We start from the raw sequence: 110,676 nt of genomic DNA, 5'->3' as shown, positions 1-110,676 counted from the left end.
GCCGCGGACCTTCCGCATCGCTTCCTCGGGGGCGTCGGTCAGGTCGATGACACCGTCCTCGACCGAAATCGCGTTGGCGTTCGCGCCGCTTTCGAATCGCTCGCGTGCCGCCTCGTCCAGATAGACGAACCCGTCGTCGGCGTCGTCGAGGGCAGCCTCGAGTGTGTCCGCGACCGAGTCGGTGGTCGCGCCGTCATCGAGTCGGTCGGCGGCCTCTCTCAGAGTCGGTGCGAGCCCCGCGGGATCGTCGTGACCGGCGAGGTCGGCGGCCATGCCACGCAGTTCCGTGCCGGCCGAATCGACCCCGTCGCCGACGCGGAGGTCCGCAACGAGTTCCCGGATCGCGTCCACGAGTTCGAAGGGGTACGGGACGACGGCACCGTCGAACTCGTCCGCGAGGTCCGCGGCGAGCGCCGCGCGCCGTAGCGTCACGCGGCCGCCGACGACGTCGCCGGGGTCGTCGACGAGATCCATTGCTGAGAGGGCGGTCACGCTCTTACCGGACCCGGACTCGCCGACGAGGCCGACGGTCTCACCCTCCTCGATGGTGAGGTCGATCCCGTCGACGGCTTTCACCGCACCGCGTTTGGTGTCGAACTGCGTGCGAAGTCCGGAAAGGGATAGAAGATCGGTCACTGGCAGCAGTTCTCGAGGGAGCGAAGAAATACCTTGTGGGATTTGGACAACATTTATCCCCGGCGGTGCACGCGGTGGGGGCATGAGCGAGAATCCAGCGGGCACTTCCCCGAGAAACGCACAGGACCAGTCCGGCTGGCAGGCGGTTCTCGAGGACATGACGGCGATCGCCGACGACTACCGCGACCGCGGCTGGACGGCCCTCGAACTCCACCCCGGGGACTCCGTGCTCGTGGACTCCGAGCGACGCACAGGCCTCGACGTGGTCCTGCCGGGGCCCGAGTACGAGGATCTTAAGTCGCTAACCGAGGACGCTACGTTCGCGGACGTAGACGTGTTCCGCGCGGAAGAGGGCGGCATGATCTACCTGCTTATCGTCGAACAGGACCCGACCGCCGAAACGGCCGTCCTCGTTCCCGCCTACTACGATACCGGGTCCGGGCAGGCGGCGCTCGAGGCCGTCCGATCGGCCGGCGAGCTGCGGTTGTTCTGTCGGCGGCTGAACGACGACTACGTCGAATTCGTCCACGACGATGTCGCACCGTTTCTCCCCGAAGCGCTCCCGGACGCCGACTAAGGGCTGGTGCGGCCCGATGCCGTGGCTGGTCGCATCTTTTCAGAGACGTTCCGCGCTCGCGTTCCGACTGAGGACTCGAGGCCGTTACTCCGCGGCGAGCCGGAGCTCTTCGGCGCGGTCGTCGACCCCGTCTGGATCGACCTGCACCGTCAACACCGGGACCGAAGCGCGTCGGACGACCCGCTCCGTGACACTGCCGAGCAGCAGCCGGTCGATCCCGCCGCGGCCGTGGGTCCCCATCACGACTAGATCGCACTCGAGCGGATCGGCCTCGTTGACGATGACCTGACTCGGCGCGCCCTCGCGGACCGCCGTCTCGACCGTGACGTCCGCGGGCGCGAGGTCCTCGACGCGGCTGACCGCCGCTCGCCCCTCCTCGCGGAGCGCGTCGCTGACACCCTCGAGGGCGGTTTCCATGGGGAGCCCGCCGTAGCCGGCCGCGTTGACGACGTAGAGCGCGCGGATCGTCGCGTCGTGTTCGTGCGCGAGGTCGAAGGCGTACTCGAGTGCGCGCTCGACTTCGCGCGAGCCGTCGGTCGGAACGAGGATGCGGTCGTACATCGTGTGTCACGATATCATACAGCAAGCATACCTATTAACGTTTTCCTGACACGAGAGACGGTCAGTCCGGGTGACGATTCCGGTCCGCCGCGGGCGATTCCGACGGCGAGCGCGAATCGGCGGTGAACACCGGTTGCGGGGCCGAGAGGGGAAACGCTGATACAGCCACCGGCCCAACCGGGGGCCATGAGCGACACGTCGTGGACCGACCGGATCGTCGGCGAGCGGATGACCGTCGATCAGGAGTTCGCTTCGCAGATCGAGGCGTCGCAGTTCTCCAACCAGCAGTGGAGCCTGATCATGACGGCCACGGAGTTCGAGATCGAACACGCCGACGATCCCGAGCGGGCCCAGATCGTCGCCAACACGGACAATCTCGACGGGATCATCCCCGAACTCGAGAACGTCCAGACCGGCATGGGCGCGATGGCTGGCGGGGGCGCGGGCGGCGGCTCGAGTTCCTCGAGCGGCGGCGGCATCTTCGACTCGATCATGGGCGCGCTCGGCATGGGCGGGAGCGGCGGCTCCTCCGAGAAAGAACAGCGCGAGGCGGCCGAACGGCTCACGCAGGAGTACGCGACTGAACTGCAGTCCCACCTCGAGTCCAGGGGGAAGTGGGAGTCGGTTCGGCGAACGGCCGCCGACGGCTGAGGTCGGGACGACCGTCGCCGGCGGGCTCGTCGGACAGTGCCGAACTCAACTCCTCGCCGGCCGGTCAGTCGCCGGCGTGAAAGAGCGTGTACTCGCTGGTTTCGTAGATGTTGATGAGTTCGTTGACGAGTTCGTCGTAGGACTCGTCGTCGACGCGCAGTGCATCCAGCCGCTCGATCGTCGCTTCGTCGAGTTCGACGGATGGCATACGAGAGCGTTCGTCGTCGCGGGGCAAAAACACCACGGGGGTCGCGTCCGCACCACGTCTTGCCCGGGCGCGCGGTCCGGGGCAAGCCACAGCACCTTTAGGCACGGTTCCCGACCGTAGGAGTATGACCGACGAAGTCCAGACGACGACCTTCTCGATCAGTTCCGACGACGGCGCGACCGACGAAATCACGATCCCCTCGGGGCTCGTCGACCTCGTCGCCGAGGGCGACCAGACCGACGCCGAGACGGTCGGCGATGTCATGCTGCTCTCCTTCGCCAGCCGCGCCCACCACATCGTCCACCACGGCGAGGACGCGGACGCCGAACTCGAGGCCCAAGAAGAGCGCGTGATGGACCTCTTCGAGGAGCGCTTCGGCGTCACGTTCGGCGAAGCGACCGGCCACCAGCACTGAGCCGCGACGCGCGACTCGAAGTACCGACTTCTTCACGCCTCATTTCCGCCGAGCGGGAGCGCCGTCCGTGAGCGGCGCACTGGAACCGAGATCCGATGCTATCCCGCACCGGCGGTCTCGTTTCCGGTATCCGCAGCGCCCACCGCGGCTCCGGCGGACTCACTATCGGCTCCCGCAGCCGCGCCGTCCGCCTCGGGAGTGTCCGTCGTTTCTGCCGGTTGATCGGCCGGCGCGTCTTCTGCAGGCGTTTCCGTCGGCCCGCCGTCGGGCGTCTCGGTCGGCTGGGACTCCGTGGGTGACGTGTCGGCTTCGTTGTCCGCGCCGGGGTCGTCCGGCTGCGCCGACTCCGCCGGCGGCTCGTCGGGCGGTGCCGGTTCGTCGGGCTGCTCCGGTGGCGTCGGCTCGGTCGGCTCGTCCGCCTCACCCGTCTCCGTTCCGTCGATCGGTTCCGCGTCGCCGTCCGACTCCGCGGTCGCCGCTGCGGTCGCTTCGATCGTCACCGACGCCTGCTCGTCGTCGGTCGCGATCGCGTGCGTCGAGGTGCCCTCGGGCAGCGGCGACGAGAACTGGATCTCGGCCGATTGTCCGCCCGCGAGCGTCACGCTCTCCTCGGAAACCGGCTGGCCGTCGACGCTGTAGGTCACCGTCTGGGTCCCCTCGAGATCGCCCTGATTCTCGACCGTCGCCGTCACCGCTACTTCCTCGCCGGGGTCGCCGGTCTCGGGTGCGGCGATATCGGTCACGGCGAACGTCGCCGGCTCGCCGCTCGCCTCGACGGTCACCGTCGTCTCGGCCGTCTCGTTCTCGCTCGAGACCGCGAGCGGATACTCGCCGGGCTCGAGGTCGTCCGTCGGAGCCGTAAACGAGACGGTCTGGGTCTCGCCGGCCTCGAGCGAGACCGACTCCGAGTCGACCGCGGTGTCGCCGACCGCGAGCGAGACGGTTTGCGCGCCCGCGTCGCCGCCGGTGTTCTGCACGTCGGCTTCGACCGCGAGTTGCTCACCCTGTTCGACCGGACCGTTGGTCCCGGCGATCGAGACGTTGAACGCCGCAGGGTCGGCCGGTTCGATCTCGCCGGCGGTCGGCGTTTCGGCGGTCACGGGCTCGTCGTAGCCGTAGTTCGCGAAGTCGGTCTGCCAGACGAGCTGTTCATCGTCGCTCTCGGGCATCCACTCGACGGTGAACGCGTTTTCGCCGGGTTCCAACTCGGTCGGCGGTTCGTCGGTCGCGGTCCCCTCGACGAACTCGCTGTTTCCGCTCATCGTCGCGTTGTTCGGGTTCTCGTAGCCGAACGTCACGTCGATGGCCTCGCCGTCGTCGGTCGGCGTCGTCTCCTCGACCGACAGCGACGGTAGGTCCGGCCGGGCCTCCTCGGCGCACGTCTGCGCGTCGGGGTTCGCGTAGTCGATCGACGCGAAGGGCACCGCTTCCGGCGAACTGATCCCGGAGATGTACGTCCCGAAGATGCCGTAGTCGGGCACCTCGACGGTCACCTCGTCGCCGTCGGTCGTCACGCTGCGCTCGTCGCCGATCTCGAAGACGATCGTCCCGTTAAACGGTGCCTCGACGTCCTCGCCGACGGCGACGTAGTCTTCGATGATCGTGTTGCCGAAGCCGGCCTGATCGTAGAAGCCCGTGCTCGCGGCGACCTGATCGCCGTCCTCGAGCGAGGCGTCGACGACCGCGCGCGAACAGCTCGCGAACTCGACGTCGAAGTCCGCGAGGTCGCCGTCGACCGCGTACTCGACCGACTCGGTCGCCAGCGCCGCGTCGTCCGCCGCGGCGCGAACGGAGACGTTGACCGTCGCGTTCCCCTCGAGTGGCGGTTCGAGATCGAGGCGCTCCTCCGCGACCGTCTCGTTCGCCTCGAACTGCTCGCTGTCGACGCGTTCGCCGTCGTATTCGGCCGTCACGACGTACGGGACGGTGGCGCTCGCCGCGTCGATCTCGAGGGTCTCGCCGTTCCCTTCCTGATCGTCGACCGAGAGCGTCGCTTCGGGCTCGTCGGTCTCGTTCGCGACCGTGTACTCGATCGTCTCGTTCTCGAGGACCGTTCCGTCCTCGCCGACGACCGAGACGTCGACCGACGCGTTCGTCTCGAGCGGCGGCTCGAAGTCGAGCGCGAGGTCCGTCACCGCCTCGCCGGCCGCGAACCCGTCGCTCTCGACCGTCTCCCCGTCGTACGTCGCGGTCACGGTGTAGGGAACCGACGCGTTCGCCTCGTCGACGGTCAGCGTCTCGCCGTCGCCTTCCTGATCGGCCACCGACAGCGTCGCGTTGGGTTCCGCGTCGGGTTCGTCCGACTCGTCGGTCACCGTCACGAACGCGGCGTCGAGCATCGGTGCCCCATTCCCGGTAACGTACGGCACGTCGTCTTCACCGTCGGACTCGACGTAGTCGAACGCCTCGTCGTCGTTCGTGTCGTGGTGGGCGACCGCCACTAGCGGTCCGCTCTCCGACAGCGGCTCGTCGAGGTCGACCGTGACGTTCTCGTGGTCGCCGGCCTCGAGATAGCTCGAGACGCCGACGATGTCGTCGGGATCGGCGTCGACGGCGACGCCCTCGTAGACGGCGACGAAGCCGCCCTCCGAAAGCGACGTGTTCCCGACGGTGACGCTCTCACCGTCGCTCTCTTGGTCCGAGACATCGAGCGACGCAGTGCCCTCGATCCGGTCGATCGTCTCGATGCGCTGTTCGACCTCGATCTCGACGTGCTGGCTGATGACGGTGATGTCGTCGGTGTCTTCCTGAATCGCGTAGGCCGTCGCGTCGGCCGCGGTCTCCGCCGTCACGGACTGGAGCTGTGTGATGCTGATCCGCTGGGACTGGACCGCTCGAGCCGTCTCCTCGCAGGCGCTTCGGGCGGCCGTCTGGATCTGGGTGACCGACGCGTCCTGCGATTGGACGAGCGCACCGCTCGCACCGCCGCGCGCGAGGCGCTGGACCTGCGTCACGTCGACGACCTGCGTCTGGGTCACCGCCCCCTCACTGGCACCGAACGCGGCGGCCTGGACCTGTTCGACGGTGACTTCCTGTCGCTGGATCGCGCTGGTAACCGCACCCTCCGCGGCGCCGGTCGCGGCGGACTGGACCTGCGTGACCGACACCGTCTGTCGCTGGACGAGCGCACCGCTCGCCCCGCCGTCAGCCGCGGCCTGAATCTGTTCGACGGTCGCCTCCTGACTCTGGGCGATCGCACCCTTCGCCGCGCCGAAGGAAGCTTCCTGTACCTGCGTGATCGAAATCCGCTGGCGCTGCTCGATGCTGACGGACTGGATCTGCTTCAGCGACCCCCGGCTCGCGCCGCGGGCCGTCGCTTGGGTCTGTTCGACCGAGACCGCTTGCTCCTGGACGAGCGCGCCCTTCGCCGCCCCGGCCGCGGACTTCTGAATCTGCTTGATCGTCACGCGCTGGCGTTGCTCGGCCTCGACGCGCTGTTCCTGCTCGAGCGCCGCGTCCGCACTCCCCTCGAGCGAGCCGGCGGCGGCTCCGGCCGCCGCGTGCTGGACGTGCTCGAGGGTCACCCGCTGGCGCTGCTCGACCGATATCGACTGGTACTGCGTCAGGACGCCGTAGGCCGACCCCTGTGCGGCTTCCTGAATCTTCGCTACCGATCCGACGTCTTTCGCACCGGCCTCCCTCGCTGCACCGGCGGCTGCGCCGTTGGTCGCAACCTGAATCTGCTCGACACTCACGCGCTGACTCTGGGCGACCGCACCGTGTGCCGCGCCCCAGGTCGCGCTCTGTAGCTGGGTCGCGTTCACCGATTGCGACTGGGAGAGTCCGCCACCGGTCGCGCCGCCGACCGCGTACTGGATCTGGGTGGCGTTGACCGACTGCTCCTGAATCAGCGCGCCGTGGACGGCACCCTTCGTCGCCGCCTGAACCTGCTCGGCTTCGACGGATTGGTACTGGGACGCCGATTCTCGCGCGCCCTCGAGCGCTGCCGCCCGCTGCTCTTGGGTCACCTCGACGCCTTGGGACTGCACGAGCGCGATCCCCTCGTCGACGCCGGTTTCGACGGCGTCCTCGCGGTCCCCTTGGGTCGCGACCTGCTCGTTCGTTCCGCCCGCGTCAGTCGACTCGTCGTCCGTCGCGGGCGACTCCAGTGTCACCAGTTCGAAGTTCGAGTCCGCCGATTGGACTCCCTCCTGACTTCCGTTTTCCTGCAGTGCGGCCTGCGATTCGTCCTCGAGCGGCGACGCGGCGGCCGCGTCGGTGTCCCCGTCGTCTGAACCGAACGGGCCGAGGCCGCCACCGAGTAGCGGCAACGCGACGACGCTTCCCACCATCGCGGCCGCGACTAGAACGACGGCGACCGTCGTTCGGCGTCGATTCATCGGTCGCCCCCGCCGCCGCGAAGCCCTCCGTCGCGGATCACACGCCCGTCAGGACCCCACCGTTCGACTGCAGCTCCGGCTCCATCGGCACTGCGTTGGCACGCCGGACGTACTGTCTGATACCCCGAATTGCCGGACTTCGTACTACCGGATCGCATTTTCCCACCACGGGGTGGAATTCGTGCATAAGGACGCCGGTCGTTTCGGTTAGCGAGCCGAGACAATCGACTATTACTCGGCGTTTCGTTGCGAACGACGAGCGTAAACAGCGGACAGCGGCGCGAAAGAAGGTGTTTACCGCGCGACCGACGATGGCCGCAACGCTCCGTACAACTGGGAGGAAGCGCATTGTTTCGACCGGCCTCGTCGCCCGACTCGAGGGGCGACTCGAGCGGACGTGTCAACGTCCGTTCCGATAATCTCGGAAACCGAAGTATTGATCCCGGTTTACGAGAGAGCGAGGGTATGGCAACGGAACGGAACTCGGTCGATCCAGTCGATGATGCCGTCGTCCGACAATTCGCTCGGGCGGCGATGCTCGCGGCGCTGATGGGGGCGTCGGTACTGGTATCGATCCCGATCCCCTTCTCGCCGGTTCCGATCACGCTGCAGGTGCTGTTCGTCTTCCTCGCCGGGCTCGTTCTGGGTCCGGTCTGGGGGCCGATTTCGCTCCTGTTGTACCTCACAGCGGGTGCCGCCGGCGCACCGGTCTTCGCCGGCATGAACAGCGGGCTCGGCATCCTAATCGGGCAGACGGCCGGCTACCTGTGGTCGTACCCGATCGCCGCGGCGCTGATCGGCCTCATCGTTCACCGCGGGCGGGCATTGCGCGATCTGCGGACCGTTCGACTCCCGATTCTCGTCGGCGCGCTCCTCGCGGGGACCATCGTCATCTACGGGATGGGGACTGCCTACATGGCGTGGCTCCTCGAGATGGAGGCGTGGGAGGCTATTGCGGCCGGCGCGCTCCACTTTATCCCCGGCGAACTCCTCAAGATCGCCGCGGCGGTCGCCATCGTCCGGTCCGGCCGAATCACACCGGTTCGATCGTAACGACCCGATGATCGAGTTCCAGTCGGTCTCCCACGCGTTCGAGGATGTCCCCGTCCTCGAGGACGTATCGCTGACGATCGACGACGGCGAGTTCGTCCTGCTTGCGGGGGCAAACGGCAGCGGGAAGACGACGCTGCTGCGCCATTGCAACGGCCTGTTGACGCCCGACTCCGGCGCGGTCCTCGTCGACGGGACGCCCGTCTCGGATGACCTGATCGCCGCCCGCTCGAACGTCGGGATGGTCTTCCAACACCCCCGCGATCAGTTCGTCTCGGCGACCGTGGGGGCAGACGTCGCCTTCGGCCCCGAAAACCTCGGGCTAGAACGCGAGGCGATCGATCGCCGCGTCGCGGCCGCGCTCGAGGCAGTCAACATGGCCGGTCGGGAGGACGACCGGATCGAGACGCTCTCCGGCGGCGAGCAGTCCCGCGTCGCGATCGCGGGCGCGCTCGCGATGGACCCCACTCACCTCGTCCTCGACGAACCCTTCACCGGGCTCGACGAACCCGCCCGCCGATCGGTGCTCGAGCGACTCGAGTCGCTGTCGGCCGACGGCACCGGAATCCTGCTCACGACGCACGACCTCCGTGACGTCTCCGCGCTCGCGGACCGCGTCATCGCCATGCGAGACGGGCGCGTCGCCGTTGACGGACCGCTCGAGGACGCGCTGGAGGACCTCGAAGACCTCGCGGTTCGCGTTCCGAACCGATGACCGAACGGGACGAATCGCCGCGACCTCCGCGATCGACGCAGCCCACGGGAGGGAAGCGATGCTGACGTTCGAACCCGACGAGACGTTCGCCCACCGCCTCGATCCCCGGACCAAACTGGCGGTCCAGATCGGGTTCGCCGCCACCGCGCTGGCACACACGACGCCGCGGGCGCTGCTCGTCCTCTCCGCGCTGACCGCAATCGCGTTGGTCGCGGCGAACGTCTCGCTTCGCCGCACCCTCGTCGCCTACCGCTTCGCCCTGGTCATCCTCGCGCTCGCACCCCTGATCGCGGGGGCCACGCTCGGCCCGCCCTGGATCGATCGATCGGACGCCCTCGCGTCGGGGCTGGCGAGCTACCGGGTCCTGCTCATCCTGCTCGTCAGCGCGGCCTACGTGCGTTCGACGCCGGTTCGGGACTCTCGAGCGGCGATCCAGCGGACGGTTCCCGGAAAGCCGGGCCAGATACTCGGTATCGGTGTCGCGCTCGTCTTTCGGTTCCTCCCGGTGCTTCGGGGCGACCTCCGGACGATCCGCGAGGCGATGGCCGCTCGGCTGGGAACCGAACGCGGCGCGGTCGACCGCGCCGGGACGACCGCTATCCTCGGGCTGACGCGGGCGTTCGACCGAGCCGACCGCCTCTCGCTCGCGCTGCAAGCGCGGTGTTTCGCGTGGAACCCCACGCTCCCGCCGCTTTCCTTCTCGCGGGCCGACTACCCCGTCCTCGTTCTCGCCGTCGTCCTCGCACTGTCGGCGTTCTACTGACTGCGGGCAGTGGATTCATCTGTCCGTACTGGCACCCGCGAATCACTCGGGGCGGATCTCCCTGTGGCTCGAGCGGGTCCTCCGTTTTCCGCCGGATTCGTGGCGCTGCCGTTCCCGAATCGTCCGCTCGAACTCGCAACTCGTCGTCTCTACAGCCGGGAGACCTCTGCAGAATTCCTGCCCGGCACTATTTGATATCGCTATATTTGGTTTATCGGCGGTGCCGGTAGCTCTCTCGCACTCGTATGCAAGACGGGAAAACCGGGCTGCACTCCTTGAATAGCTCTACAGACTTGCAGTTGGGATCGCAAACGGCTGTTTGGTCGGTGTCTCACGCTATTTGCTGAGCGGAAGCTCGAGCTGCGATTCTCGTAGCGATCACGACAGACCATCGCCATCGCGGCGGATTGCGATGAAAGCAGACTGTCCGACCAACTCACAGCGTGGACTACTGAGAAGGATCTCGAAAGTAGCGGCGGCCGGTGGAGAGTATGAACCGCGGTCGCAGGAAGCAACTCCTCGATTCACATCCGCCCACGGCTCGCGTCGCTTCTCGTGTAACGTTCGTCGCAGAAAGAGCCGGTGGAGGGATTTGAACCCTCGACCTAATCCTTACGAAGGATTCGCTCTGCCAGTCTGAGCTACACCGGCACGCATTCATTCGTAGGGCCGATATCGGCCATAAGGGTTGCGAATCGATCCGGTCGTGTGAGGCTGTTCCGCGCCTCGAGAACCAAGCCCGGAGACCCGGTTATCGCTCGAGTCGCACGTCCAGACAGACGTTCAGTTCGTGCGGGGCGTACGACCGGACCGTGTGGCGGGTTTCGACGGTGACCTCGTACTCGGGGTCGGCCGCCGCGCGGATCGCGCGTTCGCCCGGTCCGAAGGGGTCGTCCTCGTGTTGGATATCGTAATAGTGGATCGTACAGTCGTCGCCGGCGAGGGTAACGGCCGACTCGAGGAAGTCGTCGGCGCTGTGCGGGAGGTTCATCACGATCCGATCGGCCCAGTTCTCGTACTCGGTGGCGACTGTCCGAACGTCGTCGTTGATCGCGGTCACGCGGTCCTCGACCCCGTTTCGGCGCGCGTTCTCGCGGAGGTAGTCGATGGCCTTGGGGTTGATATCGACGCCGACGCACTCCGCGCCGCGTTTGGCGAAGGGGACGACGAACGGGCCGACGCCCGCGAACATGTCGAAGGCGTGCTCGTCCGCCGTCACCTGTTCTGCCACGCGGTGGCGCTCAGTCGCGAGCCGCGGCGAGAAGTACACGTCGGAGAGGTCCAACAGGAACTCACACCCGTACTCGCGGTGGACGACTTCGGTGTTCTCGCCCGCGAGCAGCTCCCAGTCCCGGACCCGCGTCTCGCCTTTGACCTTCGAGGCCTTGTTCAACACCGTTTCGACGGGGAGATCGGACTCGAGGATGGCGTCCGCGATCGCCTGCGCGCGCTCGGGATCGTCTTCGTCGATGAGCGCGGCTCGCCCGAGTCGCTCGTAGGTGGGCTCGAACGCGAGGAGGTCCGCGGGCGTGGTTTGGCTCTCGCGCTCGGCAACCGTCCGCGGGACGATTTCGGGAGCCTCGAGGACATCACTGACACCGTCGGGATCGGCGATCGGAATGTAGATCCGGCCGTCCTCGACAGCGATTTCGTACCCGTCGTCGATCAGGTCCGCGTCGGCCAGCGCCGCACGCGTCGCTTCGCCGTGTTCGAGCGCGACGCGGACACACGGGACTTCCATATCCGAACTGGCCGGCGGGCCGCCGTAACGCTGACGTTTTCGCGGGCGACGCTCGAGGCTACTCACTTCAAATAAATCGATAGTCGCTATATCGAATGTGGATACTCAGTGAACTCGCCGACCCGGATGCTCGTGTCGTATCGAGACGGTCGTTCAGCCGCTCGCCGATGAGTCAACCGAAATCGCGGCCATTAGCCGCGACTCCGAGATTGAGACGCGATCTGAATCGGTGCTAGTCTTCCGTACCGTTTAGTACAGAAAGTATCAGTAATTCATCAATTTATGTTCCATCGGCGCGTTGCCCGGATGCAGAATGAACGAATACACGCTCGAGGTTCCCGCAATGACGTGTGAAGGCTGTGAGATAGTGATCACCGGCGCGGTGACGGCGGTGCCCGGAGTAGGCCGGGTCGAGGCCGACGCCGAGGCCGGTCGGGTAACGATCAACGGGGATCCGTCGGCGGAACCCCGTGTCCGTAACGCGATCGAGGAAGCCGGCTACGACGTTCCCGAATAATGCCGTCGCGACTCGTCTGTCGGTCGAGACGGCTGCTTCGTCGTTCCCGCGACGAACTACGGTCGGTGACCCGTTCCGCCCTCGGGCAGGTGATCACCGGATGAGTGCGTCGCTCCGGTCCGCGATCGAACGGGCGACCGGTCTCGTCTCCGTCGATCTCGATCGAACGACCGCCGTCGTTGCGGCCATGTTCGCTCTCGATGCGCTCTGGTGGCTGCTGCTGTACGGCGGCCACGTCCCGATGCCGGGAATGGACTGGCTGATGACGGACGGCGGAATCCCGATGGCCGCGCCCGGGGCAATGGAGCGCGCCGCCTTCCACGTCGGGACGCTCAAGGCGGTACTCGGGTACGCCGTCGTGTGGGGCGTGATGATGTGGGCCATGATGCAGCCGGCGATGACGCGGTTCACCCGATCGTACGCCGCCGCGTATCAGGGGTCGGCTATCGGCGCGGCGCGGGCGCTCGTCGCGTTTCTCGGCGGGTACTACGCCGTCTGGATGGCGTCCGCCGTCGTGCCGCTCCTGTACGACGGGATCCTTCCGGGCGGGATTTACGGGTTCACCCGTGCGCACACCCACGCCGTCATCGGCGGCGTCCTCATCCTCACCGGGCTCTACCAGTGCTCGAGGTTCAAACGGTCGTACCTGCGGACGTGCTGTGCGAACGTCCCGGCCCATCTCGACGGCGTACTGCGAGCGGTCCGGGAGGGCCTGTATCACGGCGTTCGCTGCGTCTGCACCTGCTTCGGCCTCTTCTTCCTGGTGATGATCGTCGTCGGCGAGATGAACCTCGTCTGGATGGTCGCGCTGACCGGCGTCGTCACGATCGAGCGTCTCCCGTCGTGGGGCGAGGAGATCGCCGTCGGGACCGGCCTCGTCTCCCTCGTCGCGGGCGTGATCGTGCTGATAATCCGACCGGCACTCCCGCTCGCTTTCACCCTCTGATGGGCCGTCCGCGGTGCCGTCTCGAGTCGCGGCCCGCTGCCGTGACTCGGCGAGAACAGTGTCGATCGGAACGCGGCCGTCGAGAGCATTTTCCGTTCGGCATGCGTACTCGCTCGCGATGAGCGTGCGAACGCGGCTCACGACCGTCGAGACGGTCCGCGAGAACCGGTCGTGGCTGTTCACGATTCGAGATCAGTACGGCGAACCGGACGAGGTAATCCTCGTTCCCTGCGAGGACGACAGTGTCGAGGACGGTTCGACGAGCAGTCGGCCTGCGGCCGACGGCACCGGAAGGCGCTCCGCGCCTTCCGAGCCCTCGATCGCTGACGCTCCCGACGGCGGCGTCGAGGCCTGGATCAACCGCTGCACCCACGAATCCCAGCGTCTCGATACGGGCCGGGGCGCGGCGATGCGGGACGGGCAGGTCATCTGTCCGAAACACGGCTCGATGTTCGACTCCTGTTCGGGCTACTGCGATAACGGCGAGGCGGCCGACACGACGCTACCGTCGATCGAGGTCGCTGTCGACGACGGCGTCGTCTACCTGACCGACGACGACGTCACCTTCGCCCACGAGGGCGGGATCGACGAGGGGGACGACGAGGGCGGCCCGTCATCGACCTCGCACATCGGGTTCTGACCGGGGCGCGAGCCCGGCGAAGAGCGCCGTCTCGAAAACGTATTCCGAGCGCTACGACTACGGGCGGCTATGCTCACCTTCATCGGCCTCGGTCTCTACGACGAGCGCTCGATTACCGTCGAGGGGCGGGACGCCCTGCAGGCGGCCGACCGCGTTTACGCCGAGTTCTACACCAGCAAACTGATCGGCACGACGGTCGACGACCTCGAGGCCGCCCACGACATCGAGATCGAGGTCCGGGACCGCGCGGGCGTCGAACAGGAACCGGACGACATGCTCGCGGCGGCCGAAACCGAGGACGTCGCCTTCCTGACGGCCGGAGATACGATGATTTCGACGACCCACGTCGACCTGCGGCTGCGGGCTCACGACCGCGGGATCGAGACGCGCGTGATCCACGGCGTCACCGCCCAGACCGCCACCAGCTCGCTGACGGGCCTACAGAACTACCGGTTCGGCAAAGCGACGACGCTGCCGTTTCCCTACGCCCACGGCGCGGACGGGCTCCCCGCGAGCGTGACCGAAACGATCGACGACAATCAGGACGACGGACTACACACCGTCGTCTACCTCGACATTAAGGCCGAGCGCGAGGAGTACATGACCGCCGACGTCGGTGCGGAACTGATCGCCGAGGAGTACCCCGACCTCGCGGGCGTCGTCGTCGCCCGCGCGGGCAGTCCCGACCCGCTCGTCGAGGCCGGAACCATGTCCGAACTCGCGGACCGGGAGTTCGGGGATCCGCTGCACCTGCTCGTCGTTCCGGGGGAGTGTCACCTGCTCGAGGCCGACGCGCTGGTCGAACTGGCCGGTGCGGACCGAGAGAGCCTCCGAATCGCCTGAGGCCGTCGAGCCGACGGTCGCCCCTCTCCGCCTCGAGACGGTATTCCGTTCGAAAACGAACGCCGGCAGATTTACGGCCGGGGCGGGAAAGGGTGGCCCATGAGCGGTCCGGAGGTCACGGACGACGCGGCTCGCCTCGACGGGGCAGACAGAGCCGACGAGCGGGGCGACTTCGATCGGGAGACGTTCGAGTTGGCCCGCGAGGAGCTTCGGACGACGTTCGACTATCAGGTCGAGCGCGTACGGGAGATCGACGAGAAGGCCATCGAGATCCTGAAAGCGAACCTCCTGTTGATCGGGCTTGTCGTTACGGGCGGTTCGATCGTCGTCCAGACCGAGCTTGATGTCGCACCCTTCATCAACTCCTTTACGATCGCCAGCGCGCTCCTCCTGTTGGTCTCGACAGGGCTCGCCGGCGTGACGTACACGGCCTCGAACCTCCGGGGCGGCATCGACGGCGATGCGGTCGACGCCGCGCTCGCGACGGCTCGAACCGATCCCGCGGCCGACGCGGACCGGTTCGAGGTGCGACTGCTCCGGAGCTACGGGCGGTGGATCGAGTACAACGCCCGGGTGACGGCGGTCAACGACATGTTCGCGACGATCACGGTCCTCATGGTGATCGCCGCGTTCGTCTACGTCGTCGCCGGTATCGCAGTCGGTGCGCTCGGTCCGTCGCCCGTCGTCTCGGCGGTCGCCTTCCTCGCGCTCACGGCCGCACTCCTGTGGCTCGGCGCCTTCGCGTACTACATGGATCACCTCGGCGCGAGCGACGACCGATGGGAGGGCACGTTCGACGGCGTCAGAATCTCGAAGGGCGTGACCCGGAAGCGCGGACTATCGACGCTGCGATCGATGCGGAGCGAGGGTGCGACCGACGAAGCAGAGGAAGAGCGAGCAGCGGACGCGACCCCGGCGCAAAACGCGAGGTCGTAGGCGAAACGAGCCTGCGAATCGCGGCGGTCATGCCCGGTCCGGCCTCAGCCGTCCACGACTGACTCGAGGCGATCCAGAAAGTCCCCGGGGACTTCGACGTGGGGCGTGTGGCCCGTGTTCCCGAAGACGACCTCTTCGAACTCGCCGCCGCGGTCGGCGTAGGTCTCGAGGACCGCGCGGGTCTGGTCGACCATCGGCTGGGGCGGGAAGACGTCCTCGCCGGGCCAGTCGGGCAGTTCGCCCATCCGTCCGAGCGTGCCGAGATCGAACAGCGAGGCGTTCGAGACGATCTGGTCGTCCTCGCCGCGGATCCACGTGATCGGCGGTTTCTCGTCGGGGTCGATCTCGGTGATCGCCTCGAGCTCGCAGTACTTCGGTGAGATGGCGTTGTTGACACCTGTTTCGCCCGGGGCGATACCCGGCCAGTTATCGCTCGGGTTCGAGGAGCCCGGATAGTTCTCGTCGCCGGTCGCCGTATCGAGCATCCCGGTCAGGTACGATTCCTCGCGGTCGTCGTCGAACGTGTGGGTCGGGTCGACGTAGTAGGTTCGGAGGACCTTTCGCGGGGACGTCTGGCCCTCCACACTCCGGTCGCGGTCGGCGAGTCCCGCGACGAAGTCGTCGTTGCCGATTCCGCCGCCCGAACCCGCGTAGTCGTCGAAACAGGGCGTTCCGTCGACATCTTTCGTGCCGCCGAATCCGTACGGCGAGAGGGGGTTGACGAGGACGAGGTCGGAGACGGCCTCGGGGTGATCGATCGTGTACCGCATCGCGACCCCACCGCCGTTCGACCAGCCGACGAGAACGAACGGGCGCGCGAGGTCGAGTTCGGTCACTAGCGCGTGCAGGTCGGCCTCGAAATCGCCGAGCCCGTTCGTCGCGTCGACCGGTTTCGTCTCCGAATCGCCGTACCCCCGCAGATCGGGCGCGATCGCTCGGTGACGACTCGAGAGGTCCGCCATCACGTCCTCGAAAAACCGCGAGGAAGAGACGTTGCCGTGGAGGAAGACGACGGTTTCGCCCTCGTCGGCTCGACCGGAGCCGCCGGACTCGAGGTAGTGCGTCTCGAGGCGGTCGGTTTCGACGGTTCGCGAGTCGACGCCAGCGAGGGTGTCGTCCCGAGGCATACCAGCCCCAATCACGGCGAGTGTGATAGGTGTCGGGATTGCTTTCACAACCGGCGTCGGTTCGAACGCGATGGCTACTCCCGTCTCCCGGATTCGGGATCGGTCACGGCCGATGTCACTCAGTGAACACTGTCGACCTTAATTCGATAGTATCGATCGGAAACAATCATATTCGAAAACAATTCATCACTGGGTTCGAATGGGACGAGACATGAAAGCGTTCGACGAGACACCGATCAGTCGAAACGGGAAATCGCTCATCCTTGCCCACGACCACGGCCTCGAGCACGGGCCGACGGCGTTCGAGGGCGTCGAGGATCGGCTCGATCCGGAGACGGTCTTCGAGATGGCGACCCACGACGCGGTCACCGCGCTGGCCGTCCAGAAGGGACTCGCCGAGACGTACTACCCCTCCTACGAGGACGACGTAGCCCTGCTCGCGAAGTGTAACGGGACCTCGAGCCTCTGGGAGGGAGAACCGTACTCGCCGCGGACGTGGTCGGTCGAAAGCGCCGTCGAGACCGGCGCCGACGCGATCGGCTACACCGTCTACCCGGGCACGAACCGCGAGCCGGAGATGTTCGAGGAGTTCCGCGCGGTCCAAGAACGAGCGCGCGAGCACGACCTCCCCGTCGCCATGTGGTCGTATCCGCGCGGCCAGGCGATCAAGGAACACCGCAGTCCCGAGGTCATCGCCTACGCGGCCCGGATCGGACTCGAGTTGGGCGCCGACATCGCGAAGGTGAAGTACCCGCGCAGTCCGGAGGCGCTCGCACACGCGGTCGACGCGGCCGGCGACGTCCGGGTCGTCCTGAGCGGCGGGTCGAAGACGAGCGATTACGAGTTCCTCTCGACGGTCGAAGCTGCCATGGACGCCGGTGCGGGCGGGCTCGCCGTCGGTCGAAACGTCTGGCAGCGAGAGAACCCCGAACGGATCCTCGACGCCCTCGAGCAAGTGATATTCGAGGGCGCGTCGGCTGACGGCGCGCTATGACCGTGGTCGATTCGGACGCCGACCACGAACCGATCCTGGACGCGGTCGCGGCGGTCGCTGCCGACGTGCCCGCCGAACTGCCGCGTCTGCGCGGTCACCGCGACGCCGCTACGGCTCCCGCCGCCACTGGCGGTGACGACGACCGGGCGACCGACGAACGCAACCCGACCGGCGACGATCAGTCGGCGGCCGATCGATGGCTCGACGACCGCTTTCGCGAGGCGATCGCGTCGCTCGAGGCGGTCGGCGCCTACGCGAGCGAGGAACGCACCGACGCGCTCGACTGCGGCGACGGGTACGGCGTCGCCATCGACCCGCTCGACGGCTCGGACAACCTCGCCGCGAACGCCCCGATCGGGACGGTCCTGGGGATCTACGACGCGCCGCTGCCGGCCCGCGGCACCGACCTCGTCGCGAGCGCAATCGTGATCTTCGGGCCGACTGTCACGATGACCGTCGCGGCCGACGGCGACGTGGTTCGGTATCGGGTCGACGAGGACGGTGAGCGAACCGATCCACACCGGGTCTCTCTCGCGAGCGAGCGTGTCGCGGACGGTGCCGGCGACGAGATCGACGGCGTCTGTGGCTACTCCGGCCGCCGCGACGACCTGTCGCCGACCCTGCTGGATCTCTTCGATTCGTTCCGCGCCGAGCGACGGTTGCGGTACTGCGGCGCGGCAGTCGCCGACGTGGTGACGCTCCTCGAACACGGCGGGGTGCTCTGCTATCCGGGCACGGATCGCCGACCGGACGGTGTCTTGCGCCTGCAGTACGAGGCGAATCCGATCGCACACGTCGTCGAGACTGCCGGCGGCCGAGCGATCGACGGTCCCACGGCCGGGGGTGAGGCCGATACAGACACGGCACCGAACCGGCTCCGACAGCGGGACCCGAACGGTCTGCACGAACGCGTGCCGGTCTTCGTCGGCTCACCGGAGCCGATCGGCCAGATAGAATCCGTCCTCGGGACCGAGTAACGAGTGCGACTTCGATTACTGCACCGAGTTTCGATACCAAGTCGACGCGCTCGCACCCGGAGCGATCGAGCGGACTGTGCGGGCGGAGAACAGAGCAAACGCACCGAAACGATCGTCGTTAGGAAAGAAGCCGCTTGAGCCGGGCGAACAGCCCTTTCGAGGGGTCGCCGCCGCGTTTCACGGAGTCGCTCGAGCCCTCGATGTCGCCGTCGGTGCCGGCGGCGACGTCGGTCTCCACTCCCGGCTCGCTCGGGGTTGTCGCCGTCGCGGTCGCACCGTCGGCCTCCTCGATCGCGCGTTCGAGGAGCCCGTCGGCGTCGTTGACGGCCTCTTTTACCGGCGCATTGACGACCGGCATGTCCGCGAAGCGGTCCTGGTTCACGGCGGTGTCCGCGGCGATGATGACTGCCTCGGCCGCCTCGATGGCCTCGCTCGAGAGTTCGTTCTCCTGGCCCATGGCACCCTGGACCTCGACGTCGATCTCGTGGCCGTTCGCTTGGGCCGTCTGCTCTAAGTTCTCTGCTGCCATCTGGCTGTGTGCGATACCGGTCGGACAGGACGTGACTGCGACGAATTTCATGGTGTTTCGGAATCTGGGTCTGGATCTGAATCTGAATCGCGGTTCGCTACGCGCTCGCGGACGGCGGCGCTCGCGGCCGCGTCCGTCGCGCTATCGGCGAGCGTCTCGGCGTCCGCGGTATCGACCGCCGCGATATTTGCCTTTACGTCGGGGATCGTTACGGCACTCATACTGAGCTCGTCGAGCCCGAGTCCCACGAGCAGTTCGGTCAGGTCGGGATCGCCGGCCATCTCGCCGCACATGCCGACCCACGCGTCGCCCGCGTGGCCGGCCGCGACGGTGCGCTCGATCGCCCGGAGCACGGCCGGCTCGCAGGGATCGTGCAACTCGGCGACGCGGTCGTTCTCCCGGGCCGCGGCCATCACGTACTGCGTAAGGTCGTTCGTCCCGATACTCAGGAAGTCGACGCGTTCGGCGAGCGCCTCGGCCGTCAGCGCCGCGCTCGGCGTTTCGATCATCACGCCCAGCTCCGGCACCTCGCGGTCGAGTCCCTCGGACGCGAGGTCGTCGGCGACCGACGCCACGGTCTCCAGGGCGGCCTCGAGCTCCGACACAGTCGCGACCATCGGGAACATCACCGAGAGCGTTCCCGGTTCGGCCGCGTTCGCCCGGAGCAGCGCGCGCAACTGCGTCTCGAAGAGGTCGGCGTCGGGCCCGAGCGATCGCCGGATCCCACGTTCGCCGAGGAACGGGTTCTCCGGGTCCGGCATGTCGAGATACGGGATCGGCTTGTCGCCGCCGATGTCGAGCGTCCGCACGACGACCCGCCCCTCGGGAAACGCCGCGAGCGCCTCGCGGTAGACCTCGAACTGCTCGTCCTCGTCGGGCGGTGCCTCGCGGTCGAGAAAGAGGAACTCGGTCCGGAAGAGGCCGATCCCGTCCGCGCCCTGCGCGACGGCGCCCTCGAGTTCCGCGGGGGTACCGACGTTGGCCGCGACCTCGACGGAGCGCCCGTCGGCCGTCGCGACCGGCTCTGAGCGAACCTCGACGTCGCGACCTGCGGCCGCGCGCTCGCGCTGGTCGGGCGTCGGGTCGGCGATCACCGCGCCGTCCTCCCCGTCGACCAGCACGTCGGCCCCGTCGTCGATCGACTCGAGGTCGTCGCCGACGCCGACGACGGCGGGGATTCCCAGCGAGCGGGCAAAGATCGCGGCGTGGGAGGTCCGCCCGCCCTCGATCGTCGCGAAGCCGGCGACGCGCTCGGAGTCGAGCTGTGCGGTGTCGCTCGGCGTCAAGCGTTCGGCGAGGAGAACCGAACCCGTCGACAGCGAGGCGAGGTCGACGCGATCCGCGTCGGTGAGCAGCCGCAGCAGTCGGTCCCGCACGTCGCGGAGGTCGTCGGCGCGCTCGGCCATCCGACCGTCCATCCCCTCGAACTGCGCGATGGGGTCCTCGAAGGCGGCGTCGACCGCGTGTTCGGCGGGCAGGCCGTCGTCGACGGCCGCTTCCACGCCGTCTACGATCTGTGGATCGTCGACGAACTGCTTGTGGGCGTCGAACACCGCCGCCTCGTCCTCGCCGACGCGCTCGGCGGTCCGCTCGCGTTCGCGCTCGAGTTCCGTTCGGGCGCGGTCGCGGGCGTCTTCGAACCGCGCGCGTTCGGCGTCCGGATCGACCGTCTCGGCCGCCGGCGGCTCGCCGAGCTCGAGGTCGGCGTTCGGATCGTACCAGACGGCGCTGCCGACGCCGGACAGCGGCGTGACGCCGGTTCCATCGTGCGATCGCGGTGCGGTCTCGTTGGCAGCCATCGGTTCAGGTCCCCGAGCTCGATTCGGCCGCGGACTCGGTCTCGGGCGTCGAGAGCAGTTCCTCGAGGTCGTCGAGCGCCGCCTCGGCGTCGTCGCCCTCCGCGATCAGCCGGACGTCCTCGCCGCTGGCGACGCCGAGGCTGGTCACGGCGAGCATGCTCGCGGCGTCGACCGGATCGTCCCCGTCGGCCGGGGCGACCCGCACGTCGGCGTCGAACTCGGTCGCCGTCTCGACGAACGTCGCAGCCGGCCGCGCGTGGAGCCCGTCCTCGGGGACCACGGTGACGGTGCGCTCCATCACGCGACCGCCTCCGTGATCGTCTCCTCGATCGCCGCCTTCGAGTCGGCCTCGTGGAGGCGCTCGCGGACGTCGTCGTGCATCAGGGCCCGCGAGAGCGAACTCAGGAGCTCGAGGTGGTCCTCGCCGCCCTCGGCGGGGACGAGCAGCATGAACAGCAGCGTCGCCGGCTCGCCGTCCATCGCGTCGAAGTCGATGCCGGCCGAGGAGCGCGCGAAGACGATGGTCGGCTCGGCGACCGCGTCGGTCTTCGCGTGCGGGATGCCGATTCCCATGCCGACGCCGGTCGTCGTCTCTTCCTCGCGGGCCAGCAGCGCCTCGAGGGCCGCCTCGCGGTCGGTGACGCGGCCGGCGTCGACCGCGCGATCGAGCAGGAACTCGATCGCGGCCGCCTTCTCCGCGGGCGGTTCCTCGAGCGTGATCAGTTCGGGAGTCAGTACGGTGTCGATTTCGGGTTCGGTTTGAGTCATCGTCTGGTCGCTGTGGTGGTATCGGCCATCGTGGCGTTAGTCGTTTATCTGTCCTGCGTTCGTCTGTCCGGTGTCCGTCACGGACTTTGCGGGTTTGGCGCCGGCGACTCGCTCGTGGTAGTCCGGCTTGATCAACGTGGCGACCGTGGCCGTGATCGCCGTCCCGAGCGCGATGCAGCCGAGGAACAGCCAGAGGCTGTTCGAGAGGAACATGACGAAGATGCCGCCGTGGGGCGCCGGCATCGTCACCCCGAGCCAGAGCGCGGCCGCGCCGGCCGTCGCGCTGCCGACGGCCGCCGACGGGATGACCCGGAGCGGATCGGCGGCGGCGTAGGGAATCGCCCCCTCCGTAATGAACGCGAGGCCGAGCGGCACGGCCGCCTTCGCGTTCTCGTACATCTCCGCGGCGTACTTCTGGGGTGCGATGAAGTTCGAGAGCGCGAGGCCGAGCGGCGGGACCATCCCGCCGATCATCACGGCGGCCATCGGCGCGAAGATCTGCTCGCCGACGAGAACGGTCCCGAACACGTACGCGACCTTGTTGACCGGGCCGCCCATGTCGACTGCCATCATCCCGCCGAGGATCGCCCCGAGCAGGATGGCGTTCGACCCCTGCATCCCCTCGAGGGCGGACGTCAGCGCGTCGTCGAGGATGGCGATCGGGACGCCGAGTCCGAGGATGACGATCGGCGCGAGCAACAGCGTTGTGAAGACGGGAATCACGAGGATCGGCATCATCTGCGAGACGACCGACGGCACCGACCAACCCTTCATCCAGCGGGCGACGTAGCCCGCGAGCAGGCCGGCGACGATCGCGCCGAGGAAGCCGGCGGTCGCCCCCTCGGCTTCGAACCCGATGACCAGACCGGCGGCCTCGATGATCGCCTCCTGTTGGATCGCCCACGAGAGGATGAATCCGGGTGCGAGTCCGGGTTTGTCCGCGATCGCGTACGCGATGTATCCGCCCAGTACGGGGATCATCATCGTTAGTCCGAGGTCGCCGATCTGAGCCAGGTACCACGGAAGGGTCCCCGTGTCCTCGAAGACGGTCTCGGTGGTCGCTCCGGCGCCGGGCACCGTGATTCCAAGAACCGTCTCTGGCAGCTCGGCGACCATGAACGCGAGCGCGAGGCAGATCCCGCCGATCGTCACGAACGGGATCATAAACGATACGCCCGTCATCAGGTCCTCTTTCACAGACGTGAGGTGCGTGCGAAGTCCGTTTGCTACCCTATCGTTCATTATTATCTAACACGCTATAGCGAAACATTCGCATCTCTGTGGCAAAATAGTTTCGAGTATGTTTGTTTCTTACCGAAACTTATCTTATTAAGTCGCGGGCGGAGACGGACGGGACGCGTCGAGGCGGTCAGTACGGGAGGAGTACAATTGGTTGCGTCACCGTCGGTCACACCGATCGGTTCGATCGGATGCAATCGCGCTCGATCAGTACGTCGACACCGCGATCGCGTCCCGCTCAGTGCTGACGTCGGTCAGCGACGGGACCTGCGTCCCCGAGACGGAGACGACGCGCGACGAGACCGCGACGCCGGATCGGAGCGCCTGAGCGGCCGACTCGCCGCGCGTGTACGCGGCGAGGACGCCGGCCAACAGGGAGTCGCCGGCGCCGACGGTATCGACCACGTCGACGTTCCTCGCGGGCGCGTGGAGGTGCCGCTCCGGGGTCGCCATCACGGCGCCCTCGTCACCGAGGGAGGCGACGACGCGCTCGAAGCCGTCCGCCCGAAGGGCCTCGGCGGCCGCGAGCGCGTCCCGAACGCCGTCGATCCGGGTTCCCGTCGCCGCCGCGAGTTCCTCGAGGTTCGGTTTGCAGAGCGCATACTCCCCGTCAAGTTCCGAGAGCGTCGCGCCGTCGACGTCCACGACCGTCTCCCAGGGTCCGGCGTCGGCGAGCCGATCGATGGCATCGGGGCCGACGCCCTTCGGGCGACTGCCGGCGATGACCACCGTCTCGGGGTCGTACTCGCGCAGTCGGTCACCGATCGTCTCGATCGCGACCCCCGAGACCCGCGGGCCGTTCTGGTTGATCTTGTACTCGCCGTCGGCCGTGAGGACGGTCGTGTTCAGCCGGGTCTCGCCCTCGATCTCGACGAAATCGGTCGCGATCCCGCCCGTCGACAGCTCGTCCCGGAGGAACCGCCCGAGCCGGCCGCCGGCCAGGCCGGTCGCGACGGTGTCGACGCCGAGCGCCGTCAGGTACTTCGAGACGTTGATCCCCTTGCCGCCCGCGTCGTAGCGGTACTCGTCGGCGCGCGCGATCGCGCCGTCGGCGAGCGCGTCCGGCAACTCGACCGTGTAGTCGACTGCCGGGTTGAGTGTGACGCTCGCGATCATCCGGCCTCCACCCCGACAGTCACGTCGGCCGCCGAACACGTCTCGGCGAGTTCACCGGTTGGTTCGGCGTCGGTCACCAGCACGTCGACGGCCTCGAGGGTGGCGAACTGGGCGAAGCTCCGCTCTCCGAACTTGGTCTCGTCGGCGACGAGCACGACGCGCTCGGCGCTCTCGACCATGAGCTGTTTCATACGGGCTTCGTCCTCGTTGGGGGTCGTCAGGCTCCCGTCGTCGGAGAGGGCGTTCGTTCCGAGAAAGAGGAGGTCGAAGTTCGTTCGCTCCATGAACGCCTCCGCGCTCGGGCCGACGAGCGCCCGCGTCCGGTGGCGGAGCGTCCCGCCAGTGAGCTTCACGTCGGTCGCCTCCTTCCCGAGTTCGAGCGCGAGCAGCGGGGAGTTGGTCACCGGAATGAAGGAGATGTCCGTCGGCACCTGCATCGCGACCTGCATCGTGGTCGTCCCCGAGTCGAAGAAGACGACCTGACCGTCGTGAATCTCCGTCACCGCCCGCGAACCGATCGCGGCTTTCGCCTCGAGGTTCTGGACCTCCTTCTGTCCGTAGGTCTGCTCGCGGCCGACCGCCGTCACCGGTACGGCCCCGCCGTGGGACCGCTCGATCAGTCGCTCGTCCTCTAGCTCGTCGAGGTCACGCCGAATCGTCGCCTTCGACACGCCGAGCTCGTCGGCGAGCGCGTCGACCGAGCAGCCGTCCCGATCCGAGACGAGTTCGACGATCTTCCGCTTCCGCTGTTCGGGTAACATGGGGATCGTCTTCGATACCGTCTCGGGTCTGCACGGTTTTATTTGTTTATGCCGATCTATGCGATCGTTTCTGTTTGCATAGAACGATCGCGGGACGGATCGCGTTCGCTCGTCGGCAACAGGCAGCGCGAAACGACGGCGGGCGAAAACGAAACGCGAACCTGGGCCGGTGCCGGACTCGAAAACAGACCTCGGAACCGGACCGAAAGCCGGCACCGAAACTGAGCGGAACTCGCGCCGGGCGGTTACAGTCGGTCGATGATCGCTTCCGTCACGTCCTCGGTCGAGGCGTCGCCGCCCAGATCCGGCGTTCGCGGCCCGTCCTCGAGCGTCGCCTCGACGGCCTCGTGGACGCGGTCGCTCTCCGCGTCGTAGCCGAGGTACTCGAGGAGCATGGCGGCGGAGATGATCGTCGCGGCGGGATTCGCGATCCCCTCGCCGGCGATGTCGGGCGCGGTGCCGTGGACGGGTTCGAACAGCGCGCGGTCGGGGCCGATGTTGGCCGAGGGCAGGAGACCGAGGCCGCCCACGAGCCCGGCCGCCAGATCCGAGAGCACGTCGCCCGCGAGGTTCGGACAGACGACCACGTCGAACTGCTCGGGGTCGAGACAGACCCGCGTCGCGAAGGCGTCCATCAGCACCTCGTCGGTTTCGACGCCGTTCGCCTCGGCCACGTCCCGGACCGTATCGCGGAAGAGTCCGTCCGTCTCGCGCATGACGTTCGCCTTGTGGGCGATGGTGAAGCCGTCGTGGTCGTCGCCCGAGACGTACTCGCAGGCGAAGTCGGCGAGCCGTTCGGAGGCCGACTCCGTGACGACGCGGGTGAGCGTCGAAACGTCCTGGGTCAGTCGATCCTCGTGGCCCGCGTAGACGCCCTCGGTGTTCTCCCGCAGGAAGACCAGATCGGTCTCGGGACGCACGGCGTCGATCCCCGGATACGCCTTCGCGGGGCGGACGTTGACGAACGAATCGACGGCCGTCCGGAGCGGCAGGATGACGTCCGCCGCCGTATCGCCGGCCGCACCGAACAGCGTCGCGTCGGCCGACGCAGCGAGGTCGTAGGTCTCCTGGGGCAGCGCTTCGCCGGTCGCTTCTTTCACCGCGTCGCCCGCGTCGGCTTCGACGAACTCGAAGTCGATCTCGAGGGCCTCGAGGACCGCGACCGCGGCGGGTGTCACTTCCTGTCCGATCCCGTCGCCCGGAATGACGGCGATTTCGTGAGTCATACACACCCATCGACGTGGGCCCGAAAAGAGGGTATCGATACCGTCATCGCTCGCGCCCGATTCAGGGGCTTCCGACGCCCGTCGAGAACCCTACCGCGTCGGCGATCGCACGGCGTTTGAGCAGCCCGAAGCCCGCGGCGACCAGCACGAAGCCGGCAACCGTCAGCGCGCCGATCGACTCGTCGAGTAAGACGACGCCGGCGATCGTCGCGACGATCGGTACCAAATAGCCGATCAGCGCCGCCTCGAACGCGCCGTGTTCCTCGAGGATCGCGAAGTAGATCATGAACGCGATCGCGGTCGCGAAGACACCGAGGTAGAGCAGCGCCCCGACCGAGACGGGACCGACGAGATCGGCGCTGGGAACCTCGCCCGCGCCGAAGCTGACGGCGTGCAAGACGAGGCCGCCGACGAGCATCGACCAGCCGACCAGCGGCAACTGCTCCAGGGTCGGGCCGGCTCGCTGGATCAGGACGCCGCCGAGCGCGACGCTACAGGCCTGTCCGACGATGAGCAGTCTCGGGGCGGTGTCACCCGCGAGCAGGTTCCCCGGATCGGGCTGGACGATCAGGCCGACGCCGAGGAAGCCGATCGCGGCACCGGCGGTGCCGAGCCCCGAGAGGCGCTCGCCCAGCAGGGGGATCGCCCACAGCGCGGTGATGACCGGCACCAGCCCCTGGAGGATCGCGGCGACACCGCTGGGGACCGTCTGCTGGCCGAGGAAGAGCAGGCCGTTGCCGGCGATGAGGAAGACGCCCCCGCCCGCGACTGCCGCGAGGTCGTTCCGCGCGGTCGGCCGCCAGTTGTCGACCCGGACGACCGCGGCGGCGAGCAACAGCAACGCCGCGATATCGTACCGAGCGGCGGCGAAGAGCAACGGCGGGAGCGACTCGAGACCGATAGAGATCGCCGGAAAGGAAAAGCCCCACAGCACGGCCAGTAACAGAAACATCGCCACGTCGCGGTTCCGAGACATACCTGACGTTGCGGACTGGTGCCGAAAGCGGTAGCGGTGTCGGCACGGATCTGCCGCTTCCGGTGTGATAGCGGGGCGCTCGAATCCGACCGCTCGAGCGAGGACTGCGAGACGAACGGCCGACTGCGATGTCTCTGGCGATAGGTCCAGTACAAGGGGAAAACGGCAATCTCGAAGGGGTCGAGCGAGTTATTCGGCTTCGGGAATCGCCGCGTCGTCGACGTACGGCAGCTCTCGAGCCTTCTCGCGGACTGCGCCGGCGTTGGACTTCATCAGCGCCGTCGTGTCCCAGACGCCGTCGACGAGCGCCTTGCGCTGGGCGTCGTCGACGGTGACGTCGATCGTCTGTCCAGCATCAGAACTCTCCGAGTTCTGATTGGCTCCCGAATCGTCTGATTCGGGAACGCCGTAGGTGACCGTCTCCGCCTCGACATCGATGTCGATCTCGCCGTCGGGGTTTGCGTCGACCCAGTCCTGCAATTCCTCGATCGTCTCGCTGTCGGCGGTCACGGTCGGAATACCGAGCGCCAGACAGTTGCCCGCGAAAATCTCGGCGAAGCTCTCGCCGATGATCGCGTCGATCCCCCAGCGCATCAGTGCCTGGGGGGCGTGCTCGCGGGAGGAGCCACAGCCGAAGTTGCTGTTGACGACCATCACCGAGGAGTCCTGGAAGCGGTCCTCGTTGAACGGGTGCTCTTTCTGGTTGTCGTCGTCGTCGAACCGCAGATCGAAGAACGCGAACTCGCCCAGTCCGTCGAAGGTGACGACCTTCATGAACCGCGCGGGGATGATCTGGTCGGTGTCGATGTCGTTGCCCCGGATCGGAACGCCCGAGCCGGACACGTAGTTAACTTCGGGAATTTCGACTTCGTCTCCGCCGTCGGTTCGGACCTCCCGAACCTCGGCGTCGCTCGCGGGCATCCGCCCGCTCGCTCGTTCCGAGGACTCGCTTCGCTCGTCCTCGCGGGTCACGCCAGATTCACCTCCTTCAGATCGCGCACGTCAGAGACTTCCCCGGTGATCGCCGCGGCGGCGACCATCCGCGGGTTCATCAGCACCGTGCGGCCGTCCTTCGATCCCTGGCGGCCGACGAAGTTCCGGTTCGAGGAGGAGGCACAGGCCTCGTCGCCCTCGAGTTGGTCCTCGTTCATGCCCAGACACATCGAACAGCCGGCGTTGCGCCACTCGAAGCCGGCTTCCTCGAAGGTGTCTTTGAGTCCTTCCTCCTCGGCCGCTTTCTGGACGCGCTGACTGCCGGGGACGACCATCGCGCGGACGTCGTCGGCGACCTCGCGGCCCTCGACGATCCGGGCGGCGCGTCGCAGGTCCGGCAGGCGGGCGTTCGTACAGGACCCGAGGAAGGCCACGTCGATGTTGTAGCCCTCCATCGTGTCACCGGGCTCGACGCGCATGTGTTCCTGTGCGCGGCGGGCCGTGTCCTGTTTCTCGTCGGCGAGTGACTCCGGCTCCGGAATCGGGTCGGAGATGCCGATCCCCTGTCCCGGCGTGGTCCCCCACGTGACGACCGGCTCGAGTTCGTTCGCGTCGATGTGGACGACATCGTCGTACTCGGCGTCCTCGTCGCTCCGGATGGATTCCCAGTACGGCTTGAGTTTCTCGAACGTCTCCGGGTTCTCCTGGAAGTAGTCGGTCTCCTCGAGCCACTCGTAGGTGGTCTCGTCGGGGTTGACGTAGCCCGCGCGAGCGCCGCCCTCGATGGACATGTTACAGATCGACATCCGACCCTCCATCCCCAGCGACTCGATAGCCTCGCCGGCGTACTCGTAGACGTAGCCGACGCCGCCCTCGGTGCCGAGTCGGCGGATGATCTCGAGGATGATGTCTTTCGCTTCGACGCCGTCGCCGAGTTCGCCGTCGACCTGGATCTTGCGGACCTTCTGTTTCTCCATGGCGATGGTGCCCGTCGCGAGCACGTCGCGGATCTGGGAGGTTCCGATCCCGAACGCGAGCGCGCCGAAGGCGCCGTGAGTCGAGGTGTGGGAGTCGCCACAGACGATCGTCTTGCCGGGCTGGGTGATGCCCTGCTCCGGACCGATGACGTGGACGATCCCCTGATCGCCCGTCGTCGGGTCCGAGAACTCGATGCCCGCCTCGCGGACGTTCGCCTCGAGTTCGGCCATCATTTCCTCGGCCGCGTCCTCCTTGTAGGGGCGGGACTGGTCGGCCGTCGGCACGATGTGGTCGACCGTCGCGTGGGTCAGCTCGGGGTAGGCGACCTCGAGGTCGCGCTCGCGGAGCATCCCAAACGCCTGCGGGCTGGTCACCTCGTGGATGAGGTGGAGCCCGACGAACAGCTGATCCTGTCCGGTCGGCAGTTGGGTTACTTTGTGTCGATCCCAGACCTTGTCGTATAGCGTGCCCTGACTCATTTCTCGTCTCCTACGGTGTCGCGCTCGGCGCGGCGACCGTGTTCGGTGCCGCGCTCGAAGACGCGGTTGGCGTCGTCGGCCTGTTTCGGCGGCGTGTGGTCGACGCTACGCATCGTTTCGTCCGTCTCTGTGCGCCCGTTTGCGCTGGCTTCGGTCGCAGCCGACTCCCCGCCGTCGGCGACGACGGTCGGCCCGCGGCTGAACAGCCGACCGGCCGTCTCTCCCGTGTAGGGGTTGGTGTGGCTGACGTCGGCCATCGTCTCCGTTGTGTCGTCGGTCTCGCTCATGTGCTTTCGTTAGTCGTCCGCCTGCACCTGGACGGACTCGTCTTCGTCTTCACTCTCTGTGTCTTCGTCGGCCCACGCGAAGAGGTCGCGCAGTCGGCTGCCGACCTCCTCGATGTCGTGGTTCTGCTCGGCGTTCCGAAGCTGACTGTAGCTCGGCCGGCCGGCCTGGTTCTCGACGATCCACTCGCGCGTGAACTCGCCGTTCTGGACCTCCTCGAGGACCTCTTCCATGTTCTCCCGAACCGACTCGTCGACGATCCGGTCGCCGCGGGTGAGACCGCCGTACTCGGCGGTGTCGGAGACGGAGTTCCACATCTCCATGTTCCCGCCTTCGTACATCAGGTCGACGATCAGTTTGAGCTCGTTGAGACACTCGAAGTAGGCGATTTCCGGCGAGTAGCCCGCGTCGACCAGCGTCTCGTAGCCGTGCTTGACCAGCGAGGTGACACCGCCACAGAGGACGGCCTGCTCGCCGAAGAGGTCGGACTCGACCTCTTCCTGGAACGTCGTCTCGATGACGCCGGCGCGGGTACAGCCGATCCCCTTCGCGTACGCGAGGGCGCGCTCTTCGGCGTCGCCGGTCGTGTCCTGATAGACCGCCAGCAGGCCGGGGGTCCCCTCGTCGTTCTCGTAGTTGCGGCGGACGAGGTGGCCCGGGCTCTTCGGCGCGACCATCGTCACGTCGACGCCCTCGGGGGGCTGAATCTGGTTGTAGTGGATGTTCAGGCCGTGGGCGAACTGCAGTGTGTCACCCTCCTCGAGGTTCGGCTCGATGGCGTTCTCGTAGACGTCCGCCTGGACGGTGTCGGGGACCAGCACGGAGACGTAGGAGGCCTGTGCGACCGCGTCGGCGGGGTTCTCGACGGTCAGCCCGTCGGCCTCGGCGGCCGATCGCGAGGACGAACTCTCGCGCAGGCCGACGACCACGTCGACCCCGCTGTCGTGGAGGTTCAGCGCGTGGGCGTGGCCCTGGCTCCCGTAGCCCAGCACGGCCACGGTCTCGTCGTCGAGCGTCGATACGTCTGCGTCGTCGTCGTAGTAGATGTCGGTGGTGAAGTCGTCAGTCATCGTCTGCTGGTGTGTATTGGTCGTCGTGGTTCGCCTCGTCGGCGGGCTGTGCTGTCGAACTGGGCGCGGCCGTTCGGTCCGTGCCGCGGGCCAGCGCCGTCGTCCCCGTCCGGGAGATCTCCCGAATACCGAACTGGCTGAAGGTGTCGATCGCGGCCTCGATCTTCTGACGCGCACCGGTCACTTCGATCGTCGCCGTCTCCGGACTCGAGTCGACGGTCTTCCCGTCGTACATGTCCGCGACGGCGGCGACCTGATCGGGGCGCTCGGCGTCGACCTTGATCAGCGCCAGCTCCCGGCGCATCGCGTCGGGCTCGAGTTCCCGGACCGAGATGACCGGCACGAGCTTGCGCAGCTGTTTCTCGATCTGGTCGATCCCCGGGTCGGGCTCCTCGACGACGATCGTGATCCGCGCGCGATCCTCGTCTTCGGTCGGGCCGACGGTCAGGCTCTCGATGTTGAACTGCCGCCTCGAGAACAGTCCCGAGACGTCCGAGAGTACGCCGGGTTCGTGTGTGACCAGCGCCGAGATGACGGTCCGGCGGGGCTCGTGGGTCGCTTCGACCTCGGGGTCGATGCGAATGCCCTGCTTGTTGCGCCGTCCCGCGGGGGACGGTCGCTCGTCGGGTTCAGGTCCCTCGAGTCCGCGTTTCATAGCTGGTCCTCCGTGAGTGCGAACTGGCCGTTGTCGCCGCCACTGGGCACCATCGGGTAGACGTTGGCGTCGGGGTCGATGTGAACGTCGATCACCGACGGGCCGTCGTAGGCGATCGCGGCGTCGATCGTCTCGGCGACGTCGTCGTAGTCGTCGATCCGGAAGCCGCTCGCGCCGAAGGCTTCGGCGAGCTTGTCGAACTCGGGCATCCAGCCGTAGTCCGACGCGGAGTGACGGCCGTCGAAGAAGGCGTCCTGCCACTGTCGGACCATGCCGATGTACTCGTTGTTGAGCACGGCGACGGTGATGTCGAGGTCCTCGCGGACGGCGACCGACAGCCCCTGCAGCGTCATCAGGAACGAGCCGTCGCCGTCGATACAGACGACCTCCTGATCGTCGTCGGCCGCGATCCGCGCGCCGATGGCCGATGGCAGTCCGTAGCCCATCGTGCCGAGGCCGTGACTCGAGACCCACGTGCGGGGCTCGGTGTAGGTCCAGTACTGGCAGGCCCACATCTGGTGTTGGCCGACGCCGGTGGTGACGATCGCGCGGTCGCTCGTGGCCTCGTCCAAGGCCTCGATGACGAACTCCGGCTGGACCGGTTCGTCTTCCGGCGCGTCGTAGGCCATCGAGTAGTCGGACTTCCACTGCTGGCACTGCGCGCGCCACTTCTTGGCTTCCGGCGACTCGTCGACGGCGTCGGACAGCTGCTCGACGACCGTTTCGGCGTCGCCGACCAGCGGGTAGTCCGCGTAGATGTTCTTCGAGATCTCCGCGGGGTCGATATCGACGTGGATGACCTCCGCCTCAGGCGCGAAGGTCTCGATGCCGCCGGTCAGCCGGTCGTCGAACCGGGTACCGATGCCGATCAGCGTGTCGCAGTGGGTGATCGCCATGTTGGCGTAGCCGGTGCCGTGCATCCCCGCCATCTCGAGGGATAGCTCGTGATCCTCGGGGAACGAGCCGATGCCGGGCATCGTGGTGATGACCGGGATCTCGTGTTCGATGGCGAACTCCCGGCAGGCCTCGCTGGCCTCGCCCTTGATGACGCCGCCGCCGAGCAGCAAGACGGGTCGGTCGGCGTTCTCGATCCGCTCGGCCGCGGCCGCGACGATCTCCTCGTCGGCCCGCTCTTGGACCTCGTAGGTGTCGGGCACGTCCGGAGCGTCCGGCTCGCGGTCGGTCTCGCCGTTCGTGATGTCTTTCGGCAGGTCGACCAGCGTCGGCCCCGGTCGACCCTCGCGGGCGAGTGCGAACGCCTCGCTGACGTCGCTCCCGACGCGATCCGAGTCGCTCGAGAAGGTGTTTTCCTTCGTGATCGGGGTCGTGACGCCGGTAGTATCGGTCTCCTGGAACGCGTCGTTGCCGACGAACTCCGTCGGAACCTGCCCGGTTAGCGCGAGCAGCGGGTCCGAGTCCATGTCGGCGTCGGCGATGCCGGTGACCAGATTGGTCGCGCCCGGCCCCGACGTTGCCAGACAGACGCCCGGCTCGCCCGAGACGATGCCGTAGGCGTCGGCCGCGTGGGCCGCGCCCTGCTCGTGGGCCATCGTCACGTGGTAGATGTCCGAGTCGTAGAGCGCGTCGTAGACGGGCATGATCGCCCCGCCTTGCACGCCGAAGGCGTACTCGACGCCCGCGTTCTCGAGTGCGCGCACGACGGATTCGGCACCCGTCGTGACGGGATCGGTCGTGGTCTCGGACTCGGTCGCCGCGTCGGTGGCCGCATCGGGCGCGGCGCTGTCGGTGATTTGGTCGTCGTCCTGTTCGTCGTCCGCTGGCGTGACCTTTGCTGCGCGTTCGCTCATCGGTTGTCTCCCGCCGTTTGCAGGCGATCGGGTGGTGTACGGTAGTGTGTCATCTGCTGGATTGGTGATCGCTCGGAGAACGATACCGCGAATTCGGGTCCGGGGCTACGAAGTGCTGAAAATGGGGCTAGAACGCCCCTACAATACGAATCGGAGCGAGCGCGCTGTTGCCGACCGTGCGAACGCGAGCCGACAGTGGAGCGCGGACCGTCATTACTGTCTACGTAGCTCTCTCGAGGGACATAATCCTTACGAGTCACTCGAGTCCGACCGCTCGAACGCGATACCCGGTGCTCGCGGACGGTGGCAAACGGGGAGGACATCCCTCAGGCGCGCACCTCCTCCTCCTCGTGCTGACGCTCGATATCGGCCTCTTCGGCGAAGCGCTCGAGGTCGTCGACCGTGACACGGCGCTTCTCGGCCCCGTAGTCTTTGACCCGGCGGGTGACCGCACGGACCTGCTCGTCGGTGGGGTCGAACCCGGATTCGACGAGCCGTTCGCGGACCGAGTGGGTCCCGGTGTGTTTCCCCATGACCAGTCGGCGTTCGGCACCGACCATCTCGGGGGTCATGACGCCGGGCTCGAAGGTATCGGAGTTCTCGATGACGCCGGCGGCGTGGATGCCGCTCTCGTGGGAGAAGGCGTTCGAGCCCACGACGGGCTTGTTGCCCGGCGTGTCCATCCCGCTCTTCTCCTCGACGACGCTCGAGAGTTCGGTGATGCGCGTCGTGTCGATCCCGGTGTCGCACTGGTAGAGCGACTCGACGGCCATCACGTACTCCTCGAAGGCGGCGTTGCCGGCCCGCTCGCCGATCGAGTTGACCGACACCTGCGCCTGTGCCGCACCGGCTTCGATGCCGGCCAGCGCGTTGGCGGTGGCCAGTCCGAAGTCGTCGTGGGTGTGGACATCGATCTGCGCGTCCGTGTGGGCACAGACCTTCTCGATCATGGCCCGGAACCGGGTCGGCGTGGCGACGCCGCAGGTGTCGGGAATGTTGATCCAGTCGGTACCCGCATCCGAGACCGCTTCGATGACCTCGATCAGGTACTCCTCGTCGGTTCGGGTCGCATCCATCGGCGAGAACATGCAGGTCGCGCCCGCCGCTTTGATGCGTTCGACCGACTCGACTGCGCGCTGTACGACTTCCTCCCGGGTGGCGTGCATCGAATCCTCGATCTGAACGTCGCTGGTGCTGACGAACGTGTGCACCATCTCGACGCCGGAATCGAGGGCCGCTTCGATGTCCTTGTCGACGACGCGGGCTAACCCGCAGGTCGTCGAACTGGTCGCCGAAGCGATATCACGAACGGCCTCGAACTCCGCGTCGGAGTTGACGGGGAACCCGGCCTCGATGACGTGGGTTCCCATGTCGTCCAGAATGGACGCGATCTGCCGTTTGTCGTCGTAGGAAAACGATGTGCCGGGCGACTGCTCGCCGTCCCGGAGGGTCGTATCGAAGACACGTGCTGACTCTATTTCGTCAGTGGAATCTAACGTGCCCTGGAAGAACTCGACCCCCCTGATTGGTATCAGAGGATGGGCTGTCTTGTGAAGACATTGTATCTGAATCCGAGGTGCGACGATATATATAAAGCTACCGCTGTCGACGACGATTCATGGTATCTAATAACACTCACTATCAATAATCAAGGTTCGAAAACCGAAGGACGGCGTCGGCCTATTATTGACTCGTACATCCTAGTATTGTTTAGTCCGATTCGGCCGAGCGGCGCGAATTCCGCGTCTCGAGCGCGAATGATCGCCCACTCACGGCCAATCGGCTCGCTCGAGCGCTGGCGCGCGCTCTGCTGTGGACGTTCGGTCGGTACCGCTTCCCGAATCCCGCCCCGAAATAAAAATCGTCCAATTTCGATGTGATTCGAAGACGGACAGCCAGTTATCGTCGCCGAGACTCGATGGTCGCGCTCGAGGCTGCGGTATCGACACGTCGACTGAGCCCCGGATCTGCGACATGAACGACGACGCAAGCGCGCGTATCAGGACTTTATGCCCGGTCGTGGTAGGGGAGCGCGCATGACGACCGACGAGATCACCGATCTGCTGACGGAGGCGTACAACGACGAACTCGAGACCGTGATGAACTACCTCTCGAACGCGATCGTGCTGGACGGCATTCACGCCGAGGAAGTGAAGACGAGCCTCGAGGAGGACATACAGGAGGAACTCGACCACGCCCAGATGATCGGCGAGCGATTGAAACAGCTCGACGAGTCCCCGCCCGGCTCGGAGTCGTTCGAGGCCAACCAGCACAGCCTCCAGCCGCCCGAGGACACGACCGACGTCCAGTCGGTCATCGAGGGGGTCCTCGAGGCCGAGGAGGACGCCATCGAGACCTACCGGTCCCTGATCGAGGCCGCGACCGAGGCGAACGATCCCGTCACGGAGGATGTTGCGGTGACGATCCTCACCGACGAGGAGGCCCACCGGACGGAGTTCCGCGGGTTCCAGAAGGAGTTCCCGATGGATTGAGTAGTCCGCATTCGATAGCCACCGCGAGCGAACGGGTGCGCGGCGCTTCGCGCCGCGGGAAGGCGAACGGTCGAAGACCGTGAGCCAGTGAGCGAGCGGGCCGACGACTGATGTGGAGTCGCGCTTTGCGCGACGGAACGGAGGGAGGAGGCTTTTGATCAACCTTTTGCCGAGGGACATCGCGAGCGAGGCGAGCCCGCCTCGCTCGCGATAGACCGCAGTGCAAAAGGTTGGAGGCGAACGTTTTTCTCGTACCGCTTCCACCCAGCCCGTATGAGCGATTTCGACCTCGACCTTCGGACCGTCGAGGAGCACATCGACGACGAACTCGAGATCGAGGGCAGCATCGTCCTCGGCGTTCTCGACGGGGAGACGCCGGCCGACGAGTGGCTCGAGGCGATCTCGAAGGGGAACGTGCTGGTACTGAACGTCGACGGCGACGTCAACGATCTGGCCGCCGGATTCGCGCGGGACGTCAAGGAAGCGGGCGGGAACCTCGTCCACTTCCGGGGCTTTCTGCTCGTCGCGCCGCCGGGTGTCGACGTGAGTACCGAACGGCTCTGAGCGGACTCGAAATCGGCGACGAACGGGAGTGAGTCAGTGCTGCCGGCGTCGGAGAACGGCACTCACGGCGCGGTAAACGTCAGGAAGTGGCCGTCCGGATCGCGGACGACGATTTCCGCCTCGGTCTCCCGCTCGAGCGAGTCGATCCGGTCCCGGACCGCCGCGAGCGCCGCGCTCGGATCGTCGGTCTCGAACCCGAGGTCGACGTGGACGCCGCCGCGGGCGTCGGCGATGCCGAGATGGGGTTCCCAGAGCTCGAGGGCCATCGGCCCCTGTAGTCGCACGCGCTTGCGGTCGTCGCCCGTATCGACGGTCTCGAAGCCCAGATCCTCGTAGAACTCCCGTGCGCGCTCGAGGTTCTCGACCTCGAGAACGACCTCGAAGATCCCGTCGATTCCGGGACCGGCCACGTCCTGTTGGCCGAGTTCGACGCAGTTGCCGTCGGGATCGTACAGGTACAGCGATCGGGCGGGGCCGAACTGGGCTTCCTCGAGGTCGTACTCGTCGTCCAGTCGGTCCCACCAGTCGTCGTACTCGTCCTCGGGAATCGAGAACGCGAAGTGCGTGTGCAGACCACCCCGCGGGAGGTCGTCGGGGCGGCGGCAGACGAGATCGGTCTCGCCGGCCGCGAAGACGAGTTCGTCCGCCCCGCGTTCGCTGACGGTCAGCCCCAGTCGCTCCTCGTAGAACTCCCTCGCCGACTCGAGGGACTTCGCCTCGAGGGCGAGCCAAGCCAGCCCGGAGAGCATGCCCTACTGTACGCGAAGCGGGTGCATAGAAGCGTCGCCGGCAGGTTCGCCGCACGGCCCGTGAGCGAGCGCTCGCGGTCGATATCCGAGCCGCCAACGGGAACCGCGTCCGAACCCGTTTGCCCACGTTTATGAGCTGTGAGGGCGTATCACACTCGTATGAGCTATCGCGTCGACGAGCGCGCGACCGACTTCCGCGAGATCGACCGCTTCGACGGCGGCGTCGGCTGGATCGCCCACCCCGACGAACAGATGCAACGCGCCAGTCACGCCCTCGCGGTAGACGGCGAGGTCTGGGTCGTCGACCCCGTCGACGCCGAGGGGATCGACGACCTGTTCGCCGAGTTCGGCGACGTGGCCGGCGTCGTCGTCGGCCTCGATCGGCACAAACGCGACGCCGCCGCCGTCGCGGACCGACACGACGTCCCCGTCTACCTCCCCGAATTCTTCGAGGGCGTCACCGGCGATATCGACGCCGCGGTCGCCCGCTTCGACGACGAACTCTCTGATACCGGGATCCGGGCCATCACGGTCCTCGACAACCGCTTCTGGCAGGAAGTCGCCCTCTACAACCCGGCCGACGGGACGCTCGTCGTCCCCGAAACGGTCGGGACGGCCGGGTTCTTCCTCGCCGGCGACGAGGACCTCGGGGTCCATCCCATGTTGCGACTGACACCGCCGCGGACGCCACTCCGCGGCGTCGCGCCCGAACGCGTCCTCGTCGGCCACGGATCCGGCGTGATGGACGGTGGCGCGCGCGTCCTCGAGGCGGCGCTCGCCGGGTCCCGAAAGCGAGCCCCGCGGCTGTACGCGTCGACGGCGTGGGAAATGCTCCCCCTCTAACGATAATCGACAGCGCGGAGCGACGCCATCCCGCGCGAGGCATACATCTAACTACCCCGCACCCAAAGCAGCCCTGTGGTCTACGTAACCCGCGGGCTCGTCGACGTCTTGCTGGATCTCGCCAGCGACGCCGATCCCAACGACATAACGACCGGCGTCTCGGTCACCCCTGCGGGCGACCTCGAGGGCGGGGACGGAATCCCGCCCGAAACGCCGGTCTTCACCGACTTCTTTCTCCCCGACCCCGGCAATCCCGTCAACGCCGTCTTCGGGGTCGATCTCTCGACGCCCGCCCGCCAGACGCAGGGCCGATTCGTCTCCCACCCCGTCGGTGAACTCGAGGTGACGCGACGGGACGATCTGGCGCAGGTGATCTTCGTCGCCGTCCCGCCGTGGGAGGTCGACGAGCGGTCGTTCGGCGCGTTCGACCGCAGCGGGACGCGCCAGCCCCTCGAGATCGTCGACGCCTCGCCGCCGGGGCAATCGCTGACGGACTGAGTCGCGCGCTCGAAAAAGACGGGACGGTGCGTTATGCGATCGGTACCGGGACCTCGTCGTCGCCGATAATTCGATCGATGATGCGACCGGAGTTCCGATCGCGCTCGTCGCCGTCGGAGTCGTCTGACGGGAAATTTGGAACGTGTGGCATACGTCTCGACTCCGTGCGGAACTAGTGTCTCGAGGTCCAAAAGCACTGTTTTGGGACGCCGAGCGACGGCGGGACGAGACGACAGGTCGAGCTACTCGAGGTAGCCGAGTCCGCGGAGCTGTTCGGTGATCTCCTCGAACTCGGCTTCGGTGAGTTCGCCTTCCTTCTGATGCTGGATGACGATGCTGCGAAGCAGGAACCGAACGAGGTCGCTCGTGCTCTGGAAGCTCGTTCCCTCGATAGTGTCCTCGACCCGGTCCGCGAGGTCCTTCGGGATCGACACCGTGGTATACTCGGTCATATCGCATACTCCGTCGCGGGGCCCAAAGGAGTGTCGACAGGCGGCGACCCGCTGGTCCAGTCGGCTCGCCGCCGACCGTCTCCACAGCCATTTTTATATCTGGCTCCGTAGCGGGTGCTAGGTATGGGAGTCCGGCCACCATCGAGCGGAGACGACGAGGAACCCGACAGTATCGAGTTCGGCATCGCCGCCGTCGACGCTCATCTCAGGAATTCGGACCTGTCTTTTCCGGCGACGAAAGACGATATCAGGGCCGAGATCGGCCACGAGCGCATCCCCTACGACGTTCACGGGAACGACGTCCCGCTCAGCGAGATGCTCGCCGAAGTCCCGGCTGAGGAGTTCGATTCCCGACAGGAGCTATTGAACGCGCTCCACAAGCCGTTCGAAGCGTACCGACGGAACAACTCGAACGGCGTCGTCGCACAGTTTCGCTCGCTGTTGCCGTTCTGAAGCCGGGTCGGCGTCTCGACTGATCGCTCATCGCTGGCTCCGTCACAGGTGTCGGGGACGAACGGATTGTTTTGATCTCGGACGCTGAGAAACGGACACTGCGAAGACCCGATTCACGACGTCCGTTACTCGTCACGCGAGTCTCGAGCGATCCGCTCGAGACGGCGTCGCTGCTCGCGATGGAGGGTTACGAGCATGTCCGAGAGGACGCCGAACATGAGCAGTTGGACGCCGAGGAGAACGGCGGCCGCGGAGGCGAGCGCCATGATCTCGTGGCCCTGCTGGTACTGGATCCACTCCCAGAGGACGTAGGTCGCGATGAGGCCGCCCGACAGGATGCCGGTCACGCCGAGGCTCCCGAAGTAGAACAGCGGGTTGTTGGTCTTGGCCAGCGAGTACAGCGCCAACAGGATCGTGCCGCCGTCCTTGACCGGGTGGAGGTTGGTTTCTGACTCGTCGGGCCGGGCGCTGTAACTGATCGGGACGACCGTCGTCTCGACGCCGTGTTTGACACACTCGACGGCGAGTTCGGTCTCGATCGTAAAGCCGTCCGAGTCGAGCGAGAGCCGCTCGAACGAGTCGACGGTGAACGCCCGGTAGCCTGACAGGATGTCCTCGTAGTTGGCCCCGTGGACGAACCCGAACGCCCGGTTTATCATCCGATTGCCGAAGCCGTTCAGGGCGCGCATCGCGTCGTCGTCCATGTCGGCGAAGCGGTTGCCGATCACGTGCTCGTACCCCCGCGAGAGCGGCTCGATCATCTTGTCGGCGTCGGCCGGATCGTAGGTGCCGTCGCCGTCGACCATCAACACGTACGGGACCGTGATGTACTCGAGGGCCTCGCGAACGGCCTGTCCCTTGCCGGATCCGGACTGGACCAGCACCTCCGCTCCGTGGTCGCGGGCGATCTCGCGGGTCTCGTCGGACGAGTCGCCGTCGACGATGACGACGTTCGTGTACCCGTGCTCGTAGAAGCCCTCGATCACGTCGGCGATCGTCGCCGCCTCGTCGAGCGTCGGGATAAGGACGCAAACGTCGTCGGACGAGATTTCGCGGGCGTCCTCGGTCACGGCGACCGTCCCCGCGCCGTCCGAGAGGATACTCGAGCCCGCACGAACCGCGTCATCTTCCATCGGGAACTACTCCCCCACCGAACTGCAAAAGGTTACTGATTGACCAGTGTCGGGTTTTTACGTCGGCACGCGCTGTCAACTCTCTCCGCCTCGGCACGCGCTGTCGGCTCTCTCCGCCTCGGCAACGCTCACGGCCGCCCGCTTTGTCACGATGTCGTCACTCACGTCGTTACCACGTCAGTCCCTCGTAGACCTCGAGGGCGTCTTCGTCGATGTCGATCCGCCGACCGTCGACGACCACCCTGCGGGCCATCCCCTCGAAAGAGAGGTCGTCGAACTCGGGCCAGTCGGTCGCGACGACGGCACCGTCCGCGCCCTCGAGTGCGCCCTCGGCCGAGTCGGCGTACTCGATTTCGGGGTAATCGGGTCGAACGTTCTCGATCGCGACCGGATCGTACGCGACGACGTCCGCGCCGCGGTCCGCGAGGTACTCGATCACGTCCAGCGCGCGGGATTTGCGAACGTCGTCGGTGCCCGGCTTGAACGACAGTCCGAGGACCGCGATTCGGGCCCCCTCGAGGTCGACGTGGTCCGCGAGCAGGCCGACGAGCCGTCGCGGCTGCTCGTCGTTGACCGCGACCGTGGCGTCGAGCAGTTCTGGGTCGTACCCTTGCTCGCGAGCGCCGGCCCGCAGGGCGTTGACGTCCTTGGGGAAACAGGAGCCGCCCCAGCCGAGGCCCGACCGCATGAACCGTTCCGAGATCCGATCGTCGAGGCCGACCGCCTCGAGCACCTCATAGGCGTCCGCGTCGTACTCCCTGGCGATGTTGCCCAGTTCGTTGACCAGCGAGACCTTCGACGCGAGGAAGGCGTTGTTCGCGTACTTGATGAGTTCGGCCTCGCGGATGTCCGTCTCGACGAGGTCCGTCTCCTCCCGTTCGAGGATCGGCGCGTACAGTTCGCGCAGCGTCGCGGCGGCTCCCTCGCTCGCCGTTCCCAAGACCACCTTGTCCGGCTCGAGGAAGTCCCCGACCGCGGTCCCCATCCGGAGGAATTCGGGGTTCATCGCGATTTCGATGCCGTCCCCGAGCGGGGTTCCAGATTCGGACTCGAGGATCGGGCCGACGACGTCTTCGGTGGTGCCGGGCAGGACCGTGCTCTTGACGACCACGAGATGGTCGTCGTCCTTGTCAGCGAGCGCGCGGCCGAGCGACTCCGCGCCGGCCCGCATGATCGCGAGGTCGAGGCTCCCGTCGTCGGACTGGGGCGTGGGCAGACAGAGGAAGGTCACGTCCGTATCGCGGACATCGTCGTACTCGGTCGTCGCGCGGAGGTTCGTGCCGGCGTGCTCGGCGATTCGCTCCGCGAGGCCCGACTCGTGGATCGGGGCCTCGCCGGCGTTTATCGCGTCGACGATGTCCTCGTCGATCTCGATGTTGATCACGTCGTGGCCGAGGTCCGCGAGGCAGGCGGCGACGGTGGTGCCGACGTAGCCGCTGCCGACGATGGAGACGTTCATAGCGGACGAGATGCGCCCGCCTCGTTAGTCCCTTTTGGGTTCGGTCGGCTCGAGACGGATCCACGCTTTTCGGCCGGCCGACCGTTCTCGGAAGGCGCTCCGCTGAGGTGCTATCGGGCGGGATGACTGCCCGCGATCGGTGACCGTCACGAACACGAAAGCTATTCTTGCCGTTCGGCCGTCTCTAGAGAGGCATGCAGGAACCCTTCGGCCAACGCGGTCGCCTCGTCGCGGGCGTCGCCCTCCTCGTCGTTCTGGCCGGATTCGTGTGCTGGGCCGGCACGATCCCCGGCGATCTGACGGATAGCGACCATCCGACCGAGGTCGATGTGACCCAGAACCGCGAAGCCTACGTCGGCGATCACGTGGCCCTCGGCGGCCGGGTCGTCGAGACGGATCCCGTCGTTATCGCTACTCGCGCCAGCGGCTCCGGCAGGTTCACCCTCGTGAACGCGAACGAGGGGCTCCAGAACGGGGACGAACCGCTCGAGCGGGGCGACAGCGTGACCGCCTTCGGCACGCTCGAGGACGAGTCGACTCTCGCCGTCGACCGCACGACGATCGGTGATACGGCCGGGACGGCGTACATGCTTCTCGTCTCCTTTGTCGCCGGCCTCTGGGTCGTCGGCCGATTCGCCCGCGACTGGCGATTCGATTTCGACCGACTCGCGTTCGTCCCTCGGGACGATCCGCTCTCCCTTCGGGACGTGACCCCGTGGCCTCGAGGGTCTGCGAGCGGAGGTGATCGCGGTGCCTGACGTCCTCACGCACGCTATCGTCGGCTACGTCATCGGGACGCTCCTGTCGATTCGCTACCCGCGACTGCGGCGAGCACACGTCACGATCGCGATGGTCGGCGCGCTCTCGCCCGACTTCGTGAAGGCCGATCTCGCGTTCCCGGACGAGTTCGTCAGCTATCTGCTCGGCGTTCCGTTCGCGTGGGGACCGCTGCACACCCTCGGCGGAACGCTCGTCGTCGCCCTCCTCGGGTCGCTCCTGTTCGCTCCCGAGCACCGCCGAGACGCGGTCCTCCTGGTCGCGCTCGGTGCGGCGTCACACCACGTCCTCGATCTGGGACTCATGACGCCGACGGGGTACTCCTACGCCGCGTTCTGGCCGTTGACCGAGTACCGGCCGCCCTCGGGCGGGCTCTACATGAGTACCGACCGCTGGCCGGCGCTCGTCGCCGGCCTCTGTGCCGTCCTCGTCCGGGGATTCAAGCGACGGGTCGATGCGCGACGGACGGGGAGTTCGGCGTCGCTCGAGTGAACTCGCGTCGTCGCTCGATAAAGAGTGCGGAGCGTGCTCGAGCGGCGGCGACAGCAGTCAGCGGGTGCCGTCGTTACTCGGTCGGCACCGCGACTTCAGCGTCGCCCAGTCGCTCCTCGGCGCGGTCCTTATCGTCCGGGTAGCCCACGTCGATGCGCCAGCCGTCCATCCGGATCGCGTCGATGGTCCGCCCGGACTGGATGAGGAGATCGATCGCGTCCGGCAGTTCGTACTCGCCTCGAGCCGAGGGCTGGACGAGGTGACACGCGTGGAAAATCTCCGGCGTGAACGTGTAAAATCCGGTCATGACGAGATTGGACGGCGGATCGTCGGGTTTCTCCATCACTTCGACGATCTCGCCGTACTCGTTCGTATCGAGGACGCCGTACCTCGAGGCCTCCTCGTAGGGGACTTCCTCGACGAGGAACGCGGCGTCGGCTCGTTCCTCCTGCTGGCGGTTGATCACGTCGCCGAGGTTCGCCCGGAAGACGTTGTCTCCGAGCATGAGCATGAAGTCGTCGTCGATGTGCGGTTCCGCCTGCAGGATCGCGTGGGCGAGTCCGAGCTGCTCGCGCTGATGGGCGTAGGTGATCGGAACGCCCTCGTATTCGTCGCCGTAGCGTTCGATGATCTTCTCTTTCATGTAGCCGACGACGAGGACGAATTCGGTCGCACCGACCTCGATGAGGTTGTCCATGACGTCCTCGATGAGGGGTTTCCCGTCGACCTCGACGAGGACCTTCGGCTTGTCTTCGGTGAGCGGCCGGAGGCGAGTTCCCTTTCCCGCGGCCAGTACGACTGCTTGCATATGCTCACCGATTATACTTGAGTGTTATATGTCTTCGGGACGGCTTGCTCGGGACTCGACCGGAGCGGGGATCGTTACTGCCCTGTCTGCACGGTACGGAGCGGAACTCGAACGCGATTCAGATAGAATCAATAGCTACTGAACAGTCCCTGTCTCGAAGGCTACTGAATGTATCCGAGATCGTTCAGTCGCTGTTTGATCGAGTCGGATGCGTGTTGTGTGCCGGAAACGACATCGGCCGGCTGGAGAGCCGAAACGGTTTCCTCTATCAGAGGTCGGTCGGCGCCACCGACGACGGATCGCTCTCGAGCGTTCTGGATCAGGACGCACGCATCCCGATCGCCATTGCGTGCATCCTTTCGAACGGCCCCATCTTGGGTGCTGTACACCGCGTGCCACGGGCCGAAGTACGGCTCTCGGTCGTCCGGTTCAAGCGGAAGTTCATCACCTGGTTCCTGCATCCGATACGTCGAAGTGACGACGGGGTCGTCGCTCTCGAACGTTCGAGGATGGCCCTCAACGTAGGCGCGCACGACATCGGGGAACCGGGTTAGCGAAACAGGCGCATCGATAGTCAACCCACTATTGTCGTCGGGTGTACTAACGAGAAGTGGAACGTGTGTTAGCTGCTCGTTGATCCCGAAATTATGATCGATAAGCCGTATCGGTGTTCCGAGTTCGCACGGTTCTCCGAATCCCTCCCCGTGATCGGACGTAATAACGAGTACGGTTTCAGAAAGGTCGTTGCGGGCCTTCAGCGCCTCAATCAATTCGCCGACGATCGCATCGGCCTGCCGTATGCACCCATCGTACAGTGACTCGAATGCTCCGAGTTGCCACCACGGACGATCGCCCAAAAACTCACGTAACAACGGCTCACTGATCTCCTCGTGGAGTCTCCGGAGTTCCGAACTGCCCCATCGATCGTACCTCGTCGCCGGAAGGTACGGATAGTGGGCATCCATGAGGTTTATACACGCCGCCCACGGGTCACTCCGGTTGTCGGACCACTCGAGAAACGATTCGATATGCTGGCGGCTCTCGTCGTGATCAACCGTCGGTCCTCGAATTCGTTCGATCTGGTCGCTAACACCGTTGTATAACGATTTGATCGGGTGATCACTGCTGAGCGCGGCGGTAAAATACTCCCTCTTTCCAGTCGCGCCGCTCAATTCATCGGGCGACAACGCATCGGGAAACGGGTACGTCGAAGACGACGGCCCGTCAACATCGTCGAACGGCCGTGCAAGCGAGGACGCTTCGGCGACGACAGTGTTGGACGTAAAGAGACCAGTTTGATACCCTTCCTCGGAAAGTTCCTCCCAGATGGTCGTTCCCCGCTTGAGTTCCGCCGTGTGATCTACGGCACGGTGTTCAGCAACCTCGTATCCAGTGAAGAGGCTCGCGTGGCTCGCGATGCTATGAATGCCCGGTGAGCGCGCCTGCGTGTACACCGTCGCCTCCGACGCAAACTCCTCCAGATTCGGTGTCGTCTCGTTGTAATAGCCGTGAAGGCTCGTATTCGCCGCTCGAACGCTATCGAGAACGACGAGGAGAACGTTAGGCGATGTCATATACTATCTTCGTTGACAGCCTGATAAAATCCTCTCGGTAACAGGGTGCCACATTATCTCCAGTTCGGATGCATATATCCGATCGCACACGTCAGGTCCAATCCAGCGGGAGATCGATTGGAAGGTTCTGATCGACAGTCAGCCGGAAGTGAGCGGAGATGACGATGAGGGTCGTGAAGTAGACGACCGAGCCGAGTCCAACGAGCGCTAGCACGACGGCGATGTTACTGCTGAGATTTACGTATTCTGCCTCGAGCCAGAGACCAGCGTAGACGAAGAGACCCATGATTCCTGCCGCGATCCACTGTCGTCCGATCTCTCCGACGGGAACGGAGAATTCGACCAGTGACGAGAGCGAAATGTAGGCGATGACGAGACTGACGGCGACTGACGAAGCAGTCGCCGCTGCCGCACCGACAACACCGAAGATCGGGATCAGACTGACGTTTAGAAGGATGTTCGCGCCGATGAATACAGCGTTGACTTTGAAGGACACGTCGGGCCTGTCGATCGCGTCGAGCGTCATCGTGAACTGTCGCTGGTACCCCTGAATCAACGTCGCGACGATGAGAACTGAGAGAACGGTCGCTCCTTGCGTGAACTCCTCGCCGTACACTCGGAGTAAGCGCTCCCCGAGCAACGTTCCACCGACGAGACCCGGAATAAGGATCAGTCCGCCGTACGTGAGCGCAGCCTCGAATAGTTCCGCGACCGATTCTGAGTCGTCGTCCGCCGAGAGCGAACTCATCTCGGGGAACAGCGTTTCGCTCAGTGAGCCGCCGAACAGTATCAGAAACACCGCGATGTTCCAAGCCGCCGTGTAGATTCCGACGAGCGACGACGACACGAAGAACCCGAGGACGGCGACATCAACCCAGTTGAACGCGCGCGAACGGATCTCGCCGAGCCACGAGTACTCCGCATAAGAGACGATCCGGCGGTAGTGTTCCACCGTCGGGAGCGAGATCGAGTCGAAATGACGAATCGCTATCCAGAGCCCGAGTACGGAGACGAGTGCGTACCCAGCAGTATACCCGATGAAGAGACCGGTTATCTGGAACCCAGCGAGAATGGCTCCGATTTGGACGAGACTCCGTGTTCCGGTCCGAATCGGATTGAAAATACCCGAGATATGGACGAGATGTTGTCCGGTCAGTATCGAGTTCACCGTCGACTGGACGACAGTAACGAATAGGAATAGTACCACGACTGCCGCAGTAGGGTATCCGATATAGTCATTTATCTGTTCCCGAAAGAGCAGGGCGACAACGGAGACGATCAGGAAGAGGGCGAGGACGACCGTCCCGCCGGCGATCGTGTAGGCCGCCTCGTCGTCGCCCTCGCTGACGCGTTTGTTGATCGCACTCGGAACGCCCATTTTCACTGCGATTCCGAGCCAAGAGACCGTTGAGAGCACGAGATAATAGATACCGAGCGTCTCGGACCCGAGAAATCGAGCGATAAATATCGTCGCGACGAACCCGAGCATGGATGCCAAAAATCGGGAGATGAAATGAACGATCGATGTCTGGCCCAGTCGCATACGCCAATCGGCGGGTGGGAAGGCAATAAGGCCTCTTTTTCGAGACTAACAGCGAGATCTACGAGACACACGTCACGTGTTGCACGGTTTCGGTCGTGCTATGCCCTGTAGCCGAGTTCGTGTAATCGCTGCTCGACCTCGGCGTCGATATCTCCGTCGGCTTCCGTCACGTCGACTCGGTCTAAGGTTTCAACGGACGATTCGACAAGTTCTCGGTTCGCGAGTCCTCTCGCCGCTCGCTGATCGTGTCTCGTCGATTCGAATCGAACTTGGTCCTCACGACGAATGGCGTCAACTACCGTTCTGTCACCTTGTTCGTGGCAGACTGCATGCCACGGCCCGAAGTACGGTTCCCGCTCGCTCTCCGGCAACGGTAACTCCGCTGCTGGCTCCTCGAGTCGGTACGAACTCGTGATCGTATAGCCGTCGTCCGGAACGAAACTCCCTCTCTCACCGTCGATAACGCTTTTCACGACTGACGGAAACCGAGTTAACGACGCGGGTTCAGTTACGGTTTCGCCTGCCGTCTGTCCGGGATACTTGACCACCAAGGGAACGTGAGCGAGTTCGTCACCGATCCCCCAACTGTGGTCGATCAGACGTACTGCGTCGTTCACGACGCTGTACTCTCCGAACCCCTCTCCGTGGTCGCTCGTCACGACCACTAAGGTGTCCTCGAGTTCGTTCGCCGCCTCGAGTCTGTCGAGCAATTCGGCGAGGTACGCGTCGGCTTGCCTGATGCAGCCGTCGTACAGGCTCGTACACGCTTCGAGTTCCCAGAACGGCCGGTCGCCAAGGTATTGGGTCGTCAGCGGCCCGCCCATTGCCTCTCGATGGAGGTCTTGAAGGACATCGCCGCCCCACCGGTCGTACTTCTCCTGTGGCAAGTACGGATAATGAGCGTCCATGAGATTGAGACACGCCGCCCACGGGCCGTCGTTCGACTCTCGCCACTCGAGGAACTCTTTGACGTACTCTCCCCCGTGTTCTCTCTCCGGATCGTGTGCCGCGCTCGAATTGCCGAACTCCCTCGCTAACCCGTTTCCGATGGCTTTGAGCGGAGACTCGCTCTCGAGACACGCTCGAACGTACTCGATGTAACTCGGATTTCCCGAAACGTGTTCCGGACCGAGCGCATCCGGAAATACTAGTTCATCACGTTTCGGTCCCACAACGTGGTTAAAGAACGTCGAAAGGTTCGAAGATTCAGAAACGATCGCGTTTGGTGTGAACAGTCCAGTCCGGTACCCGTCGTCAGCTAGTTCTTCCCAAATCGTATGTCCGGACGCTAAATTCGCACTATGCGACGTGGCCCGATGCTCGGCCACGTGATAGCCGGTGAAAATACTCACGTGACTCGATATGCTGTGAATACCGGGTGATTTCGCAGTTGTATAGGTCGTCGACTGGGTTGCAAACTCGTCCAGATGTGGTGTTGTCTGTCGCGGATAGCCAAGATGGCCCACGTTTTGGGCACGAACACTGTCGAGAATAACGAGAAGAACGTTCGGCTGATCCATACGTATGGGTTCGGACGGGCATATTTGTATACTTCGGTAGGTGGAATATACATCCCCCATATTATACACGAGAGAATACTAAAGAAATTAGAACCCTATCTGACGCATTCCGTTAGTGATAAACAGGTGCAAATCACTTCACCACTAATGACAGTTAGCTTTACAAAATGGCTCTCCCAGAGTATATCGAATTTCCGGGAGACGGATAAACCGCTGTTGTCACGTGTTGTCCGACCGATCTATTATATCTACGTCGCGTTCCTTCTCCGTATCACGAAGTGGTATCCGTACGGAACCAACATTTTCGAACGTGATTGGGACGCGCTCATCATTCTCGACGCCTGTCGTGTTGATGCGTTACGGGAGGTCGCCGACGAGTACGAGTTCCTGACCGTCGACGACTCGATAACCTCCGTCGGGAGCACGTCTTTCGAATGGATGAATCATACCTTTGACGCCGAATACCGGGACGAGATTCAGGATACCGCATACGTGACCGGAAACGGATATACGGAGCGGGTACTCGGTAACGGCGGCGATACGGGACACGCAGCGATGCCGTTCGGACCATCCGAGTACGATGTCGTCAGTCCCGGGGACTTCGGTTATCTCGAGGAACTCTGGCGGGTAGAGTTTGACGACTCTGCTGAGTGGATGGTCGGGAGTGAGGATGGCACTCGTGTTCACCCACGCTATACAACCGACCGTGCAATTGCGGCAGGCCGAAATCGTAGCACTGACCGGCTGGTCGTCCACTACATGTATCCACACGATCCCTATCCACTGGCCGATGATCCCGACCTGCAGGAACCGTTTGATGCGCTCAGAGCGGGACGCGTCGATCGCGACGAGACGTGGGACGAATACCTACAGAACCTTCGGTTCGTGCTCGATGAAGTCGAAGTTTTGCTCGACAACGTCGATGCTGACAATGTCGTGATCACTGCAGACCACGGAGAAGCATTCGGGGAGTATAGCTTCTACCGACACGTTATCGGTTGTCCACTGCCGTGTATGCGAACCGTCCCGTGGGCCGAGACAACCGCTGCGGATACCGGCGAATATGAACCTCGCGCTCCAGCACCACAGTCGGCTACCGAAACGGCGACCGCCGAAGAGCGATTAGAAGATTTGGGTTATTTGTAGCGTTACCGGTACGGTCTACGTTCTTATCGTCGTCTGGAGTCTTTCAGCAAGCGTGTCGGTATCAACACGAACATCAACGCCGACCTGCTCACACTGGACGTACCGGTATTCGTGATCCATGCTCGCGGCCAGTCGGTCAAACGTGGCCATCGTCTTGTCCCCGAACAATTCGATCACCGTGAGATCGTCGCCGTATAGGATGTTCGTCAGTCCTGCACCGTGGGGTGCAACGACGACGTCAGCACGACGGAATAGGTCGATCTGTTCACGGACGCTCAACTCGCCGAGGAGATACGTATCGACGTTGTACTCGTCTAACACACGTTGAACCGCGTCTCTATTCGAGACGCGTCGTACCGTTGCATCGCCGCGTGCGATGTAGATCCGGTTACTTCGTTCCTCATCGGAACCGCCATCGCGTACAGTGCCATCACGCATCCGATCACGCATCCAGAAACACTCCTCGGGGATGGGATCGGGAAACGTTGGAACGACCAGCGAATTCGCCTTCGCGATTCCACCGTCAAAACTGGCGATTTCTCCGGTATAATCGATGATATCGAGCGATTCTTTCATCCAGCTTGAACAGTCAGCTGGGACAAGCAGCGTCGGATAAATCCCCGTTTCGGAGCCATATCGCTCGAGGAGGCGAACGCGCAAGAGACACTCTACGGTCCAGTGGTAGTAGTTGTTCCACGGCGGGACGGCAAACGCGACTGTGTCGAATCGCCGATCAGGTTCTCCATCGCCACGGAGTGCATCGAGAGTTCGGCGGGCACCGTTCTCCGATATCGACCGTGCGATAGTAACGCCGGTTCGTCGCTGTGTGAGCGGCGGCGTTCCGACGGTGTCGGCGATGACGGTTCCCTCCGCAGTGAGACCGGGACCGACGGGACCGAGTAGCATCGCATCCGGGAACTCGCAAACGAATCTGTTTCCGGGTTCGTACTGCTCAGGCGTGTCGTGCCCCCGGAATCCGGACGGTCCTTTGAGTCGCATCGGTTCGTTGTATTCCTCGTATTCGAGACATTCCGACCGATTCCGTACGTCGTCGCGGTATAGTATATCAACGCGCTTTTCGAGAAGATGCTTGTATACGGTTCGATAGAGGAGAAGATCATTGACCACAAGATCACGCCCCTCGGAGATGAGTTCCGCTACTCCGTCTTGCCGAACCTTACGGACCGCACGACCCGGGACGTTACTGAGCTCCATCTTCGTTGAGATTTCTATCAGGAACGCTTTTAACAGCACCGGGATATAGCCGTCTTGTATGCCGTCGTCTCCTCTCGTTTCGTTTATTATCCCCGTTTATAACGATCCGAACGGCCTCCGTGATACGTTGGAATCAGTAACAAGTCAGCGAGATGCTCCGCCGTTCGAAATCCTCGTTGTCGACAACGACTCGACGGATGAAACGCCGGCGGTTATCGATGCGTTCGAATCGGAATACCCCGACGTGGTTTCCGGATATACCGAAACGGATGTTCAGAGTTCGTACGCGGCAAGAAACACCGGTCTCGAACACGCGACTGGAGACATCATCGCATTCTTAGACGCGGACGAAACCGTCGGCAAGAACTGGCTCGAGACAGCACTCGAAGCGAGGAACGAACAAGACGTCGCGTACCTCGGGTGCAACGTGAGGCTGACTCTCGAGTCGGATACGCTCGTCGGGCGGTACAATTCTCGAACCGGATTCCCAGTACAAACGTATTTGCAGGAAGAAAACTACGCCCCGACGTGTGCGCTCCTCGTCCAGCGCGAGGTCTTCGAGGACGTTGGCGTGTTCGACAGCCGCCTGATTTCGGGTGGTGACCTTGAGTTCGGACACCGTGTCGCAGCTGCGGGTTACGAGCAAGGATATACAGGAGATGCTACTGTCACCCATCCTGCACGCACATCGCTTGAATCGGTTGCGAAGAAGAACTTCCGAGTCGGTCGCGGGTTCTGTCAGAAACAGCGGTACTACCCGGATCGATATGGCCAGCCGGGAGTTCCACCGCAACCGTCTGGTTCCGGGAGTGGTGACGACGGAGACGAATCGGACGCCGCCGCGACGCGCGTAGCGTTCACGATACTTTCAGTGACGATGCTAGCGTGTCGCGGATTCGGCTACTACTACGAGTTTCTGTTCGGCGCAGAATAGCAGGCTACGCGTTCGCCTTCTCGATGAGATTCGGTGTTAGCATTGCGTATAGGTAACCCAACCCAACAGCACCCGTGAAGAGAACAATCGATATCAGTTGCTTTGCACCGAATGTCGATGGTGAGCGGACCAACCCTCGCATTCGCCTCGGAATGAAGTGTGTTAGCAACTGCTTCAAGTAGTCGCCCTTGTCATCGGGAGCGTTCGGATAGAGGAGATCCATTATCCGTTTCGAGTACCCTTGCCAGAACGAGCGGAATACGAGCCACTGAAAGTCACCACGGTAGTCAAATAACTTGTGATGGACAACCGCGTCCTCGGTGAAAATCATCCCTTTGCCGTATTGCTCTAATAACCGGATACCGACCGGCGCCTCGTGGGCCTGTAGGTGTTGGTCCCCTTTCCTTCCTGTGTTGGGATCGTAGCCGCCGACTGCCAAGAATACCGACCGGCGATACGAGATGTTCGATCCGTACGTGTTTCGGACCTCTTCTCCGTCTTCGGCGAACCCGGGCTCTACACAGCCGACGAGCCAGTAGAATTCCGCTGGAAAGAAATCGGGTTTCTCGGTCACCCAATCGGGCACGACGTCGCCACCGACCGCGATCGCATCCGTTTCGTCGTAGACTCGAGCCAGTTCGGCTACCCAATCGTCCTCGGCGACGGCGTCGTCATCGATAAACGCGACCACGTCTCCGGTCGCGATCTCAGCGCCGCGTGTTCGACTGTACGAGATCCCGTGATTCTCGTCGTTACAGTGGAGGATGACGTCGTCGAGGCCACCATAGTCGTCTCGGACGCGTTCGAAGACCGGTTCGTTGCCGTCGACGACGATCACGACCTCGAGCGGGTCGTACGTCTGTGCGAGGACGCTATCGACGCACTCCGAAAAGACATCGTAGCGTTCCATCGCGTAGGTACAGATAACGACGGAGACCTTCATCGGAGACGGATTTCGGTGAGGCCTGAATAAGCTTTTTCGTTCACACGAGTCCGTTGGCGCGACGATCACGGATCCCTGAGAGTCCGCGAATCGGCCGCGTTCGACGACCGGATATCAAACACTGACGAGTATATAACAAGACTTATTCTTGGCTTGGGTCTGGTGCAAGCTAATGAGTACCGACACAGAACGCGTCGAGGACGGAACCGAAACGTCCCTCCTCGAGTCGTTCCGAGACTGGTATCACCTCCCCGTTCTCGGGGCCGTGATGCTGTTTATGGTCTGGTTGCGAACCCAGGCGTACGAGCAGTTCGTAACGGATGACGGAACGCCCGCGCTGGCGGGCATCGACTCGTGGTATCACTGGCGGACGATCAACTGGACGGCAGAGAACTTCCCGCAGACGATGCCTTACGAGGTCTGGACCGGGTTCCCGACCGGAAATTACGTCGGTCAGTTCGGCACGCTGTTCGACCAACTCATCGTCACCGCGGCGATGATCGTCGGACTCGGCGATCCGTCGGCCGAGACGCTGTATACGGTCTCGCTGCTCGCGATTCCGGTCATGGCCGCACTCGTGGCGATTCCCGTCTTCTACGCCGGTCGGCGGCTCGGCGGCACGCTCGGCGGCATCGTCTCCGTGCTCGTCCTCGCGCTCGCGAAGGGGCAGTTCCTCTCGCGGTCGACGGTCGGCCAACTCGACCACCACGTCGGCGAGGTCCTGTTCATGGCGATCGCGATCCTCTCGATGATGGTCGCGCTCACCGCTGCCGAACGCGAGAAACCGATCTACGAACTGGTCGTCGACAGGGACTGGGACACGCTCCGAACGCCGGCCCTCTACAGTGGCCTCGCCGGACTCGCACTTACGCTTTACATCTGGGTCTGGCCGTCGGCCGTGTTGCTGATCGGTATTCTCGGTGTCTTCTTTACCATCCAACTCTGTCTCGACTACCTGCGCGGCGTCTCGCCGGACCACGTCGCCTTCGTGGGCGCGGTCAGCCTCGGTGTGACCGCGATTCTGACGGTGCTCCTGATGGAGCACCCCGGTAGCACGAGTTCGACGAGCTTCGGACTCCTCCAGCCGCTTACCGCCCTCCTCGTGGCCGTCGGCTGTGTCTTCATGGCGTGGCTCGCCCGTCAGTGGAACAACCGCGGCCTCGAGCGACGGTATTATCCCGTCGCGATCGGCGGCCTCATCGGTGCGACGCTGCTGGTGATGTGGCTCGCCCTTCCCGGTCTGTTCGATACGATCATCGGTAACGCGACGCGCCGAATGTTACCGTTCGGCGGGGCGACCACTGACCTCACCATTCAGGAGGCCCAGCCGCCGGAGGACTTCTTCAACAGCGTCTTCCGAGAGTTCGGGTCCGCGTTCTACACGATGCTCATCGGACTCGCGTTCCTCGCGATCCGGCCGCTCCTCGGTCGGAAGCTCCGTGCCGAACACACGCTCGTCATCGTCTGGTCGCTGTTCCTGATCAGCATGGCGGCGACGCAGGTCCGCTTCTCGTACTACCTCATGCTCGCGGTCGCGATCGTCAACGCCGCGTTCGTCGCGGAGGTCGTCGGGCTTTTCGACATCGATCTCACGACGAGCCTCGAGTCGATCCGATCGATCGAGACCTATCAGGTCATCGTCGTCGCGCTGGTCGTCTTGCTCCTGTTCGCACCGCTGCTGCCGCCGCTGGCGTCGGCGACCGCTTGGGACAGCGCCGAGGGCGCTCAACCGGGCGGTAGCGCGGTCATCTGGGAGGATTCGAACCAGTGGCTACAGGACAACACGCCCGCGCCGGGGAACTACGGCGGTGCGAACAACGCCAGCGAACTCGACTATTACGGGACGTACACTCCCGGGGACGGTGACTACGAGTATCCCGACGGCGCGTACGGCGTCATGTCGTGGTGGGACTACGGCCACCTGATAACGACGCAGGGCGAGCGGATTCCACACTCGAATCCGTTCCAGCAGAACGCGCGATCGTCGTCGGCGTTCCTGACCGCCGAGTCCGAGCAACGGGGAGAACTGATCCTCGATGCGATCGCTGCAGGCGAATCGGTCAGCAACCAATCCAACGAGGAGCTTCGGCAGGCAGCGACGGAGAGTAACTCCGAGGAACCGATCCGGTACGTGATGGTCGATTACCAGATGGCCGGCGGAAAGTTCGGTGCGATTACGCAGTGGTCCGGACCGGACTACTCCCATTACGTGACACCCGAGGACTACAACGGCCAACCGATCAACTCGTCCGAGATCAGTCAGGTCTTCGGCGATCTGCCGTACGAGGACACGATGTTGTCGCAGTTGTACTTCGACGACACCAACGGGATGGAGAACTACCGGCTCGTCCACGAGAACGCCGATGTCGGATCACCGCTCTTCGTCAGCTACGCGCAAGTCGACAACAACGGGCAGGTTATCCACCTCAACGAGGACAACGAACGCGTTCCGGCCGGGCAGGGTCGACCCGCCGTCGCCGTAAACCAGCAGATGCCCCAGTCGCAAGCGGCGCAGCTCCAGAATCACCCGAACTACCAGGTCTTCGATGCGAAGCGTTCGGCCGCCGTGAAGACGTTCGAACGCGTCGAGGGCGCAACGATCGCTGGCGATCTCGAGGGCGTGAACGTCTCCGACACTGCTAACGCGACGATCGCAGCGTCAGTAGAACTCGAGACGGGAGATGAACGGACGTTCAACTACACCCAGCAAGCCGACGTGGCCGACGACGGCAGCTTCGAACTGACGGTGCCGTACGCGACGAACGACGAACTCAGCGTCGACGACGGCTACACGAACAGCAGTGTCGAGGCCACCGGCGACTACAACGTCAGCGTCATCGCGCCCGGCGAGCAGGGCTTCCCCGCCGTCCAGTACAGAGGACAGACCGACGTTCCCGAAACGGCGGTCGTGAACGGCGAGACGATCGACGATGTCGCCTTCGAGGAAGTCGAGTCCGAGGAACCGGCGGGGAACGAGACCGACGGTAACGAGTCGACCGGCAACGAAAGCGAAACCGCATCCGGCGACTCCGGATCGACCGACGACGGAACGGCCGATAACGGAACCAGCGAGTCGCTCACGTCGGTCGCGGCTGAGCCGGCTCACTTACCCTGACGAACTGACTCGTCGCCGCTCGAGTCACGCGGTCGTCTTCGGGAGACGAACGAAGTGAGAAGTCTTTTGATGGGATCCGAAATACGTCTCGAGGAATGCGGGAGTTTCTCGTCGTGTATCTCAAGGGGTTCTCGATGGGGTCGGCGGACGTCGTCCCCGGGGTATCGGGAGCCACGATCGCGCTGATCCTCGGCATCTACGATCGGTTGATCCGAGCGATCACGGCGATCGACCCGCGCGCGTTCCGGTCGGCGGTGCGCGTCTCCGATCCGGCGGAGCGAGCGGCGCTCCGCGCGGAACTCGAGCGGATCGACGCACGGTTTCTGCTGGCACTGGGACTGGGAATCGGGACGGCGATCGTCGTCCTGTCGGAACTGCTGTACACCGCGGTGACCGAGTATCCGGTCCCGACCTACGGCTTTTTCTTCGGGCTGATCGCCGCATCGGCGGTCGTCCTCTACGGCGAAATCGAGCGCTGGACCGGTCGCCGCGTGGCCGTCTCGGTCGCGGGAATCGGGCTCGCCGCTGCGGTGACGGGCATCACGCAGGCCGGCGTCTCGCACGGACCGGCAATGGTCGTTCTGGCGGGTGCAGTCGCCGTCTGTGCGATGATACTCCCCGGCGTCTCGGGATCGCTCTTCCTGCTGATACTCGGCCAGTACGAGTACATGACTGGGACGGTGAGCGCGCTCATCGACGGACTACTCGGCCTGCTGGACGGCGACGGGCTCGCCCCGGTCCTCGAGACCGGAACGGTCGTCGCGCTCTTCGCGCTCGGGGCGATCGTCGGGCTGTTCACGATGGCACACGCCGTTCGACGCGCCCTCGAGCGCTATCGGACTGCGACGCTCGCATTTCTCGTGAGTTTGATGGTCGGGGCGCTTCGGCTCCCGATCGTCGAGGTCGCGACCAATCTTGGCGCGGCACCTGCGGAGCGTCCCGCGGCCACCGTCGTCGCGGGCATACTCGGTGCCGGCGTCGTGGTGGTCGTCGATCGGTATACGACGGATATCGAATACTGACCACTCGATCGATCGCGGCGAGAACGCGGTGCTGTTCGAGACTGTCGCGCTAGTCCCCACCATCGTTCGATTATAAAACATCCTATATGTAAATATTAGATAAATTTATTTCCGGTGGCGACAACCATCGGTGTGTAATGTCCGCATCAGACCGCATGAAGGACTACCTCGCACAGCACCCACGAATGATCGGCGCCCTGTTCACTCTGTTCGTCCTGCTCAGTCAGGCCGGATCGGTTGTGGCGGGCAGTTCGTCCCAAATCGGCCCGTAATCAGGTTGATAGTTCCGCAAGAAGGCGTCCGCGGAGCGAACGAGGCGGTACCGGTTCTGTTCCTATTCTATCGGATCGATCAATCGAAGATCGGTGAGCCGATGCCATCGTTCCACTGCAGTTCGCTGTCGACTCGAATCGGAACCTCGTTCCAAGTGAGATACTCTTGAACGGCATCCCTGTCGACCCTCGAGAACGACGTTCGCCCGGGGCTCAGGTGACGGTCCGCGATCGTCGGAAGCGTCGATTCCGTCGCCGTTCCCAGTTTGAACTCCTTGGTCGAATACGACTGGACGGCGAAGTCGAACGGGCCGTCGTCGCCGCGTTCGAGGTCCACGACCATGGGAGCACCGCCCTCGGACTGTGCGATATCCGCCGAGCCGTCGCCGACGATGAGATACTGCTCCCCGAGCGACGAGTTCGTGCGAGCGATCTCGAGTGCGGCCCGGAGCGGGAATCCCCAGTTGAGCAACCGGGCCATGGTCTCACCGGCCTCGACGGCCCGGTCGTTGACGACGTCTGCGTACGTACTGACGCCGCCGAACGCACCCTGGCGGGTGAGCGCGAGTCCCTGTTCGTACGAGCGGCAGGCGTTCAGGAAAAAGACACCCAGATCGACCGACGAGAGCGAGCGCACGTCGAGTTCGCCGTCGGGACAGCGGATGCCGTCCTCGGTCGCGTGACCGATGTAGTGGAAGAAGTCGTAGCTACCTTCGGTAAGCAGGTCGGCGAGGCGGTCCGTATCGACACCGAACTCCGAGTGGATTTCGAACGGCAGGGCCTCTCGGTTCCCGTAGACGTTATCGAGCGCGTCGTGTTCGCTGATCATCCGCGCGTCGTTACAGACGAGCAGGATCTCGATCGACTCGTTTCTGGCGTCGCGCTCGAGTTGATTTCGGTACGCCTCGAGCGTCGCTTTCGAGGCCAGCTGGGGGATGTCGTCGCCGAACCAGGCGTGTTCGACGGATTCGTCCGTGATGTCGGGAACGACGAACGACCGGTCGGGCCGCGGCGTCGGCGACGAGTCGCGGGTCTGACTCGCGGAACGGACGAGCCCCGCCGCGCCGCCGGAGTCGGGGATCGCTTCGGGCGGTTCGCCGCGCACGTCGCGGACGACGCCGAGTTCGTTGACGATGAACGGCAACAGCTCGATGGTGTCCGGATCCGCCGGCACGTGCGCCGTCAGCGGCCAGCGCGGCATGTGCGACGCGACTCGCTCGTAGGGAACGTCGAGATACCGATCGAGCCGTTCCGGCAGGTCGGCCTCGTAAATCTCCGCGAGATCGTAGGGTAGCTCGTCCTCGAGCAGTCGCCGTTCGTGGAGTTCGTACCGGTAGATTCCCTCGGTTCGCGTCAGACAGTCGAGAAAGAAGAACCGCTTCAGCAGTCTGGCGACCGCGTCTTCGAACGACCGCTCGGCCGTCAGGGGGTGTTCGAACCGCGGCGTCTCGAGGGTTGGCTCTCGGCCCGGTCGAATCGTCGCCCCGAGGAAGAATCCCAGCGGGGCGGCCTGATAGAGGGCGCTGCGGTCCGGCGGGACGGTGAGGATCACGTCGTCATCGTCGTCCGGTCGGTCGACGGCGTCCGGAATCCGGAGCCGGTCGCCGAGTTCGATCAGCGGCGGATGGCCGCGCAGCGTCGGCCACGTCCGCTCGGGCGAGGTCGTCTTCAGCGCGGACGGAAGCGCCGAAACGGCTTCCATCATCGATTCGACGTCGGGAGACGTCGTGATCGTCGCCGCCGGTCGATCGTGGGGCGACCGGGCACCGAGTTCGATTTCGGTCGGTTCGTCGAACGCGATCCGGATCGACGTGAGCCCGATATCGATGGTGCCGGCGGCGTCGATCCGACAGTACAGTCTGATCGGTCCGCTCAGCCCGACGAACTGGGTCCGCTCCTCAAGTCGGACCGTCTCCCCGGCGTCGAGGCTCGCTTCCGTTTGCCCGTCGCTGTCGTGGACGGTGACGGAGTACAACTGATCGAAGACGAGCGCGTCCGTCTCGATCGCACACTGCTTGTCGATCGGAAAGCAGAATCGGTCGGGTTCGAGTACGGTCGGCGAGACCGTCGATGGCGTCCCGATATGGAGACGGCGTTGTTCGATCGAGTCGTGTACCTCGAGGCCCGTCGTGTCCGCCGTCTCAGTGAACTCGATCGTCATACCCAGTAACACTACTGTTAGTGGGGGCCGACAAAATAGATTGTCCATCCACTGAGGAGTCGACGAGGAGACACACCGTTCGCGGATAGGGGCCGCTTACAGCGACTGCGACCCGATCGGGCTCAGCGACCGAAACGCGATCGTCGGGAACCGCGGCTCGACCGTACTCGGTCGTCGACCGCTACCGGCGTCGGCGGTCGAGAGGGGCAGCCGTTCGATGACCCCGCGATCGGCGAGTTCGTAGAGGAATCGCTTGACCGTTCCGTCGGTCAGCGACGACCGATCGGCGATCGCGGTCGCGACCTCGCGAATCGGTCGGTCGGTCGATTCGATCTCGACGAGCGCCAGCAGCACCTGCTGGCGGGTCTCCGAGAGCGCGAGCGGGCGACCGACGTGGACGCCGTCGTCGGGTACGTCCGCCCGCGCCGTCTCGAGGTGACGGGGTTCGATCCGCTCGGCGTCGTCCTCGCTCGCGAGCACGGCGGCGCCGAACAGGGCCGCGAGCGCGTCGTGGGCGTTCCCGTCCGCCCACGCGGCGAGGTCGCGAACGGCGTCGTGATCGAGCGCGCCCGCCGCGAGCCCCGTCGAGGCGCGGTCGGTCACCACGTCGACGAGTTCGTGATCGCGGTAGGCCGGCACGGTGACGGCTGGCCCCGAGTGGTCGTCGGGCTCCCGATGGCCGACCGCGACGGTGGCGGTGCTGTCCGCGACCGGCGCGAGCAGTTCCCGGACCCGCTCGACGCCGAGCGTCTCGGGTTCGTCGTGGTGGTCGATCGCGACGATCGCGCGCCGGTCGGGCCGCCCGAGGCCGTCACAGAGACGCTCGCGCAGGTCGTCGGTGCCGACGCCGCTCTCGGGAACCCGATCGCTCGAGATACCCGAGAGCACGGCCCGGTAGAACGCGAACGGACTCTCGACCCGCCGGCCGTCGACGGTGACGAACCACGTGGTCGGGTCGGTGCTGCCACCCCGCGTCGTCGTGGCGATCGCCCGGTTCGAGCCGCCGAACTGGTCGTTCAATGCATCGAACAGTGCGGTGACGACGGCCGACGTGCCCGATCCCGAGGGACCGACCACCGCGACCGGCGGCGGTAACTCGCCCTCGAAGACCGGCTCGAGGGCGTCGAGTAACTGCTCTAACACGGGGCCGCGACCGACCGGTTCTGGCCGGTGGACGGCGGGGCTAAGCTGGTCGCGGTCGACGACGACGCGCCGGCCCTGTCGCGCCGATCGGCGGCGAGCGATGCGCTCCTGTAAGTCCATTACTGCGCGTTCGCCCCCGTCGCCCCGACCAGCGCCGCCTCGAGCACCTCGAGGGTGTGTGTGATCTCGTAGCCGGTGCCGTGTTCCATCTGCATCGAGCAGGTCGGACACTCCGTGAGCCCCGTCTCGGCGTCCGCGTCTTCCATGTGATCGACCATTTCTTCCCCGATTTTCATGGAGGTTTCGTAATTCTCAGCTTTCCAGCCGTACGTGCCGGAAATCCCCGAACAGGAGTCGCCGACATCGTGGGCTTCGACGCCGTCGATGTGGGCCAACACTTCGAGCGTCTGCCCGTCGAGGCCCTGGTTCCGAGCGTGACACGGCGCGTGGTAGGCGAAGTCGTCGAACTCGTCGCCGACCGAGGTCCCCTCGAGTTCGGACGCGAGGTCCTCGTGGACCCGGAGGTACTCGACGGCGTCCCACGTGTTCTCGGCGACGTCCTCGGTCCCCTCGAAGTCGAACAGTTCGGGGTACTCCTGCCGCAGCGACATCGAACACGAACTACAGGAGGCGACGATGTCCGCGCCGTCCTCGAGCGCGGCGGCGAGTTCGCGCACGTTGGTCTCGGCCGAGCGACGCGCGTCCTCGAGCATTCCGTTTGCGAACATCGGGGTCCCCGAGCAGTGCTGGTCGGGAACCATGATCTCGTAGCCGAGGTGCTCGTAGACCCGCACGAGCGCCTTCGCGACTTCGGGCGTGTTGTAGTTGGCGTAGCAGCCGTGGAAGTAGGCGATGCGCTTGTCCGGGTCCGTCACCTGCGCGCCGCCTCGCTTCGTCCACCACTCGCGGAACGTCTCCGTCGCGAACTCGGGGAGTTCGCGCTCGCTCGTGATCCCGAGGAGTTTCTCGCCGAGCCACTGCGTCGCGGAGAGGCCCATCACGAAGTTCGTCATCCGGGGGAACATCGACCCGAGCGGGGCGAGCCGCCGGTAGTTCGCGAGGATTCGGTTGCGGACGTACTCCCGGGAGAACTTGTCCATCTGCTCTTCGACGTACTCGCCGCGCGCGGTGTTGTGCATCTGCGAGAGCGGCACGTCGGAGGGGCAGGCGCTGTCACAGCGCATACAGTTCGAGCACTTCATCACCGAGTCGTCGATGTCCTGATCCTCCTGTCGCTTGAGCCGCCACTGCTCGGGCCCCTGGAACTTCGGTCCGGGGAACTCGTCGTCGACCTCGGCGACCGGACAGTTGGTGTCGCAGGTCGAGCACTTGTAACAGTCGTCCGCGCCCGGCCGGAGGTCCATCTCCTCGGCCTCCGGAAAGACCTGAATCGGCTCGAAGTCGTCGTCTCCCGTTACCCCATCGTCGGTCGGCCGTTCTGCGTCACTCATCGTATCACCTGAATCGATTGTCTACCGTGTCCGCCGTCGATCGCATCGATCGAGCGGGTCCGTTCGCCCGCCCGTCGTCGTTCGAGTCCGTTACTGACGCTCCGCCTCGAGTCGTCCACGCCGTCTCCGCCGGTCATCGTTTCTCCTCCGCGGCGCGGCGGCCTGCGACGTAGCCCGTCGCGAGCGAGACGCCGGCACCGGATTTCTCGGCCGCGAAGTCGTAGCCGCCCAGCACCGCGCCCGCTCCGCGCAGGTTCGGGAACTCGAGGCCGTCGTCGGCGTCGAGCGGCCGGAGGTCGCGGTCGACCGGCAGGCCAAAGCGCGCGTAGGGCTGGTCGCCGAAGACGTCGTCGACGAACCAGTCGTAGCGGTCCGCGGCGTGGGGAACGTGGCAGTCGAAGATCGGTTCGAACACCCGTTTGCGCTCCGATTCGACCCCTTTGCCGACCAGCCCGCCGGTTGCAAGCACGTACTGGTCGGCCCGGTGGGGAATCTCGGTCCCGTTGCGGTCGACGATGACGTGATCGATCCGCGCGGGTTCGTCCGCGTTCGCCCCGTCCGCGTCGGTCTCGTAGTCGACCACCGGAACCCCGGTCGTCACGCGGACGCCCCGCTCCTCGAGCGCGTCGTAGAGCAGGTCCTCGAGTCGCATCCCGGGCAGGCTCGGCGGCCCCATCGGGACCTCGAAGACGTCGACGCCGAGTCGCTCCCCGAGTTCGGCCCTGACCGCGTCGGTGTGGTCGTCGCCGAGGACGGCGGGGAAGCCGACGCGGGATTCGCCCTCGAGGTATGGCTCGACGACCGCAGCGAGGGCTTCGCGAGCGGTGGTCTCACCGCGATCAGTTTGAACCGTTTCGGGCTGATCGAGCAGGTGGGCGTACCGCGTGATCTTCGCGTCGTCACGGACGATCCCGGGGAACCGCACCGTGACGCCGCGGGCCTCGAAGGGCGCGCCGGCGGCCTCGAGGTGAGCGGCCGAAAGCGGCGCGTCGAAGTCCGGCAAGGTCTCGAAGCCGACGAGCAGCGCGTCGCGGTCGTCGCTCGCGAGGCCGTCGGCGGTCGAGACCGGGTATCTGGCGGTCGGTTTGACCGTGCCGCCGTGGGTCGGCACGAGCGCGTTCGCGTCCGTGTGACCCCCCTCGTAGGCGTCGCCGGCGATCTCGTCGAAGAAGGCGAGGGCGTCGCGGACCGCCTCGCCGCCCACTCGCTCGTAGGGGTGGCCGGCCGGCAGGTCCTCGAGCGCCGCGAACGGGTCCGCGAGCGGGCCGTCGCCCGCCGGCGCGTATCCCAGCACGTCGATCAGTCCGCTGGCGTGGCGGAGCGTGCTCTGTTTGGCCGAGACGAGTCGCACCTGCGCGCCCCGGTCCGCGGCTGCGAGCGCGGCGGTCGCGCCGGCGAGGCCGCCGCCGATGACGAGGACGTCGTCCTCGATGGCCATTCAGCGGGCCCCCCGGGGGCCGTCGACCCGGTCCCCCTCGGTTCGGCCGCCGTCGAAGGCCGCGAAATCGACGTTCTCGCTCGCGCTCGCGGGGTCGCGATCCCGGTTCATCGTCGTCGCGTGCAGCGCGTAGTTGAGCATCGCCTGCGAGAGCTGTTCGCCCCACAGGGCGTGGCGCTCGCCCTTCCAGCGCTCCTGAAAGAGTTCGTCCAGCGCCTCGCGGGCGGTCTCTTCGTCGTGTGTCGGGTGGAGTTCGTTCGCCATGTTCTGACAGCAAAAGCCGCCCTGACAGTTCCCCATCGAGGCCCGCGTGCGGATGCGGACCGCGTTCAGGTCCGACCCGGACTGCGAGACGGCATCTCGGATCTCCGCCCGAGTCACCCCCTCACACTGGCAGATCACCGGATTCGGCTCCTCGGTCTCGAGCACGTCGCTCGCCCGACTGCCGAGTCGCTGCTTGCTCCGGCGGGCCACCGGCGAGCGCAGCCCGAAGTCGTCCATCCCGGCCTCGAGCCGTTCGATATTCTCGCTGCCGGGAAGGGGCTCGTCGGCGGTCGCGCAGGTCGCGTTCACGCCCAACTGCTCGCAGACGTGGTCCGAGATTTCCTCGGCCATCGCCCGGTAGGTGGTGAACTTGCCGCCGACGATGCTGGACATCCCCGAGACGCCGTCGCGGTCGGCGTGATCGAGCAGGAAGAAGTCCCGCGTGATGTCGGTCGGGTCCTGCGTGCCGGTTCCCGGCGGCTCGTACAGCGGGCGCACGCCCCAGAACGAGCGGATGGTTCGCGCTTCCGAGAGGATCGGCACCAGTTCCGAGAGCGTATCGATCATCTGGTCGACCTCCCATCCCGCCTCGGGGTAGTCGTCCGGGTCCGAGACCTCCTCGTCGGTCGTCCCGAGGATGGCCGTCGTCTCGTGGGGGACGACGATGTCGGCGTCACCTTTCGGCCGGCAGCGGTTGATCACGGTGTCGACCTGCCGGACGTTCATGATCGTCATCACGCCCTTCGAGGGCCGGACCTCGATCTCGAGGTCGGCCATCGCGCCGATCTGACCCGCCCACGCGCCCGTCGCGTTGACGACGTAGTCGGCGGTGATCTCCTCCGTGGTTCCGGGGGTGGCGTGCGTGCGCTTGCCCGGTCCCGAGTCGTGGCGCACCTCGACCCCGTAGATGTCGTCGCCGTCGCGCAGCAGGTCGATCACTTCGGCGTGGGTCTCGACGCGTGCTCCGTGGTTCTCGGCGTCGATCGCGTTCGCCACGCAGAGCCGGAACGGATCGACCGCGCCGTCGGGGACCTCGATCGCTCGTTTGACATCGTCCGCGAGGTAGGGTTCGACCTCGCGGGCTTCCGACCCCGAGAGCACGCGGGCGGGGATCCCGCACTCGCGACAGCCCTCGAGTTTCTCCCGAAAGTAGTCGTCCGAGTCCTCGGGTCGCTGGACGAACAACCCGCCGGTCTTCTCGACGCAGTGGCCGGCGATCTCCCGGAGGATCTCGTTTTCCTCGATACACTCCGTCGCGCTGGCCTGATCGGAGACGGCGTAGCGGCCGCCGCTGTGGAGCAGGCCGTGCATCCGCCCGGTCGTCCCGTCGGTGAGGTTGCCCCGCTCGACGAGCGTGACCTCGAGACCGCGCATCGCCAGATCACGGGCGATGCCACACCCGGTCGAGCCACCGCCGAGGACGAGGACCGCAGTATCGCGTGCCATTCTGTCACTGACTGCTACGGCCACCCGCACCTTTATTTTATCGACGGAGAGAAAGCGCCCATACCAATCGGTCGCTATCGAATATTTCGCTCAGGTTCTGTGTCTCGGGAGGATCGCTCACGTATCGGATTTCTCCGGAGACCTGCGAATAGCGCGCCTGAAACGCCCGATTATTCTATCGAAGTTATACCATCTCCCTTATGGATTCGATAACATTTATAATGATCGTCAAACTTGTTTACCAGTATCACAGCGTCGTCGGTAAAGATGGCGCGTGGACGTTTGGGTGACCACCAATGACAGCCAATACCTACGTCGGTGCGGTAGACCAGGGAACGACAGGCACCCGCTTCATCGTGTTCGATCACGAGGGGCAGGTCGTCGCGAACGCCTACGAGAAGCACGAACAGATCTACCCGGAACCCGGCTGGGTCGAGCACGACCCGATTGAGATCTGGGAGAACACCAAAGACGTCATCCGACAGGCGCTCGGGCAGGCGGGGATCAGCCCCGACCAACTCGAGGCCATCGGCGTGACCAACCAGCGCGAGACGACGCTCCTGTGGGACGCCGACTCCGGGCGGCCGGTCCACAACGCCATCGTCTGGCAGGACCGGCGGACCACCGACCGCGTCGAACAACTCGAGGAAGACGACCTCGTCGAGACGATCCGCGAGAAAACGGGTCTCGAGGCCGACGCCTACTTCTCGGCGACGAAAGCCGAGTGGCTGCTCGACAACGCCGATCCGATCAAACTCGAGCGCTCCCGGCCCGAGGACATCCGCGACCGCGCGGAGAAAGGCGAGGTGCTGTTCGGCACCATCGACTCGTGGCTGATCTACAACCTCACGGGCGAGCACATCACCGAGGTCACGAACGCCTCGCGGACGATGCTCTACAACATCCACGACCTCGAGTGGGACGACGACCTCCTCGCCGAGTTCGACGTCCCCAGAGAGATGCTCCCCGAGGTCCGTCCCTCGAGCGACGACGAGACCTACGGGACGACCGATCCCGAGGGCTTCCTCGAGGCCGAGGTGCCCGTCGCGGGCGCGCTGGGCGACCAGCAGGCCGCCCTGTTCGGCCAGACCTGTTTCGATGCCGGCGACGCGAAGAACACCTACGGCACCGGCTCGTTCTTCCTGATGAACACCGGCAGCGAGGCCGTCGAATCCGACCACGGCCTCCTGACGACCATCGGCTTCCAGCGCTCGGGCGAGGAGGTCCAGTACGCCCTCGAGGGCTCGATCTTCATCACCGGCGCGGCGATCGAGTGGCTCGAGGACATGTCGCTGATCGACAACCCCGCCCAGACGGCGGAACTGGCCCGCAGCGTCGACTCGACCGACGGCGTCTACGTCGTCCCCGCCTTCACCGGACTCGGTGCGCCCCACTGGGACCAGCGCGCTCGCGGCACCATCGTCGGGATGACCCGCGGCACCCGGAAGGAACACGTCGTCCGCGCGACCCTCGAGTCGATCGCCTACCAGACCCGGGACGTGGCGGAGGCGATGGAGGCCGATTCCGGCATCGAGATGCGCTCGCTGAAAGTCGACGGCGGCGCGGTCAAGAACAACTTCCTCTGTCAGCTCCAGTCGGACATCATCGGCTCGGAGATCGTCCGCCCCGTCGTCGACGAGACGACGGCGCTGGGGTCGGCCTACGCGGCCGGCCTCGCCGTCGGGTACTGGAGCGATCCCGACGAGTTGCGGAGCAACTGGCAGGTCGACGCGGAGTTCGAGCCGAAGATGGCCCCCGAGACGGCGGACAAGCGGTACGGCCGTTGGAGCGAGGCCGTCGAACGATCGCGCGACTGGGCGCGGGACGGTGAGGAGTAATCATGTTCGGGACGCTCCTACAGGTTCCCGTCATCGGGATGGAGTTCGAAGCGTTCGCCGTCCTGCTGATCGCCGCCCTCGCCGGCGGCGCGTTCGGCGCGGCGCTGGGCGCGCTGCCCTCGTTCGTCTTCACGGGGTTCGTCGTCTTCCTCGGTGAAGGACTGGGCGTCCTCGAGGGGGATCTCGCGACCGACATCACCGGCGTGATCGGCTTCGGCGCGGTCACCGGCCCCCACATCGCCTTCGCCGGCGGGGTCGCCGCGACGGCCTACGCCGGGCGAAAGTACCCGGAGATGGCTCCCGACGGCTTGACCTACCACTTCGGGAAGGAGATCGCGTACGCGTTCGGGACCAAACCCGACATCCTCGCGGTCGGCGCGGTTTTCGGCGCGCTGGGAATGCTCATTACCCAGGTGATGAACGGCGTCGGCTTCCCGACGGATAACATCGCGCTGTCAGTCGTCGCGACGGCCTTCCTCGCGCGGATCGCGTTCGGCTACCCGCTCGTCGGAAAGGTCGGTGGCTCGAGCGTGCTCGACATGTCGCCGTTCGAGCGCGGCGAGAAACGCGTGGCCGCCGACGGCGGCACCGAGACCGGGCGGCTGGCGACCGAGCCGTGGCTGCCACATCAGTACGAGTGGAGCGGCGTCACCGCCATCGGCATCGTCGGCGGCCTCCTCGGCGGCTTCATCTGGCTCGAGACGGGGAGCATCTTCATGGGCTATGCGATCTCGGCGATGAGTCTGCTCTTTCTCAACCTCGGCGTCGAGAAGATCCCGGTCACCCACCACATCACGCTGCTGGGATCGACGGGCGCGGTGATCGCGGCGTCGGCCGTCGGCAGCGACCCGGTCGTGTTGCTCGTCGCCGGCGCGTTCGGTGCGATCAGCGCCCTCATTGGCGAGGTGAGCCAACGGGTGTTCTACTCGCACTCCGGGACCCACGTCGACCCGCCCGCGATGGCCATCGCGGCGTTCATGTTGGTCCTCGGAGTCCTGTATCTGGCCGGGCTCTTGCCCAACGCGGGCTACCTCGGGCTCTGAACGAATTCGGATTTCAACTGCATCCCGTCTTTCCGAGTTCCGGTCGAAGGGGTTGGATTATGGAGCGATTGAAATGTGTCTGGTGAGATGGTTTTCCTGACCGGTACGTACTGGTCAAAGACTTACGGAAAATTCGAGGCGAAAGCCTCGCCCTTTAGGGCGGGGATGAAGCCGACCAACAGTATTCAACCGCCGACGATGGCACTGACGGGGTTCTAACAAATCTTTAAGCCGACCGGCTGTGATAGTATGCATAGATGGTAAAGAGTACCCGTCACGCGAAATACGAACTCTACTACCACATAGTGTTCGTGCCGAAATATCGCTGTTCGCACCTGACGGGGAAGACGAAGGAACGTCTCGAAGCCATCTTCGCGGAAATCTGTGAAGACAAAGACCTCGAACTGGCCGAGTCCGAGGTCATGCCCGACCACGTACACCTGTTCATCGGGAGTCCACCGAAGAACGCCCCGTCCCTTATCGTCAACTGGGTCAAGGGCATCTCGGCGCGGAAGTATAACCAACGCTATGACGATCGCGTGAAGTGGACTCGCTCGTACTACGTCGGTACGGCGGGTAGTGCCTCGATGGGCGCTGTCGAACGCTACATCGATGAACAGGAGAGTGACGACGAATGAAGCGCGTCAATACCTTTGAGGTGGTTCCACAGACCGAGAACGACAAAGAGTGCCTCCTACGGCTACTCGACGCCTCAGCCTCGCTGTGGAACGAACTGACCTACGAACGTCGTCAGAACCACTTCGGTGACGGCGACGTGTGGGACACCTCTGAGTACCGAGGACGCTACAACGGTGTCGTCGGTAGCGCGACCGTTCAACAGGTCACGCGCAAGAACAGCGAAGCGTGGCGGTCGTTCTTCGCCCTCAAGGAGAAAGGCGAATACGCCAACCCACCGTCGTACTGGGGCAACGAGGAGGACGGACGCGAACTCCGTACCTACATCCGAAACAACCAGTACACGATTCAGTGGGGGAAGCGTAGCCGTCTCGAAATCCCTGTCGGGCAAGAACTGAAAGACGAATACGGACTCGGCTACCACGAACGACTCCGCCTCGAAGTCCGAGGTAACCCGAAATGGGACGGCAAACAGGGTCGTCTGGAACTTGAGTACGACGTGGTTAGCGACACGTTCAGGGCTTTCCAACCAGTCACCGTACCTGATTCTCGACTGGATTCACCACTGGCTTCTCACGAAGCCGCCCTCGACGTTGGCGCGAACAATCTCGTCGCCTGTTCCACGACCGCTGGGAACCAGTACCTCTACGACAGTCGGGAGTTGTTCGGACGGTTCCGCGAGACGACAGACGAAATCGCCCGCCTCCAGTCGAAACTCCGCAAAGGACGCTACAGTTCCAAGCGGATTCAACGGCTGTACCGACAGCGGACGAAGCGTCGTGACCACGCACAGAACGCACTGGTGCGTGACCTCGTTGAACGGCTGTACGACGAGGGTGTGGCGACGGTGTACGTGGGCGACTTGACCGACGTACTGGAAACGCACTGGTCGGTCAGGGCGAACGAGAAGACGCACAACTTCTGGGCGTTCAAGAAGTTCATCCACCGTCTCGCTTGCGTCTGTGAGGAGTACGGCATCAGCCTCGAAGTCGAGTCGGAAGCGTGGACGAGTCAGACGTGTCCCGAGTGTGGCGACCACGACGCGACGGTTCGCCACGAGGATACCTTGACGTGTTCGTGTGGCTTCGAGGGGCACGCCGACCTCACGGCGTCAGAAACGTTCCTTCGAGAAAACAGCGATTACGAAGTCAGGCCGATGGCACGGCCCGTGCGATTCGAGTGGGACGACCACGACTGGTCGGGGAAACCACACCCTCATGAAAGTCCCAAAGAAGTGCGCACGAACCCGCAAGTTGCCTCCGTGGGTCGGTAGCTGAACCCCCAACGGAGGAATCCTCGCGCTTTAGCGCGGGGAGGATGTCAATGATCAGTACGAACGATGGACAGTTTGAAATCTGCGAACTCCCGTACCACGTCGAGAAATCCGTCTGGATTGATCGGCTTTTCAATGACTGCATCTTCGTCTGCATCATGGTCGAGATCGCGGGATTCGATGATGTTTTCGTCCATTCCGGAGAGAACGATGACGGGAACATCGTCCAGTTCGGGATGATGTTTGATCTCGTGCAGGACATCCTCTCCATCCACGCGCGGTAAGTTGAGGTCTAATAAGACAATGTCCGGACGCGGGGCGTCCGTGTATTCGTCTCGGCGATGAATGAAGTCCAGTGCTGCTTGGCCATCGGTAGTGGTATGCAGCTGGTTGTTTATCTGGCCGTCACGGAAGGCTTCTTCGAGAAGACGCACATCCCCTGGATTGTCTTCAATCAGTAATATTTGCGCCTCATTCGCGGGTGACGGGCGGCATTCCATACCCGACTCAATTAGTGAGAAGGGATAAGCCGCTCGGCTTGCAGGCGGTCTGTTCGCACACGGTTACCACGAGCTTCCGTCATCTGCTCAGAATCAGTCAGGAACGGCCTGCTGAATAGAGAGGATGAGTTCAGCAGCTCAATCTCGTCCCTTTCAGCACTCGTGGTGAGTCCCCGTGAGAGAAACCCGTTTCAACAGCAGTGAATTCACACAGGTTTCCGCTGTCACCCGGTGATGAATTCAGGAGCGAAAGCCATCGTAGCGAACAGAGATCCAAGCACAGCGAGCGCTGTGAGTCGCAGGACACCAGCCGCCCGTCGTCGATTGTTCGGCAGGGATTCAGCAACTCCGGACAGGGCGGCCCCGACACCGATAAATAGCGCCCCACTGCCCGGTAAAGAATTTGCAACAACTGCGTAGTATCCGTAGGCACTGAACAAAACGAATGCGCCACAGAGTTGGACCACTCCAAAGGAACGACCAGAGGGTTCACTGAACACGATCTCGTTGATAATGGAGGGCATCTGATGTGTGATTCTTCCGCGAAGGATAAATATTGACTGTATGCGATCCCCCTCTGCAAGGACTGTTCCATCTGCGCCGAGCAAGCGGTACCGATGATTCTGTCCGAGTTTCACACTGGGTTCAGCACGTCATTCTCGACATAATTCCTGTCTGCTACTGAGCAATACGCACGTGTAGTGAACTCTCGAACACGCCCGAACCGACCCCTTTAGGTCGTCAAGCCCTCGAGTGACGGCTATGACCACCGATCCGCCGCTCGTGCTCGACATCGACGGCACGCTGACCCGTCCCGAAGGCTGGGGCATCGACCCCCGCGTCTTTGATCCGCTCCGCGAGTGGGACGCGCCCGTCGTGATCGCCACCGGGAAGGCCTTCCCCTACCCCGTCGCCCTCTGTCACTTCGTCGGCATCCCCGAACTCGTCGTCGCCGAGAACGGCGGCGTCGTCTACACCGGTGACGACGTCTTCTTCACCGCCGACCGCGAGGCCGCCCGCGCCGTCGCCGACGCCTACCGGGCCGCCGGCTACGACCTCGGCTGGGGCCGAGAGGACACCGTCAACCGCTGGCGGGAAACCGAAATCGCGGTCAACTTAGAGCAACCCCTCGAGCCGCTGCGCGAAATCGCCGCCGACTACGGCCTCGAGGTGATCGACACCGGCTACGCCTACCACGTCAAGGACACCGATCCGACCAAGGGCGAGGGACTCGAGACGATCGCCGATCACGTCGGGATCGACCTCGCGGACTGCGTCGCCGTCGGCGACTCGATCAACGACGTGTCGACGTTCGAGGCCGTGGGACGGAGTTTCGCCGTCGCGAACGCCGACGAACGGGCGACCGCGGCCGCCGACGAGGTGCTCGAGGAGGTCCACGCGGACGGCACGCTCGCGGTGCTCGAGCGGGTTCGCGGGACGTAGCTGGCGCAGGAATTGCAGGCGCTCGGGTGCGAAACCGTGACTCGCAGTCGTTATTCGCCGCTCTCGAGAACGTCCTCGAGCCACTGCTCCGGGACGATTCGGAGCTGGTCGTCCGCCTGCAGGGTATCGGTCGTGAGGACGGCGAGTTCGGTTCCGGAGGCGACGGCCAGCCCGCCGCCGGCGACCGCGTCCCAGTGGTTCAACACGGGATCGGGAACCGTCAGCAGGCGGTCGCCGTCGACCTCGGAACTGGCGACGTATCTGATCTCGTCGCCGTCCTGAATCGGATCGAACTGCCCCGAGACGATGACGGCGTCGTCGGCGTCGCGGATCCCCCAGAAGACCTCGGATCGCAGCGACAGGATGGTCCGATCGAACGCCGCCTGCGGGATCGGGATCTCGCTGCTGTGTTCGTCGAACGACGCCGCGCCGAGCCGTTCGTAGGACTCGTGGGCTGGCTCGGACGCGGCGGACTCGGACGCGGCAGCGGACTCGCTCGAGGCGTCGGCGAGTCGCTCCTCGTCGATTCCGGACTCGGCGACATCGGTCTGGTCGACGTTCGCTGCGTCGACCCCACCGTCGCGATCGGGGCTCGAGTCCGCGCCCTCGATGTCGATCCCTGTGCCGGTGTCGACGACCTCGCTGGCCGCGTCGCCGCCGTAGTGCTCGCCCTCGGTGTCTCCCGTCTCGAGGTCTCCGATGTCGGGCGTCGTATCGACGACATCGGTCGCGTCGATATCGGCTCGGTCGCCGGCGACCCGCCGCTGGTCGAGCGCGATCGCGACGAGGAGCCCGCCCGCCCCCAGCCGGAGGTAGCCGTTATCGCGGTCGCCACGTTGCAGCGCGCGGACGCCGCCGAGGAGGCTCGCGAACCCGGCGACGCCCGCCGGAACGCCCGAGCGGACGCCGCGCCGAACGGCCCCCAGCGCCCCGGAGACGGTTCCGTCGCCGAGTTTCGGGACGCGTCGCTCGGCCGCGGGACTGTCGTCGGTCTCGGCGGAGGTATCTCGTTGACTCATGATGCGTGGTGATTGATTCCGCGTCAGCGCGGCTCAGCTCTCGGCGCTCGAGCCGTCCCCGCCCGTGCTGTCGCCGAACTCGTCGGTCTCCTCCTCGGCAGACGACTGGACATCGTCCATGTCGAAGGTCGAACCGACCTCCTCTTCGTTGATCGCGCGGTCGAGCGTCTCCGTACTCGTCACCGCGCCGAGCCCCTTCTCCTCGACCGCGGACTGGATTTCGCCGGCGTCGATGGCCGAGTCGACGTTGCCGTCGTTCGTCGACGATTTCAGGGCTCGGCGGACGATCAGGTATCCCGCCAGCGCGGCGCCGCCGGAGGCGACGGCTCCCGGAACCCCGTAGCGTTTGTAGCCGAACGTGACCGCTTTCTTGCCGATGGTGTACGCGCCAATCATGCCCGGAACTCGGGCCGGAACGGGGAAGAGGGCGAGGCTTTCGTACGGAAGCGGGGCCGAGCCATGGTGAGCGGAACGACGGCGAACGGCCTCGAGAGGCGATCTCGCCCCGTCGACCCGCACGAGACCGGTTCACTGCAACGGGTCTCAGAACGCTTTTCCCCTCGTTGTGGTAAGATGCAGTATGGTTTCGCTGCAGGCGGTCGCCGTCGCGGTCGTCGGGTTCGCGATCGTCCTCGGCTCCGCCGTCGCCGTCTACCGCGACGCGAGTCAGATGGCGGTCTCGAGGCCGGCGCTGTGGGCGGGATTCGTGTTCGCCACCTGCGGGACCGGGCTGGCGATGTATCTCGGTCCGCCGGACGTGCCGGTCCCCGGCCTGCTCGTGATCGTCATCGCGGGTCCGGCGCTGTACCTGTTCGAGCGAGACGACGCGAAATACGGCGACGAACCCGCCGACCCGCGCGCGCTGCCGGACGAGTCGGCCGGCGACTCCTCGAGCGAGCGCCGCGACGGCGAGTAGTCGACCGAGTGGTGAGACGGGCGGCGGGCCGGAGACGCGCAGGCGGTCGCCACACCACACGTCTTTTGACCGGGCCGGTCCAACGACGGGCAAATGAGCGATTCCGCAAATCCCGGGGCCGACGGCGCGAGCGCCGACGCAGGCGACGACGCCGAGAGCGACGGCGGCGGACCGGCACAGGTCTCGAGCCCGGATTACCACAGCGAGAACCACACGGCCGCCCAGACCTGCGGCTGGACGGCAAACGCCATGCGCGGCGAGGGCAAGTGTTACAAGAACATCTTCTACGGTATCGAGTCCCACCGCTGCATCCAGATGACGCCGGTCGTCCGGTGTAACGAGCGCTGTGTCTTCTGCTGGCGCGATCACCAAGGCCACTCCTACGAGATGGACGATGTCGCGTGGGACGACCCCGAAGCGGTGGTCGACGCCTCGATCAAACTGCAGAAGAAGCTGCTCTCGGGATTCGGCGGCAACGAGGAAGTTCCTCGAGACGTGTTCGAGCAGGCGATGGAACCCCGTCACGTCGCCATCTCGCTGGACGGCGAGCCGACGCTGTACCCCTACCTGCCCGAACTCATCGAGGCCTTTCACGACCGCGATATCACTACCTTCCTCGTCTCGAACGGCACCCGCCCCGAGGTCCTTCGCGAGTGCGATCCCACGCAACTGTACGTCAGCGTCGACGCCCCCGAACGCCACACCTTCGATCAGGTCGTCGGCGCCATGGAGGACGACGCGTGGGCGAACCTCCTCGAGACGATGGACGTCCTCGCCGAAAAGGACGAGACCCGAACCGTGCTCCGGACGACGCTCGTCAAGGGCGAGAACATGCACAATCCGGACTGGTACGCCGGCTTCTACCAGCAGGCCGATCCCGACTACATCGAGTTGAAGGCGTACATGCACGTCGGCCACTCGCAGGGTCGCCTCGACCGGTCCGCGATGCCCGACCACGAGGAGGTCGTCGAGTTCGCCGAACGCGTCGGGGAGTACATGCCCGAGTTCGACGAGGTCAAGGGAGTGCCCGCCTCCCGCGTCGCGCTCCTCTCGAAGACGAAAGACACGTGGGTGCCGAAACTCCAGAAGGGCAGCGAGTTCTGGGAACGGGACCCCGTTACCGGCGACTGACCGCGCCGGGTTCAGCCGGCACGACGCTGGGTTTCCGAACTGGACCGACGGGCGACCGAACCCAATACGGCGAGAACACTTACGTCCCGAACCGAAGAGCGTGTGCCAGTGACGCTTCGATCGTTCATCGACGATGTCGGTTCGACCGACCGGACGATCGCCGTCGTCGGCGACGACGCGACGAGTCCTCTCGAGGGGCTACTCGCAGGGACGTTCGAGAACCAGCCCGTCGCCGTCGAATCGAGCGCGACGCTCCCGGTCGAGTCCGATATCGACCCCGAGATTTCCGACGCGCTCGAGCGGGCCGGCGATACGGCGGTCTTGCTCGCGGACGGGACGCCGGTCGCCGCCTCGCCGATGACGGCCCTGTACGATTCGATCCTCGCGATCAATTCCGACCTGTTCGTGACCGGGAGCCGCGGGCTCGGCGACCTCGAGTTGCCCGACGTGCTCGCGGGGCTCGCGGACACGCGGCTGCGACTGCGCGGCTATCCGCTCGCCCACAAGGAGAAACTCCTGTTGATCATCGTCTCCCGATACGTCGAACAGCGCGCCTGGGCGACCGGCAGCGGAACGCTCCGGGCCGGATTCCAGTACCTCGAGCGCATCGACGACGAAGTCGGGACGCGAGACGTCTACGCCGAACTCGCGGCGACCGACGTCGACGTCCACGTCTACGGAACCGAGAGCGATGCGGCGACGGCGGTCGACCTCGACGTGACGAGGCACACCGGAACGGGGTCCGAGTATCGGGACGGCTGGTTCGTCGTCTACGATCCGGACGCGCAGGCGGCGGACGCCCCCGATCCGCCGAACGGGCCCGCCGCGCTCGTCTGTCTCGAGACCGAGTCCCGGACCTGGGACGGATTCTGGACGGTCGATCCGAATCGGGTCGCTTCGATCGCCGAGTACGTCGCGCGGAACCTCTAGAACTCGAGTCGCGAGCTGCTGACGACGCCCCTGATCGTGACGCGGAGCTTTCTGCTGATGGCCGCCAGCGTGAGGCCGTAGACCGCCGCGCCCAGCGCGACGATCGCGAGGAGGTGGTACCAGTGGTCGACGGTAGCGGCGCGCTCGACGGGGACGATCACGGCGAACATCACGAGTCCGGCCGCGACTTGCTCCCCGAGCGTCCGCGGGAACAGGACGACCGATGAGAGTTCGCGTTTGATAACGATCGCAGAGAGGCCGTAACGGAGCGTTTCCGCGACGGCCGTCGCGATGACGACGCCGATCGCGCCGTAGGCGAGTGTCAGTGCCACGCCGAGGACGACGTTGATCGCGAGCGTCGCGGCCGAAATTCGGGTGTTGATGTCCGGCCGATCGATCCCGTAGAGCACGCTCGTGAGGACGCCGGCCTGCGTCTTCGCGATCTGATAGACCGCGAGTCCGACGAGGAGCGCCGCGGCCGCGGCGTACTCGTCCCCGAACAGCGTCACGACGAGCAGTTCCGGCATCGCGACGGCACCGAAGAACATCGGGATCGCGATGATGCTCGTAAAGGAGAGGGTGTTCGAGATGTCGGGCCCGAGCGATTCGCCCTCGCTGTGTCGGTGGCTCACCCGGGCCATCAGCCCGCTCGAGGCGGCCATCGTCACGAACGTCGCGGGCACCGTGAGCTTGAGCGCGACCTCGTAGTGACCGGCCGCGGCGGGTGCGAGCAGGTAGCCGAGCAGAATGATGTCGAACCGATCGTAGGCCTGTCCGAGAAACGAGTTCGGAATGCTGTACCGCGCGTACGACCAGAGGTTCGCGACGGTCTTCCGCGTCGGCGCGACCGGTCGCGTCCGGATGAAATACCAGAGGACCGGGACCGTCAGGAACGTCGCGGCGGCGAGTCCGTACGCCATTCCCGCAGCGCCCAACCCGAGCAGGATCAGGCCCAACTGGAGGGGGAAGGTAAGCAGCGAGCGGAGCGTATCGGTCCACATCGAGGCCCCGACGCGGCCGCGCGCTTGGACGATCAGATCCAGCGGCTCGAAGAGCGTGACCGCGAACAGCAAGAGGACGAACAGGATCGGTGCCTCGGGGAGTCCCGTATAGGAGACGAGCCAACTCGAGGTGACGACGGCGACTGCAACGGCCAGCGCCATCCACACCAGTGTGAACAGCCCCTGACTGCCGATCAGCTCTCCAGAGGGTGCGTCGGCCTCCGAATATCGCTTCTTCACCGCCGTTCCCCACCCGTTGACCGCCCGATCAGCGATCTTCACGAGCGAAAAGAGGAGGTAGTAGCCGCCGAACCCGGTCGGGCCGAGCACCCGCGCGAAGACGATCGTGCCGAGAAAGCCGATCGCGGCCATCGTGAACTTCGCGGCCGTCGCCTTGATCGTCTCGCCCCCGAGGCTGACGGACGTTGCGTCACTCATGCGTTCGTCTCGAGACCACCGTCACAGATATCCCAGCTCCTCGAGTTGGGACTCTAGACCGTCCATATCCGCCTCGGAGAGTCCTTCGCGGCGCTCGAGGTCGGCGACCAGCTCCTCGAGTTCCGACTCGAGGGTCGCCGGCTCGCAGTCGCCGATCGTCCGGGTCCCGGACAGTCCCTCGAAGTAGTAACAGTCGTTCGTCGCGACGCCGTGGCGTTCGGTGTCGATCGAGGCGGCCTCGTATCCGTCCTCCTCGAGCGCGAGCGCGCGTCGCTTCGAGATCCCGTGGTACTCGAGGAGCGCGCTCGAGCGCGGCGCAGTGTCGATCGAGTCGCTCGAGCACAGCGGGCGGAACGACTCGCCGCGGCGGTGGGCCGACTCGACGCCGGCGAGATCGAGCACCGTCGCATAGACGTCCAGCAGGTTCACGAGGGCGTCCCGCGTCGGTCGCTCCGCGCCGTCCGTGATGGGGGTTCGGTCGTCGGCGTTCGAGCCGGGCGCGGAGACGACGAGCGGGACCTTCGTCACGGGCGGATGGAGGCCGCCGCCGTGTTGCCACGCGCCGTACTCGCCGAGCGCTTCGCCGTGGTCGGCGAGGGTCACGACGTAGTCGAACGACGCGGCGAGTTCCGCGTAGATGTCGCGGTAGATGTCCGATAGGTACCGCACGGCGTCGTCGTACGCGGTCCTGATACGCTCCGGATCAGCCGAGGGCTCCTCGAGCGTGGCTTTCACGCTGTCGAAGTGCGGTGAGTCCTCGTCCGGATGGGTGCGGTACTCGTCGGGCGGGTCGTACGGCAGGTGGGCCTCCATCAGATTCGCGAAGAGGAACTCGCCGTCCTGGGCCCACGAACTGTCGCGGACGTACTCCAGGAACTCCGCCGCGCCGTCGTCGGGGTGGCGCCCCTTCAGGCCCATATCCCGGAGCTTCATCAGGGCCCCCTGTTTCAGCGACTGGGTCGTATCACAGTCGTCGTCGACGCAGCGCCAGAGCGCCCGGAGGTACCGCTCGGGGCCGTCGGCCCGGTGTTCGGCGATGAACTCGTCCCAGTCAAAGACGTCCTCGCCGAGGCCGCTGAGCCGCCAGCCGCCGTCGAACTCGTCGAACCCGTGATGCCAGCCGAGTTGCTCCGAGATGTTGACGTTACAGCTGAACGCCCGCGTCCGGTAGCCGCGGTCCTGAAGGAGTTCGGGGAGGCGAGTCGTGTCTCGGTCGAAGTCCTGGGACTTGATCGTCACGCCGGCCTCGCTCGCGTACCGGCCGGTGAACAGCGAGGCGTGGGCCGGTGCCGTCCAGTGGCTCGTACTCCACGCGTTCGCGAACTGCACGCCCGGCAGCCAGTCGAAGTGCTCGTCGAAGGAATCCGCCCGCAGGGTGTCGAGCACGACGAGGGCGATGGATGGCTCGTCTCCCATGGTTGCGTGTCCGCTCATCCTACCAGCCCTCCGCCAAAGAACCTAGCCCCGGCAATAGAATCGACTGCGGGACCGCCAGCCGTTCGCCCGCCGAACGCCGGTACGGTCACGCTCACAGGACCGTCGTCACCCCCTCCTCGAGCGCCTCGACCTGCGCGTCCTTCTCACGCTCGAGTTCGTCCATATCGAACCGGACCGGCTCGCTCGTGACGTCGCCGTCGATCGGAACCCGATCGAACAGGTTCGCTCGCGGCGTGTCGAAGTAGAACTGCGCCCGGTTGCCGTAGGTCAGCGCGGGGAGGCAGGCGTGGATCCGATCGGACCGCACCACGTCCGCGTTGGCGTAGAGGAAGAGGTAGTCGGCCACCTGATCGGAGACGAAGACGTTCTCGGCCTCGAACAGCGGCGTCTCGAGGCCGAGCAGTTCCCGCGCCCGCTCGCCGACCGGGAAGTGGTACGGTTCGTCGAAGGGGGCGTGATCGGGCCTGATGATCGTCGATGCGCCGTCGATGTCGGGCTCTTCCTGTTTGTCGAACGTGTGAACGTCGAATTCCCGGTTCGCCTCGGGCGGCCGATCACGGTCGCCCAGAAACAGCGAGCAGTCGATGCCGTCGTACAGGTACTCGACGAGGTCGCCGTACTCCTCGTAGGCGGTTCGATCCCGCGTGAGCAGGACCTCGATATCGAGCGCGTCGAAGACGGCCTCGACGTCCTCCCGCTCGGCCTCGTCGTACTCCTCGCCGCCCCCGCCGACGATGACGATCGGGATATCCCGCTCCCTGAGTCGGGTGAGCGTGTCGAAGTACTTCCGGAACGTCGGCCGGGAGAGCACACAGCCCGGCAGGACGGCCAGATCGGCGTCGATCAGCTCGCTGACGTTCATCACGTTCCGCCGGATCGAGTGTGTCGGCGACTCGTAGTCCGCTCCGGACCCCGTCATCCGTTCGAACTTTCGGGTGCCCCGCCACAGCGCCGCGGTGTCCGCCGCGTGGTTGGGATAGCCGCCCGTCTCGACGATCTCCGCGTCGGGAAACGCCCGCTCGAGCATCGCCCTCGCCCCGTAGTCGATGAAGCCGTTCCCGATGTTCGTCGTCCACGTCCGCAGAAGCAGGATGCGCATTGGGCCGTTCTCCACCGGAACGGGGCATAATTATGCGGGGGCTACAGCCCGTACGCGACCGATTCGACGCCGAAGTGGCGGCTCGTCGATGACAGCCTCGAGCCGACGTGCCTCGAGCGGCCCGTCGAACGGAACAGTTTGTGAGCTGTTTCACACGGTAATCCGACGCTGACGGTTCCGTCCCAGCCCACGCGACGAGCGGGTACTCGTCTTTCCGTGACGGGAAGCGAATCCCAACCCGTAATCGCGGCCAGCGGAGAGGGGCAGTTTCGCGCGTCTCGAAAATGCGACGAGTCGATTCGAAGTAGACGACGAGGGAGCAGCGACCGACATCGGCGTGGTTCAACTCACCCTCCCGCCGTCTCTCGAGGCGAGCACCACCTTCTCTCGTAGAGCCCTCGGACTCGAGGGGACGGTTCTGAAGCCGTCTAGCCTGCTATCGTGGCGGCAGGGAATCACCACACCCTCCCCAACCGATTCGTTCGCTCCCGACGGTCGCTCACTCATCCCTCGCACAGTATCGACGGCTTCCCTCGCTAGCGCTCACGGGTCACTTCGTTCCCCGTTCACATTCGAGGTGCTCCCTCCAGTCGCACCTCGCTTCGCTCGGGCAGCCGTCAGCGCGCGCCACAGCACGTCATCAGTAGCGGTCAGTCGAGATAGCCGAGTTCGCGCAGGCGCTCGGTCGGCATGTCGATCCCTTCGTCGCCGTCGGCGGCCGTGCCCGATTCGGCCGCGCGTTCCTCGACCCACCGGCGCACGTCGTAGACCGATTTCGGATGGGTGTCCGCCGTCGAACTCGCGTACGCCCGCCAGGAGTGACTCGCCGGTTTCTCGCCGGCGTCGGGCGGGTAGAACTCGGTTCGCATGCCGTGGTCGCTGACGACGAGGAGTTCGTCGTCCTCGCCGAGGGCGGCGACGATTTCTTCGACGAACTCACCGACGCGCTCGTAGGCGTGGCCCAGCGCGTCCTCGTCGTCGGCGTAGGCGTGGCCCGCCGCGTCCAGCGTGTGGACGTGGACGCCGGCGATCGAAACCGGATGTGCGAGCATCTCGCGGGCCCAGCCGAACTGCTGGGCGCAGAGCCCGAACAGTTCGCGCTCGAACTCGCTGCGGGGCATCCCCTCGGCGACGGCGTTCATCAGGTCCCAGGCCCGCTGGAGGGGCTTCCCGTCGTGGACGCCCGGCCAGTTGTGGACGACCGCGTCATCGGCGTCGAACATCGACTCGCGGTCCGTCTCGCCGATGCGCTCGCGCTCGCCGGTTCGGGAGCGGACCAGTTTGCCCAGCGTTCCCCGCGTCGACTCGTCGAGGTGGCCGGTGACCGTCGAGGCGAGGTCGAGCGCGGGGTTTCCCCACTCGCTCGTGCCGCCGCCGGTGATCCCGTGTTCGGCCGGCTCGAGCCCGGTCGCGACCGTCGCCCAGACCTCCGGCGTGTACGGAACGTCCTGGGTGTTCGCGAACGTCTCGATCTCGCCGCCCGACTCGAGGCGGACGGCGTCGAGGTCGAAGTGGTCGACCAACCCGGCGTCGAGGGCGTCGAGCGCCAGTACGACGACGGTCATGCGTAGCCGAGATCCTCCAGGTCTTCCTGCAGCGCTTCTTCCTTGACGACGTAAGCGGGATCGAATCGCTCGAGTTCCCGCTCGAGTCCGGGGTCGTCGACCGGTTCGACGTCGTCGAGTCGATACGTGCCCGCGTCGGTCGCAATGTGTTCGGCGGTCATCGCGGCCTTTCGGTCCCCGTACGCGGCGAACGCGACCTCGCGATCGAGCGTCCCCTGACGGTGCTCGCTTCCGGTCAGGACCGTCGGCACGTCGATCAGGGAGACGACCTCGCCGACGTCGGGGGCGTTGTGCGTCCCGAAGGGTACGTTCAGTAGTTCGGGGCGCATCTCGCCGGGGTGACCCCATAAGCCGTCCTCGCCGAGCAGTTCGCCGTGGTCGCCACAGAAGACGACGCGCGTGTCGTCGGGGATCGCGTCCCAGAGGGCCTCGAGGGCCGCGTCGAGTTCGCTCACCTCCTGCCGGTAGAGGTTCCGAACGAGGGCCTCGTCTTCCTCGGAGCCGCGGTCCGAGAGGACGCGGCGGGTGACCCGCTGGGCCGTCGCCCGATCGACATCCGTGCCGTCGGGATCGTAGGGATGGTGGGGCTCCATGAAGTGCAGCCAGCCGAACCACTCCTCGCGGCCGTCGACCGCGGTGAGGAACTGGTCGACGACCTCGTCCGCGGGGCGGAACGACTTCTCGGTCTCCTCGACGTAGCTCCGGAGTTGCTGGTATCGGTTGTAGCCCCAACTGGCGACCTTGTAGGGAAGCGAGCCGCGCTCGAGCAAGATCGCGCCCTTGTCTTTCAGCGACTCGCCGCCGCCTTTCGGCGACGCGAACGAGTCGAACCCGGCCGCGTAGCCGTACTCCTGAGAGAGCAGGTGATTCGTCGTGATCCCGACGCTGGGGGCGTCGAACTCGTGGGCGACGCTGGCCTCGGACTCGAGGCCGTTGCCGGCCGGGTACTCCCCGCCGATGATCGCCGGGAAGCTGCCGGGCGTCGCGGTGCTCGTGGCGAAGGCGGCGTCGTGGGTGTCGTCCAGAAAGTCCAGCGTTCGGGGCATGTACTGGACGTGATCGGTTCTGAGCGAATCGACCGTGACTAACAGGGTCGTGTCCGTCATGTGTTCTCCGTTCGAATCGAATTCGTTCTCATAGGTATCCCAGGTCCTCCAGTCGCGCGCGACTCGCCGCGTCTACCTCCTCGCCGAACGCCCCCTCGTCGCGGTCGTCGTCGGTAACCCAGTCCCCGAAGGCGGACTCGAACAGTCCGTCCGGAACCGTCTCGTCGGGCCGGTCGACTTGTTTCGACGGGGGACCGGAGACGTCGTACACGGCTTCGGTGCCGAGCTGGTCGCGGTAGTACTTCCGATCGTCCTCGTAGACGACTCGCTGGCCGCGGTCCCAGTAGGACTCGTCGCCGCCTTCCGGGATGCCCGAGCCGGAGCCGACGATCTCGGCGCGAGCGCGCTCGCGCTCGAACGCGAACGGATCGAAGGGACCCTCGCTCGCGAGCGATCGGAGCACGTCCCCGAGATCGGCGTGGGAACTGAGCCCATCTACGTCAACGGGTCGGGCAGTGGTGTCAGTCGCGAGATCGAGGTCCCCATCGCCGGTCGCAATGATGTCGAACGGAACGTGTAACAGCGCCTCCGAGAGGCTGCTCATGTGATTCATGAGGTGGCCGTCCGACTCGTAGCCGAGGTTCTCACCGTGGTCCGCCGTCACGATCACGATTGATTCGCGGTCGTCACCGGTCCCCAGTGCGGCCACGAGGTCGGCGACGAGCCGATCGAGGTAGTCGACCGTCGCCGCGTACAGCCGGCGGACGCGCTCGACGTCCGCGCCGAACTCCCCGAGGCCGTCCGCGGCGTTCACGTCCGAATCGCGGAACGAACTCGAGTGGAAGTCCGCGGAGACGCCGTGGATCGAGTCGTCCAACCCGCGAAACGGCGTGTGCGGGCCGTGGGCGTCCATGAGGTTAGCGAAGGCGAGCACCGGGCCGTCGGGCTCGGTGACTTCCCGCTCGAGGGCTCGAGCGATCGCGCGGCCGCCGAAGTCGGTCGGTTTCTCGATCGGGAGCTTCCGGCTCACGTCGTCCAGTTTGAGGAGGACGCCGTTGGCCAGCGACCGCAGCGGGTGGTCGTGTTCGAGCGCTTGCCGGACGAAATCGGCGTAGGCTTCCACGCCGTCGGTCGATCGATCGGAGATGTGGCGCTGGACGTCCATGCCCGCGGGCAGCCTGCGGCTCGGCGAGATGGGGACCGTGCGATCGAAAAACCGGTCGAACCCGAAGACGGGGCTGGCGTAGATGTTCGACGAGACACAGACCGACTCGTAGCCCGACCGCGAGAGGGGTGCGATCCAGGTGTCCGCGATGTCGATCGGGTCGAACCGACGCTGGTGTGCATGGACGCCCGTTTCCGAGGGGAGCGAGCCCGTCAGGAGCCCGGCGTGGCTCGGAACGCTCCAGCCGCCGAGCGCCCGCATTCCCTCGAAGCGGACGGTCGCCATCTCCCGGAGGCGGGTTGCGTACTGGTCGTAAACGTCTTTCCTGACGGTGTCCAGACAGAGGACGACGACGTTCGGGCGGGTGTCTCCGGTCATGTGAATCGCTCGAGTGCGGCGCTGAAGCGGTCTCGCTGGTTCGATTCGGTCAGGTCGGCGACGAGGTCCCGCTGGTCGCTCGCGACGGACCGCCGCTCAGCGGGCGACAGGTCGGCGAACGCCACCAGCCCGTCGAACAGGCCCGCCTCGGTCGGCGGAACGACCTGTCTGGCGGGCAGGAGTTCCCGGACGCCGGTCGCCTCGGTGACGATCGTCGGCGTCCCCGAGAGGATCCCCTCGAGCGCGGCAACGGGAAACGCGTCGCCCCGCGACGACTGGACGTAGAGGCTCGCGCGGTCGAACCAGTCGGCGAAGGTATCGAGGTCGACGAAGCCGGGCGTGATGACGCGGGAACTGTCCGCGTACCCTTCGGCCTCGTGACCCTCCCCGAGGATGACCAATCGAACGTCGGCCTCGACGGTCCCGGCGAACCGGTCGACGGCTCGAGCCAGTCGATCGTAGCCGTTGGCCGGTTTGGCCTCGCCCGCCGAGAGGACGGTAAAGGGGTCCTGCGGCGAGTTCGGCGAGAGCGCGGTGAGGCGCTCGTACTTCGCGTCGCTGATCGGCGGCCGGACGTAAGCGACCGGGGCGTCGCCGAGGTACGGCCGCGCCCAGCGGTCGGCGTCGCGGCCGACCGCGATCACGCCGTCGAGCAGCCGGCTCGAGAGCGGCCTGAGTCCGCGCCAGAGGTGCCGCGTCGGCCGTTCGGACAGGGTGTAGAAGGTCTCGTCCGCGGCGAGGTAGACGAGGGTCGTTTCCGGATGACGAAGTTTGTAGGCGAGCCCGGTCTGGAGCGGCGCGCTCCCCTCCGCGATGACCGTCTCGTACGCGGGCAGCGTCCCGGCAGTTCGGAGCCGATCGACGGTCCGCTCGGTGTTGCCGCCCGATTCTGGCGGCCGACTACCGGTTTCGAAGTGACGGCGGTCGGCGCTCACGGCATCGGCGAACACCCGGTGAGCGGGGTGGGCGTCGCTGTTCTGGTAGAGCAGACACCGATTGCTCGTCGCCGCTCGCTGTGTCTGCGACGGCTCGGTCACCGTCCGCTTCCTCGAGTCGCCGTCTCGATCGCGTTGGGTCGTCCTCGCCGTCACTGATCGAGCACCCCCTCGGCACGCTGTCGTCCGGAGTCTCGGTCATTGTCCGGGCCGCGGCCCGATCGGTCTCCACCTCGCGGGCCCACGTCGGCGGTCGCCGTCCGCTCGACGACCTCGCGTAGGCCCGCGGCGAAGCGATCGTACTCGTAGCGCCGGGCTTCCTCGCGGATCTCGCCGGCGTCGAAGTCGTCGGGATCGAATCGGCGGACCGTCTCCCGTATCGAGGCGACGGTCGGCTCGAAGCACAGCCCCGTCCGCCCGTCCTGCACCTGATACCGCGTGAACCCCTCGTTCACCCCGAGCAGGGGCTTGCCGGCCATCATGGCCTCGGCTCCGACGAGGCCGAAGTCCTCCTGCTTGGGCGCGTAGACGACCGCGGTAGCGCGCGCGACGAGCGATTCGATGTCCTCGACGTAGCCCCGGACCTCGATGTTGTCGTAGTTCGCGGCGAATGCCTCGAGTCGCTCGCGCTGCTCGCCGTCGCCCGCGATGACGAGGCGCTCGTCGAGTCCCGCGAAGGCCTTCGCGATCAGGTCGATCCGTTTCTCGGGGGCGAGCCGGGACCACGTCACGAAGTAGCCGTCGTCGCCCTCGTTGTGCCAATCGCCGGTCACGGGCGGGTAGACGACCGTCGCGTCGCGGTCGTAGAACCGCCGGATGCGGTCCCGGACCAGTTCGCTGTTCGCGACGAACTGGTCGACGTAGTCGTTGGCCTCCTTGTCCAGCGCCCGCCACGCCTTCGCGTACGCTTTGAGTCCGATCTCGACGAACGGTAACTCGAACGACGAGAGCCGGTCCCGATAGAGGTCGTACAGCCACCGCGGCGGGCTGTGCGGGTAGTGGACGATCCGCTGGCCCACGTCGGGGACGTAGTACTTCGACAGCGGCGCGCTCTCGAGGATCACGTCGTAGTCGGCGAGATCCGGGTGGGCGTCGGTCATATCCAGCGCCACGTTCAGCGTCTCGAGCGGGTTCATCCCCTCGTTTTTCCACTCGAGGAACGGCCGCCACGGCAGCGAGGTGTACTTCGACTGCCGAAACGGGATCACCTCGATATCGTCGGGAATCTCGGTTCCGTCGGCGACGTAGGCGGTGTAAATCGGCGCGTCGAGCACTCGCGCGGCCTCGAGTGCGAACTCCTCGCCGCCGCCGATGCCGGGAAAGCGGTCGTGGAGGACGGCGACGTTCGCGTCGGTATCCGCGTCGGTCACTGTAACACCTCCCGGAGCTCGTCATCGGTCGACCACGTGCCGTCGTGGGTCTCGTCGTCCCCGTCGGCTCGAGCGCGGAGCAGCGAGACGCTCGCGCGGAGCAGCGAGATCTGGGTATCGAACAGCGAGTAGAGCGGCTGGAGCGGGCCGAGCGCGTCGCGGGAGCCGAGCGCCGTGAACGCGAAGACGCCGGCCGGCGTCGCTAGTCCGAACGGCCCGAGCGCGGCCAGCGAGCCGACCGTGGCCACGGCGATCCCCGCGGCGACGAGCCACGGTGAGACCACCATGAACCACCAGTTGAAGGGGAGGACGACGCGACCGTAGGCCCCGTGGCTGCCGAGCGCGTCGCGCTGTCGCCACAGGAGTCGGAGCAGCCCCATCGCGCGCCGGTCTTTCTGCTCGCGGCGCTTGCCGAAGGCCGAGTGGGCGGCCTCCTTGTAGTGGATATCGGGATCGAAGACGACGCGGTCGCCGTTGCGCCGGATCTTCAGCGCGAGTTCGGTGTCGTCGGCGATCGAGTCCTCGTCGATCGGGACGATCGCGTCGCGTTCGAACGCCGAGAACGGCCCGTGGAAGATCAGCGTCGAGTCGATATGGGACTCGAGGACCTGGATCATCGTCTGGATGTCCCGGTAGCCCCGCTCAACGTCGCTGTCGCCGAGGACATCCGCGTTGCGGCCGGTCACCGCCGCCACATTCGGATCGGCGAGGTTCGCGGCGGCCTTCCGGACCGCGTCGGGTGCGAGCCGCGAATCGCAGTCCGTTTTGACGACGACTTCGTTCGTCGCGGCGGCGTAGGCCTCGTTCAGCGCGACCGCGAGTCCCTTCCGCTCGTCCTCGCGGATGAGCGTCAGGTCCGGGTCCGATCGCCCGGTGAAGAAGGTCTCGACGAGTTCCGCCGTCCCGTCGTCGCTCGAGTCGACGACGACGATTTCGACCTTCGCCATCGGATAGTCAAGGTCGACGAGTTCCTCGAGTTTCGATTCGACGATCGCCGCCTCGTTGTACGTGGGTAAGACGATGCTCACCGACGGCTCTCGGGGCCACGTGTCGGCGGGCGTGCCCGACGGCCGTCGGAGGTAGTACACGCCGAGGTAGATCAGATAGGGGAGGCCGGTCAATGCGACTAACCCGAACAGGGCCTCGAGGAGACGCTTCATGCAGGTACGGCTAAACGCTCAACGGACCGGCTGAAAGCCGGTCTCCTTGCATTGTGCAAGGGACGACGGTCGTGACTGTCATCGGTTTTGGGAGGGTCCGGGATCGGCCCGCGGATCGATCGGCTGGGATCGCTGCCGGTCAACGCGGAGAGCGACCGCGGAATCCGACCGGACCGGTGGCTTTTTCCACCCGCTCGCCAACCGTCGAGTACGCGATAAACTCTCGTGAACTGCATCACAGTTTCGTGACGCATTCCACATCCGATATGCTTTTACGGGGCTACGGTATAGCTTCGTGTATGTCAGTACTAGCCGAGTCCGCCGTCGGGCACGACGAACTCGCCGTGCTCAAACTCCTCGCACTCGAGGGGGGACTCGAGGGCGACGTCAAGATTTCCTGTTCTCGTCTCGCGGAACGCCTCGACGCGTCGAACCAGACCGCCTCGCGGCGGCTGCAACGGCTCGAAAGCGCCGACCTGCTCGAGCGCGACACGGTCAGCGACGGCCAGTGGGTCGCGATCACCGAGACGGGCGAGCAGACGCTCCACGCCGAGTACGAGGACTACCGTCGCATCTTCGAGACGGACTCCCGTATCGCGCTCGAGGGGACCGTCACCAGCGGCATGGGTGAGGGTCGCCACTACATCTCCCTGTCGGGGTACAAACGCCAGTTCGAAGAGCGCCTCGGCTACGAGCCGTTCCCCGGAACCCTCAACGTCGACCTGCGCGAGGACAGCGTCCGCCGGCGCAGCGCCATGGCCTCGCTCGAGCCCGTCCCCATCGACGGCTGGGAGTCCGACGACCGGACCTACGGCCCCGCCGTCTGCTATCCGGCGACGATCCAGACGACCGACGGCGACACCTACGATAACGCCTACACTATCGCCCCCGAACGCACCCACCACGACGACGACCAACTCGAGGTCATCGCCCCCGACAAGCTCCGGGAGGAACTCGGCCTCGAGGACGGCGACCACGTCACCGTCTCGGTCGGTGATCGGGAATGACTGGCCACCACGCCGGTCCCCAGTCGAACGCCGACGGCAGGGCCGCGGGATCGACGAACGCCGCGGGATCGTTCGAACACGCCCTCGAGTCACTTCGGGCGGGCGAACCGATCCTCGTCCACGACGCGGCCGACCGCGAGGGCGAGACGGACCTGATCTATCACGCTGACGCCGTCACGCCCGAGGCCGTCGCCCGGCTTCGCAACGACGCCGGCGGACTGGTCTGTGTCGCGCTCGGCCACGACATCGCGGAGGCGTTCGAGCTCCCGTTCTACTCGGAGGCCGTCGACCACCCCGCCACGGCCGATCACGAACTCGGCTACGACGACCGCTCGTCGTTCTCGCTGACGGTCAACCACCGCGACACCTACACCGGCATCACCGACGACGACCGCTCGACCACCATCCGGGCGCTCGGCGAAGCCGCCGCCGCGCCCGAGACGACCGAGTTCGCCTCGGCGTTTCGGGTCCCCGGCCACGTCCACCTGCTCAAGGGCGCACCCGACCTGCTCGCCCAGCGCGAGGGCCATACCGAACTCGGACTCGCCCTCGCCGACGCCGCCGAACTCACCCCCGCCGTCGTCGTCTGCGAAATGCTCGACGACGAGACCGGCGCGGCGCTCTCGCCCCCCGACGCCCGCGCCTACGCCGAGCGCCACGACTTCGCCTACCTCGAGGGCAGCGAGGTCCTCGAGCGCCTCGGCTAACGATTTCTGCTGCGTTGGGTTTTGTCCAGACTGCCCGCTCTCATCGATCGACTCGAGCGGAACCGCGAACACTTAGTACAGTGGCTTGCAACAGTCCTGATCATGGGATTCGACGAGATGGACGTCGACACGATCTGGATGGACGGCGAGTTCGTCGACTGGGACGACGCGGAGATTCACGTGTTGACCCACGGACTCCACTACGGATCGGGCGTCTTCGAGGGCGCACGCTGTTACGACACCGACAACGGGCCGGCGCTGTTCCGCTGGGAGGAACACTTAGAGCGACTCTTCCAGTCCGCGAAGCCGTACGAGATGGACATCGAGTTCACGACCGAGGAACTCACTGCGGCGACCAAAGAGCTCATTCAGCGCCAAGAGCTGCCCTCCTGTTACATCCGCCCGATCGCCTACTACGGCTACAACTCGCTGGGCGTCAGTCCCAAGGACTGTCCCACCCGCACCGCCATCGCCGTCTGGCCGTGGGGTGCCTACCTCGGCGAGGACGCACTGGAGAACGGCATCGACGTGATGATCTCCTCGTGGCGGAAACACGCCTCGAGCCAGATCCCCACGAACGCGAAGACCTCCGGGCTCTACGTCAACAGCATGCTCGCGGGCGAGGAGGCCCGTCGGAACGGCTACGCAGAAGCGATCGTCCTCAACAAGGAGGGCAACGTCGCGGAAGGCCCCGGCGAGAACATCTTCCTCGTGCGCGACGGCGAACTCTTCACGCCCGGGCTCTCCGAGTCGATTCTCGACGGCATCACCCGCGATTCCGTGATCCAGATCGCGGAGGATCTCGGCTACACCGTCCACGACAACGTCTCCATCTCGCGGGGCGAACTCAACACGGCCGACGAGCTGTTCTTTACCGGCTCCGCGGCCGAAGTCACGCCCATCCGCAAAGTCGACAATGTCGTCATCGGGAACGGCTCTCGAGGCCCCATCACGGAAGAGATCCAGCAGAAATTCTTCGAAATCGTCGAGGAGGCGCCCGACGAATACGACGACTGGTTCGAGTACGTCGATATCTAACCTCGCGGTCCCGACAGCGGCCGCAGCGACTCGATTGCAGACTCGCTCTCTGAACGGCTACGCAGGCGGCATTGCGGTACTTTTCCGATCGAATCAAACCGTTTGGCCGGGAGCGTGCCTCGAGTACCACGAGAGGCACGCGACCCGGGGGAGGGCAGGCGGTTGCCCATGTTTGCTGTTCCGCGAGCGAACGAAGTGAGCGAGCGGGCCGATGACTGATGTGGAGAGCGCAAAGCGCTCGGAACGGAAGGAAGAGTGCTTTTGATCGAAATTTTGCCGAGGGACATCGCGCTGTGCGGCGAAGCCGCCAGCGCGATAAGACCGCAGAGCAAAATTTCGTGTTTAGTCGTCGTCCGAGCCCGTCGTCTTCGCCTCGTCGATCACGTCGATCGAGACGCCGGCGTCCATGCCGCGGCGGTTGGCGTCGCCGAAGCCGGCGCTGAGGACGCGAGTGAGCGCGTCTTCGACATCCTCGTCGAGTTCGGTGATCCGGTCGGATTCGACTTCGATGACGTAACCGGTAGTGATGTTCGGCGACGTGGGCAAGAAGAGCACCTCGCGGCCGTCGCTGGTTACTTTGCCCGTTTTGAACGCGGTCATCCGCAGCCCCTGCCACGTCTCGAGTTTGACGGGTTTCTGGAGCGATTCCTGTTCGCCGAAGGCGGTCTCGGCGGCCATCTTGGAGGCGTTGTAGACGACGCGGATGACGGGAACGCGGTTCGCGATGTTGTCGACGAGGCGTTCGACGAGCCCGCCGACGGTCGTCCGCATGAGGTAGCCGACCGAGAACGTGAGAATGATGAAGACGGTCAGCGCGACGATCACCCGCAGAAACTGGGCGACTTGCTCGCGCGTCTGGACGGCCTGATCGCTCTGGCCGCCGATAAACGCCGTCAACGCTTCCTGTTTGAGAATGAGACCGGGCGTGAGGCCGGCGACGAGTCCGTAGAGCCAGTAGATCGCGTAGAGCGTGATGAGGATCGGGACCAGAACGATGAGCCCACTCGCGAAATCCCGCTTCCACGAAGCCATGTCCTGCAACTCACACTACTGGCTAATGAGCGCTTCCCTTTGTCGCATCCGAGTCCGGCAGTCGCCCGTAGACTCGAGGCGCGGCAGCCCCGGCCGAATCGGTCGTGAGACCAAATTTCAAGTCGGCTCGATGGGGATGTAGAGGCGTATGAGCCTCGAGCAGGACCGACCGGGTGAGTCGGCCGATCCGCTGGACCCGTTCCGGCAGTTCTTCGCGCTCGAGCGCGACGTGCTCGTCCTCTCGGCGGCGATGTTCGCGTTCAGTCTGGGCTTTCAGATGACCAATCGGTACATGGCCGAGTACATGTCGGCGCTCGGCGCGTCGGCGGTCGTCATCGGCCTGTTCGGCTCGGTCGGAAATATCATCAGCGCCGTCTATCCCTATCCCGGCGGGGCGATCTCGGACCGGATCGGGTCGCGGTACGCGCTGACCGCCTTCGGCCTCTGCTCGACGGTCGGCTTCGGGATCTGGCTGGCCGCCCCCGCGTTCGCGGACGTCTCGATCGGGTCGACGTCGCTGGCGGTCGTCCTGCTCTTCGTCGGCTTGCTCCTCGCGCAGGCCTGGAAGTCCTTCGGCCTCGGGGCGACCTTCGCCATCGTCAAGCAGGCGGTGCCGCCCTCGCAGCTGGCGGCCGGCTTCGCGAGCACCGAGACGTTCCGCCGGACCGCCTTCCTCGTCGGCCCGCTGGTCGCCGCCGCGCTCTTCTATCCGTTCGGCTCGAGCGACGGGGAGATCCGTACTGCCTTCCAGCTAATCCTGCTCATCGCCGTCGTCTTCGGAGTCCTCGGCACGGTCGTCCAGCACGTCCTCTACAGGCCCGACGAGGACGATGTCGGCAAGGCGTTCGAGGGCGTCTCGCAGGTAGTCGCCGATCTGCGAGCGATGCCCGCGGAACTCCGCCCGCTGCTCGTGGCCGACACGCTCGTTCGCTTCGCCAACGGGATGGTCTACGTCTTCTTCGTCATCGTCGTCACCCGGGTTCTCGAGGTCGGCCTCTCCCTGTCCGTTCCAGCGGTCGGGACCGTCGATCTCTCGCCGCAGTCGTACTTCGGCGTGTTGCTGGGGATCGAGATGCTCGTCGCCTTGCTGACGATGATTCCGGTCGCCAAGGCCGCCGAGCGGATCGGGCTCAAACCGGTCGTCGCGCTCGGCTTCGCGGTCTACGCGATCTTTCCGATCCTCCTGATCAACGCGCCCGCCGACGCGGCCGCCCTCGCGGCCCTCTTTGCCTTCTCCGGGCTCCGCTTCGCGGGGTTGCCCGCACACAAGGCGCTGATCGTTGGCCCCGCCGAGCGGGGTGCCGGCGGTCGAGTGACCGGCGCGTACTACCTCCTGCGGAACCTGATCGTCATCCCGAGTGCCGCGCTCGGTGGCCTCCTCTGGGACGGCGTTTCGAACCCGCTGACCGGGACCGAGGTGTTCGCCGGCGATCCGATCGTCGCGTTCAGTCTCGCGACCGCGATCGGACTGCTCGGGACGGCCTACTTCCTGCTGTTCGGCAGGGAGTTCGAGGCGTACGAGTAGCCGCCGAGTGCGGACGCCGCGTCGGCGCGACTACGAGAGGAACAGCCGGTAGTAGTACGGACTGACGAACCCCTCGATCAGGGCCGCGATCGCCAGCAGGATCCCGATCCCGACGAGCACCCAGAACACGCGCTCGAGTGCGTCCGCGAGGTCCGTCCGTGCCGCGCGACCGCGCCACGTCCGCCACGCGGTGACGCCGACGGAAATCCCGAGCGCGCCGGCGATGAGGATCGCCGGGATCTCGATGATGCCGTGGGGGACGACGAAGGCCGCGAGTTCGGCCGGATCGACTTCGAGGCGGGCGGTGATCCCCAGCGCGATGCCGTTGAACAGCACGGAGACGATCGCCGGGATTACGAACGCGACGCCGCCGTAGGCCGTCGTGAGCGCGACCAGCCAGTTGTTGCCGAACAGCTCGAGCGCCATCGTCGGCGGGAACATCCCCTCGAGTCGAGCCGCGATCGACGCGTCGAACGTGCCGGCGAAGGGGCCGGCGGCCGCCCAGCCCATCCAGAAGCCGAAGAGTCCGAGGGCGATGACGAGCACGTGGGTCCCCGGGGTGGATCGGACGTAGGATACCAGTTCGGTCCAGCCGCGCCGGAGTCCGGCCCGGAACTGAGCGCGGAGGGAGCGGGTCGGCGGCTCCGGCGGTGTTAATCGATCCCGATAGTCGCAGTAGACGGCCGTCTTCAGCAGATCCAGCGCCGGGAAGAGGATCAGGGCGGAGATCAGCGAGCCGAGCGTGACGACGTCGACGAGCGAGAGCAGCCCGGTGACCATCGACAGGGCGATCATCGCGAGGATCGCCATGGCGTAGTAAAAGACGGCTTCGACCGGCTGTGCGCGGACAAATCCGGCGGCGCGCCGCAGGGAGCCGAAGACGCCCGCGTCGTCCACGACGATCGCGACCGGTGCGAACGCGAACAGCGCCCGGATGAGGACGAGGAGAACGACGGTGAGAAGCCCAGCCAACAGGACGACCGGAGCGATGAGTAGCATCGACCCGGTTCCCAGCGAGATCGCGCCGGCGAGCAGCGCCGCCCCAATACCGACGGTGACGAGGACGACGGACCAACACAGGAACTCGAGGACGAAGAGGCCGAGAAATCGCAGCCAGTAGCGTCGCGCCCCGTCGAACGCGGCGAGGAGCCCGCGGTTGTCGCGCAGCCGGCTGTAACAGGCCGAGAGCTGTCCCGCGGCGACGGCGGCCGAAAGCAGTGCGAACAGCAACACGCTCACGCCGACCGTGACCGCGGCGAGGATACCGAGCGGCAGCGTCCAGAGCTGGTCGAAGACGGGCTCGAGGCCGCTGGCCCACGATTCGAACGCCTCGGGATCGGCGTTCGGATCGGTCGGGGGCGACTCGAGGTCGGCCAGCGCCGTCCGGATCGTGTCCAGACGGCCGGTCGCCGCCAGAAAGAGGTAGGCGACGGCGATCCCGACGAACGGGACGACGCGAACGATCGCGGTGATCGCGGCGCCGAGAGCGTACACGGGCAGGAGATCGCCGGGGCGGCGACGGAGGACGGCGACGACGGCAGCGATGAAATCGGAGAGAGCCATACCGACCGTTGAACCGGCTATTAGTTAAATGAACCCTCTTTGTACGCGTAATATCTGCCGGGAAAGTTCGTTCGGTCATCTCCGGCCACCGACTCGAGACTTACGTCGATCGGCGGCGTAGGTTCGTGTATGGTCACCACGATCGACGCTGACCGGCTCGCGGAACTGCAAGACGACGATGCGGACTTCGTCCTCGTCGATACCCGCCCCGCGGACAGTTACGAGTCGTGGCACATCTCCAGGGCGGTCCACTTCCCCTTCGGCCCCGAGGAGGAACTCGACGGCCGCCTCGAGGACCTCCGAGATATCGTCGGCGACGCCGACCGCGTGATCACCGTCTGTGCGAAGGGGATCTCCTCGGGTAACCTCGCGACGCGCCTCGAGTCGGCGACCGACGAGTACGACGTCGGGACCGTCGACGGCGGGATGAAGGGCTGGAGCGGCGTCTACGATCACGTCGAGATCGACATCGGGGACGGGCTGACGGTCGTCCAGATCCAGCGACGCGCGAAGGGGTGTCTGGGCTACGTCGTCGGCTGTGACACCACGGGCGAGGCCGTCGTCGTCGATCCGACCGCGGACACCGACGAGTACGCGGTCGCGGCCGAGGAAGCCGGCCTCACCGTCACGGGCGTCGTCGACACGCACGTCCACGCCGACCACGTCTCGGGCGGCCGCCAGTTGGCCGACGACCTCGCGGTGCCCTACTACCTCGGCGAGCGCGCGAGCGAACGCGACGTCGAGTACGAGTACACGCCCCTCGAGCGCAACGAGGTGCTCAGGGTCGGCGAGCGCGAGGTCAAGGCGCTGTTCGCGCCGGGACACACGAGCGAGATGATCGCCCTCTTGGTGGACGACCGAGCGCTGTTGACCGCCGATACGCTCCACGTCGATTCGACGGGACGAACGGAACTCGAATTTAGCGACGACGAAGGGCAGCGGGGAGCCAGACTCCTCTACGAGACACTTCACCGAACGATTCTGGCCGAGCCCGAAAGCGTCGTCGTGCTGCCGGGTCACGTCACGGTTACCGCCGACGGCGAGTTCGAGCACGGCGCGCCCGGCGAGGCGATTCGAACGACGATCCGCGACGCGCGGACCGGGATCGACCTGCTCGGACTCGAGGAAGACGAGTTCGTCGACCGCATGGCCGACGCCGGCGAGAAGCCGTCGAACTACGAGGAGATCATCGAGTACAACCGCGGCGACGCCACCCTTCCGCCGGAGGAGCGCGTCGAACTCGAGCTCGGACCGAACAACTGTTCCGCGTGAGTCGAGCGAGTTCCGAGCGATTCGCTGGCTGAACGTCGCGTCAGCCTACCGCTTCGCGCCGGCGACGCCGCTGCCGATCGCCGCGCCGCAGTCGTTGCACGCGACGAGATAGAACCGCTTTGACGCCGCAAAGAAGCCGGTCGTGGCGTCCATTTCGACGAACTCGACGTCGGTCTTCTCCGAGAGGGTCGCGTCGCATTCGGGGCAGTGGACCATACGCGACGTTATGATAGTAGTGCTATATGTCTTGTCCTCACACTGCGCCGCCGCCTCCGGCCCCACCGGCTTTCGCCCCGGCGACACCGCTGCCGATCGTCGCGCCGCAGGCGGCACAGGACGCCGTATAGAAGCGTTTGGACGCCGCGATGATCCCCATCTCCGCGTCGGTTTCTGTGAAGTCGATGTCGGACGCCTCGGCGAGGGTCGTTCCGCAGTCGGGGCAGTGGACCATAGCGATCGAATGGGAAGCCTGCCTGAAATTTGTTGCCCACGTTCACATCGGCGGCTCGACCACCGCGAAATCGATCACCGCGAGTACGTCTCGAGGCGGCGGATCTCCCCCGCCGACAGGTCGAAGAAGTCGGCGAACTCGAAGAGCGTCGCTCCGTCCTCGATCACGCGGCCGCGAACCGCGACCCGGTCGGCCTCGGCGATCACCGACTCGAGGTCGTGGTCCGTGTCCGGGTTCGGTCGCTTCTCGCGCATGAATTCGATGAACTCGTCGCGGTCCTCGAACGTCCGGTCGGGCCGGTACTGGACGAACTCGGGCGAGAGAACCGCCTCGAGCGTCTCGTAATCGTGCTCGTCGAGCGCGTCGTAGTATCGCCGGACGAGAGCGGCCGAATCCATACCCGACGTTTCGGTGCGATCGACAAAAGTGTGCGACTCTCCTGTCCGGTTCGTTTCGGTTACTCGAGCAGGGATCGCAATCATTCGGACGACTCTCAGCGATAATCCCATATTCGAAGGGCTGAAATGAATAGCCGAAACGGTACCGACCGAGATAGCAAATGATCGATGGAATTGGAAGCGAGATCTACTGGGAACAGGTCGCAATGAGTGTTTTCGTGTCAACCGTACTCGTCCGTGATCTGCTCGAGAATCGAGACTCAAAGGAACAGGTTCGATCGAGTATCGTCTCCCTCGTCGGCTGCGTGTTGCTCGCCGCGAACGGAGTGATTCGGCCGCCCGGACTCGTCTTGCTGGGTCCTGCCACGATCTGCTTCATCACTGGCTTCGCATTGCACCTGTCGACACGAGGGTGGCGTTCCGATGGCAGTACGTCCCACTGAGGCCCGGAAACGACGAACGGACCTGTGAGTCGCCCCATTCCACATCGCTTTTCTCTCGGCTTCCCCTCCCTCCTTCTGTGGAGTGTCACGTCTACTACGAGGGCGACGACGACCCCGAGAAGTGTACCGCGCGTCGCCTCGAGAAGTTCGAGAAGGCGATCCTCCATCGGTCGATGGGGCAGGTGCCCTACGGGGTCGTGTTGAACCCCCACGCCGAGCAGGCGCTCTCGCCGGCCGATCTCGAGGAGGGGTTGGGGACGCTGGTCGCGCTGGACTGCTCGTGGGAGTCCGCCGAGGCGGCGTCGTTCGAAATGCGCGGGGTCCACCGGGCGCTCCCCTTCCTCGTCGCCGCGAACCCGATCAACTACGGTCGCCCGTTCCGGCTGACCACCGTCGAGGCGCTCGCCGCCGCGGCCTGTATCTTCGACAACCAGGAACTGGCCGAGGACCTGCTCGAACCGTTCCGCTGGGGCGAGACCTTCCTGACGCTCAACGAGGAACCGCTTCGGCGGTACAGCGAGTGTACGGACTCGAGCGAGGTCGTCGCGGTCCAAGAGGACTATCTGGCCGACGAGGAGTAGTGTGGGCCAGCGGCGACGGATCACCGTCGCCGACACCGACCGCTGATGCCTGTCAACGCTCGCTCGACAGTTGGGTTCGAGCGCGGCTCGGTCGTGCCCGTCGGATCACAGCGATTAAATGCCCCACGAGCGAAAGCCGGGTATGGCCAGTTTCGACGCCGCTGAGAAACGGATGCTCGAGAAGATGATCTGCATGCGCTGTAACGCTCGCAACTCCAAGCGAGCCACCCGCTGTCGCAAGTGCGGGTACAAGAAGCTTCGCCCCAAGGCGAAGGAAGCCCGCGCCGCATAATCGCCCGCGACGGATCGCTCGGTTCGATCCGGTTTCTGTCGTTTCTTCCCCCGTAGTGGCGACGTTTAGTTCCGACTCTCGCTGGCGACGCCGTCGTCTCGAGAGACGGTCGCAGCGCTAGTGATGGCCCAGACGACAAGTCCTCACTCGTCAGGATATTTCGGCTCCCGCTTCTCCGCCCGCTCGAGTGCCGTTTCCACGACATCGAGTACGTCGCCGTGGAAGACCCCACCGTGGCCCGCGTACATGTGTTCGACCCCCTCAGGCATGCACTCGAGCAAGTCTTCGATGCTCTCGATGAGTCGCTCGCGGGACTGGCCGGCCATGTCGGTGCGGCCGAAACTGCCGTAGTCGAAGGCCCCGTCGTCGTGGACGACGACATCGCCGGAGAACAGCGACGACTCGGAGACGAACGAGACGTGGTCGTCGGCGTGGCCCGGCGTGTAGACGACGTCGAACTCCTCGTCGCCGATCCGGACGGTATCGCCGTCGTCGATCGCCTGCGTCCGGGCTGGATGCTCGGCGTAGGCGTACACCTCGGGGTCGAAGGCGTCGCGGACGGCCTCGAGTTGGGCGACATGGTCGCCGTGTTGGTGGGTCATCACGACGGCCTCGAGGTCGTCGGCGTGGTCGCGAATCTCGTCGACGACGCCGTCCCACGCGCCGGCGTCGACCAGCGTCGTCGTTCCGTCCTCGCCGACGGCGAGGAATGCGTTGCAGGTGAACGTCTCCGCGTCCTCGGTGACGTGATGGACTTCCATACCGGAACAGTCGACGGCCGGTGGCAAAAACGGTGCCATCACGGAACCCGACGCCGCTCGCGCTCGCCGCCTTCGCCCATCGCACATCTGGCGGATATTTTATATCGGATCTCCGGATCGTCCGTAGAACGTCTTTCCCGAACGTGTTTGTTGCTTGGAAAACTCTCATAACGCAGTGACCACGGAATTTTTCAATCGGTATCTCGTAGACCATACTGTATGGGATTTGGGAGCTACGATGAATCTGAGCAACAGGAGGTCGACGCTGATTTTGACGACGAGGACGCAGTCAAGTCGGGAGAGAACAGCCACGAGGGAACCATCGAGTTCGAAAACGGCGCGTCCAGCGACGAACTGCTCGATCGGCTCAAGGAGATCAAAGACGAGAGCGACTGACGGATGAAGCCCGGGGTGCGGGCGCTGGGCATCGCCGAATCGTACCGCGGCGATCGCGACCGTAACCGGGCCGAGAGCACGCTCGCCGGTGCCGTCGTCCGGGCCGACCGCGTCTGTGACGGCCTCGAGTACACTGCCTGTCGCGTCGGCGGCACCGACGGGACCGACGCCGTTATCGGGCTGCTCGACGACCTCGGCCGTCCGGACATCCGGTACGTCCTGCTCGGCGCTGTCGCCCCCGCGTGGTACAACCTCCTCGACCTCTCGCGAATTTACGAGGCGGTCGACCGGCCGGTGATCGCCGTCACCTTCGAGGCCAGCGACGGCCTCGAGGCCGGCCTCCGAGAGGCGTTTTCCGGATCCGACCTCGAGGCCCGCCTCGCGACCTACCGAGCGCTGCCGGAGCGACGCGACCTGTCGGTCAACGACGAGACCGTCTACGTGAGACCGGTGGGGCTCGGGCCCGACGAGGCGGCGGCCGTCGTCCGGGCATTCACTCCCGAGGGCGGCCGTCCGGAGCCGATTCGGGTCGCCGGACAGGCGGCTCGAGCGGCGGATTCGTACGTGCGATCGCTCGAGTGACGTGGAAATGAAGCGGGTGTTGAGTAGGTCTGCGAACCAGTACACCGGTAGCAGTCCGTCTCGGACCCGACGGCACCGTCCCGAAAGACGTAGGAGGCGACCCGCTGACTCCCACGTATGGGAGCAATGGAGGACCTCTGTGTCACGGAGTGTACGCGCTGTCCGGCGCTCGTCGACTCGCGGAGCCGGATCGTCAACGGCGGCGGCCCCGAGGACGCCGACCTCCTGTTCGTCGGCGAGGGCCCCGGAGCCAACGAGGACGAGCAGGGCGAGCCGTTCGTCGGCCGCAGCGGCACCGTCTTAGACGACGGCCTCCGCAACGTCGGCCTCGAGCGCGGCGACATTCGCATCACCAACTGCGTGCGCTGTCGTCCCCCCGAAAACCGCGACCCGAAAAAGGACGAACTCGCGAACTGTCGGGGCTACCTCGAGCGAGAAATCGCCTCGCTCGATCCGGAGGTGATCGTCACGCTGGGGAAGGTGCCGAGCGAACACCTGCTCGAGCGGTCGGTCGCGGTCACCAAGGAGGCGGGCGACCTCGCGGAGGTTCGGATCGACGGCACGCCGCGGCGACTGCTGATCTGTGTCCACCCAGCGGCGACGCTCTACGATCGCAGTCAGGAGGAGACGTTCGAGAACGCCCTGCAGCGGGCGGCCGATCTCGCGGGCGTCGCGGACAGCGAGGGCGGACAGTCCCGCCTCGACGGGTTTTGAGCTGCCGGAGCCGACGCGGTAACTCTCAGTCGTCGGCGGAGCGATTTCGGTGACGATTCAGACGACCGATCACAGTTCATCGAATATATTATTACATGTTGTCAGAAATCGACGCATATGTCTCAGCCCTCCGCTTCCGAATCCGCCGAACCCGCCGATCCCGCGTGGCGATTCGGCGTCTACCTGTTTCCGCTCGCGCCGCTCGCGATGCTCGGCTCGTACGCTGGCCTCTGGCTCTTCACGCGGTCCGTCGACGCGGAGTCGCTCGGCGTCGGACTGGCCGCGTTCGCCGTGACCGTCCTCGCCGGCTGGTTGTCGGTCATCTTCGCTGCGATCGTTGCGGGATCGTTGCTCATGGACGCGCTCGCGCTCCGGGAACACCCGTCCTGGAATCCGAGCCCGTGGATCGCGGGCGGCCTCGGTCTCGTCCACCTCGCCGGAGCCGAACTGGCGATCCCGTACCTGCTCTCGGTTCCCGGGATCAGCTACTACCTCTACCGGCGACGGCAACTGATCGGTCGCGACGGCGGTGACGACAGTGACGGCAGTAGCGGCAGGCCAATCGAGTCGACGGAGGGCCGCGCCGCGTGAGCCCCAACGGGTTGCGCGAAGGGTAATTCACTTTACCACGCCCCACCGAGTACGCGTATGAGCACTGTTTCGTCTCCGCAGGAGGAATCCCTCGCGTCCGTCGTCATCGTCGACTACGGGCTGGGGAACCTCCGCAGCGTCACGCGCGGCTTGGAGCGCGCGGGTGCCGACGTCGAAATCACGGACGACCCCGCGGCGTTCGCCGCGGCCGACGGCGTCGTCCTGCCGGGCGTCGGCGCGTTCCGCGAGGGCGTCGAAAACGCCGACCCGCTCCGCGAGGATCTCCTCGAGGTAGCCGAGAGCGGGACCCCCCTCTTCGGCATCTGTCTCGGAATGCAGATGCTGCTCACGACGAGCGAGGAGGGCGACAACGACGGCGAGTCGGCCGTTCAGGGACTCGACCTGATCCCCGGCACCAACGTCCGATTCGCGGAGGGCCAGAAGGTCCCCCACATGGGCTGGAACGAACTCCACGTCCAGCGCGAGCACCCCCTCGTCGAGGGGATCGACGGGAACTACGCCTACTTCGTCCACTCCTACTACGCGGTTCCCGACGATCAGAACGCGACGGTCGCGACGACGGACTACGAACTCGAGTTCCCCTCTATCGTCGCGAACGAGGCGGGCAACGTCTTCGGCACGCAGTTCCACCCCGAGAAGAGCGGCGAGACGGGGCTCCAGATCCTGCGGAATTTCGTCGAAATCTGCGCCGAGGAGTAGTCGAGCGAACCCGACGCTCACTGACTGATTGCTCATCCGGCCGCTGAGAGGTTACAGGAGATCGCGGACTTCCGAGTACCACATGTCGTGGTAGTCGACGTGGCCGACCCGGCGCGCGATCGCGACCGCTAAGGAGTGCCAGCAGCGCTCGGTCGGGTCGTCGGCGTCGAGGTTGTACTCGCTGTCCTTGCAGGTACAGCCGCCGTCCTCGACGATGTACTCGTCGTCGTAGCCGACGACGATCGTGAAGTCGCGGTAGGATTTCACGCGGTTTTCGCCGACCGCTTCGATGGCGCGAACCCCGCGGTCGCCGTGGATCTCCGAGATCTCGCCGACGATCTCCGGCGTAAGCTCGCCGGCTTCCTCGAGAGCAGCCTGCCATCGCTCGACGGGGTTGGCCTCCGACACGTCCGTGACTGTGCACCGAACTGTAAAATCGGTTTGGTTGTGTCGCCGCGGGGGAGGGACGCCCGACGCGCCCTGTGTGCAATCGCCCGCCAATTCGGGAGCGACGCTGGGCTCGGTCAACCGGTCGACTCCCGCTCGAGCCGGCGACGTGACGGAAAAGCCGAAAGTCTGGGGAACGACTCCGTAACGTGACATCCTCCCTGCGCTAAAGGTCGAGGCTTTGCGTCTGCTTCAACGGAACCGGATCGTCGAACGCCACGGCGGGGACAGCCGGGTCGAGTCCGAACCGGGCGGCGACTCGAGGTTCTCGATTGCCCTACCGGCGGCCGACGACCGCCTCGAGTGAGCCCACATGGTCTCACAGCGCGGTCCGCCGACTGCGGTCCGAGACCACACCGTTTTTCGCCCGGTACCGACGAGACGTGGTATGCGCGTCACCGAGGGCGGGGTCGAACTCGAGGTCCCCGGCGAGCAGACGGAGGGCATCGAGGAGGCGGTCTTCTACAACCCGCGACAGGAGTTGAACCGGGATCTGACGATCGCGACGCTGCGGGCCTACCGCGAGCGCGAGGACCGCGCCACCACCTATCTGGACGCGATGACCGCGAGCGGCGTCCGCGGCGTTCGGGCCGCCGCGGACGGCTGGGACGTGACCTGCTGTGACGTCGACGAGGAAGCCGTCGACCTCGCGCGCGAGAACCTCGAGCGAAACGACTGCGAGGCGGCGACCGTCGAACACCGCGACGTCAACGCCCTCATGCACGACTCGACGTTCGACGTGATCGATCTCGATCCCTACGGGACGCCGATGCCCTTCGCCGACGCCGCGTTCGCGAACTGCCGCGATCTGCTCTGCGTGACCGCGACCGACACCGCGCCGCTGTGTGGCGCCCACTTCAACAGCGGCGTCCGCTCGTACTCCGCGGTGCCCCGAAACACGGACTACCACGCCGAAATGGGCGTTCGAATCCTCATTTCGGCGCTCGCACGCAGCGGCGCGCGCTTCGATGTCGGCGTCGAGCCGATCCTGACCCACGCGACCAGCCACTACGTCCGCACCTACCTCGAACTGACCCACAAGCCCACCGCGGCCGACGCCGCGATCGACGAGTTAGGCCACTGCTATCACTGCGAAGACTGCCTCTACCGCGAGGTCGACCCCGGGCTGATCGCCGATCCGGTCGAGACGTGCCCCCACTGCGGCGGGAATCGGATGCTCGCTGCCGGCCCGATTTGGCTCGGACCGGTCCAAGATTCGGAGTTCATCGCCGCGGTCCGCGACGAGATTCCCTATACGTTCGATACCGCACCGGAGGCGCGGGAACTCTGTGATACGCTCGCGGCGGAACTCGACGAGCCGACCCACTACGACCAGCACAAACTCTGTCGGAACTGGGGGCTGCCCGCGAACGCGATGGACGACTTCTTGGCCGACCTGCGCGAGGCGGGATATGCGGCCTCTCGAGCCCACTACGGCGGGACGACGTTCAAGACGGACGCGAGCGTGGGCGAGATCCGCGCGGCGACCGAGGACAGTCTCGGCTAGTCGACGAGAGCGGTCACTCGAGGTCGGCGTACAGTCGCACGAGCCCACACTCCGGGCAGCAGACGCCCTGCAGTTTCGTCGTATTTTTCAGCCCGATCTTTCCCAGGAGTCCGTCGCGTTTCCCCGTCGCGATGGACAGGCTCATTCCCTCGGTGTCGCGAACGGGGACCGATTTCATCGTCACGCCGCAGTCCGGACAGCGTCGTTGCTCCATACGATAGTATCAGTTCTCCAATTGAAAATACTTGGCTCGAATCGCAGCGTCCGGCGACGGCTCGAGCGGCGGCTCTCCGGCCCGTATCGGCCCCGTACATCGACTCGCCGGTCGAAGGGAACGACTACGGCGTTTCAGTCGCGATCGGGCCGGAGACGCCGTAGCGAGCGCCACAGTGTAAGAGTCCGTTGTGCATCTGTGCGACGAGACTACATATAGTGGCCCGCGTGGAAGGGGCGCGCGTGATCGACCGCAAACGGGGACTGGAGGTAACGGGAGAAGCGGTCCGGCTCGCGCGGACCGAACAGTTGACGCTGCTCGCGGCGGGCGTCGCGTTCTACGGGTTCATCTCGCTCGTCCCGCTCATGTTACTGGCGCTGGGGATCGCCGCGTCGATCGGCGGCGAAGTACTCGCGGCGCGGCTCACGGACGCGGTCAGCGACGTGCTCACGCCGGCGGCCCAGGAGTTGCTCGCCGAGACGATCGTCGACGATACCGGTCGACAGGGGGCGACGGTCGTCGGCATCCTCGGGCTACTCTGGGGCTCGAGTCGGGTCCTCCGCGGACTCGATCGGGCCTTCTCGCAGGTGTACGGCACCGCGGGGGACAAATCGCTGCTCGACACCGTCTGGGACGCGATGATCGTCTCGCTCGGCATCTCGGCAGGCCTCGTCATAGTCGGGACCCTCGAACTGGGGATCCGGTTCGTTCCCGGAGTCGGCCTGTCGATCATCGGGCAGCTGTTCGTCATCCTCGGGCTCATCGCGACGTTCCTGCCGCTGTACGTCATCTTTCCGGACGCGAACGTCGGCTTCCGGGAGGCCGCTCCGGGGACGATCGTCGCCGCTCTCGGCTGGTACGCACTGAGTCAGAGCTTCTCGCTGTACACCAGTCTCGCTACCGGGTACGCGATCTACGGCGCGCTCGGGGCCGTGTTCCTCGTCCTCGTCTGGCTGTACATCGGCTCGATCATCCTCGTCTTCGGCGCGGTCCTCAACGCGGTCCTCGCCAACCGTGAAGTGGATCGGCAGCTACAAAGTCCCGGACATCGACAGATTTCGACAGAAGCGATGACCGACGACGCTACGGGTGCCGACGAGGGAGCCGCGGAGGACCGCGCGAGCGACCGTGCGACCGCGAGGAGCGCCAGCGCCCGAACGCGCGATCGTTCGGGCGACCCCGAGGTGCTCCGCGAGGAGATCGAGCGGCTGCGCGACCGCGTGGATTCCTTCGAAGACGACGTCGAGAACAGGACCGTTCGAAAGGAATCCCTCGAGGGCGAGTTGAAACGCTACGTCCGACGCCGCGTGCGGCGCGGCCACGCCCACGACTGGGGACCGTACCTCGTCTTGCTGTACGGGACGGCGATGTCGATCGCCGCGTTCTACTTCCTCGAGGGAATCTGGGCGATCCTCGCGATGATCGTCGTCTGGACCTCGACGCTCGGCGTCTACGTCCTGATGGTCCTGTTCGGCTTCGGCATCTCCCTGCTCGGGATTCCGGGCCGCGTTCGGAACCTGATCGGTGACCGGCGCTCCTGATCGCGCACAGCGAGAGCGGTCCCGTCCGTCGGCTCCCATTTTGCGCCCGAGTTCCGTTCCGGACTCGAGTCCGAGTTCCTCGCGAGTATCAGTCTCTCACAGCGACTCGGCCGCCGCTTTACGGCACCCGTGAGCGGAACGGCCGCGCCGCTCAAGCGGGGCCGTCACCGAGTCGCTCGCTGCGTAGCGTCGCCGAGTAGCGTTGTCGTCGCCGATTACTGCCGTGTGGGGACGGCCTGTCGGACGAACCGTCGCACCCGGTCCGTGTACGTCGCCGGGCGGTGGAGGTTGCAGATGTGGCCGGCACCGGCGAGGACTTCGACGCGGCCGTCCCGCGCCGCGCCGGCGTGGGCCTGCTCGCCGCGTCGCATGAGTTTGTCGTTCTCCCCATTGAGGATCAGCGTCGACCCGGGATAGCTCGAGAGCTTCGCCCGGAAATCGACGCCCGCGATGTCCGGGCCCGCGTCGCCGAACTGCTTCGGGTAGAAGCCCGAGTCGATGATCTCCCGCTCGATGTCCGGCGGGAGATCGCGGTTTCGAACCCAGCGCGTCGCGAGCTTCTCGCCGGCGCGTTTCCCGAGGTCGGGTTTGGTCAGGAGTCGCGTCAAACCGCCGGTCAGTCGCGTACCGAGCGCCATCGTGTTCACCGGGTTCACGCTGCTACCCGACAGCACCAGCGCGTCGACGTCGCCGGGATTGCGGTAGGCGTACTCGGTCGCCGCGTACCCGCCCAGCGAGAGCCCGACGAGCACCGCCGAGCCGTCGACGTGGGTCTCGAACACGTCCTCGAGGACGTCGATCGCCGGGGCCATCCGGAACGGCTTGCCGGCGCGGGTCCCGTGACCCGGCAAATCGGGCGCGACGGTGTGATACTCCTCGGAGAGTTCCCGCTGCTGGGGCAGCCACATTTTCCGCGTGAACATCGCGCCGTGGACGAACACGATCGACTGTGCATCCGATGGGCCGGCGACGTCGACGCCCTCGACGCCGTCGCCGTCGCCCTCGCCTCTCCAGTTCATAGCTGGTGTGCGTATCACGAGGAGCGTCTTAGTAGGCCACCCGGCGAGCCACGGCGAGCGCGGAAACGAATCCGGTGTCGACGCGAGTTTTGGACGCTACTCGTCCCCGCTCTCGTCGGAACCGGATGCGGACTCGGATTCGGCGTCCGTCAGCGACTCCGTTTCGGGGTCGTCCGCGAGCCCTCGTGCACCGTCCTCGGTCGTCGGCCCTCGATCGGTCGACTCCGTCTCGCGGAGCGCGTCCGGGTCCACTGCGGCGTCGGTCCGGTCTGCATCCTCTCCGGGATCGACGGTCGCGTCCGTCCGCTGTGGGTTCTCGTCGACGTCTACCGTCGCATCGGATCGGCTGTCGTCGTCGCCAGCCGACCCCGACGAGAACTGCGGATCGCGGTCGGCCAGTTCGGTCGGATCGGCTTCCATCCCGCGACTCCGTTCCTCGATCTGGTCCATCTCTTCGGCCGTACGCAGGCCGTCATCGTCGGCCATATCCTCGGATATTTCAGTCTCGTCGATCCCGCTCATGCTGCCCGCGGGTTCCGTCTCCGGTCCGTCGGAGGACGATCCGTCGCGCTCGGCACCGGCGTCGGTCGTCGAGTCATCCCGGATCGGAAGCCCGCCCTCGAGTCGGATCGCGTCGCCAGTAATTTCGCGAACGGACTCCCGGTCGAGCATGATCCGCTCCTCGGCACCCTTCTCCCAGCCGAGCGAGGACTTGATCGACTCGACGGCCGACGGGTCCGGCCTGACGCGGGCGATGTCCCCCTCGACGGCCGCGACGACCCCGACCTCCTCGCCGGCGGCGTTCTCGACGGGTTTGTCGACGTCGTCTTCCGAAAACGTGGCGCACATATCGTCGGCTACCGGGACTCGAGGCAAGCCGGTGGTGCCTGCAACAGCCAGTCGATTTCGGAGACCGCAGCCGGTCTGACCTGTTGTCAATCGATCGGGAACCGCAACAGTGCGCCGACGCCGTCGAACGCGTCACGGAAGCGGCTGCCGTCCGGGAAGTCGTCCGGAACGACGACGGTCTCGCCGCCTTGCTCCGCGGTTCGGTCACCCAACGTCTGTAGCTCGCGCCCTTCGATCCCCGTCGAGAGCAACAGGGTCTCGACCGCGTCGTACTCGAGTGCGTCGTCGACTTCGTCTGCGCCGTAGGCGACGGGGTCGCCGTCGTCACGGACCGCTTCGAAAAACGTCCCGAGCGCGTCGCGGACGTCCCCGCGATCGCGCTCCGAAATCTCGCTTTCGCCCTTGGCCGCGAGTTGGCGGAGTCCCTGCTCGGAGGCGTACTCGACGGGGAACTCACCGACGAGGCGGTCCTCGAGCCGGTGGTCGAGGTCGGCCTCCTCGCGGAAGTCCTCGACGGTGCCCGTGGTGCCCCCGAGGAGGACGCCGTCGATCGGGTCGCCGTCGACGAACTCCATTTCGGCCCGGTCGGCCACCTCGTCGAAGAAGTCACGCTTCTGGCGTTCGCGGTCGCGTTCGAACCGCTCGGCCGACTGCCCGCCGGCGCTCGACTTTCCCGGCACGTCGCTGTCGAAGCGCTCGATCGGCTCGACGCCCTCGTCGTCCAGCCGGCCCAGCGCGGCCCCGCCGCGCTCGACGACGAGCAGGCCGTAGGTCGATTCGGGCTCCGTGACCGCCTCGAGGGGCTCGAGGGCGAACTCGTTCGCGTGGTCGTATCTGGACTCGTCGATCGGGACCGGGAGGTCGTCGAACGTCGCGGCGACGAGGTCGCCGTCGACGACGCCGACGTAGATCGCCAGCCCGGTCTCGGGCACCTCGTCGTACTCGTTCAGGCGGCTCCGGACCGCCTCGAGGGCGTCGACGAGCGGCTGGGCCATCGACTGCTCGTCGAGTTGGGTCGCCTCGGCGTAGTCGGTTTCGACGGGCTGGCGGGCCTCGCCGATCGATTCCTCGGGCGCGACGGTCAGCGTGACGAGCACGTCGCGGTCGGCCGACGCGGACGCGAGGCGGTCGAGCCGCTCGTGAAGTTCGTAGTTCGCGAGAGACATCTCCAATCAGTGCCCGCGGCTACGAACGACCCGCGGTTGAACTCCCTGCCGGCGTGTTCACCCCGCGCGCCGGTCGTCGTCAGTCCTCGCGCTCGAGTTGGTCGCCGCCGAACTCGTCGTCGCTCTGGATACGGGAGGCCTGCGGGCCGTCCTGGTCCTGATACTTCGAGCCGCGTTCGCTGCCGTAGGGTCGCTCCGCGGGCGACTTGAGCTCGGTGAACGTGAGCTGCGAGATGCGCATGCCGGGCGTGAGCGCGACCGGTGCGGAGCCGAGGTTCGACAGCTCGAGCGTGATCTGGCCCCGATAGCCGGGGTCGCAGAGACCCGCCGTGGCGTGGACGACGACGGCGAGTCGGCCGAGCGAGGAGCGCCCCTCGACGTGGGCGATCAGGTCCGCTGGGATCTCGACGCGCTCGTGGGTCGTCCCGAGCACGAAGTCGCCGGGATGGAGGATGAAATCGTCGTCCTCGTCGACGATCGTCTCGGTGACGTACTCGTCGACCTCGTCTTCGGTGTTCGGGTGAATACAAGGGATGTTCGTCCGCTGGAACTCGAGGAACTCACGGCCCAGCCGCAGATCGACGCTCGCGGGCTGGATCTGCAGTTCCGGATCGTCTAACGGTTCCACGACGAGATCGCCGGCCTCGAGGCGCTCGAGGATGTCCGCGTCGGAGAGGATCATACGGAGTAGGAGCGAGCACGGGGCCCTAAATTCCTCGGTCCGAGCGCGACCCGTCGGTCGGCCGCGACCGACCGATCGCGCAGGTCGCCGTCTCGTGTGAACGCATTGAAATTCTCGATCGGACGGCCTAACCGATTATAACGCTGTATCACGAAGGCCGCCGCATGGATGGGGAGCAGGACCGGTTCCACGGCGACACGCGGGTTCTGCATCAGCAGGCCGTCAGAATACCGCTTCCCGATCGGGAGGCCGAGCGCGTGTTCCACGAGAACATGATGAACGTGGCGGCCGCTCGAGAGCGGAAAGCGGCGCTGTTCGCCGACTCGGACGTCTCAGTGTTAGACGCCTACGAAGCGGAACGCGATCGCATCGCCGAGACGTTCCAGCGGCGGCTTCGACGGACTGTCGGGGAGAACTACGAGGAGGTCGCGATGGCGTATCACCGCGGTGAGCGAGACGACCGGATCGGCGCGCTGGCCGCGTACTACTTCGAGGGGGCGTGGCGGGCACAACAGCAGGTCACGATCACCGACATGCTGTATTCCCCGCTGATACTCCGCTATCCGGACAGCTTCACCCTCAACATGCGGTTCGCCAGCGGGTACACGACGGCGGAATCGGTCCGCTACGAATCGCCGGCCCACTGTTCGGAGGACCTCGACGACGAATACACCGAGACCTACTACGAGGAGAGCCTGTACTCCCAGAAACAGGCCGCCGACTACCTCAGCGAGACCGCCGAGATCATCCGCGAGGAGTTCCCCGGTCCCGACGAGACGTCCTTCGAGGAGCGCAAGTACGGCGGCGTCGTCTCGGCGGGCGGCCGCCGCGGCTCGGTCTTCTCGGAACTGCTCGAGCGCGTCGAGCCCGATCCCGATCGGTTTTCGGAGTCGATCGACGAGCCGACTCTCGTCGAGGCCGGCCCGGAGGCGACGCGGACGGAGCGCAAACTCCTTCGAGACTGCGAGATCGTTCACTGACCGCGGCCGGTTCACCCGACGCGAGTAGCGAAAGCGGTGGTCGCGCAGTTGGAACGCGCGTCTCTGGCGGACGAAATCTCACCGGATGAACGGCTACTCGCCGACCCGTCGTCGCTTTCGCCGCGGAGATAGTCACGGCTAAAGGTGTCCCCGTCCTCGAGTCGGCCATGAAACAGGCCATCGTCGCCCGTACGGACATCGGGATGGGGCAGGGAAAGCTCGCCGCACAGGTCGCTCACGCGTCGCTGTCGGCCTACGAGAAGGCGGACAAACAGTTACAGGACCAGTGGAAACAGGGCGGACAGAAGAAGGTCGTCCTGAAAGGCCAGAGCGAACGGCAGCTCCACGAACTCTCCGAAATCGCCGAGCGGAAGGGGATCCCGAGCGCCGTGATCCGGGACGCCGGCCACACCCAACTCGAGCCGGGAACTGTCACCGCGCTGGCGGTCGGCCCGGCAGCGGACGACCGGGTCGACAGCGTGACCGGCGAGCTGTCGCTGTTCTAATCCCGTCAGTCCGAGCGGTAGCCCCGCGGTTCCTCCCTGACCGCCGATTCGTCGTCTGCCAGCGGCGGGTCGGCGGGACCGGTCGGGAGCAGCGAGCGAACGTCGATCGACTTGCTGCCAAGCACCGCGAAGCCAGCGAAGATCGTCAGGAAGCCGACGACGGCCATCGCGTCGATGGTCTCGTCGAGCAGCGCCCAGCCGCC

112 protein-coding genes and 1 tRNA gene (2 of these 113 cut by a window edge) are annotated in these 110,676 nt (G+C 65.5%); 49 read left to right on the top strand and 64 right to left on the bottom strand.

Annotation, left to right across the window (positions count from 1 at the left end; all coding sequences use genetic code 11):
* A protein-coding gene (locus tag ACT4ML_RS01380; RefSeq protein ID WP_444719254.1) for a dipeptide ABC transporter ATP-binding protein crosses the window boundary here: on the bottom strand, nt 1–636 show its start. Its footprint begins 2,421 nt before the window's first position; the window shows 636 of its 3,057 coding nt (coding positions 1–636); its start codon is at nt 634–636; its stop codon lies off the left edge, out of view.
* Between the two features lie 82 nt (nt 637–718).
* Here ACT4ML_RS01380 and ACT4ML_RS01375 point away from each other — a divergent pair, with 82 nt between their 5' ends.
* Nucleotides 719–1,213: a DUF7529 family protein gene (locus ACT4ML_RS01375; RefSeq protein ID WP_444719253.1), complete on the top strand. Its 495-nt coding sequence runs from the start codon at nt 719–721 to the stop codon at nt 1,211–1,213.
* Nucleotides 1,214–1,297: 84 nt separating this feature from the next.
* Here the strand turns inward: ACT4ML_RS01375 and ACT4ML_RS01370 are convergent, their stop codons facing one another.
* The gene (locus ACT4ML_RS01370; protein WP_444719252.1) at nt 1,298–1,774 is read right to left on the bottom strand and encodes a universal stress protein; all 477 of its coding nucleotides are present in this window, start codon (nt 1,772–1,774) and stop codon (nt 1,298–1,300) included.
* A gap of 186 nt (nt 1,775–1,960) precedes the next feature.
* Here ACT4ML_RS01370 and ACT4ML_RS01365 point away from each other — a divergent pair, with 186 nt between their 5' ends.
* Nucleotides 1,961–2,425, top strand: coding sequence for a DUF5799 family protein (locus ACT4ML_RS01365; RefSeq protein ID WP_444719251.1), 465 nt, complete (start codon nt 1,961–1,963; stop codon nt 2,423–2,425).
* Between the two features lie 64 nt (nt 2,426–2,489).
* On the opposite strand, the gene ACT4ML_RS01360 is transcribed toward ACT4ML_RS01365, so the two are convergent.
* Nucleotides 2,490–2,633, bottom strand: coding sequence for a DUF7557 family protein (locus ACT4ML_RS01360; RefSeq protein WP_444719250.1), 144 nt, complete (start codon nt 2,631–2,633; stop codon nt 2,490–2,492).
* Between the two features lie 124 nt (nt 2,634–2,757).
* On the opposite strand from ACT4ML_RS01360, the gene ACT4ML_RS01355 reads away from it, so the two are divergent.
* Nucleotides 2,758–3,048, top strand: coding sequence for a DUF7545 family protein (locus ACT4ML_RS01355; RefSeq protein WP_444719249.1), 291 nt, complete (start codon nt 2,758–2,760; stop codon nt 3,046–3,048).
* Between the two features lie 98 nt (nt 3,049–3,146).
* Here the strand turns inward: ACT4ML_RS01355 and ACT4ML_RS01350 are convergent, their stop codons facing one another.
* Nucleotides 3,147–7,388, bottom strand: coding sequence for a DUF7282 domain-containing protein (locus ACT4ML_RS01350; RefSeq protein WP_444719248.1), 4,242 nt, complete (start codon nt 7,386–7,388; stop codon nt 3,147–3,149).
* A 465-nt stretch (nt 7,389–7,853) separates the two neighbouring features.
* Here ACT4ML_RS01350 and ACT4ML_RS01345 point away from each other — a divergent pair, with 465 nt between their 5' ends.
* The 3 genes from ACT4ML_RS01345 to ACT4ML_RS01335 are packed head-to-tail and all read left to right on the top strand — an operon-like array spanning nt 7,854 to nt 9,916.
* Nucleotides 7,854–8,441 (top strand): biotin transporter BioY, encoded by a 588-nt coding sequence (locus tag ACT4ML_RS01345; protein ID WP_444719247.1) that lies wholly within the window; start codon nt 7,854–7,856, stop codon nt 8,439–8,441.
* Between the two features lie 7 nt (nt 8,442–8,448).
* Nucleotides 8,449–9,153, top strand: coding sequence for an energy-coupling factor ABC transporter ATP-binding protein (locus tag ACT4ML_RS01340; protein WP_444719246.1), 705 nt, complete (start codon nt 8,449–8,451; stop codon nt 9,151–9,153).
* Nucleotides 9,154–9,211: 58 nt separating this feature from the next.
* Nucleotides 9,212–9,916, top strand: coding sequence for an energy-coupling factor transporter transmembrane component T family protein (locus ACT4ML_RS01335; RefSeq protein WP_444719245.1), 705 nt, complete (start codon nt 9,212–9,214; stop codon nt 9,914–9,916).
* A 577-nt stretch (nt 9,917–10,493) separates the two neighbouring features.
* Here ACT4ML_RS01335 and ACT4ML_RS01330 read toward each other — a convergent pair.
* Nucleotides 10,494–10,567, bottom strand: a tRNA-Thr gene (locus tag ACT4ML_RS01330).
* A gap of 100 nt (nt 10,568–10,667) precedes the next feature.
* A complete protein-coding gene (locus ACT4ML_RS01325; RefSeq protein WP_444719244.1) occupies nt 10,668–11,657 on the bottom strand; it encodes a class I SAM-dependent methyltransferase in 990 nt (329 codons plus the stop codon).
* A 313-nt stretch (nt 11,658–11,970) separates the two neighbouring features.
* Between ACT4ML_RS01325 and ACT4ML_RS01320 the strand changes: the two genes are divergently transcribed.
* The 5 genes from ACT4ML_RS01320 to ACT4ML_RS01300 all read left to right on the top strand — a co-directional run bounded on the left by ACT4ML_RS01320 (nt 11,971) and on the right by ACT4ML_RS01300 (nt 15,539).
* On the top strand, nt 11,971–12,174 hold the full coding sequence (locus tag ACT4ML_RS01320; RefSeq protein ID WP_444719243.1) for a heavy-metal-associated domain-containing protein: 204 nt from the start codon (nt 11,971–11,973) through the stop codon (nt 12,172–12,174).
* A gap of 100 nt (nt 12,175–12,274) precedes the next feature.
* Nucleotides 12,275–13,120 (top strand): DUF2182 domain-containing protein, encoded by an 846-nt coding sequence (locus ACT4ML_RS01315; protein WP_444719242.1) that lies wholly within the window; start codon nt 12,275–12,277, stop codon nt 13,118–13,120.
* Between the two features lie 118 nt (nt 13,121–13,238).
* On the top strand, nt 13,239–13,760 hold the full coding sequence (locus ACT4ML_RS01310; RefSeq protein WP_444719241.1) for a Rieske (2Fe-2S) protein: 522 nt from the start codon (nt 13,239–13,241) through the stop codon (nt 13,758–13,760).
* A 69-nt stretch (nt 13,761–13,829) separates the two neighbouring features.
* Entirely contained in the window at nt 13,830–14,603 is a 774-nt protein-coding gene (dph5, locus tag ACT4ML_RS01305) for a diphthine synthase (protein ID WP_444719240.1), read from the top strand.
* Nucleotides 14,604–14,702: 99 nt separating this feature from the next.
* A complete protein-coding gene (locus ACT4ML_RS01300) occupies nt 14,703–15,539 on the top strand; it encodes a hypothetical protein (protein ID WP_444719239.1) in 837 nt (278 codons plus the stop codon).
* A 44-nt stretch (nt 15,540–15,583) separates the two neighbouring features.
* On the opposite strand, the gene ACT4ML_RS01295 is transcribed toward ACT4ML_RS01300, so the two are convergent.
* A complete protein-coding gene (locus ACT4ML_RS01295) occupies nt 15,584–16,666 on the bottom strand; it encodes an alpha/beta fold hydrolase (protein WP_444719238.1) in 1,083 nt (360 codons plus the stop codon).
* Between the two features lie 211 nt (nt 16,667–16,877).
* Here ACT4ML_RS01295 and ACT4ML_RS01290 point away from each other — a divergent pair, with 211 nt between their 5' ends.
* Nucleotides 16,878–17,660 (top strand): class I fructose-bisphosphate aldolase, encoded by a 783-nt coding sequence (locus ACT4ML_RS01290; RefSeq protein ID WP_444719876.1) that lies wholly within the window; start codon nt 16,878–16,880, stop codon nt 17,658–17,660.
* Nucleotides 17,657–18,637: a class 1 fructose-bisphosphatase gene (locus ACT4ML_RS01285; RefSeq protein ID WP_444719237.1), complete on the top strand. Its 981-nt coding sequence runs from the start codon at nt 17,657–17,659 to the stop codon at nt 18,635–18,637. Before ACT4ML_RS01290 ends, ACT4ML_RS01285 begins: the two co-directional genes overlap by 4 nt.
* 118 nt (nt 18,638–18,755) lie before the next feature.
* Here the strand turns inward: ACT4ML_RS01285 and ACT4ML_RS01280 are convergent, their stop codons facing one another.
* The 16 genes from ACT4ML_RS01280 to ACT4ML_RS01205 all read right to left on the bottom strand — a co-directional run bounded on the left by ACT4ML_RS01280 (nt 18,756) and on the right by ACT4ML_RS01205 (nt 34,830).
* Nucleotides 18,756–19,217, bottom strand: a complete 462-nt coding sequence (locus ACT4ML_RS01280; protein ID WP_444719236.1) for a PTS fructose transporter subunit IIB — start codon at nt 19,215–19,217, stop codon at nt 18,756–18,758.
* Entirely contained in the window at nt 19,214–20,965 is a 1,752-nt protein-coding gene (gene ptsP, locus ACT4ML_RS01275) for a phosphoenolpyruvate--protein phosphotransferase (protein WP_444719235.1), read from the bottom strand. The genes ACT4ML_RS01280 and ptsP overlap by 4 nt, the downstream gene beginning before the upstream one ends.
* Nucleotides 20,966–20,969: 4 nt before the next feature.
* Nucleotides 20,970–21,263 (bottom strand): phosphocarrier protein HPr, encoded by a 294-nt coding sequence (gene ptsH1 / locus ACT4ML_RS01270; protein WP_138244251.1) that lies wholly within the window; start codon nt 21,261–21,263, stop codon nt 20,970–20,972.
* Nucleotides 21,263–21,733: a PTS sugar transporter subunit IIA gene (locus ACT4ML_RS01265; RefSeq protein ID WP_444719234.1), complete on the bottom strand. Its 471-nt coding sequence runs from the start codon at nt 21,731–21,733 to the stop codon at nt 21,263–21,265. The genes ptsH1 and ACT4ML_RS01265 overlap by 1 nt, the downstream gene beginning before the upstream one ends.
* Nucleotides 21,734–21,769: 36 nt before the next feature.
* Nucleotides 21,770–22,975, bottom strand: a complete 1,206-nt coding sequence (locus ACT4ML_RS01260) for a PTS fructose transporter subunit IIC (protein ID WP_444719233.1) — start codon at nt 22,973–22,975, stop codon at nt 21,770–21,772.
* A 204-nt stretch (nt 22,976–23,179) separates the two neighbouring features.
* Nucleotides 23,180–24,088, bottom strand: a complete 909-nt coding sequence (gene pfkB / locus ACT4ML_RS01255; RefSeq protein WP_444719232.1) for a 1-phosphofructokinase — start codon at nt 24,086–24,088, stop codon at nt 23,180–23,182.
* The gene (gene glpR / locus ACT4ML_RS01250) at nt 24,085–24,849 is read right to left on the bottom strand and encodes an HTH-type transcriptional regulator GlpR (RefSeq protein ID WP_444719231.1); all 765 of its coding nucleotides are present in this window, start codon (nt 24,847–24,849) and stop codon (nt 24,085–24,087) included. Before glpR ends, pfkB begins: the two co-directional genes overlap by 4 nt.
* 245 nt (nt 24,850–25,094) lie before the next feature.
* Nucleotides 25,095–26,075 carry a 3-isopropylmalate dehydrogenase gene (gene leuB / locus ACT4ML_RS01245; RefSeq protein ID WP_444719230.1) on the bottom strand — a complete coding sequence of 327 codons (981 nt, stop codon included), beginning with the start codon at nt 26,073–26,075 and terminating at the stop codon, nt 25,095–25,097.
* A 61-nt stretch (nt 26,076–26,136) separates the two neighbouring features.
* The gene (locus tag ACT4ML_RS01240) at nt 26,137–27,051 is read right to left on the bottom strand and encodes a DMT family transporter (protein ID WP_444719229.1); all 915 of its coding nucleotides are present in this window, start codon (nt 27,049–27,051) and stop codon (nt 26,137–26,139) included.
* A gap of 189 nt (nt 27,052–27,240) precedes the next feature.
* A complete protein-coding gene (gene leuD / locus ACT4ML_RS01235) occupies nt 27,241–28,023 on the bottom strand; it encodes a 3-isopropylmalate dehydratase small subunit (protein ID WP_444719228.1) in 783 nt (260 codons plus the stop codon).
* Nucleotides 28,020–29,441 (bottom strand): 3-isopropylmalate dehydratase large subunit, encoded by a 1,422-nt coding sequence (gene leuC / locus ACT4ML_RS01230; RefSeq protein ID WP_444719227.1) that lies wholly within the window; start codon nt 29,439–29,441, stop codon nt 28,020–28,022. The genes leuD and leuC overlap by 4 nt, the downstream gene beginning before the upstream one ends.
* Nucleotides 29,438–29,728: a hypothetical protein gene (locus ACT4ML_RS01225; protein WP_444719226.1), complete on the bottom strand. Its 291-nt coding sequence runs from the start codon at nt 29,726–29,728 to the stop codon at nt 29,438–29,440. Before ACT4ML_RS01225 ends, leuC begins: the two co-directional genes overlap by 4 nt.
* A 9-nt stretch (nt 29,729–29,737) precedes the next feature.
* Entirely contained in the window at nt 29,738–30,796 is a 1,059-nt protein-coding gene (ilvC, locus tag ACT4ML_RS01220; protein WP_444719225.1) for a ketol-acid reductoisomerase, read from the bottom strand.
* Nucleotides 30,789–31,451: an acetolactate synthase small subunit gene (gene ilvN, locus ACT4ML_RS01215; RefSeq protein WP_444719224.1), complete on the bottom strand. Its 663-nt coding sequence runs from the start codon at nt 31,449–31,451 to the stop codon at nt 30,789–30,791. The genes ilvC and ilvN overlap by 8 nt, the downstream gene beginning before the upstream one ends.
* Nucleotides 31,448–33,259: a biosynthetic-type acetolactate synthase large subunit gene (gene ilvB / locus ACT4ML_RS01210; RefSeq protein ID WP_444719223.1), complete on the bottom strand. Its 1,812-nt coding sequence runs from the start codon at nt 33,257–33,259 to the stop codon at nt 31,448–31,450. Before ilvB ends, ilvN begins: the two co-directional genes overlap by 4 nt.
* A 326-nt stretch (nt 33,260–33,585) precedes the next feature.
* Complete coding sequence (locus ACT4ML_RS01205; protein WP_444719875.1) at nt 33,586–34,830, bottom strand: LeuA family protein; 1,245 nt, start codon at nt 34,828–34,830, stop codon at nt 33,586–33,588.
* 465 nt (nt 34,831–35,295) lie between these two features.
* On the opposite strand from ACT4ML_RS01205, the gene ACT4ML_RS01200 reads away from it, so the two are divergent.
* Both ACT4ML_RS01200 and ACT4ML_RS01195 read left to right on the top strand, forming a co-directional pair.
* Complete coding sequence (locus ACT4ML_RS01200; protein WP_138244264.1) at nt 35,296–35,751, top strand: ferritin-like domain-containing protein; 456 nt, start codon at nt 35,296–35,298, stop codon at nt 35,749–35,751.
* Between the two features lie 273 nt (nt 35,752–36,024).
* Nucleotides 36,025–36,315 carry a DUF5779 family protein gene (locus ACT4ML_RS01195; protein WP_138244265.1) on the top strand — a complete coding sequence of 97 codons (291 nt, stop codon included), beginning with the start codon at nt 36,025–36,027 and terminating at the stop codon, nt 36,313–36,315.
* 62 nt (nt 36,316–36,377) lie between these two features.
* Here the strand turns inward: ACT4ML_RS01195 and ACT4ML_RS01190 are convergent, their stop codons facing one another.
* Nucleotides 36,378–37,064 (bottom strand): VOC family protein, encoded by a 687-nt coding sequence (locus ACT4ML_RS01190; RefSeq protein ID WP_444719222.1) that lies wholly within the window; start codon nt 37,062–37,064, stop codon nt 36,378–36,380.
* A 159-nt stretch (nt 37,065–37,223) separates the two neighbouring features.
* Between ACT4ML_RS01190 and ACT4ML_RS01185 the strand changes: the two genes are divergently transcribed.
* Together ACT4ML_RS01185 and ACT4ML_RS01180 are read left to right on the top strand one after the other, a co-directional pair.
* The gene (locus tag ACT4ML_RS01185) at nt 37,224–37,907 is read left to right on the top strand and encodes a hypothetical protein (RefSeq protein ID WP_444719221.1); all 684 of its coding nucleotides are present in this window, start codon (nt 37,224–37,226) and stop codon (nt 37,905–37,907) included.
* Between the two features lie 75 nt (nt 37,908–37,982).
* The gene (locus ACT4ML_RS01180; RefSeq protein WP_444719220.1) at nt 37,983–38,405 is read left to right on the top strand and encodes a hypothetical protein; all 423 of its coding nucleotides are present in this window, start codon (nt 37,983–37,985) and stop codon (nt 38,403–38,405) included.
* Between the two features lie 242 nt (nt 38,406–38,647).
* Here ACT4ML_RS01180 and ACT4ML_RS01175 read toward each other — a convergent pair whose 3' ends face one another.
* Nucleotides 38,648–38,857 carry a ribbon-helix-helix domain-containing protein gene (locus ACT4ML_RS01175; RefSeq protein WP_006179895.1) on the bottom strand — a complete coding sequence of 70 codons (210 nt, stop codon included), beginning with the start codon at nt 38,855–38,857 and terminating at the stop codon, nt 38,648–38,650.
* Between the two features lie 123 nt (nt 38,858–38,980).
* Between ACT4ML_RS01175 and ACT4ML_RS01170 the strand changes: the two genes are divergently transcribed.
* Nucleotides 38,981–39,310 carry a DUF5789 family protein gene (locus tag ACT4ML_RS01170; RefSeq protein WP_138244269.1) on the top strand — a complete coding sequence of 110 codons (330 nt, stop codon included), beginning with the start codon at nt 38,981–38,983 and terminating at the stop codon, nt 39,308–39,310.
* Between the two features lie 125 nt (nt 39,311–39,435).
* Here the strand turns inward: ACT4ML_RS01170 and aglJ are convergent, their stop codons facing one another.
* Together aglJ and aglM are read right to left on the bottom strand one after the other, a co-directional pair.
* Nucleotides 39,436–40,443, bottom strand: a complete 1,008-nt coding sequence (gene aglJ / locus ACT4ML_RS01165; protein WP_444719219.1) for an S-layer glycoprotein N-glycosyltransferase AglJ — start codon at nt 40,441–40,443, stop codon at nt 39,436–39,438.
* 169 nt (nt 40,444–40,612) lie between these two features.
* Nucleotides 40,613–41,902: a UDP-glucose 6-dehydrogenase AglM gene (aglM, locus tag ACT4ML_RS01160; RefSeq protein ID WP_444719218.1), complete on the bottom strand. Its 1,290-nt coding sequence runs from the start codon at nt 41,900–41,902 to the stop codon at nt 40,613–40,615.
* Between the two features lie 194 nt (nt 41,903–42,096).
* On the opposite strand from aglM, the gene ACT4ML_RS01155 reads away from it, so the two are divergent.
* Together ACT4ML_RS01155 and ACT4ML_RS01150 are read left to right on the top strand one after the other, a co-directional pair.
* A complete protein-coding gene (locus ACT4ML_RS01155; protein WP_444719217.1) occupies nt 42,097–42,660 on the top strand; it encodes a hypothetical protein in 564 nt (187 codons plus the stop codon).
* On the top strand, nt 42,644–43,171 hold the full coding sequence (locus tag ACT4ML_RS01150; protein ID WP_444719216.1) for a metal-dependent hydrolase: 528 nt from the start codon (nt 42,644–42,646) through the stop codon (nt 43,169–43,171). The genes ACT4ML_RS01155 and ACT4ML_RS01150 overlap by 17 nt, the downstream gene beginning before the upstream one ends.
* Nucleotides 43,172–43,244: 73 nt before the next feature.
* Here ACT4ML_RS01150 and aglF read toward each other — a convergent pair whose 3' ends face one another.
* The 4 genes from aglF to ACT4ML_RS01130 form a co-directional block, all read right to left on the bottom strand.
* Nucleotides 43,245–43,979 (bottom strand): UTP--glucose-1-phosphate uridylyltransferase AglF, encoded by a 735-nt coding sequence (gene aglF, locus ACT4ML_RS01145; protein ID WP_138244274.1) that lies wholly within the window; start codon nt 43,977–43,979, stop codon nt 43,245–43,247.
* A gap of 161 nt (nt 43,980–44,140) precedes the next feature.
* Nucleotides 44,141–45,553, bottom strand: a complete 1,413-nt coding sequence (locus ACT4ML_RS01140) for a sulfatase (RefSeq protein ID WP_444719215.1) — start codon at nt 45,551–45,553, stop codon at nt 44,141–44,143.
* Between the two features lie 91 nt (nt 45,554–45,644).
* Nucleotides 45,645–47,096 carry an oligosaccharide flippase family protein gene (locus ACT4ML_RS01135; protein ID WP_444719214.1) on the bottom strand — a complete coding sequence of 484 codons (1,452 nt, stop codon included), beginning with the start codon at nt 47,094–47,096 and terminating at the stop codon, nt 45,645–45,647.
* 98 nt (nt 47,097–47,194) lie between these two features.
* A complete protein-coding gene (locus ACT4ML_RS01130; protein WP_444719213.1) occupies nt 47,195–48,616 on the bottom strand; it encodes a sulfatase in 1,422 nt (473 codons plus the stop codon).
* Between the two features lie 147 nt (nt 48,617–48,763).
* Here ACT4ML_RS01130 and ACT4ML_RS01125 point away from each other — a divergent pair, with 147 nt between their 5' ends.
* Nucleotides 48,764–49,762, top strand: a complete 999-nt coding sequence (locus ACT4ML_RS01125; RefSeq protein WP_444719212.1) for a hypothetical protein — start codon at nt 48,764–48,766, stop codon at nt 49,760–49,762.
* A 15-nt stretch (nt 49,763–49,777) separates the two neighbouring features.
* On the opposite strand, the gene ACT4ML_RS01120 is transcribed toward ACT4ML_RS01125, so the two are convergent.
* Entirely contained in the window at nt 49,778–50,977 is a 1,200-nt protein-coding gene (locus tag ACT4ML_RS01120; RefSeq protein WP_444719211.1) for a glycosyltransferase family 61 protein, read from the bottom strand.
* Between the two features lie 58 nt (nt 50,978–51,035).
* Here ACT4ML_RS01120 and ACT4ML_RS01115 point away from each other — a divergent pair, with 58 nt between their 5' ends.
* Nucleotides 51,036–51,911, top strand: coding sequence for a glycosyltransferase (locus ACT4ML_RS01115; RefSeq protein WP_444719210.1), 876 nt, complete (start codon nt 51,036–51,038; stop codon nt 51,909–51,911).
* Nucleotides 51,912–51,915: 4 nt separating this feature from the next.
* Here ACT4ML_RS01115 and aglG read toward each other — a convergent pair whose 3' ends face one another.
* Nucleotides 51,916–52,854 carry a glucosyl-dolichyl phosphate glucuronosyltransferase gene (gene aglG, locus ACT4ML_RS01110; protein ID WP_444719874.1) on the bottom strand — a complete coding sequence of 313 codons (939 nt, stop codon included), beginning with the start codon at nt 52,852–52,854 and terminating at the stop codon, nt 51,916–51,918.
* Nucleotides 52,855–53,026: 172 nt separating this feature from the next.
* On the opposite strand from aglG, the gene ACT4ML_RS01105 reads away from it, so the two are divergent.
* The 3 genes from ACT4ML_RS01105 to ACT4ML_RS01095 all read left to right on the top strand — a co-directional run bounded on the left by ACT4ML_RS01105 (nt 53,027) and on the right by ACT4ML_RS01095 (nt 57,263).
* Nucleotides 53,027–55,969, top strand: coding sequence for an oligosaccharyl transferase, archaeosortase A system-associated (locus ACT4ML_RS01105; RefSeq protein ID WP_444719209.1), 2,943 nt, complete (start codon nt 53,027–53,029; stop codon nt 55,967–55,969).
* A 95-nt stretch (nt 55,970–56,064) separates the two neighbouring features.
* Nucleotides 56,065–56,991, top strand: coding sequence for a DUF368 domain-containing protein (locus tag ACT4ML_RS01100; RefSeq protein WP_444719208.1), 927 nt, complete (start codon nt 56,065–56,067; stop codon nt 56,989–56,991).
* A gap of 137 nt (nt 56,992–57,128) precedes the next feature.
* A complete protein-coding gene (locus tag ACT4ML_RS01095; RefSeq protein WP_006431115.1) occupies nt 57,129–57,263 on the top strand; it encodes a DUF7503 family protein in 135 nt (44 codons plus the stop codon).
* Between the two features lie 79 nt (nt 57,264–57,342).
* Here the strand turns inward: ACT4ML_RS01095 and ACT4ML_RS01090 are convergent, their stop codons facing one another.
* The 5 genes from ACT4ML_RS01090 to glpA all read right to left on the bottom strand — a co-directional run bounded on the left by ACT4ML_RS01090 (nt 57,343) and on the right by glpA (nt 65,166).
* Entirely contained in the window at nt 57,343–59,424 is a 2,082-nt protein-coding gene (locus ACT4ML_RS01090) for a hypothetical protein (protein ID WP_444719207.1), read from the bottom strand.
* 96 nt (nt 59,425–59,520) lie between these two features.
* A complete protein-coding gene (locus ACT4ML_RS01085; RefSeq protein WP_444719206.1) occupies nt 59,521–60,687 on the bottom strand; it encodes a Cdc6/Cdc18 family protein in 1,167 nt (388 codons plus the stop codon).
* Complete coding sequence (locus ACT4ML_RS01080; protein WP_444719205.1) at nt 60,687–62,018, bottom strand: anaerobic glycerol-3-phosphate dehydrogenase subunit C; 1,332 nt, start codon at nt 62,016–62,018, stop codon at nt 60,687–60,689. Before ACT4ML_RS01080 ends, ACT4ML_RS01085 begins: the two co-directional genes overlap by 1 nt.
* A gap of 133 nt (nt 62,019–62,151) precedes the next feature.
* Nucleotides 62,152–63,456, bottom strand: coding sequence for a glycerol-3-phosphate dehydrogenase subunit GlpB (gene glpB / locus ACT4ML_RS01075; RefSeq protein WP_444719204.1), 1,305 nt, complete (start codon nt 63,454–63,456; stop codon nt 62,152–62,154).
* Nucleotides 63,457–65,166, bottom strand: a complete 1,710-nt coding sequence (gene glpA, locus ACT4ML_RS01070) for an anaerobic glycerol-3-phosphate dehydrogenase subunit GlpA (RefSeq protein ID WP_444719203.1) — start codon at nt 65,164–65,166, stop codon at nt 63,457–63,459.
* Nucleotides 65,167–65,462: 296 nt separating this feature from the next.
* Here glpA and glpK point away from each other — a divergent pair, with 296 nt between their 5' ends.
* The 4 genes from glpK (at nt 65,463) to ACT4ML_RS01050 (ending at nt 69,956) form a co-directional block, all read left to right on the top strand.
* On the top strand, nt 65,463–67,004 hold the full coding sequence (glpK, locus tag ACT4ML_RS01065; protein ID WP_444719202.1) for a glycerol kinase GlpK: 1,542 nt from the start codon (nt 65,463–65,465) through the stop codon (nt 67,002–67,004).
* Nucleotides 67,005–67,006: 2 nt separating this feature from the next.
* The gene (locus ACT4ML_RS01060) at nt 67,007–68,047 is read left to right on the top strand and encodes a hypothetical protein (protein WP_444719201.1); all 1,041 of its coding nucleotides are present in this window, start codon (nt 67,007–67,009) and stop codon (nt 68,045–68,047) included.
* A 257-nt stretch (nt 68,048–68,304) separates the two neighbouring features.
* On the top strand, nt 68,305–68,685 hold the full coding sequence (gene tnpA, locus ACT4ML_RS01055; protein ID WP_444719200.1) for an IS200/IS605 family transposase: 381 nt from the start codon (nt 68,305–68,307) through the stop codon (nt 68,683–68,685).
* Complete coding sequence (locus ACT4ML_RS01050; RefSeq protein WP_444719199.1) at nt 68,682–69,956, top strand: RNA-guided endonuclease InsQ/TnpB family protein; 1,275 nt, start codon at nt 68,682–68,684, stop codon at nt 69,954–69,956. The genes tnpA and ACT4ML_RS01050 overlap by 4 nt, the downstream gene beginning before the upstream one ends.
* Before the next feature lie 47 nt (nt 69,957–70,003).
* Here the strand turns inward: ACT4ML_RS01050 and ACT4ML_RS01045 are convergent, their stop codons facing one another.
* Nucleotides 70,004–70,456: a response regulator gene (locus ACT4ML_RS01045; protein WP_444719198.1), complete on the bottom strand. Its 453-nt coding sequence runs from the start codon at nt 70,454–70,456 to the stop codon at nt 70,004–70,006.
* A gap of 224 nt (nt 70,457–70,680) precedes the next feature.
* Nucleotides 70,681–70,980: a hypothetical protein gene (locus tag ACT4ML_RS01040; RefSeq protein WP_444719873.1), complete on the bottom strand. Its 300-nt coding sequence runs from the start codon at nt 70,978–70,980 to the stop codon at nt 70,681–70,683.
* Between the two features lie 238 nt (nt 70,981–71,218).
* Here ACT4ML_RS01040 and ACT4ML_RS01035 point away from each other — a divergent pair, with 238 nt between their 5' ends.
* Entirely contained in the window at nt 71,219–71,899 is a 681-nt protein-coding gene (locus tag ACT4ML_RS01035) for an HAD-IIB family hydrolase (RefSeq protein ID WP_444719197.1), read from the top strand.
* 50 nt (nt 71,900–71,949) lie between these two features.
* Here ACT4ML_RS01035 and ACT4ML_RS01030 read toward each other — a convergent pair whose 3' ends face one another.
* Both ACT4ML_RS01030 and ACT4ML_RS01025 read right to left on the bottom strand, forming a co-directional pair.
* Entirely contained in the window at nt 71,950–72,918 is a 969-nt protein-coding gene (locus ACT4ML_RS01030; protein ID WP_444719196.1) for a hypothetical protein, read from the bottom strand.
* 33 nt (nt 72,919–72,951) lie between these two features.
* Entirely contained in the window at nt 72,952–73,314 is a 363-nt protein-coding gene (locus tag ACT4ML_RS01025) for a hypothetical protein (protein WP_444719195.1), read from the bottom strand.
* Between the two features lie 184 nt (nt 73,315–73,498).
* On the opposite strand from ACT4ML_RS01025, the gene ACT4ML_RS01020 reads away from it, so the two are divergent.
* The 3 genes from ACT4ML_RS01020 to ACT4ML_RS01010 all read left to right on the top strand — a co-directional run bounded on the left by ACT4ML_RS01020 (nt 73,499) and on the right by ACT4ML_RS01010 (nt 75,895).
* Complete coding sequence (locus tag ACT4ML_RS01020) at nt 73,499–73,834, top strand: hypothetical protein (RefSeq protein ID WP_444719194.1); 336 nt, start codon at nt 73,499–73,501, stop codon at nt 73,832–73,834.
* A gap of 93 nt (nt 73,835–73,927) precedes the next feature.
* Nucleotides 73,928–74,965: a 4-demethylwyosine synthase TYW1 gene (twy1, locus tag ACT4ML_RS01015; RefSeq protein WP_444719193.1), complete on the top strand. Its 1,038-nt coding sequence runs from the start codon at nt 73,928–73,930 to the stop codon at nt 74,963–74,965.
* A gap of 108 nt (nt 74,966–75,073) precedes the next feature.
* A complete protein-coding gene (locus tag ACT4ML_RS01010; RefSeq protein ID WP_444719192.1) occupies nt 75,074–75,895 on the top strand; it encodes a histidine kinase in 822 nt (273 codons plus the stop codon).
* On the opposite strand, the gene ACT4ML_RS01005 is transcribed toward ACT4ML_RS01010, so the two are convergent.
* The 9 genes from ACT4ML_RS01005 to ACT4ML_RS00965 form a co-directional block, all read right to left on the bottom strand.
* Nucleotides 75,892–77,334: an oligosaccharide flippase family protein gene (locus ACT4ML_RS01005; RefSeq protein WP_444719191.1), complete on the bottom strand. Its 1,443-nt coding sequence runs from the start codon at nt 77,332–77,334 to the stop codon at nt 75,892–75,894. The genes ACT4ML_RS01010 and ACT4ML_RS01005 overlap by 4 nt on opposite strands.
* Nucleotides 77,335–77,355: 21 nt before the next feature.
* Nucleotides 77,356–78,768 (bottom strand): sulfatase-like hydrolase/transferase, encoded by a 1,413-nt coding sequence (locus tag ACT4ML_RS01000; RefSeq protein ID WP_444719190.1) that lies wholly within the window; start codon nt 78,766–78,768, stop codon nt 77,356–77,358.
* Between the two features lie 94 nt (nt 78,769–78,862).
* Nucleotides 78,863–79,870: a polysaccharide pyruvyl transferase family protein gene (locus tag ACT4ML_RS00995; protein WP_444719189.1), complete on the bottom strand. Its 1,008-nt coding sequence runs from the start codon at nt 79,868–79,870 to the stop codon at nt 78,863–78,865.
* A gap of 650 nt (nt 79,871–80,520) precedes the next feature.
* Entirely contained in the window at nt 80,521–81,435 is a 915-nt protein-coding gene (locus ACT4ML_RS00990) for an alkaline phosphatase family protein (RefSeq protein ID WP_444719188.1), read from the bottom strand.
* A complete protein-coding gene (locus ACT4ML_RS00985; protein WP_444719187.1) occupies nt 81,432–82,541 on the bottom strand; it encodes a sulfatase-like hydrolase/transferase in 1,110 nt (369 codons plus the stop codon). Before ACT4ML_RS00985 ends, ACT4ML_RS00990 begins: the two co-directional genes overlap by 4 nt.
* A 28-nt stretch (nt 82,542–82,569) precedes the next feature.
* Entirely contained in the window at nt 82,570–84,024 is a 1,455-nt protein-coding gene (locus tag ACT4ML_RS00980) for a sulfatase-like hydrolase/transferase (protein ID WP_444719186.1), read from the bottom strand.
* Nucleotides 84,021–85,115, bottom strand: a complete 1,095-nt coding sequence (locus ACT4ML_RS00975) for a glycosyltransferase (protein WP_444719185.1) — start codon at nt 85,113–85,115, stop codon at nt 84,021–84,023. Before ACT4ML_RS00975 ends, ACT4ML_RS00980 begins: the two co-directional genes overlap by 4 nt.
* Complete coding sequence (locus ACT4ML_RS00970; protein ID WP_444719184.1) at nt 85,112–86,329, bottom strand: glycosyltransferase; 1,218 nt, start codon at nt 86,327–86,329, stop codon at nt 85,112–85,114. Before ACT4ML_RS00970 ends, ACT4ML_RS00975 begins: the two co-directional genes overlap by 4 nt.
* On the bottom strand, nt 86,326–87,489 hold the full coding sequence (locus tag ACT4ML_RS00965; RefSeq protein ID WP_444719183.1) for a glycosyltransferase: 1,164 nt from the start codon (nt 87,487–87,489) through the stop codon (nt 86,326–86,328). The genes ACT4ML_RS00970 and ACT4ML_RS00965 overlap by 4 nt, the downstream gene beginning before the upstream one ends.
* A gap of 299 nt (nt 87,490–87,788) precedes the next feature.
* Here ACT4ML_RS00965 and ACT4ML_RS00960 point away from each other — a divergent pair, with 299 nt between their 5' ends.
* From ACT4ML_RS00960 to ACT4ML_RS00950, 3 genes are all read left to right on the top strand, one after another.
* A complete protein-coding gene (locus ACT4ML_RS00960) occupies nt 87,789–88,496 on the top strand; it encodes a DUF120 domain-containing protein (RefSeq protein WP_444719182.1) in 708 nt (235 codons plus the stop codon).
* On the top strand, nt 88,493–89,203 hold the full coding sequence (gene ribB / locus ACT4ML_RS00955) for a 3,4-dihydroxy-2-butanone-4-phosphate synthase (RefSeq protein WP_444719181.1): 711 nt from the start codon (nt 88,493–88,495) through the stop codon (nt 89,201–89,203). Before ACT4ML_RS00960 ends, ribB begins: the two co-directional genes overlap by 4 nt.
* Before the next feature lie 102 nt (nt 89,204–89,305).
* Complete coding sequence (locus tag ACT4ML_RS00950) at nt 89,306–90,241, top strand: branched-chain amino acid transaminase (RefSeq protein ID WP_444719180.1); 936 nt, start codon at nt 89,306–89,308, stop codon at nt 90,239–90,241.
* A 342-nt stretch (nt 90,242–90,583) separates the two neighbouring features.
* Here the strand turns inward: ACT4ML_RS00950 and ACT4ML_RS00945 are convergent, their stop codons facing one another.
* Nucleotides 90,584–91,273: a DUF502 domain-containing protein gene (locus tag ACT4ML_RS00945; RefSeq protein ID WP_138244311.1), complete on the bottom strand. Its 690-nt coding sequence runs from the start codon at nt 91,271–91,273 to the stop codon at nt 90,584–90,586.
* A gap of 148 nt (nt 91,274–91,421) precedes the next feature.
* On the opposite strand from ACT4ML_RS00945, the gene ACT4ML_RS00940 reads away from it, so the two are divergent.
* Complete coding sequence (locus ACT4ML_RS00940; protein ID WP_444719179.1) at nt 91,422–92,798, top strand: MFS transporter; 1,377 nt, start codon at nt 91,422–91,424, stop codon at nt 92,796–92,798.
* A 30-nt stretch (nt 92,799–92,828) separates the two neighbouring features.
* On the opposite strand, the gene ACT4ML_RS00935 is transcribed toward ACT4ML_RS00940, so the two are convergent.
* Entirely contained in the window at nt 92,829–94,361 is a 1,533-nt protein-coding gene (locus ACT4ML_RS00935) for a stage II sporulation protein M (RefSeq protein WP_444719178.1), read from the bottom strand.
* 129 nt (nt 94,362–94,490) lie between these two features.
* Here ACT4ML_RS00935 and ACT4ML_RS00930 point away from each other — a divergent pair, with 129 nt between their 5' ends.
* Nucleotides 94,491–95,633 carry an MBL fold metallo-hydrolase gene (locus ACT4ML_RS00930; RefSeq protein WP_444719177.1) on the top strand — a complete coding sequence of 381 codons (1,143 nt, stop codon included), beginning with the start codon at nt 94,491–94,493 and terminating at the stop codon, nt 95,631–95,633.
* A gap of 45 nt (nt 95,634–95,678) precedes the next feature.
* Here ACT4ML_RS00930 and ACT4ML_RS00925 read toward each other — a convergent pair whose 3' ends face one another.
* The 3 genes from ACT4ML_RS00925 to ACT4ML_RS00915 form a co-directional block, all read right to left on the bottom strand.
* A complete protein-coding gene (locus ACT4ML_RS00925; RefSeq protein ID WP_006431146.1) occupies nt 95,679–95,849 on the bottom strand; it encodes a hypothetical protein in 171 nt (56 codons plus the stop codon).
* Between the two features lie 37 nt (nt 95,850–95,886).
* Nucleotides 95,887–96,084, bottom strand: a complete 198-nt coding sequence (locus tag ACT4ML_RS00920) for a hypothetical protein (RefSeq protein WP_444719176.1) — start codon at nt 96,082–96,084, stop codon at nt 95,887–95,889.
* A 74-nt stretch (nt 96,085–96,158) separates the two neighbouring features.
* Complete coding sequence (locus tag ACT4ML_RS00915; RefSeq protein ID WP_444719175.1) at nt 96,159–96,482, bottom strand: nuclear transport factor 2 family protein; 324 nt, start codon at nt 96,480–96,482, stop codon at nt 96,159–96,161.
* A gap of 520 nt (nt 96,483–97,002) precedes the next feature.
* Here ACT4ML_RS00915 and ACT4ML_RS00910 point away from each other — a divergent pair.
* A complete protein-coding gene (locus ACT4ML_RS00910) occupies nt 97,003–97,506 on the top strand; it encodes a DUF367 family protein (RefSeq protein WP_444719174.1) in 504 nt (167 codons plus the stop codon).
* Nucleotides 97,507–97,648: 142 nt separating this feature from the next.
* Entirely contained in the window at nt 97,649–97,798 is a 150-nt protein-coding gene (locus ACT4ML_RS00905) for a 50S ribosomal protein L40e (RefSeq protein ID WP_006185565.1), read from the top strand.
* A 143-nt stretch (nt 97,799–97,941) separates the two neighbouring features.
* Here ACT4ML_RS00905 and ACT4ML_RS00900 read toward each other — a convergent pair whose 3' ends face one another.
* Nucleotides 97,942–98,559, bottom strand: coding sequence for an MBL fold metallo-hydrolase (locus ACT4ML_RS00900; protein WP_444719173.1), 618 nt, complete (start codon nt 98,557–98,559; stop codon nt 97,942–97,944).
* Between the two features lie 219 nt (nt 98,560–98,778).
* Between ACT4ML_RS00900 and ACT4ML_RS00895 the strand changes: the two genes are divergently transcribed.
* The 5 genes from ACT4ML_RS00895 to hisH all read left to right on the top strand — a co-directional run bounded on the left by ACT4ML_RS00895 (nt 98,779) and on the right by hisH (nt 101,562).
* Entirely contained in the window at nt 98,779–98,955 is a 177-nt protein-coding gene (locus ACT4ML_RS00895; RefSeq protein ID WP_138244320.1) for a DUF5786 family protein, read from the top strand.
* Nucleotides 98,956–98,958: 3 nt separating this feature from the next.
* Nucleotides 98,959–99,537 (top strand): endonuclease dU, encoded by a 579-nt coding sequence (locus tag ACT4ML_RS00890; RefSeq protein WP_444719172.1) that lies wholly within the window; start codon nt 98,959–98,961, stop codon nt 99,535–99,537.
* A gap of 117 nt (nt 99,538–99,654) precedes the next feature.
* Complete coding sequence (locus ACT4ML_RS00885) at nt 99,655–100,251, top strand: uracil-DNA glycosylase (protein WP_444719171.1); 597 nt, start codon at nt 99,655–99,657, stop codon at nt 100,249–100,251.
* 117 nt (nt 100,252–100,368) lie between these two features.
* Nucleotides 100,369–100,842: a hypothetical protein gene (locus ACT4ML_RS00880; protein ID WP_444719170.1), complete on the top strand. Its 474-nt coding sequence runs from the start codon at nt 100,369–100,371 to the stop codon at nt 100,840–100,842.
* A 57-nt stretch (nt 100,843–100,899) separates the two neighbouring features.
* Nucleotides 100,900–101,562, top strand: coding sequence for an imidazole glycerol phosphate synthase subunit HisH (gene hisH, locus ACT4ML_RS00875; RefSeq protein WP_444719169.1), 663 nt, complete (start codon nt 100,900–100,902; stop codon nt 101,560–101,562).
* A 51-nt stretch (nt 101,563–101,613) separates the two neighbouring features.
* Here hisH and ACT4ML_RS00870 read toward each other — a convergent pair whose 3' ends face one another.
* Nucleotides 101,614–101,970: a hypothetical protein gene (locus ACT4ML_RS00870; RefSeq protein WP_444719168.1), complete on the bottom strand. Its 357-nt coding sequence runs from the start codon at nt 101,968–101,970 to the stop codon at nt 101,614–101,616.
* Between the two features lie 427 nt (nt 101,971–102,397).
* Here ACT4ML_RS00870 and ACT4ML_RS00865 point away from each other — a divergent pair, with 427 nt between their 5' ends.
* Nucleotides 102,398–103,516: a tRNA (guanine(26)-N(2))-dimethyltransferase gene (locus ACT4ML_RS00865; RefSeq protein ID WP_444719167.1), complete on the top strand. Its 1,119-nt coding sequence runs from the start codon at nt 102,398–102,400 to the stop codon at nt 103,514–103,516.
* Between the two features lie 13 nt (nt 103,517–103,529).
* Here the strand turns inward: ACT4ML_RS00865 and ACT4ML_RS00860 are convergent, their stop codons facing one another.
* On the bottom strand, nt 103,530–103,730 hold the full coding sequence (locus ACT4ML_RS00860; RefSeq protein WP_138244326.1) for a hypothetical protein: 201 nt from the start codon (nt 103,728–103,730) through the stop codon (nt 103,530–103,532).
* 227 nt (nt 103,731–103,957) lie between these two features.
* On the opposite strand from ACT4ML_RS00860, the gene ACT4ML_RS00855 reads away from it, so the two are divergent.
* Nucleotides 103,958–105,271, top strand: coding sequence for a YhjD/YihY/BrkB family envelope integrity protein (locus tag ACT4ML_RS00855; protein WP_444719872.1), 1,314 nt, complete (start codon nt 103,958–103,960; stop codon nt 105,269–105,271).
* A 215-nt stretch (nt 105,272–105,486) separates the two neighbouring features.
* On the opposite strand, the gene ACT4ML_RS00850 is transcribed toward ACT4ML_RS00855, so the two are convergent.
* The 4 genes from ACT4ML_RS00850 to dcd all read right to left on the bottom strand — a co-directional run bounded on the left by ACT4ML_RS00850 (nt 105,487) and on the right by dcd (nt 108,987).
* Nucleotides 105,487–106,290: an alpha/beta fold hydrolase gene (locus ACT4ML_RS00850; protein WP_444719166.1), complete on the bottom strand. Its 804-nt coding sequence runs from the start codon at nt 106,288–106,290 to the stop codon at nt 105,487–105,489.
* A gap of 96 nt (nt 106,291–106,386) precedes the next feature.
* Nucleotides 106,387–107,139, bottom strand: coding sequence for a hypothetical protein (locus ACT4ML_RS00845; RefSeq protein ID WP_444719165.1), 753 nt, complete (start codon nt 107,137–107,139; stop codon nt 106,387–106,389).
* Between the two features lie 86 nt (nt 107,140–107,225).
* Nucleotides 107,226–108,305, bottom strand: a complete 1,080-nt coding sequence (locus tag ACT4ML_RS00840; RefSeq protein ID WP_444719164.1) for a Vms1/Ankzf1 family peptidyl-tRNA hydrolase — start codon at nt 108,303–108,305, stop codon at nt 107,226–107,228.
* A 79-nt stretch (nt 108,306–108,384) separates the two neighbouring features.
* On the bottom strand, nt 108,385–108,987 hold the full coding sequence (gene dcd / locus ACT4ML_RS00835; RefSeq protein WP_444719163.1) for a dCTP deaminase: 603 nt from the start codon (nt 108,985–108,987) through the stop codon (nt 108,385–108,387).
* A gap of 164 nt (nt 108,988–109,151) precedes the next feature.
* Between dcd and ACT4ML_RS00830 the strand changes: the two genes are divergently transcribed.
* On the top strand, nt 109,152–109,967 hold the full coding sequence (locus tag ACT4ML_RS00830; protein WP_444719162.1) for a hypothetical protein: 816 nt from the start codon (nt 109,152–109,154) through the stop codon (nt 109,965–109,967).
* Nucleotides 109,968–110,134: 167 nt separating this feature from the next.
* Nucleotides 110,135–110,473: a peptidyl-tRNA hydrolase Pth2 gene (gene pth2 / locus ACT4ML_RS00825; RefSeq protein ID WP_138244332.1), complete on the top strand. Its 339-nt coding sequence runs from the start codon at nt 110,135–110,137 to the stop codon at nt 110,471–110,473.
* 5 nt (nt 110,474–110,478) lie between these two features.
* On the opposite strand, the gene ACT4ML_RS00820 is transcribed toward pth2, so the two are convergent.
* Nucleotides 110,479–110,676, bottom strand: partial view of a DMT family transporter gene (locus tag ACT4ML_RS00820; RefSeq protein ID WP_444719161.1) — the end only. Its footprint extends 783 nt past the window's final position; the window shows 198 of its 981 coding nt (coding positions 784–981); its start codon lies beyond the right edge, outside the window; its stop codon occupies nt 110,479–110,481.

The sequence above is a fragment of the Natrinema sp. LN54 genome, from assembly GCF_052439245.1.
Lineage (GTDB): Archaea > Halobacteriota > Halobacteria > Halobacteriales > Natrialbaceae > Natrinema > Natrinema versiforme_A.
The sequence above is the reverse complement of the archived record's forward strand: the minus strand, read 5'-3'. Positions and strand labels throughout refer to the sequence as shown.

Excerpts from the sequence above, each read along its gene's own strand:
- ACT4ML_RS01375 (WP_444719253.1), top strand. The coding sequence starts at position 719 with ATGAGCGAGAATCCAGCGGGCACTTCCCCGAGAAACGCACAGGACCAG.
- ACT4ML_RS01370 (WP_444719252.1), bottom strand. The coding sequence starts at position 1,774 with ATGTACGACCGCATCCTCGTTCCGACCGACGGCTCGCGCGAAGTCGAG.
- ACT4ML_RS01365 (WP_444719251.1), top strand. The coding sequence starts at position 1,961 with ATGAGCGACACGTCGTGGACCGACCGGATCGTCGGCGAGCGGATGACC.
- ACT4ML_RS01360 (WP_444719250.1), bottom strand. The coding sequence starts at position 2,633 with ATGCCATCCGTCGAACTCGACGAAGCGACGATCGAGCGGCTGGATGCA.
- ACT4ML_RS01355 (WP_444719249.1), top strand. The coding sequence starts at position 2,758 with ATGACCGACGAAGTCCAGACGACGACCTTCTCGATCAGTTCCGACGAC.
- ACT4ML_RS01350 (WP_444719248.1), bottom strand. The coding sequence starts at position 7,388 with ATGAATCGACGCCGAACGACGGTCGCCGTCGTTCTAGTCGCGGCCGCG.
- ACT4ML_RS01345 (WP_444719247.1), top strand. The coding sequence starts at position 7,854 with ATGGCAACGGAACGGAACTCGGTCGATCCAGTCGATGATGCCGTCGTC.
- ACT4ML_RS01340 (WP_444719246.1), top strand. The coding sequence starts at position 8,449 with ATGATCGAGTTCCAGTCGGTCTCCCACGCGTTCGAGGATGTCCCCGTC.
- ACT4ML_RS01335 (WP_444719245.1), top strand. The coding sequence starts at position 9,212 with ATGCTGACGTTCGAACCCGACGAGACGTTCGCCCACCGCCTCGATCCC.
- ACT4ML_RS01325 (WP_444719244.1), bottom strand. The coding sequence starts at position 11,657 with ATGGAAGTCCCGTGTGTCCGCGTCGCGCTCGAACACGGCGAAGCGACG.
- ACT4ML_RS01320 (WP_444719243.1), top strand. The coding sequence starts at position 11,971 with ATGAACGAATACACGCTCGAGGTTCCCGCAATGACGTGTGAAGGCTGT.
- ACT4ML_RS01315 (WP_444719242.1), top strand. The coding sequence starts at position 12,275 with ATGAGTGCGTCGCTCCGGTCCGCGATCGAACGGGCGACCGGTCTCGTC.
- ACT4ML_RS01310 (WP_444719241.1), top strand. The coding sequence starts at position 13,239 with ATGAGCGTGCGAACGCGGCTCACGACCGTCGAGACGGTCCGCGAGAAC.
- dph5 (WP_444719240.1), top strand. The coding sequence starts at position 13,830 with ATGCTCACCTTCATCGGCCTCGGTCTCTACGACGAGCGCTCGATTACC.
- ACT4ML_RS01300 (WP_444719239.1), top strand. The coding sequence starts at position 14,703 with ATGAGCGGTCCGGAGGTCACGGACGACGCGGCTCGCCTCGACGGGGCA.
- ACT4ML_RS01295 (WP_444719238.1), bottom strand. The coding sequence starts at position 16,666 with ATGCCTCGGGACGACACCCTCGCTGGCGTCGACTCGCGAACCGTCGAA.
- ACT4ML_RS01290 (WP_444719876.1), top strand. The coding sequence starts at position 16,878 with ATGAAAGCGTTCGACGAGACACCGATCAGTCGAAACGGGAAATCGCTC.
- ACT4ML_RS01285 (WP_444719237.1), top strand. The coding sequence starts at position 17,657 with ATGACCGTGGTCGATTCGGACGCCGACCACGAACCGATCCTGGACGCG.
- ACT4ML_RS01280 (WP_444719236.1), bottom strand. The coding sequence starts at position 19,217 with ATGAAATTCGTCGCAGTCACGTCCTGTCCGACCGGTATCGCACACAGC.
- ptsP (WP_444719235.1), bottom strand. The coding sequence starts at position 20,965 with ATGGCTGCCAACGAGACCGCACCGCGATCGCACGATGGAACCGGCGTC.
- ptsH1 (WP_138244251.1), bottom strand. The coding sequence starts at position 21,263 with ATGGAGCGCACCGTCACCGTGGTCCCCGAGGACGGGCTCCACGCGCGG.
- ACT4ML_RS01265 (WP_444719234.1), bottom strand. The coding sequence starts at position 21,733 with ATGACTCAAACCGAACCCGAAATCGACACCGTACTGACTCCCGAACTG.
- ACT4ML_RS01260 (WP_444719233.1), bottom strand. The coding sequence starts at position 22,975 with ATGAACGATAGGGTAGCAAACGGACTTCGCACGCACCTCACGTCTGTG.
- pfkB (WP_444719232.1), bottom strand. The coding sequence starts at position 24,088 with ATGATCGCGAGCGTCACACTCAACCCGGCAGTCGACTACACGGTCGAG.
- glpR (WP_444719231.1), bottom strand. The coding sequence starts at position 24,849 with ATGTTACCCGAACAGCGGAAGCGGAAGATCGTCGAACTCGTCTCGGAT.
- leuB (WP_444719230.1), bottom strand. The coding sequence starts at position 26,075 with ATGACTCACGAAATCGCCGTCATTCCGGGCGACGGGATCGGACAGGAA.
- ACT4ML_RS01240 (WP_444719229.1), bottom strand. The coding sequence starts at position 27,051 with ATGTCTCGGAACCGCGACGTGGCGATGTTTCTGTTACTGGCCGTGCTG.
- leuC (WP_444719227.1), bottom strand. The coding sequence starts at position 29,441 with ATGAGTCAGGGCACGCTATACGACAAGGTCTGGGATCGACACAAAGTA.
- ACT4ML_RS01225 (WP_444719226.1), bottom strand. The coding sequence starts at position 29,728 with ATGAGCGAGACCGACGACACAACGGAGACGATGGCCGACGTCAGCCAC.
- ilvC (WP_444719225.1), bottom strand. The coding sequence starts at position 30,796 with ATGACTGACGACTTCACCACCGACATCTACTACGACGACGACGCAGAC.
- ilvN (WP_444719224.1), bottom strand. The coding sequence starts at position 31,451 with ATGAAACGCGGACTCGAGGGACCTGAACCCGACGAGCGACCGTCCCCC.
- ilvB (WP_444719223.1), bottom strand. The coding sequence starts at position 33,259 with ATGAGCGAACGCGCAGCAAAGGTCACGCCAGCGGACGACGAACAGGAC.
- ACT4ML_RS01200 (WP_138244264.1), top strand. The coding sequence starts at position 35,296 with ATGACGACCGACGAGATCACCGATCTGCTGACGGAGGCGTACAACGAC.
- ACT4ML_RS01195 (WP_138244265.1), top strand. The coding sequence starts at position 36,025 with ATGAGCGATTTCGACCTCGACCTTCGGACCGTCGAGGAGCACATCGAC.
- ACT4ML_RS01190 (WP_444719222.1), bottom strand. The coding sequence starts at position 37,064 with ATGCTCTCCGGGCTGGCTTGGCTCGCCCTCGAGGCGAAGTCCCTCGAG.
- ACT4ML_RS01185 (WP_444719221.1), top strand. The coding sequence starts at position 37,224 with ATGAGCTATCGCGTCGACGAGCGCGCGACCGACTTCCGCGAGATCGAC.
- ACT4ML_RS01175 (WP_006179895.1), bottom strand. The coding sequence starts at position 38,857 with ATGACCGAGTATACCACGGTGTCGATCCCGAAGGACCTCGCGGACCGG.
- ACT4ML_RS01170 (WP_138244269.1), top strand. The coding sequence starts at position 38,981 with ATGGGAGTCCGGCCACCATCGAGCGGAGACGACGAGGAACCCGACAGT.
- aglJ (WP_444719219.1), bottom strand. The coding sequence starts at position 40,443 with ATGGAAGATGACGCGGTTCGTGCGGGCTCGAGTATCCTCTCGGACGGC.
- aglM (WP_444719218.1), bottom strand. The coding sequence starts at position 41,902 with ATGAACGTCTCCATCGTCGGCAGCGGCTACGTCGGCACCACCGTCGCC.
- ACT4ML_RS01155 (WP_444719217.1), top strand. The coding sequence starts at position 42,097 with ATGCAGGAACCCTTCGGCCAACGCGGTCGCCTCGTCGCGGGCGTCGCC.
- aglF (WP_138244274.1), bottom strand. The coding sequence starts at position 43,979 with ATGCAAGCAGTCGTACTGGCCGCGGGAAAGGGAACTCGCCTCCGGCCG.
- ACT4ML_RS01140 (WP_444719215.1), bottom strand. The coding sequence starts at position 45,553 with ATGACATCGCCTAACGTTCTCCTCGTCGTTCTCGATAGCGTTCGAGCG.
- ACT4ML_RS01135 (WP_444719214.1), bottom strand. The coding sequence starts at position 47,096 with ATGCGACTGGGCCAGACATCGATCGTTCATTTCATCTCCCGATTTTTG.
- ACT4ML_RS01130 (WP_444719213.1), bottom strand. The coding sequence starts at position 48,616 with ATGGATCAGCCGAACGTTCTTCTCGTTATTCTCGACAGTGTTCGTGCC.
- ACT4ML_RS01125 (WP_444719212.1), top strand. The coding sequence starts at position 48,764 with ATGACAGTTAGCTTTACAAAATGGCTCTCCCAGAGTATATCGAATTTC.
- ACT4ML_RS01120 (WP_444719211.1), bottom strand. The coding sequence starts at position 50,977 with ATGGAGCTCAGTAACGTCCCGGGTCGTGCGGTCCGTAAGGTTCGGCAA.
- ACT4ML_RS01115 (WP_444719210.1), top strand. The coding sequence starts at position 51,036 with ATGCCGTCGTCTCCTCTCGTTTCGTTTATTATCCCCGTTTATAACGAT.
- aglG (WP_444719874.1), bottom strand. The coding sequence starts at position 52,854 with ATGAAGGTCTCCGTCGTTATCTGTACCTACGCGATGGAACGCTACGAT.
- ACT4ML_RS01105 (WP_444719209.1), top strand. The coding sequence starts at position 53,027 with ATGAGTACCGACACAGAACGCGTCGAGGACGGAACCGAAACGTCCCTC.
- ACT4ML_RS01100 (WP_444719208.1), top strand. The coding sequence starts at position 56,065 with ATGCGGGAGTTTCTCGTCGTGTATCTCAAGGGGTTCTCGATGGGGTCG.
- ACT4ML_RS01095 (WP_006431115.1), top strand. The coding sequence starts at position 57,129 with ATGTCCGCATCAGACCGCATGAAGGACTACCTCGCACAGCACCCACGA.
- ACT4ML_RS01090 (WP_444719207.1), bottom strand. The coding sequence starts at position 59,424 with ATGACGATCGAGTTCACTGAGACGGCGGACACGACGGGCCTCGAGGTA.
- ACT4ML_RS01085 (WP_444719206.1), bottom strand. The coding sequence starts at position 60,687 with ATGGACTTACAGGAGCGCATCGCTCGCCGCCGATCGGCGCGACAGGGC.
- ACT4ML_RS01080 (WP_444719205.1), bottom strand. The coding sequence starts at position 62,018 with ATGAGTGACGCAGAACGGCCGACCGACGATGGGGTAACGGGAGACGAC.
- glpB (WP_444719204.1), bottom strand. The coding sequence starts at position 63,456 with ATGGCCATCGAGGACGACGTCCTCGTCATCGGCGGCGGCCTCGCCGGC.
- glpA (WP_444719203.1), bottom strand. The coding sequence starts at position 65,166 with ATGGCACGCGATACTGCGGTCCTCGTCCTCGGCGGTGGCTCGACCGGG.
- glpK (WP_444719202.1), top strand. The coding sequence starts at position 65,463 with ATGACAGCCAATACCTACGTCGGTGCGGTAGACCAGGGAACGACAGGC.
- ACT4ML_RS01060 (WP_444719201.1), top strand. The coding sequence starts at position 67,007 with ATGTTCGGGACGCTCCTACAGGTTCCCGTCATCGGGATGGAGTTCGAA.
- tnpA (WP_444719200.1), top strand. The coding sequence starts at position 68,305 with ATGGTAAAGAGTACCCGTCACGCGAAATACGAACTCTACTACCACATA.
- ACT4ML_RS01050 (WP_444719199.1), top strand. The coding sequence starts at position 68,682 with ATGAAGCGCGTCAATACCTTTGAGGTGGTTCCACAGACCGAGAACGAC.
- ACT4ML_RS01045 (WP_444719198.1), bottom strand. The coding sequence starts at position 70,456 with ATGGAATGCCGCCCGTCACCCGCGAATGAGGCGCAAATATTACTGATT.
- ACT4ML_RS01040 (WP_444719873.1), bottom strand. The coding sequence starts at position 70,980 with ATGCCCTCCATTATCAACGAGATCGTGTTCAGTGAACCCTCTGGTCGT.
- ACT4ML_RS01035 (WP_444719197.1), top strand. The coding sequence starts at position 71,219 with ATGACCACCGATCCGCCGCTCGTGCTCGACATCGACGGCACGCTGACC.
- ACT4ML_RS01030 (WP_444719196.1), bottom strand. The coding sequence starts at position 72,918 with ATGAGTCAACGAGATACCTCCGCCGAGACCGACGACAGTCCCGCGGCC.
- ACT4ML_RS01025 (WP_444719195.1), bottom strand. The coding sequence starts at position 73,314 with ATGATTGGCGCGTACACCATCGGCAAGAAAGCGGTCACGTTCGGCTAC.
- ACT4ML_RS01020 (WP_444719194.1), top strand. The coding sequence starts at position 73,499 with ATGGTTTCGCTGCAGGCGGTCGCCGTCGCGGTCGTCGGGTTCGCGATC.
- twy1 (WP_444719193.1), top strand. The coding sequence starts at position 73,928 with ATGAGCGATTCCGCAAATCCCGGGGCCGACGGCGCGAGCGCCGACGCA.
- ACT4ML_RS01005 (WP_444719191.1), bottom strand. The coding sequence starts at position 77,334 with ATGAGTGACGCAACGTCCGTCAGCCTCGGGGGCGAGACGATCAAGGCG.
- ACT4ML_RS01000 (WP_444719190.1), bottom strand. The coding sequence starts at position 78,768 with ATGAGCGGACACGCAACCATGGGAGACGAGCCATCCATCGCCCTCGTC.
- ACT4ML_RS00995 (WP_444719189.1), bottom strand. The coding sequence starts at position 79,870 with ATGCGCATCCTGCTTCTGCGGACGTGGACGACGAACATCGGGAACGGC.
- ACT4ML_RS00990 (WP_444719188.1), bottom strand. The coding sequence starts at position 81,435 with ATGACCGTCGTCGTACTGGCGCTCGACGCCCTCGACGCCGGGTTGGTC.
- ACT4ML_RS00985 (WP_444719187.1), bottom strand. The coding sequence starts at position 82,541 with ATGACGGACACGACCCTGTTAGTCACGGTCGATTCGCTCAGAACCGAT.
- ACT4ML_RS00980 (WP_444719186.1), bottom strand. The coding sequence starts at position 84,024 with ATGACCGGAGACACCCGCCCGAACGTCGTCGTCCTCTGTCTGGACACC.
- ACT4ML_RS00965 (WP_444719183.1), bottom strand. The coding sequence starts at position 87,489 with ATGAAGCGTCTCCTCGAGGCCCTGTTCGGGTTAGTCGCATTGACCGGC.
- ACT4ML_RS00960 (WP_444719182.1), top strand. The coding sequence starts at position 87,789 with ATGTCAGTACTAGCCGAGTCCGCCGTCGGGCACGACGAACTCGCCGTG.
- ribB (WP_444719181.1), top strand. The coding sequence starts at position 88,493 with ATGACTGGCCACCACGCCGGTCCCCAGTCGAACGCCGACGGCAGGGCC.
- ACT4ML_RS00950 (WP_444719180.1), top strand. The coding sequence starts at position 89,306 with ATGGGATTCGACGAGATGGACGTCGACACGATCTGGATGGACGGCGAG.
- ACT4ML_RS00945 (WP_138244311.1), bottom strand. The coding sequence starts at position 91,273 with ATGGCTTCGTGGAAGCGGGATTTCGCGAGTGGGCTCATCGTTCTGGTC.
- ACT4ML_RS00940 (WP_444719179.1), top strand. The coding sequence starts at position 91,422 with ATGAGCCTCGAGCAGGACCGACCGGGTGAGTCGGCCGATCCGCTGGAC.
- ACT4ML_RS00935 (WP_444719178.1), bottom strand. The coding sequence starts at position 94,361 with ATGGCTCTCTCCGATTTCATCGCTGCCGTCGTCGCCGTCCTCCGTCGC.
- ACT4ML_RS00930 (WP_444719177.1), top strand. The coding sequence starts at position 94,491 with ATGGTCACCACGATCGACGCTGACCGGCTCGCGGAACTGCAAGACGAC.
- ACT4ML_RS00925 (WP_006431146.1), bottom strand. The coding sequence starts at position 95,849 with ATGGTCCACTGCCCCGAATGCGACGCGACCCTCTCGGAGAAGACCGAC.
- ACT4ML_RS00920 (WP_444719176.1), bottom strand. The coding sequence starts at position 96,084 with ATGGTCCACTGCCCCGACTGCGGAACGACCCTCGCCGAGGCGTCCGAC.
- ACT4ML_RS00915 (WP_444719175.1), bottom strand. The coding sequence starts at position 96,482 with ATGGATTCGGCCGCTCTCGTCCGGCGATACTACGACGCGCTCGACGAG.
- ACT4ML_RS00905 (WP_006185565.1), top strand. The coding sequence starts at position 97,649 with ATGGCCAGTTTCGACGCCGCTGAGAAACGGATGCTCGAGAAGATGATC.
- ACT4ML_RS00900 (WP_444719173.1), bottom strand. The coding sequence starts at position 98,559 with ATGGAAGTCCATCACGTCACCGAGGACGCGGAGACGTTCACCTGCAAC.
- ACT4ML_RS00895 (WP_138244320.1), top strand. The coding sequence starts at position 98,779 with ATGGGATTTGGGAGCTACGATGAATCTGAGCAACAGGAGGTCGACGCT.
- ACT4ML_RS00890 (WP_444719172.1), top strand. The coding sequence starts at position 98,959 with ATGAAGCCCGGGGTGCGGGCGCTGGGCATCGCCGAATCGTACCGCGGC.
- ACT4ML_RS00885 (WP_444719171.1), top strand. The coding sequence starts at position 99,655 with ATGGGAGCAATGGAGGACCTCTGTGTCACGGAGTGTACGCGCTGTCCG.
- ACT4ML_RS00880 (WP_444719170.1), top strand. The coding sequence starts at position 100,369 with ATGTCTCAGCCCTCCGCTTCCGAATCCGCCGAACCCGCCGATCCCGCG.
- hisH (WP_444719169.1), top strand. The coding sequence starts at position 100,900 with ATGAGCACTGTTTCGTCTCCGCAGGAGGAATCCCTCGCGTCCGTCGTC.
- ACT4ML_RS00865 (WP_444719167.1), top strand. The coding sequence starts at position 102,398 with ATGCGCGTCACCGAGGGCGGGGTCGAACTCGAGGTCCCCGGCGAGCAG.
- ACT4ML_RS00860 (WP_138244326.1), bottom strand. The coding sequence starts at position 103,730 with ATGGAGCAACGACGCTGTCCGGACTGCGGCGTGACGATGAAATCGGTC.
- ACT4ML_RS00850 (WP_444719166.1), bottom strand. The coding sequence starts at position 106,290 with ATGAACTGGAGAGGCGAGGGCGACGGCGACGGCGTCGAGGGCGTCGAC.
- ACT4ML_RS00845 (WP_444719165.1), bottom strand. The coding sequence starts at position 107,139 with ATGTGCGCCACGTTTTCGGAAGACGACGTCGACAAACCCGTCGAGAAC.
- ACT4ML_RS00840 (WP_444719164.1), bottom strand. The coding sequence starts at position 108,305 with ATGTCTCTCGCGAACTACGAACTTCACGAGCGGCTCGACCGCCTCGCG.
- dcd (WP_444719163.1), bottom strand. The coding sequence starts at position 108,987 with ATGATCCTCTCCGACGCGGACATCCTCGAGCGCCTCGAGGCCGGCGAT.
- ACT4ML_RS00830 (WP_444719162.1), top strand. The coding sequence starts at position 109,152 with ATGGATGGGGAGCAGGACCGGTTCCACGGCGACACGCGGGTTCTGCAT.
- pth2 (WP_138244332.1), top strand. The coding sequence starts at position 110,135 with ATGAAACAGGCCATCGTCGCCCGTACGGACATCGGGATGGGGCAGGGA.